At 71.9% G+C, this 106,236-nt stretch carries 85 protein-coding genes, 1 tRNA gene and 2 pseudogenes (1 of these 88 cut by a window edge); 37 read left to right on the forward strand and 51 right to left on the reverse strand.

The window, feature by feature from the left end; all coding sequences use genetic code 11:
• On the reverse strand, nucleotides 1–555 hold the start of the coding sequence (phsA, locus tag ACZ42A_RS20735) for an O-aminophenol oxidase PhsA (RefSeq protein WP_468528695.1). Its footprint begins 1,329 nt before the window's first position; the window shows 555 of its 1,884 coding nt (coding positions 1–555); the start codon lies at nucleotides 553–555; the stop codon falls past the left edge of the window.
• A gap of 113 nt (nucleotides 556–668) precedes the next feature.
• Nucleotides 669–2,834: a germacradienol/geosmin synthase Cyc2 gene (gene cyc2 / locus ACZ42A_RS20740; protein ID WP_468528696.1), complete on the reverse strand. Its 2,166-nt coding sequence runs from the start codon at nucleotides 2,832–2,834 to the stop codon at nucleotides 669–671.
• A 162-nt stretch (nucleotides 2,835–2,996) separates the two neighbouring features.
• Between cyc2 and ACZ42A_RS20745 the strand changes: the two genes are divergently transcribed.
• The gene (locus ACZ42A_RS20745; RefSeq protein ID WP_468528697.1) at nucleotides 2,997–3,812 is read left to right on the forward strand and encodes an alpha/beta fold hydrolase; all 816 of its coding nucleotides are present in this window, start codon (nucleotides 2,997–2,999) and stop codon (nucleotides 3,810–3,812) included.
• Entirely contained in the window at nucleotides 3,809–5,074 is a 1,266-nt protein-coding gene (locus ACZ42A_RS20750) for a cytochrome P450 (RefSeq protein WP_468528698.1), read from the forward strand. Before ACZ42A_RS20745 ends, ACZ42A_RS20750 begins: the two co-directional genes overlap by 4 nt.
• Nucleotides 5,075–5,091: 17 nt before the next feature.
• Here the strand turns inward: ACZ42A_RS20750 and ACZ42A_RS20755 are convergent, their stop codons facing one another.
• From ACZ42A_RS20755 to ACZ42A_RS20775, 5 genes are all read right to left on the reverse strand, one after another.
• Entirely contained in the window at nucleotides 5,092–6,270 is a 1,179-nt protein-coding gene (locus ACZ42A_RS20755) for a damage-control phosphatase ARMT1 family protein (RefSeq protein ID WP_468528699.1), read from the reverse strand.
• Nucleotides 6,271–6,324: 54 nt separating this feature from the next.
• Nucleotides 6,325–6,972 carry a ScbR family autoregulator-binding transcription factor gene (locus tag ACZ42A_RS20760; protein WP_468528700.1) on the reverse strand — a complete coding sequence of 216 codons (648 nt, stop codon included), beginning with the start codon at nucleotides 6,970–6,972 and terminating at the stop codon, nucleotides 6,325–6,327.
• Between the two features lie 335 nt (nucleotides 6,973–7,307).
• Nucleotides 7,308–9,113, reverse strand: coding sequence for a S8 family peptidase (locus ACZ42A_RS20765; RefSeq protein WP_468528701.1), 1,806 nt, complete (start codon nucleotides 9,111–9,113; stop codon nucleotides 7,308–7,310).
• A gap of 317 nt (nucleotides 9,114–9,430) precedes the next feature.
• On the reverse strand, nucleotides 9,431–10,927 hold the full coding sequence (locus tag ACZ42A_RS20770; protein ID WP_468528702.1) for an aromatic amino acid ammonia-lyase: 1,497 nt from the start codon (nucleotides 10,925–10,927) through the stop codon (nucleotides 9,431–9,433).
• Nucleotides 10,928–10,937: 10 nt separating this feature from the next.
• Nucleotides 10,938–11,900: an ABC transporter substrate-binding protein gene (locus ACZ42A_RS20775; protein ID WP_468528703.1), complete on the reverse strand. Its 963-nt coding sequence runs from the start codon at nucleotides 11,898–11,900 to the stop codon at nucleotides 10,938–10,940.
• 355 nt (nucleotides 11,901–12,255) lie between these two features.
• On the opposite strand from ACZ42A_RS20775, the gene ACZ42A_RS20780 reads away from it, so the two are divergent.
• From ACZ42A_RS20780 to ACZ42A_RS20795, 4 genes are read left to right on the forward strand one after another with little or no spacing between them, the layout of a single operon-like run.
• Nucleotides 12,256–14,844 carry a sensor histidine kinase gene (locus ACZ42A_RS20780; RefSeq protein WP_468528704.1) on the forward strand — a complete coding sequence of 863 codons (2,589 nt, stop codon included), beginning with the start codon at nucleotides 12,256–12,258 and terminating at the stop codon, nucleotides 14,842–14,844.
• Nucleotides 14,841–15,317 (forward strand): roadblock/LC7 domain-containing protein, encoded by a 477-nt coding sequence (locus ACZ42A_RS20785; RefSeq protein WP_468528705.1) that lies wholly within the window; start codon nucleotides 14,841–14,843, stop codon nucleotides 15,315–15,317. The genes ACZ42A_RS20780 and ACZ42A_RS20785 overlap by 4 nt, the downstream gene beginning before the upstream one ends.
• A gap of 14 nt (nucleotides 15,318–15,331) precedes the next feature.
• A complete protein-coding gene (locus ACZ42A_RS20790) occupies nucleotides 15,332–15,772 on the forward strand; it encodes a DUF742 domain-containing protein (RefSeq protein ID WP_468528706.1) in 441 nt (146 codons plus the stop codon).
• Entirely contained in the window at nucleotides 15,759–16,373 is a 615-nt protein-coding gene (locus ACZ42A_RS20795; protein WP_468528707.1) for a GTP-binding protein, read from the forward strand. Before ACZ42A_RS20790 ends, ACZ42A_RS20795 begins: the two co-directional genes overlap by 14 nt.
• Nucleotides 16,374–16,382: 9 nt before the next feature.
• On the opposite strand, the gene ACZ42A_RS20800 is transcribed toward ACZ42A_RS20795, so the two are convergent.
• The 6 genes from ACZ42A_RS20800 to ACZ42A_RS20825 all read right to left on the reverse strand — a co-directional run bounded on the left by ACZ42A_RS20800 (nucleotide 16,383) and on the right by ACZ42A_RS20825 (nucleotide 21,809).
• Nucleotides 16,383–17,051: an ABC transporter permease gene (locus ACZ42A_RS20800; protein WP_468528708.1), complete on the reverse strand. Its 669-nt coding sequence runs from the start codon at nucleotides 17,049–17,051 to the stop codon at nucleotides 16,383–16,385.
• Nucleotides 17,048–17,704: an ABC transporter permease gene (locus ACZ42A_RS20805; RefSeq protein WP_468528709.1), complete on the reverse strand. Its 657-nt coding sequence runs from the start codon at nucleotides 17,702–17,704 to the stop codon at nucleotides 17,048–17,050. The genes ACZ42A_RS20800 and ACZ42A_RS20805 overlap by 4 nt, the downstream gene beginning before the upstream one ends.
• The gene (locus ACZ42A_RS20810; protein WP_468528710.1) at nucleotides 17,701–18,867 is read right to left on the reverse strand and encodes an ABC transporter ATP-binding protein; all 1,167 of its coding nucleotides are present in this window, start codon (nucleotides 18,865–18,867) and stop codon (nucleotides 17,701–17,703) included. The genes ACZ42A_RS20805 and ACZ42A_RS20810 overlap by 4 nt, the downstream gene beginning before the upstream one ends.
• A 153-nt stretch (nucleotides 18,868–19,020) precedes the next feature.
• Entirely contained in the window at nucleotides 19,021–19,755 is a 735-nt protein-coding gene (locus tag ACZ42A_RS20815; RefSeq protein WP_468528711.1) for an FAD:protein FMN transferase, read from the reverse strand.
• Between the two features lies 1 nt (nucleotide 19,756).
• Entirely contained in the window at nucleotides 19,757–20,443 is a 687-nt protein-coding gene (locus tag ACZ42A_RS20820; protein WP_468528712.1) for an FMN-binding protein, read from the reverse strand.
• 28 nt (nucleotides 20,444–20,471) lie between these two features.
• Nucleotides 20,472–21,809, reverse strand: a complete 1,338-nt coding sequence (locus ACZ42A_RS20825; RefSeq protein WP_468528713.1) for a ferredoxin reductase family protein — start codon at nucleotides 21,807–21,809, stop codon at nucleotides 20,472–20,474.
• A gap of 152 nt (nucleotides 21,810–21,961) precedes the next feature.
• Between ACZ42A_RS20825 and ACZ42A_RS20830 the strand changes: the two genes are divergently transcribed.
• Both ACZ42A_RS20830 and ACZ42A_RS20835 read left to right on the forward strand, forming a co-directional pair.
• A complete protein-coding gene (locus tag ACZ42A_RS20830) occupies nucleotides 21,962–22,654 on the forward strand; it encodes a response regulator transcription factor (protein WP_468528714.1) in 693 nt (230 codons plus the stop codon).
• Nucleotides 22,651–24,090 (forward strand): sensor histidine kinase, encoded by a 1,440-nt coding sequence (locus ACZ42A_RS20835; RefSeq protein ID WP_468528715.1) that lies wholly within the window; start codon nucleotides 22,651–22,653, stop codon nucleotides 24,088–24,090. Before ACZ42A_RS20830 ends, ACZ42A_RS20835 begins: the two co-directional genes overlap by 4 nt.
• A 13-nt stretch (nucleotides 24,091–24,103) precedes the next feature.
• Here the strand turns inward: ACZ42A_RS20835 and ACZ42A_RS20840 are convergent, their stop codons facing one another.
• From ACZ42A_RS20840 to ACZ42A_RS20850, 3 genes and pseudogenes are all read right to left on the reverse strand, one after another.
• Nucleotides 24,104–24,898, reverse strand: a complete 795-nt coding sequence (locus ACZ42A_RS20840) for a pectate lyase (protein ID WP_468528784.1) — start codon at nucleotides 24,896–24,898, stop codon at nucleotides 24,104–24,106.
• 18 nt (nucleotides 24,899–24,916) lie between these two features.
• Nucleotides 24,917–25,285, reverse strand: a pseudogene (locus ACZ42A_RS20845) (RICIN domain-containing protein); the annotation flags it as partial.
• Nucleotides 25,286–25,521: 236 nt separating this feature from the next.
• Nucleotides 25,522–26,646, reverse strand: coding sequence for a PP2C family protein-serine/threonine phosphatase (locus ACZ42A_RS20850; RefSeq protein WP_468528716.1), 1,125 nt, complete (start codon nucleotides 26,644–26,646; stop codon nucleotides 25,522–25,524).
• A 171-nt stretch (nucleotides 26,647–26,817) separates the two neighbouring features.
• On the opposite strand from ACZ42A_RS20850, the gene ACZ42A_RS20855 reads away from it, so the two are divergent.
• Nucleotides 26,818–28,821 carry an alpha-glucuronidase gene (locus ACZ42A_RS20855; protein ID WP_468528717.1) on the forward strand — a complete coding sequence of 668 codons (2,004 nt, stop codon included), beginning with the start codon at nucleotides 26,818–26,820 and terminating at the stop codon, nucleotides 28,819–28,821.
• A 7-nt stretch (nucleotides 28,822–28,828) separates the two neighbouring features.
• Here the strand turns inward: ACZ42A_RS20855 and ACZ42A_RS20860 are convergent, their stop codons facing one another.
• The 6 genes from ACZ42A_RS20860 to ACZ42A_RS20885 are packed head-to-tail and all read right to left on the reverse strand — an operon-like array spanning nucleotide 28,829 to nucleotide 36,521.
• Nucleotides 28,829–30,838 carry a beta-galactosidase gene (locus tag ACZ42A_RS20860; RefSeq protein WP_468528718.1) on the reverse strand — a complete coding sequence of 670 codons (2,010 nt, stop codon included), beginning with the start codon at nucleotides 30,836–30,838 and terminating at the stop codon, nucleotides 28,829–28,831.
• Complete coding sequence (locus ACZ42A_RS20865; protein ID WP_468528719.1) at nucleotides 30,835–31,557, reverse strand: hypothetical protein; 723 nt, start codon at nucleotides 31,555–31,557, stop codon at nucleotides 30,835–30,837. The genes ACZ42A_RS20860 and ACZ42A_RS20865 overlap by 4 nt, the downstream gene beginning before the upstream one ends.
• Complete coding sequence (locus tag ACZ42A_RS20870) at nucleotides 31,554–33,062, reverse strand: GH39 family glycosyl hydrolase (protein ID WP_468528720.1); 1,509 nt, start codon at nucleotides 33,060–33,062, stop codon at nucleotides 31,554–31,556. The genes ACZ42A_RS20865 and ACZ42A_RS20870 overlap by 4 nt, the downstream gene beginning before the upstream one ends.
• Nucleotides 33,059–34,714: an ABC transporter substrate-binding protein gene (locus tag ACZ42A_RS20875; RefSeq protein WP_468528721.1), complete on the reverse strand. Its 1,656-nt coding sequence runs from the start codon at nucleotides 34,712–34,714 to the stop codon at nucleotides 33,059–33,061. The genes ACZ42A_RS20870 and ACZ42A_RS20875 overlap by 4 nt, the downstream gene beginning before the upstream one ends.
• 14 nt (nucleotides 34,715–34,728) lie before the next feature.
• The gene (locus tag ACZ42A_RS20880; RefSeq protein WP_468528722.1) at nucleotides 34,729–35,601 is read right to left on the reverse strand and encodes a carbohydrate ABC transporter permease; all 873 of its coding nucleotides are present in this window, start codon (nucleotides 35,599–35,601) and stop codon (nucleotides 34,729–34,731) included.
• Nucleotides 35,595–36,521 carry an ABC transporter permease gene (locus ACZ42A_RS20885; RefSeq protein WP_468528723.1) on the reverse strand — a complete coding sequence of 309 codons (927 nt, stop codon included), beginning with the start codon at nucleotides 36,519–36,521 and terminating at the stop codon, nucleotides 35,595–35,597. The genes ACZ42A_RS20880 and ACZ42A_RS20885 overlap by 7 nt, the downstream gene beginning before the upstream one ends.
• Nucleotides 36,522–36,751: 230 nt before the next feature.
• Here ACZ42A_RS20885 and ACZ42A_RS20890 point away from each other — a divergent pair, with 230 nt between their 5' ends.
• A complete protein-coding gene (locus tag ACZ42A_RS20890) occupies nucleotides 36,752–37,741 on the forward strand; it encodes an acetylxylan esterase (RefSeq protein ID WP_468528724.1) in 990 nt (329 codons plus the stop codon).
• A 34-nt stretch (nucleotides 37,742–37,775) separates the two neighbouring features.
• Here ACZ42A_RS20890 and ACZ42A_RS20895 read toward each other — a convergent pair whose 3' ends face one another.
• From ACZ42A_RS20895 to ACZ42A_RS20905, 3 genes are all read right to left on the reverse strand, one after another.
• Entirely contained in the window at nucleotides 37,776–40,670 is a 2,895-nt protein-coding gene (locus ACZ42A_RS20895) for a SpoIIE family protein phosphatase (RefSeq protein WP_468528785.1), read from the reverse strand.
• Between the two features lie 90 nt (nucleotides 40,671–40,760).
• Nucleotides 40,761–42,332, reverse strand: a complete 1,572-nt coding sequence (locus ACZ42A_RS20900) for an amidohydrolase (protein ID WP_468528725.1) — start codon at nucleotides 42,330–42,332, stop codon at nucleotides 40,761–40,763.
• Nucleotides 42,333–42,386: 54 nt separating this feature from the next.
• Nucleotides 42,387–43,865, reverse strand: coding sequence for an APC family permease (locus ACZ42A_RS20905; protein WP_468528726.1), 1,479 nt, complete (start codon nucleotides 43,863–43,865; stop codon nucleotides 42,387–42,389).
• A 153-nt stretch (nucleotides 43,866–44,018) separates the two neighbouring features.
• Between ACZ42A_RS20905 and ACZ42A_RS20910 the strand changes: the two genes are divergently transcribed.
• From ACZ42A_RS20910 to ACZ42A_RS20920, 3 genes are all read left to right on the forward strand, one after another.
• Nucleotides 44,019–44,627: a TetR/AcrR family transcriptional regulator C-terminal domain-containing protein gene (locus ACZ42A_RS20910; protein ID WP_468528727.1), complete on the forward strand. Its 609-nt coding sequence runs from the start codon at nucleotides 44,019–44,021 to the stop codon at nucleotides 44,625–44,627.
• Nucleotides 44,628–44,724: 97 nt separating this feature from the next.
• Nucleotides 44,725–44,796, forward strand: a tRNA-Ser gene (locus ACZ42A_RS20915).
• 3 nt (nucleotides 44,797–44,799) lie between these two features.
• Nucleotides 44,800–47,103: a hypothetical protein gene (locus tag ACZ42A_RS20920; RefSeq protein WP_468528728.1), complete on the forward strand. Its 2,304-nt coding sequence runs from the start codon at nucleotides 44,800–44,802 to the stop codon at nucleotides 47,101–47,103.
• A gap of 52 nt (nucleotides 47,104–47,155) precedes the next feature.
• Here the strand turns inward: ACZ42A_RS20920 and msrB are convergent, their stop codons facing one another.
• From msrB to ACZ42A_RS20940, 4 genes are all read right to left on the reverse strand, one after another.
• Nucleotides 47,156–47,563, reverse strand: a complete 408-nt coding sequence (gene msrB / locus ACZ42A_RS20925; RefSeq protein WP_468528729.1) for a peptide-methionine (R)-S-oxide reductase MsrB — start codon at nucleotides 47,561–47,563, stop codon at nucleotides 47,156–47,158.
• 13 nt (nucleotides 47,564–47,576) lie between these two features.
• The gene (gene murC / locus ACZ42A_RS20930) at nucleotides 47,577–48,974 is read right to left on the reverse strand and encodes a UDP-N-acetylmuramate--L-alanine ligase (RefSeq protein ID WP_468528730.1); all 1,398 of its coding nucleotides are present in this window, start codon (nucleotides 48,972–48,974) and stop codon (nucleotides 47,577–47,579) included.
• 76 nt (nucleotides 48,975–49,050) lie between these two features.
• Nucleotides 49,051–49,524, reverse strand: coding sequence for an indole-3-glycerol phosphate synthase (locus ACZ42A_RS20935; RefSeq protein WP_468528731.1), 474 nt, complete (start codon nucleotides 49,522–49,524; stop codon nucleotides 49,051–49,053).
• Nucleotides 49,525–49,703: 179 nt separating this feature from the next.
• Nucleotides 49,704–50,471, reverse strand: coding sequence for a pyrimidine reductase family protein (locus tag ACZ42A_RS20940; protein WP_468528732.1), 768 nt, complete (start codon nucleotides 50,469–50,471; stop codon nucleotides 49,704–49,706).
• A gap of 181 nt (nucleotides 50,472–50,652) precedes the next feature.
• Here ACZ42A_RS20940 and zapE point away from each other — a divergent pair, with 181 nt between their 5' ends.
• The 7 genes from zapE to ACZ42A_RS20975 all read left to right on the forward strand — a co-directional run bounded on the left by zapE (nucleotide 50,653) and on the right by ACZ42A_RS20975 (nucleotide 58,064).
• Entirely contained in the window at nucleotides 50,653–51,777 is a 1,125-nt protein-coding gene (gene zapE / locus ACZ42A_RS20945; protein WP_468528733.1) for a cell division protein ZapE, read from the forward strand.
• A gap of 694 nt (nucleotides 51,778–52,471) precedes the next feature.
• Complete coding sequence (locus ACZ42A_RS20950) at nucleotides 52,472–53,053, forward strand: carbonic anhydrase (protein WP_468528734.1); 582 nt, start codon at nucleotides 52,472–52,474, stop codon at nucleotides 53,051–53,053.
• A 13-nt stretch (nucleotides 53,054–53,066) separates the two neighbouring features.
• Entirely contained in the window at nucleotides 53,067–54,527 is a 1,461-nt protein-coding gene (locus tag ACZ42A_RS20955) for a SulP family inorganic anion transporter (protein ID WP_468528786.1), read from the forward strand.
• 115 nt (nucleotides 54,528–54,642) lie between these two features.
• The gene (locus ACZ42A_RS20960; RefSeq protein ID WP_468528735.1) at nucleotides 54,643–55,443 is read left to right on the forward strand and encodes a slipin family protein; all 801 of its coding nucleotides are present in this window, start codon (nucleotides 54,643–54,645) and stop codon (nucleotides 55,441–55,443) included.
• A 98-nt stretch (nucleotides 55,444–55,541) separates the two neighbouring features.
• Nucleotides 55,542–56,909 (forward strand): PhoX family protein, encoded by a 1,368-nt coding sequence (locus ACZ42A_RS20965; protein WP_468528736.1) that lies wholly within the window; start codon nucleotides 55,542–55,544, stop codon nucleotides 56,907–56,909.
• A 103-nt stretch (nucleotides 56,910–57,012) separates the two neighbouring features.
• Nucleotides 57,013–57,858, forward strand: a complete 846-nt coding sequence (locus tag ACZ42A_RS20970; RefSeq protein ID WP_468528737.1) for a polysaccharide deacetylase family protein — start codon at nucleotides 57,013–57,015, stop codon at nucleotides 57,856–57,858.
• Nucleotides 57,859–57,875: 17 nt separating this feature from the next.
• Nucleotides 57,876–58,064, forward strand: a complete 189-nt coding sequence (locus ACZ42A_RS20975; RefSeq protein WP_365509927.1) for a hypothetical protein — start codon at nucleotides 57,876–57,878, stop codon at nucleotides 58,062–58,064.
• Here ACZ42A_RS20975 and ACZ42A_RS20980 read toward each other — a convergent pair.
• On the reverse strand, nucleotides 58,056–58,727 hold the full coding sequence (locus ACZ42A_RS20980; RefSeq protein WP_468528738.1) for an ABC transporter: 672 nt from the start codon (nucleotides 58,725–58,727) through the stop codon (nucleotides 58,056–58,058). The genes ACZ42A_RS20975 and ACZ42A_RS20980 overlap by 9 nt on opposite strands.
• Nucleotides 58,724–59,593, reverse strand: coding sequence for an ABC transporter ATP-binding protein (locus ACZ42A_RS20985; protein ID WP_468528739.1), 870 nt, complete (start codon nucleotides 59,591–59,593; stop codon nucleotides 58,724–58,726). Before ACZ42A_RS20985 ends, ACZ42A_RS20980 begins: the two co-directional genes overlap by 4 nt.
• A 43-nt stretch (nucleotides 59,594–59,636) precedes the next feature.
• On the opposite strand from ACZ42A_RS20985, the gene ACZ42A_RS20990 reads away from it, so the two are divergent.
• Nucleotides 59,637–60,368 (forward strand): peptidyl-tRNA hydrolase, encoded by a 732-nt coding sequence (locus ACZ42A_RS20990; protein WP_468528740.1) that lies wholly within the window; start codon nucleotides 59,637–59,639, stop codon nucleotides 60,366–60,368.
• 33 nt (nucleotides 60,369–60,401) lie between these two features.
• Here ACZ42A_RS20990 and ACZ42A_RS20995 read toward each other — a convergent pair whose 3' ends face one another.
• A complete protein-coding gene (locus ACZ42A_RS20995) occupies nucleotides 60,402–60,971 on the reverse strand; it encodes a 2'-5' RNA ligase family protein (protein WP_468528741.1) in 570 nt (189 codons plus the stop codon).
• Between the two features lie 160 nt (nucleotides 60,972–61,131).
• Here ACZ42A_RS20995 and ACZ42A_RS21000 point away from each other — a divergent pair, with 160 nt between their 5' ends.
• The 4 genes from ACZ42A_RS21000 (at nucleotide 61,132) to ACZ42A_RS21015 (ending at nucleotide 66,002) form a co-directional block, all read left to right on the forward strand.
• Entirely contained in the window at nucleotides 61,132–62,466 is a 1,335-nt protein-coding gene (locus tag ACZ42A_RS21000; RefSeq protein WP_468528742.1) for an MbnB/TglH/ChrH family RiPP precursor modification enzyme, read from the forward strand.
• Between the two features lie 139 nt (nucleotides 62,467–62,605).
• The gene (locus tag ACZ42A_RS21005) at nucleotides 62,606–63,415 is read left to right on the forward strand and encodes a DUF4142 domain-containing protein (protein ID WP_468528743.1); all 810 of its coding nucleotides are present in this window, start codon (nucleotides 62,606–62,608) and stop codon (nucleotides 63,413–63,415) included.
• A 46-nt stretch (nucleotides 63,416–63,461) separates the two neighbouring features.
• Nucleotides 63,462–64,232, forward strand: a complete 771-nt coding sequence (locus tag ACZ42A_RS21010) for a TIGR04222 domain-containing membrane protein (protein WP_468528744.1) — start codon at nucleotides 63,462–63,464, stop codon at nucleotides 64,230–64,232.
• 186 nt (nucleotides 64,233–64,418) lie between these two features.
• On the forward strand, nucleotides 64,419–66,002 hold the full coding sequence (locus ACZ42A_RS21015; RefSeq protein ID WP_468528745.1) for an alpha/beta hydrolase: 1,584 nt from the start codon (nucleotides 64,419–64,421) through the stop codon (nucleotides 66,000–66,002).
• A 12-nt stretch (nucleotides 66,003–66,014) separates the two neighbouring features.
• Here the strand turns inward: ACZ42A_RS21015 and hemQ are convergent, their stop codons facing one another.
• Both hemQ and hemG read right to left on the reverse strand, forming a co-directional pair.
• A complete protein-coding gene (gene hemQ / locus ACZ42A_RS21020) occupies nucleotides 66,015–66,740 on the reverse strand; it encodes a hydrogen peroxide-dependent heme synthase (RefSeq protein WP_468528746.1) in 726 nt (241 codons plus the stop codon).
• Nucleotides 66,741–66,744: 4 nt separating this feature from the next.
• Nucleotides 66,745–68,202, reverse strand: a complete 1,458-nt coding sequence (hemG, locus tag ACZ42A_RS21025) for a protoporphyrinogen oxidase (protein ID WP_468528747.1) — start codon at nucleotides 68,200–68,202, stop codon at nucleotides 66,745–66,747.
• A 158-nt stretch (nucleotides 68,203–68,360) separates the two neighbouring features.
• Between hemG and ACZ42A_RS21030 the strand changes: the two genes are divergently transcribed.
• Nucleotides 68,361–69,335 carry a DUF4349 domain-containing protein gene (locus tag ACZ42A_RS21030; RefSeq protein WP_468528748.1) on the forward strand — a complete coding sequence of 325 codons (975 nt, stop codon included), beginning with the start codon at nucleotides 68,361–68,363 and terminating at the stop codon, nucleotides 69,333–69,335.
• A gap of 27 nt (nucleotides 69,336–69,362) precedes the next feature.
• Complete coding sequence (locus ACZ42A_RS21035; RefSeq protein WP_468528749.1) at nucleotides 69,363–70,799, forward strand: FAD-dependent oxidoreductase; 1,437 nt, start codon at nucleotides 69,363–69,365, stop codon at nucleotides 70,797–70,799.
• An 86-nt stretch (nucleotides 70,800–70,885) separates the two neighbouring features.
• Here ACZ42A_RS21035 and ACZ42A_RS21040 read toward each other — a convergent pair whose 3' ends face one another.
• Nucleotides 70,886–71,146, reverse strand: coding sequence for a hypothetical protein (locus ACZ42A_RS21040; RefSeq protein WP_468528750.1), 261 nt, complete (start codon nucleotides 71,144–71,146; stop codon nucleotides 70,886–70,888).
• 108 nt (nucleotides 71,147–71,254) lie between these two features.
• On the opposite strand from ACZ42A_RS21040, the gene ACZ42A_RS21045 reads away from it, so the two are divergent.
• A complete protein-coding gene (locus tag ACZ42A_RS21045; protein ID WP_468528751.1) occupies nucleotides 71,255–72,079 on the forward strand; it encodes a rhomboid family intramembrane serine protease in 825 nt (274 codons plus the stop codon).
• Nucleotides 72,080–72,083: 4 nt separating this feature from the next.
• Here the strand turns inward: ACZ42A_RS21045 and hemE are convergent, their stop codons facing one another.
• Nucleotides 72,084–73,139: a uroporphyrinogen decarboxylase gene (hemE, locus tag ACZ42A_RS21050; protein WP_468528752.1), complete on the reverse strand. Its 1,056-nt coding sequence runs from the start codon at nucleotides 73,137–73,139 to the stop codon at nucleotides 72,084–72,086.
• 114 nt (nucleotides 73,140–73,253) lie between these two features.
• Between hemE and ACZ42A_RS21055 the strand changes: the two genes are divergently transcribed.
• The 3 genes from ACZ42A_RS21055 (at nucleotide 73,254) to ACZ42A_RS21065 (ending at nucleotide 76,302) form a co-directional block, all read left to right on the forward strand.
• On the forward strand, nucleotides 73,254–73,922 hold the full coding sequence (locus ACZ42A_RS21055; protein WP_468528753.1) for a DUF3000 domain-containing protein: 669 nt from the start codon (nucleotides 73,254–73,256) through the stop codon (nucleotides 73,920–73,922).
• A 253-nt stretch (nucleotides 73,923–74,175) separates the two neighbouring features.
• Nucleotides 74,176–74,838 (forward strand): response regulator transcription factor, encoded by a 663-nt coding sequence (locus ACZ42A_RS21060; RefSeq protein ID WP_003993737.1) that lies wholly within the window; start codon nucleotides 74,176–74,178, stop codon nucleotides 74,836–74,838.
• Nucleotides 74,839–75,012: 174 nt separating this feature from the next.
• Nucleotides 75,013–76,302 carry a ribonuclease D gene (locus ACZ42A_RS21065; RefSeq protein ID WP_468528754.1) on the forward strand — a complete coding sequence of 430 codons (1,290 nt, stop codon included), beginning with the start codon at nucleotides 75,013–75,015 and terminating at the stop codon, nucleotides 76,300–76,302.
• Nucleotides 76,303–76,374: 72 nt separating this feature from the next.
• On the opposite strand, the gene ACZ42A_RS21070 is transcribed toward ACZ42A_RS21065, so the two are convergent.
• The 3 genes from ACZ42A_RS21070 to ACZ42A_RS21080 are packed head-to-tail and all read right to left on the reverse strand — an operon-like array spanning nucleotide 76,375 to nucleotide 79,459.
• Nucleotides 76,375–77,205 carry a carbohydrate ABC transporter permease gene (locus tag ACZ42A_RS21070; RefSeq protein ID WP_468528755.1) on the reverse strand — a complete coding sequence of 277 codons (831 nt, stop codon included), beginning with the start codon at nucleotides 77,203–77,205 and terminating at the stop codon, nucleotides 76,375–76,377.
• Nucleotides 77,202–78,149: a carbohydrate ABC transporter permease gene (locus tag ACZ42A_RS21075; RefSeq protein WP_468528756.1), complete on the reverse strand. Its 948-nt coding sequence runs from the start codon at nucleotides 78,147–78,149 to the stop codon at nucleotides 77,202–77,204. The genes ACZ42A_RS21070 and ACZ42A_RS21075 overlap by 4 nt, the downstream gene beginning before the upstream one ends.
• Nucleotides 78,149–79,459 (reverse strand): ABC transporter substrate-binding protein, encoded by a 1,311-nt coding sequence (locus ACZ42A_RS21080; protein WP_468528757.1) that lies wholly within the window; start codon nucleotides 79,457–79,459, stop codon nucleotides 78,149–78,151. The genes ACZ42A_RS21075 and ACZ42A_RS21080 overlap by 1 nt, the downstream gene beginning before the upstream one ends.
• 157 nt (nucleotides 79,460–79,616) lie before the next feature.
• On the opposite strand from ACZ42A_RS21080, the gene ACZ42A_RS21085 reads away from it, so the two are divergent.
• From ACZ42A_RS21085 to ACZ42A_RS21100, 4 genes are all read left to right on the forward strand, one after another.
• On the forward strand, nucleotides 79,617–81,989 hold the full coding sequence (locus tag ACZ42A_RS21085; protein WP_468528758.1) for a glycoside hydrolase family 2 protein: 2,373 nt from the start codon (nucleotides 79,617–79,619) through the stop codon (nucleotides 81,987–81,989).
• Nucleotides 81,986–83,023: a LacI family DNA-binding transcriptional regulator gene (locus ACZ42A_RS21090; protein WP_468528759.1), complete on the forward strand. Its 1,038-nt coding sequence runs from the start codon at nucleotides 81,986–81,988 to the stop codon at nucleotides 83,021–83,023. The genes ACZ42A_RS21085 and ACZ42A_RS21090 overlap by 4 nt, the downstream gene beginning before the upstream one ends.
• Before the next feature lie 155 nt (nucleotides 83,024–83,178).
• Nucleotides 83,179–84,396: a thiolase family protein gene (locus tag ACZ42A_RS21095; RefSeq protein ID WP_468528760.1), complete on the forward strand. Its 1,218-nt coding sequence runs from the start codon at nucleotides 83,179–83,181 to the stop codon at nucleotides 84,394–84,396.
• Complete coding sequence (locus tag ACZ42A_RS21100) at nucleotides 84,393–86,522, forward strand: 3-hydroxyacyl-CoA dehydrogenase NAD-binding domain-containing protein (RefSeq protein ID WP_468528761.1); 2,130 nt, start codon at nucleotides 84,393–84,395, stop codon at nucleotides 86,520–86,522. Before ACZ42A_RS21095 ends, ACZ42A_RS21100 begins: the two co-directional genes overlap by 4 nt.
• A gap of 69 nt (nucleotides 86,523–86,591) precedes the next feature.
• Here the strand turns inward: ACZ42A_RS21100 and ACZ42A_RS21105 are convergent, their stop codons facing one another.
• Nucleotides 86,592–87,617 carry a DUF8189 domain-containing protein gene (locus ACZ42A_RS21105; protein WP_468528787.1) on the reverse strand — a complete coding sequence of 342 codons (1,026 nt, stop codon included), beginning with the start codon at nucleotides 87,615–87,617 and terminating at the stop codon, nucleotides 86,592–86,594.
• Nucleotides 87,618–87,685: 68 nt separating this feature from the next.
• Here ACZ42A_RS21105 and ACZ42A_RS21110 point away from each other — a divergent pair, with 68 nt between their 5' ends.
• Entirely contained in the window at nucleotides 87,686–88,051 is a 366-nt protein-coding gene (locus tag ACZ42A_RS21110) for an NTP pyrophosphohydrolase (protein WP_468528762.1), read from the forward strand.
• A 12-nt stretch (nucleotides 88,052–88,063) separates the two neighbouring features.
• Here the strand turns inward: ACZ42A_RS21110 and ACZ42A_RS21115 are convergent, their stop codons facing one another.
• The 10 genes from ACZ42A_RS21115 to ngcE all read right to left on the reverse strand — a co-directional run bounded on the left by ACZ42A_RS21115 (nucleotide 88,064) and on the right by ngcE (nucleotide 101,761).
• The gene (locus tag ACZ42A_RS21115) at nucleotides 88,064–89,506 is read right to left on the reverse strand and encodes a glycosyltransferase family 39 protein (RefSeq protein ID WP_468528763.1); all 1,443 of its coding nucleotides are present in this window, start codon (nucleotides 89,504–89,506) and stop codon (nucleotides 88,064–88,066) included.
• A 98-nt stretch (nucleotides 89,507–89,604) separates the two neighbouring features.
• On the reverse strand, nucleotides 89,605–91,128 hold the full coding sequence (locus ACZ42A_RS21120; protein ID WP_468528764.1) for an amino acid permease: 1,524 nt from the start codon (nucleotides 91,126–91,128) through the stop codon (nucleotides 89,605–89,607).
• 145 nt (nucleotides 91,129–91,273) lie between these two features.
• Nucleotides 91,274–93,196: a 1-deoxy-D-xylulose-5-phosphate synthase gene (dxs, locus tag ACZ42A_RS21125; RefSeq protein ID WP_468528788.1), complete on the reverse strand. Its 1,923-nt coding sequence runs from the start codon at nucleotides 93,194–93,196 to the stop codon at nucleotides 91,274–91,276.
• Nucleotides 93,197–93,327: 131 nt separating this feature from the next.
• Nucleotides 93,328–94,629, reverse strand: coding sequence for a sugar ABC transporter permease (locus tag ACZ42A_RS21130; RefSeq protein ID WP_468528765.1), 1,302 nt, complete (start codon nucleotides 94,627–94,629; stop codon nucleotides 93,328–93,330).
• Nucleotides 94,626–95,417, reverse strand: a complete 792-nt coding sequence (locus ACZ42A_RS21135) for an ATP-binding cassette domain-containing protein (protein WP_468528766.1) — start codon at nucleotides 95,415–95,417, stop codon at nucleotides 94,626–94,628. Before ACZ42A_RS21135 ends, ACZ42A_RS21130 begins: the two co-directional genes overlap by 4 nt.
• A 214-nt stretch (nucleotides 95,418–95,631) precedes the next feature.
• The gene (locus ACZ42A_RS21140) at nucleotides 95,632–96,732 is read right to left on the reverse strand and encodes a sugar ABC transporter substrate-binding protein (RefSeq protein WP_468528789.1); all 1,101 of its coding nucleotides are present in this window, start codon (nucleotides 96,730–96,732) and stop codon (nucleotides 95,632–95,634) included.
• Between the two features lie 133 nt (nucleotides 96,733–96,865).
• The gene (locus ACZ42A_RS21145) at nucleotides 96,866–98,077 is read right to left on the reverse strand and encodes an ROK family transcriptional regulator (protein ID WP_468528767.1); all 1,212 of its coding nucleotides are present in this window, start codon (nucleotides 98,075–98,077) and stop codon (nucleotides 96,866–96,868) included.
• 182 nt (nucleotides 98,078–98,259) lie between these two features.
• Nucleotides 98,260–99,183: a carbohydrate ABC transporter permease gene (locus ACZ42A_RS21150; protein WP_468528768.1), complete on the reverse strand. Its 924-nt coding sequence runs from the start codon at nucleotides 99,181–99,183 to the stop codon at nucleotides 98,260–98,262.
• Between the two features lie 32 nt (nucleotides 99,184–99,215).
• Entirely contained in the window at nucleotides 99,216–100,145 is a 930-nt protein-coding gene (locus tag ACZ42A_RS21155) for a carbohydrate ABC transporter permease (protein ID WP_468528769.1), read from the reverse strand.
• A gap of 134 nt (nucleotides 100,146–100,279) precedes the next feature.
• A complete protein-coding gene (ngcE, locus tag ACZ42A_RS21160) occupies nucleotides 100,280–101,761 on the reverse strand; it encodes an N-acetylglucosamine/diacetylchitobiose ABC transporter substrate-binding protein (protein WP_468528770.1) in 1,482 nt (493 codons plus the stop codon).
• A gap of 367 nt (nucleotides 101,762–102,128) precedes the next feature.
• Between ngcE and ACZ42A_RS21165 the strand changes: the two genes are divergently transcribed.
• Entirely contained in the window at nucleotides 102,129–105,941 is a 3,813-nt protein-coding gene (locus tag ACZ42A_RS21165) for a GH92 family glycosyl hydrolase (protein WP_468528771.1), read from the forward strand.
• 7 nt (nucleotides 105,942–105,948) lie between these two features.
• Here ACZ42A_RS21165 and ACZ42A_RS21170 read toward each other — a convergent pair.
• A pseudogene (locus ACZ42A_RS21170) lies at nucleotides 105,949–106,236 on the reverse strand (biotin synthase BioB); the annotation flags it as partial.

A 106,236-nucleotide genomic window follows, 5' to 3' on the forward strand; every position in this document is an offset into this window, starting at 1 on the left:
ATACCACCAGTGGACCGCCTGATGGTCGTTCGGATACTCGGAGAGCTGGGCGTCGCCGAAGCCGACCGCGTTGTCCGCCCAGCCGTCGTTGCCCCCGCCGGTCTGCGCGCCGTGCAGATGGGTGACGGACCAGGCGGGCAGGGCGGCCACGTCCTTGTTGGGCTCGACGCCCTCGCGGCCCGGCTCGGTGGTCGCGGGTGGCGTGCCCGGAGCGCGGACCGGCACCTCGACGGAGGTCACCGGATACTCGCTCTCCTTGGGAATGCGGTTGGTCCAGGCGATGCGGACGCGCTGCCCGCGGCGCACCTCGATGGTGGGGCCCGGGACCTGGCCGTCGTACCCCCACATCAGCGTCGGCGGCAGCTGCGGGTGCAGGCGCACCCAGGTGGGACGGAGCGCGATCTCGGTCTCGCGCAGGACGTCGCCGGTCTCCGGGCGCAGAACCGGCGGGACGGGCAGCGGGGCGACGTACGGCGTGAGGTCCGCCGGTGCGGGCCGCTCCTTGTCGTCGCCCACGGTGAGCTGCCCGGCGGGCCTCTCGATGATGTCGGTCAAGGTCGAACACCCCCGTGTGTTCTGTCGACTCTGTTCCCCTCACCCCAGAAGAGTCCGTTCACCCCCTCGAAGGTTCACTGAATGCCCCATTCCGTACGAGAAAGTTCGGGCGGTCAGCCGGCCCGGCTGGGGACGGGGACCGCAGGAGCCCGGTCCGGGACGAAGCCGTGGGTGCGGCCGGCCAGCCACTCGGCCTTGTAGCGGTCCACCGAGCGATGCCAGTTCAGGATGCCGGCCATCCAGTTCTGCAGCGCGGTCACATAGCTGTCCAGCCCGGCGCGCGCCTCGTCCGACAGATCGAAGTCCTCGCAGACGACGGGCAGTTCGGTCGCGGCCACGTGCTCGAACTGCTCCATGCGCTGGTTCATCAGGTCGCCCACGACGCGGAGTGCGGTCGGGTAGTCGATGCCGAAGAAGTTCTGCACGACCAGGACCGCGTTGTGGATCTCCCCCTCGTACTCGATCTCCTTCTGGTACGAGAAGACGTCATTGAGGAGGCAGGCGAAGTCGACGGCCGCGTTCTCCAGCGAGCGGACCGGGCCGCTGCGGTACACCTCCGGCGGGACCGAGGGACCGTGGCCCATGCGGCACAGGCTCATGGTCATGTCGGAGCCGAACGTGGCCCGGCGCATCTCCAGGTAGTCGACGGGATCGGGGATACGGTGCTGGAGCTGGTTCGCCACCTCCCACACCCAGGCCTCCGTCATCACGTCGACGGCGGCCTTCAGCCCTCGGCGGGCGTCCTCGTCCATGCCGGCGGTGGTGCGCTGCCACAGGTCGCTGAGGGCGCGCTCCATGCCGTTGACCGGGACGACCGGCGTCTCGCCGGCGAGCGGCATGCAGGCGGAGAGGCGTTCGGTGGTGAGCCGGGCGGCGGCGATGTCGCGGCGGTGGCCGAAGACCAGAGGGTAGTAGTCGTCGCCGTACGTGCCCCAGGCCAGCCACTGCGCGCTGAGGTCGAGGGCCTCCGCGGAGCCGTCCGGGTCGAGCCCCGCGGAGCACAGCGGCAGGTCGTAGGCGTGGAGCTTGTCCTCGTCCCAGACACCCTCGCTGAGGATGCCCATGCGGTGCGCCCAGGGCAGGAGGCGGGCGCGGGCCCCGTCGAGGCCGGGGTTGAGGCGCAGCGGGTACGGCATGCGGATGTCGGGGATGAGGGACGGTCCGACCTTCTGGTACGGCCGGTGCGTCCAGGCCCGCAGCCGCTGGGCGCCCGCCGAGGTGAGCAGCGCGCGGACGTCGGTGCCCGACGTGCCGAGCACGCCGACGCTCAGCCCGGGGCCGGTCGCGGTGGCGTTCTCGTTCATGTAGCGGCTGGAGCGCATATGCCACTCGTGGCCGCCGGACTGCCAGTCCTGCAGGCCCTTCGTGTACGCCGCCACCGCCGCGACCTCGGCCGGGGTGAGCCCCTTCTCCAGGGCGAGCGCGGGAACTTCGGTGAGCGCGGTGTGCTCGAACTGGTGGAGCCGTGAGGTGAGGACGTCGTTGACGGTGTCGGCGGCCTCCTGGGTGGTGCAGCCGAAGAAGGTCTCCAGGACGAGCACGCCGTTGCTGTTCTCGCCCTCCTCCTCGACCTCACGCTGGTAGGAGAACAGGTCGTTCCGCAGGTGCACGGCGTCCGCGAAGGTCTCCATCAGCACCCTCAGCGGCCGGGAGCCGGCGACGGACGCGGGCACCTCGGCGGTCGCGTACTCCACCAGCCCCGCCGACCAGGGGGCACCGCCGACCTTGCGGCGCATCTCGATGTACTCGACGGGGTTGGCGATCCGCCCCTCGTTGATGTTGGACAGCTCCCACAGGGACTCGTTCAGCAGGTGCTCGGTGGCCACGGCGAAACGGCGCCGCCAGTCGGCCGACATCGAGGGCACGGTGCGGGCCCACAGGTCGGCGAGGCCCGCCTCGACCGGGTTCCGCGGCTCGGGCACGGGGGTGTCGAGGTCCAGTGGCATGAACAGCGGCAGCCGGTCCAGATAGGCCTTGCCGCCGGCGCGGTCCTGGCTGCGCTTGAAGGTCTCCAGGAAGTGGTCGTCGAAGAAGAACACCCACACGTACCAGTCGGTGATGAGCGAGAGGGCGTCCGCGTCGCAGTCGGGGTGGGTGTAGGCGCAGAGCAGGCCGTAGTCGTGCGCGTCGAGGTCGGCCTGCTCCCAGATCCCGGAGCCCTCCAGCATGCCCATCTCGCGCGCCCACACGGTCGAGTGGGCCCGGGCCTCGTCGACATGCGGGTTCAGCCGTGCGGGATACGGCATGTAGAAGTGCGGGAGTTCGAACGGCTGCGTCATGGCCGGGGCCCTACCCCTGCCCCCACCGGGACATCCGTCCAGGCGCACATGATCACACCATCGCGTGAACCGCGGGCGGTTCGGGAGTTCCGGCCGGAGCGGGTCCGTTCCTCCCTCGTACGCACTCTTGCCGCCCTCCCGACCTCCGGCCACGGTGATGCCATGACTTCCTTCCCGCTCCCTCACGAACTGCACGGCGACGGCGCCCACAAGGTGTTCGCCGTGCACGGCTGGTTCGCCGACCGCTCCGCGTACGCCCCGGTGCTGCCGGACCTGAACCGTCAGGCGTTCCAGTACGCGCTGGTCGACCTGCGCGGCTACGGCGAAGCCCGGGAGACCCCGGGCGAGTACACCACCGGCGAGGCCGCCCTGGACCTCGTGGAGCTGGCCGACCGGCTGGGCTGGGAGCGGTTCTCGGTGGTGGGCCACTCGATGGGCGGCGCGATCGCCCAGCGGCTGTTGGCCGTCGCCCCGCACCGGATACGCCGGATCGTGGGTGTCTCTCCCGTCCCCGCCTCGGGGCTGGCCCTGCCGCCGGAGCAGTGGGAGCTGTTCGCGGACGCGGCGCACCGGCCGGAGAACCGGCGGGCCATCATCGACGTCACCACCGGCGGCCGTCGCCCCGCCGCCTGGCTGGACCGGATGGTCGACCGCTCCCTCGCCCGGAGCGACGCGAAGGCCTTCCGTGCCTGGCTGGACTCCTGGGCGCGGGACGACTTCCACGACCGCGTCGAGGGCACGCCGGTCCCGGCCCTCGCGGTCGCCGGGGCGCTCGACCCCGCGCTCTCGGCGGAGCTGCTGCGCTCGACCTGGCTGGCCTGGTATCCGCGCGCGGAGCTGTACGAGCTGCCCTGCGCCGGGCATTACGCGATGGACGAGACCCCTCTGGAGCTGATCCGGGTGGTGGAGGACTTCCTGCGGGCGGACGGCCCCGACGACGACGACGGCGACAGCGACGGCGACCAGGGGCGCCCATGACCCTGCCCGACGCCCCGCCCGTCCCCGACGTCTTCGACCCCCGGCAGTACGCCGCCGGCGTGCCCTACGACGCCTATCGGGTGCTGCGTGACCATCACCCGGTGGCATGGCAGGAGGAGCCCGAGGTGCTGGGCTGGCCGGCCGGGCCCGGGTTCTGGGCGGTGACCCGGCACGCCGACGTGGTGCGCGTGCTGAAGGACGCGGCGACCTTCTCGTCGTATCTCGGCGCGACCCAGATCCGCGACCCCGACCCGGCTGACCTGCCCTTCATCCGCCGCATGATGCTCAACCAGGACCCACCGCACCACAACCGCCTGCGGCGGCTGGTGAGCCGGGCCTTCACGCCGGGCCGGATCGAGCGGTTCACGGCGATCGCCGAGGAGCGGGCCCGGACGCTGTTCGCCCGGGCCGTGGAAGCGGCCGGCGCCGGGGACGGCACCGTCGACCTCGTCGCCGCCGTCACCGACGACTATGCCCTGCTGAACCTGTCCGACCTGCTCGGCGTCCCGGCGAGCGACCGGGAGCTGCTGCTGCACTGGACGCAGCGGGTGATCGGCTACCAGGACCCGGACGAGGCCGGTCCACCGGTGCGGGACGAGCGGGGCAGACCGGTCAACCCGCGCTCCCCCGCGGCCCTGCGGGACATGTTCGACTACGCCCAGCAGCTCGCCGCGCACAAGCGACGCCACCCCGGCGACGATGTGCTGACCACCCTCGCCCAGGACGGCGAACTCGCCGACGCCGAGCTGGAGATGTTCTTCTTCCTGCTCACGGTGGCGGGCAACGACACGGTGCGCGGCGCCGCGCCCGGCGGGCTGCTGGCCCTGGCCGAACACCCCGCCGCCCACGAGCGGTTGCGGGCCGGCGCGACACCGCTCGGCACGGCTGTCGACGAGTTGCTGCGCTGGCATCCGCCGGTGCTCACCTTCCGCCGTACGGCGGCGCGCGACACGGTGCTGGCGGGGCGCCGGATCCGCGCCGGGGACAAGGTGGTCGTCTGCCATGCGGCGGCCAACCGGGACGAGCGGGTGTTCGCCGAGCCGGACCGGCTGGATCTCGGCCGGGCGCCGAATCCGCATGTGTCCTTCGGGGACGGACCGCATGTCTGTCTGGGCGCGCACTTCGCCCGGCTCCAGCTGCGGGTGCTGTACGGGGAGGCGCTGCGCGCGCTGCCCGTGCTGCGGACCGCAGGGCCGCCGAGACGTCTGGTGTCGAACTTCATCAACGGCATCAAGTCGCTGCCGGTGCGGATCACGTCCTGATCCGGATCAGCGCGGGTTCACACCCTGACCTGGATCAGCGCATGGGTGCCGGCGATCCGCCAGCGCTCCCCCTCGGCGGCGGTCAGCGCGGCCTCGGTTCCGGCGTCGAGGCCGCAGACCACCTCGGACTTCAGGGTGCGCAGGGCGGCGACGGGGCCGGGGAAGTAGGCGGTGAGGTAGGCGAAGGGGGTGGTGGCGGGGTGGCGTCGGTCGCCGACGAGACGGCGGTAGTTGAGGTCGCCCTTGACCACGGTCAGCGTGGCCGCGGCGAAGTCGGCCCGCAGGTCGTCCGGCATCTCGGCGTACGGCAGCGGGGAGCTGGAGAAGGGGTGGGCGCGGAGGGTGAGGCGGCCGTCGGTCATCGCCGACCACAGCCGTCTGCCGTACGCCGCGGCCGTGCCCGGTGCGGACGTCAGCCGGCGCAGGGCGTCGAGAACGTCGGCGGTGGTGGCGTCGGAGACGTAGTAGGGGTACGGCTTGACGTGCAGGACGGCCCGTTCGACACGGCCCGTCTCGAGGAGGTCGGCGATGAGCAGCAGGTCCGGGACGAGTTCCCGGCCCGCGTTGTCGGCGACCAGACAGACGGTGCCCGCGCCGGAGGGCGGGAGCAGCGACCAGAGGGTCTCGCTGTCGTCGGCGAGCAGGCCGGGGACGGCGGCGCGGATGTCGGCGCCCTCGGCGGAGAGGCGGAAGCCGAGGTCGGCCCGGTTGCCCCAGAGGGAGCCGTGCAGCAGGGCGCGGGAGCGTTCGTCGGCGGGGCGGTCCGCGAGGGTGTCGAGGGCGGCCAGTTCCTCGTCGGTCTGCGGTGCGTCCAGCTCGGCGAGCTTTGCCGGGCGGAAGGGGTCGATGCCCTGCCAGGGGCCGGTGGTGAAGTAGCCGACGGCTTGCAGCAGTTGCCGGTAGAAGTAGCTCTCGGACCACAGCCAGGGCACGTCGAACCAGGACTGTCCGGTGTGGGCGTCGAGTCCCCAGTCCTGCCAGCGCTTCAGGTCGGGCGCGTCGGCGGGGAGGGGTTCGATGACGCCCTCGGTGCAGTTCGCCAGCAGGGCGTCGAGGGCGCGCCGCCGGTCGGGGTCGTACGGGACGGACTCCTGTACCTGCCGGATGATCGCGGGGTGGCGCTCGGCCAGCACACCGTGCGGGAAGGAGCCGGGCCGGTCGGCGCGGAGCACGGGCGCGGGGGCGGTGTCGGGCATGCGCCTCACCGTACCGTGCGAGGCCGCGGGCCCCGCCGTGGGCGGCGGGGCCGGTCAGGCGGTTCTGGCCTCCCGTTCCAGCTGCGCGACCAGGCTGAGGTAACGCGGGCGGCGGGTCACCGGGACCAGGCCACGGACCAGGACGTACCACATCTCGGCCACCCGGCGGGGCAGCCGGACGAGGGGTTCGAGGGAACGGCCCGTGACCCGGGTGCCGACGAAGAAGCTGACGAGGGAGTGGGCGACGGCGTCTATGTCGATGTCCGGGTGGACGTCGGACTCCTTGACCGCGCCCAGGAGTTTGCGCGAGGTGATGTCCAGCCACTCGGTGAACGGGTGCGGCAGCGGGGGACGTATGCCCACGCCCGCGGTGGCCAGGCGCAGTCCGGCGCGGGCGACCGGGCCCTCGACGGCGAGCCGCGTGATGCCGAAGGTGATGCGCATCAGCGCCTCCAGCGAGGAGCAGTCCCGTTCGTCCACCTCGCGGGCCAGCCGGCGCGAGGCCTGGGACTGGATCTCCATGATGGCGTGGGCCAGGTCCTCCTTGGCCGCGAAGTGGAAGTACAGGGCGCCTTTGGTGACGTGGGCGTGGTCGACGATGTCGCTGAGGCTGGTCGATTCGTAGCCGTGCCGGTCGAACAGGTCGGCGGCGGCCGCGATAATCGTCGCCCGGGTCTGTTCGGCGCGTAACTGCCTCGCCATCGTCTCGATCTCCTGGCTGAAAAGAACGGGCCATGCCGTTTGTTACTAACAGGGTGTACACGATAGCTCACACCCCGCTGGCATGTGCCACACCGTCAGTTCCTACGCCGCCTCCCCGCAGATGAGTTGACGCAGTTCATCGTAGCCCCAACCTGGGGAGATCCAGGAGGCCAATGACCGGAACCTTACGATCCGAAGCCTCGGCATATGACAAACTCTCCCCGAAACAGACCGGATGCGCGGTTCTTTGTTTAGGGCAAAACGAAAAAGGCGGGCCGAACGGTGCCCATCCGCACCGTCCGGCCCGCCCGCCCAGGGAGGGGTTCAGACCTCGATCAGAACGTCAGCTTCCAGCTGTTGATACGGCCCGTGTCCTGCGCGGCCACGTCCTGCACCCGCAGCTTCCAGGTGCCGTTGGCGACCTCGCTGGAGGCGTTCACCGTGTAGGTGGTGAGCACGTTGTCCGCGGAGTCCGAGGAGCTGGAGGACTTCAGCCGGTAGGTCGAACCGTCCGGCGCCACCAGGTCGATGACCAGGTCACCGCGGTAGGTGTGGGTGATGTCGACCCCCACCTGCAGGGCCGACGGCGCGTTGCCGCTGCGGCCGCTGACGGTGATCGGGGACTCGACCGCCGAACCGGCGTCCGGGATGTTCACCGCGGTGGTGCTGGTGAAGGTGGTGCCCCCCGTGGAGCCGCCGGAGCCGCTCACCGCCTGCACCGTCTTGGTGGCGTCCGCGAGACCCGCGCCGCAGCCGCCGGAGCAGGCGCCGGGCAGCGGACGGGCGTTGGACTTGATCGCCGACTCGATCTGGGCCGGGGTCAGCGTGGAGTTGGCCGACTTCATCAGCGCGGCGAGGCCGGCGACGTGCGGGGTGGCCATGCTGGTGCCCTGATAGAAGGCGTACGACTCGGTGGACGGCGTCTTGGTGCCGGAGTTCAGCGTGGAGTAGATGCCGTTCGCGGTGCCGGTGCTGGTCTGGCCGCCGGGCGCCGAGATGTCGATCAGGGAGCCGTAGTTGGAGTAGGAGGCCTTGGCGCCGGTGCGGTTGGTTGCGGCGACCGAGATCACGTTGTTGCAGTTGCCCGGCGAGTGGCCGGAGACGTTCTCGTTGTCGTTGCCCGCCGCGACGACCACCGTGGTGCCGCGGTTGACGGCCGCGTTGATGGCGTTCTGGGTGGCGCTGGTGCAGGCGCCGTCGCCGCCGAGGCTCATGTTGATGACCTTGGCGACGTTGGTGTTCGCGGGCACGCCGGAGACGGTGCCGCCGGACGCCCAGGTGATGGCGTCGATGATGTCGGAGTCGTAGCCGCCGCACTTGCCGAGGACGCGGATCGGGGAGATCTTCGCGCCGTACGCGATGCCCGCCATGCCCTTGGCGTTGTTGGTGGCCGCGGCGATGGTGCCGGCCACGTGCGTGCCGTGCCAGGAGGAGTTGGAGGCCGGGATGCCCGCGCCGCACTCGCCGGCGGCGTACCAGTCGCCCGGGTCGGACGGGTCGCTGTCGCGGCCGTTGCCGTCGACGGCGACGGCGGTGTCGGCGATGAAGTCGTAGCCGCCGACGATGTTCGCGGCGAGGTCGGAGTGGGCGACGTAGCCGGTGTCGATGACGGCGACGGTGACGCCGGTGCCGGTGGTGGTGTTCCAGGCGCCCGGCACGTTCATGCCGGCGGTGGCCTCGAAGAGGTCCCACTGCTTGGCGTAGTCGGTGTCGTTCGGGTCGGCCTGCGGCTTGTTCAGGCGGTCCGGGACGACGTAGGCGACCTGCGGGTCGGCCTGGTACTCGGCGATGACGTCGGCGACGTCCGCCTTCGTCAGGTCCTCGCCGAGGTCGACCAGGGCGGCGCCGGTGCCGAGGCGGCGCTGGAAGTCCAGCTTCTCGCCGGCCTCCTTGCCCTTGGCGACGGCGTCGGCCTCGGCGGCCTTGTTCGACTTCGCCTCCGAGGCGCCGGACTCGTAGCCGACGATGAGGCGTTCGGTGACGACGCCGGGGGCGGCCTCGGTGCGGGCCGCGAGGTCGGCGGAGGCCTGGGGAGCGGGTTCCTGGGCGACGGCGACCGAGGCGGTGCCGGCCGTCAGCAGGGCCGCGGAGACCGCGGCGACGGATATCAGCTTGCGTCGCAGGGACGGGGAAGTACGCAAGGGCGTGCCTTTCGTGGCCGTACTCCGGGCAGCTCGGAGCGGCGGTCGGGCGCTTCGTCGTCGAAGCGGAGGGGGGCTTACCGAAAAGCGAGCGCGATGGCCGGCCAGGCGCGAGCGTGAACCTGTTGCAGGGGTTACCTGTGGGTCAGCTGTGCTCGAACGATAGGCAAAGAGCAGGTCACCCGGATACAGGGGAAACCCTCGATCCGGCCGGAAATCCACCCTCGCGGTCCGCGAGTTGACCCCTAGTGACCGGATTGGCCCGCTGTGCGGGGCCGGTTACCGGTACGGGGTGGGCAAGACACAGCGGGCGTCGGCTACAGCTCCGCCAGCGCGGTCAGCAGCTCCCCCGCCGTCGTCAGGTCCTTCGTCAGGGGCCGGTCGTCGGTGCCGGAGGGCAGGGATCCGGCCGCGGTGACGAAGGCGGGAGCCCGGGGCGGGGACGGGTGCATGCGCAGGGCCCGTACGGCGGTGACCAGTTCGCAGGCCAGGACGGTGCGGTAGGCGTCGGCGGCGCGCAGGGTCTGGCGGGCGGCCTGCGAGGCGAAGCTGGCGGCCTCCTCCAGGCCGTGCGAGAGGACGGCGTGCCCGGCGGAGGCGGGGGCGGCGCAGGCGCGCAGCTCGGCGAGGGCGGAGGTGGCCGTGTACTCCAGGATCATCGTGCCGGAGCTGCCCGCCGGGCCGGTGGCGAGGAACGCGGGCAGTCCGGTGAGGTCCGGGCGGCCGAGCGCGGTGAGGCGGGCGGCGGAGAGCTGGGCGGTCTGGAGCAGGGCGAGGTTCAGCCCGTCGAGGGCGAGGGCGAGCGGGGCGGCGTAGAAGCCGCCGTGGTGGTAGGCCGCGGTGCCGTCGGGGGCGATGAGCGGGTTCTCCGAGGGGCGGTTGATCTCCGTCTCGACAATCCGGCGCAGCGCGTCCGCCGCGTCCAGGGCGCAGCCGTGCACCTGGGGGAAGGCCCGGAAGCCGTACGGGTCCTGGATGCGGCGGCCGACGCCGGGCGCTCGGTCCGGCAGGGCCAGGAGGCGGCGCACCTCGGCGGCGGCGTGCGCGGCTCCGGGGTACGGGCGCGGGGCGTGCACCGGTGCCGCGTACGCCTCCGGCGATCCGGACACCGCGGCGAGCGACAGCGCGGCGACGGCGTGCGTGGCGCGCAGCAGGGTGCCGAGGGTGTGCGCGGCGAGTGCCGCCTGGCCGAGGGCCAGGGCGTTGCTGCTGAGCAGGGCGAGCGCGTCGCCGGGGCGGAGGATGACGGGGGCGGGGGCCGGGCCGGGGCCGTGGGGCAGCCAGGGGCGCTCCCCGATCAGCGCGAGGCCCGTCTCCGCCAGGGCGGTGAGGTCGCCGGTGCCGAGGCCGCCGTACTCCGGGACCGCGGGGTGCCGGCCGAGCCGCAGGCCTTCGGCGAGGGCGTGGACGAGGTCGGGGTGGATGCCGGAGCCGCCGGCGAGGAGCTGGTTGGTGCGGACGGCGAGCATCGCGCGAGCGTGGCGGGCGGGCAGCGGTGCTCCGGCGCCGCCCGCGTGGCTGCGCAGCAGACGCAGTCCGTGGTCCGCCTCGTCGTCCGGCCCGACCGGCACCGAGCGGTGTGCGCCGACGCCGGTGGCGCGCCCGTACAACCGCCCCGCGGCGGCGAGCCGCTGGGCGGCGAGCCAGGACCGCCGCACCCGCTCCTCGGCCTCCGGCGCCACCACCGGCCGCGCCTCGCCGTCGGCGAGCCGGGCCACGTCCTCGACGGTGAGGTGCGCACCGTCGAGGGTGACGCCGGCGGCCGTCTCCGGCGGGTCGGGCAGGAGGGGCGCTTCGTCCGTGGCCGTGCTCATGGACGGTCGGTCAGTCGAGGCCGACCGACTTCAGCCAGGACCTGGCCACGTCGAGCGGGTCCTTGTTCTCCAGCTGCACCTGGGAGTCCAGGTCGAGCAGCGTCTTGGTGTCGAGCTTGGCGGAGACCGCGTTGAGGGTGTCGACGCCCTCCTGGGAGAGCCCGCTCTTGTGGACCAGCGGGGTCACGTTGGCGAAGCCGAAGAGGTTCTTCGGGTCCTGGAGGACGACGAACTTCTCCTTGGTGATGGTCGGGTCGGTGGTGAAGATGTCCGCGGCCTGCACGGTGTTCTTCGCCAGCGCGGCCTGGGTCAGCGGTCCACCGGCGTCGAGCGCCTTGAAGGACTTGAACTTCAGGCCGTACTCCTTCTCCAGGCCGACCAGCCCCTGGTGCCGCGTCTGGAACTCGGGCGAGCCGCCGATGACCAGGTCGGGCGCGATGTCCTTGAGGTCGGCGAGCGTGGACTGCGCGCTCAGGCCGTACTTCTTCGCCGTCTCGGCGTTGACCGAGACGGAGTCCTTGTCCTCGGCCGGCGCCGACTCCAGCAGCGTCAGCTTGGAGTCGAGTTTGGTCTTGACGGCGGCGTTCACCGATTCGGCGGACTTCTGCTCGGCCTCGGGGTCGAGGTAGGCGAGCAGCGAGCCGTTGTACTCCGGCAGCACGGTGATCGAGCCGTTCTTCAGCAGGCCGTAGGTAGTTTCGCGGCTGCCGATGTTGGGCTTGTAGGTGACCTTGATGCCCTTGGCCTTCAGCGCCTCGCCGTAGATGTCGGCGAGGAGGATGCTCTCGGCGAAGTTGTTGGAGCCGACGACGACGGTGCCGCCGGCCGCCTTGTCCTCCGCGAGCGGGTTGTCGGCCTTGTCGTCGTCGGACGAGCCACAGCCCGCCACCAGCGCCGCGGTGACGGCGAGCGCGACGGCGGCCGCGCCGCGGTGTCTCGTTCTGGACCAGCTGCTCTTCACGGTAGAAGTCACGGTTCCCGTTCCGGGCTGAGGGAGTGGAGGGGGTGGGTGGCCTTGCGCTGTCATCGATCCAATCCAGCGCGTTCTCGGTCAGTCAAGAGCCACCTGATCACAATCGCCTTCAACAAGTGGTCGGTTGAGCCTCTCCAACCGGCAAGTTGTGTAGGAAAAGCGAACGAACTCCCAAGGAATCAGAGCGGGTTGTAACGGATTCTTGACGTGCAGTCGTGATCGATCATCTCAAGAGGCGGTAGTCTCCCCGGAGTTGACGCCAGTCACACATGTCTGCACACACGTCTGCACACATGCCTGCACACATGTCTGAGCCGATCACAAGTCGATCCCACACGGTCATGAAGGAGGCCCGATGTCCACGCACGAGGCGGGGATCCGGGGCTTCGCCGACCGGTGGCCGTTCCGCCGCAAGCTCAACGTCCTGGTCGGCGTGCCGCTCGCCGGACTCGCCGCCGTGCTCGTCTATCTGATCGCCGATCAGGTCGAGCGGGCCCGGGACGCGGCGAGCGCGGCGCGGCTCGTCCGGGACAGCACCCAGGTGGCCGCCCTGGTCGACCGGGTGGAGGCCGAGCACCAGCAGGCCGTCCTGCTGTCCGTGCGCCACGAGGCGGCGGGGGCCGGTACGAAACCCTCCGTGACCGGCTACCGCGAGGCGCGGGACGCGGTCGACGCCCAGGTGGAGAAGGTGCGCGACACCTTCGGCGACCGGCTGCCGGACACCGAGGCGCGGGCGCTGCGGGAACTCCGCGGCCTGGACAGCCTGCGCGCCACCATCGAGCAGGGCTATCTGCCCGCCGACAACATCGACCCGGCGTACACGGGCGTCGCCAAGGGACTGATCGACGGGCTCGGCCTGGACCGCAACCAGGCCCTCGCCGCCACCTTCACGGGCAATCTCCTGGACTCGCTGCTGCGCGCGGACGCCGCCCACAGCTCCTTCGAGACCAGCGTGTTCTCCGCGTCGACCGGCGACTCCAACGCGCTGATCGAGTTCATCAACGCGGTCGGCGCCCACGAGCTGTACCAGCACCAGGCCGACCGCTTCGGCCGGTTCGCCACCGAGGCGCAGGCGGCCGAGCTGCGCGGCATCGAGCACAGCGCGGCGCAGGCCGTCATCGGGCGGCAGTACGCGGAGCTCCAGATCGACCCGAGCGGGCTCCAGGCGGGCACGCCGGAGCTGATCCGGGAGAAGTTCAACGAGGCGCTCGCCGCCTACCCCGCCTACCGCGACCAGTCCGCGACCCGGCTGGAGATCACCGCCTCGCTCATCGACCAGATCGCCGACCGCGCCGACGAGGCCTCCTCCGACGCCTGGTGGAACGCCGGCTGGCTGCTCGGCCTCGCCCTGCTCGGCTTCGCGCTGTGGCTGGCCTTCGCGGTGGCGGTACGGCGCTCCGTGGTACGCCCGGTGCAGGCGCTCACCGGCGCCGCCCGCACCGTCGCCGACGTCGCCGGACGCGAACTCGCCCGGGTGGCCGACGACGACGCCGAGGACGACGCCCCGGTGCGGCTGAGCGAGGTGCCGGTGACCGCGCGGGACGAGATCGGCGATCTCGCCGAGGCGTTCAACCACGTCCAGACCACCGCCGCCGCGCTGCTGGAACGGCAGGTGCTCAGCCGGCGCAACGTCGCCGAGATGTTCGGCAACGTGGGCCGCCGGGTGAGCAATCTGACCACCCGGCAGCTCGCCCTGATCGACGCCGTCGAGCGTGGGGAGACCGATCCGGCGCTGCTGGAACGGCTCTACCGCATCGACCACATCGCGGTCCGGCTGCGCCGCAACGCCGACAGCCTGATGCTGCTGGCCGGCATCCGCGAGGCCGTCCTGGACGCGGGCCCGGCCGCGCTCACCAACGTCGTACGGGCCGCGCTCGGGCAGATCGAGGGCTACCAGCGGGTCGAGCTGCACGCCGGGACCGAGGTCATGGTCGAGCCCGACGTGGTCGGCGACCTCACCCTGATGGTCGCCGAACTCCTCGAGAACGCCGTGTCGTTCTCGCCCGCCGGCAGCGCCGTCGAGGTCACCGTGCAGGGCGGCCCGGACGGGGCGACGGTCACCGTCGCCGACCACGGCCTCGGCATGAGCGCGGAACGGCTCGCCGAGGAGAACGCCCGGCTGATCCGCCGCGAACGGCTCGACCTCGTGCCGACGAAGGTGCTCGGCCTGTTCGTGGTGGGCACGCTGGCGCGCCGCTGGGAGATCGGGGTCACCCTGTCCCGCACCCCGGGCGGCGGTGTCACGGCCGAGATCGCCCTCCCGCCGGCGCTGCTGCTGACGACCGCCGCGACCGCCCCGGGCGGCGAGGCACCCACGGTCCCCGCCGCGCCACCGTCGGCCTCCGGCCCGGTGCCCGCCGCGGAGGTCCCGGCGGACGGCGGGCCGCGGGACGGCGGTGCGGTGACGGCCGTACGGGGTGACAGAGCCGTACGGGGTGACGACGGAGCCGTACGGGACGACGGAGCCGGACCGGACCGCGGACCGGCGGCCGACGCCGAGCCGGAAGCCGTACGAGGAGAGCACCCGGCCCTCGACGGCCCCGCGGCCCCGCTCCCCCGCAGGCTGCCCCGGCGCGAACCCGGCGCCGCCGACCGCACCCCCGACCGCGCCGCCGACACCGGCAGGGCCCCGCTCATCCCCCGCGCCCGCACCGAGTCCGCCCCGGCGGACGGCGGTGTCCGTCCGCTGAAGCGCCGGGTCCGCGGGGCGACCCTGCGCACGACGTTCGGCGCGGACGCCGACCCGCACGCCGCGCGTCAGGCGGTGCGCCCGGCCGACGCGGAGGCGGTGCGCGACGCGCTGGAGGAGTTCGAGGCGGCCGTCGAACGCGCCCACCGCGACAGCAACGGCACCGGCATCCCCCGCCCGGACATCCCGCGCACCGCACCCGAGACCCCCCACCCGCACCCACAGACCAATCCCCCGGAAGGAGCGGAGAGTTGAGCACGCAGACAGGTGGCACTCCCGCCGGAGACACCGCACCGGACGACCTGCGGGCCGCCGCAGCCGACTTCACCTGGCTGCTCAACCGCTTCGCGACCGAGACCGCGGGCGTCGTGGACGCCATCGCGGTGTCCTCGGACGGACTGCTCATCGCGGTGGCGCAGTTGCGGGAGCGCGCGCACTCGGAACGGCTGGCGGCGATCGTCTCCGGCCTGACCAGCCTGGCCGCCGGCGCCTCCGGCAACTACGGCCTGGGCGCGCTGAACAAGGTCATCATCGATCTGGAGGGCGGCCATGTGCTGGTCTCCGCGATCGGCAGCGGCGCCGTGCTCGGCGTGGTCGCCGACAAGGAGGCCAAGCTCGGCAACATCGCGTACGAGATGACGCTGTTCGCCAACCGCGCCGGTGCCGCGCTCAGCCCGCAGCTGGTGCTGGAGCTGAAGAACAGCGTCGGCGCCGCGCCGACGGGCTGAACGGGAGACCATCCATGGCCGACGGCTTCCCGCCGTCCCCGGGCCCGGACGAGGAGCCGGAACCGGTCGGCCCCGTCCCCGCCGTACGCCCGTTCCTGGTCACCGCGGGCCGGGTGGCGGGCGCCGGCGAGGCCGCGGCGGAGCGGCCGATGCCGGTGGAGACCCAGGTGATCGCCACCGCGGAGGGGCTCGACGCGCTCGGCCGGCTCTCCTTCGAGCAGCACGACATCGTCGCCGTGTGCGCGCGGCCGCAGTCCCTCGCGGAGATCGCGGCCCGGCTGCGGCTGCATCTCAACGTGGTCCGGGTGCTCGCGGAGGATCTGCGGGCCGCCGGGCATCTGGCGGTGCACGTGCCGGACACGGCCGCCACCCATGACGCCTCCGTCCTGCGCAGGGTTATCGATGGCCTGCGGGCCATCCCCGACTCCCGAGGGGTACTCCGTGACACCGACTGAGCCCGTCGCCCTCCCCGGCACGTCCCCCGGCGCCGCCGCGCGGACCGCCGTACGGCCGCCGCTGCCGGTGAAGATGGTGATCGCGGGCGGTTTCGGCGTGGGCAAGACCACCGCGGTCGGCTCGATCTCCGAGATCGAGCCGCTGACCACCGAGGCGGCCATCACCGAGGTCGCGGCGGGGGTGGACGATCTGAGCCACACCCCGCGCAAGACCACCACGACGGTGGCCATGGACTTCGGCTGTCTGACCATCGACCCCACGCTGAAGCTGTATCTGTTCGGCACGCCCGGGCAGGAGCGGTTCGGGTTCATGTGGGACGACATCGTCGAGGGCGCGGTCGGCGCGCTGGTCATCGTCGACACCCGCCGCCTCGACGACTGCTACGCGGCCGTGGACTACTTCGAGCACCGGCGGATCCCGTTCGCGGTCGCCGTCAACGCCTTCGACGGACGGGTCGAGCACGCCCTGGACGAGGTCCGCTGGGCGCTGGACGTCGCCGACCACGTCCCGGTCGTCGTCTTCGACGCCCGGGAACGCGGGTCGGTGCGGGACGCGCTGCTCGTCGTCCTGGAGCTGGCGCTGGCGCGGGCCGAGAGCTGAGCCCCCGGCTCATCCGCTACGGCGCACGCCCCGCGACACCGCGAGCCGTCCCGCCGCCCAGAACACCCCCAGCGTGGCCAGGGCCAGCGCGGCGACGAGGGTGGCGCCGCCCACCACCTTCTCGTAGTCGCGCTGGTAGAGGCCGTCGACGATGTACCGGCCGACGCCGCCGAAGCTGACGTACGCGGCGATGGTCGCGGTCGAGACGATCTGGATGGCCGCCGAGCGCAGCCCGCTCAGGATCAGCGGCAGCGCGACCGGGAGTTCGACCCGGAACAGCACCTGCGCCTCGCCCATCCCCATGCCCCGGGCGGCGTCCACCGGCGCGGGGTCCACGGAGCGCATCGCCTCGTACGTGGTGACCAGGATGGGCGGGACGGCGAGCACGACCAGCGGGATCATCACGGGGGCGAGGCCGAGCCCGAGGATGACGAACATCAGCACCATCAGGCCGAAGCTGGGCAGCGCGCGGGCGGCGGTCGCGATCAGGGCGAGGGTGTTGCCGCCGCGCCCGGTGTGTCCGGTCAGCAGGCCGACCGGCAGTCCTACGGCGGCGGCGATGCCGAGTGCCAGCAGCGTGTACTGGACGTGTTCGAGGACGCGGGTGGGTATGCCGTCGTAGCCGCGCCAGTGGGCGCCGTCGCTGAAGAAGGCGTCGACGAAGTTCAGTACGTTCACCGGGCTGTCCCCTTCGCGGACGGCATCCAGGGGGTCAGCAGTGTCCGCAGCAGGATCAGGGCCGCGTCCACCAGGAGGGCGAGGACGGCCGTACCGACGACCGACAGCCAGATCAGGCGCGGCTGGTGGTAGATCATGCCGCTGTTGAGCAGGTTGCCGAGGGCTCCCTGGTTGCCGATCAGCATCCCCACGCTGACCAGGGAGATGCTGGACACGGACGCCACCCGCAGGCCGGCGATGACGGCGGGGGCCGCGATCGGCAACTGCACCTGGAGATAGCGTCGTACGGGCCCGAAGCCCATGGCGGTGGCGGCGTCGAGGGTCTCCCGGGGCACCGAGCGGACGCCGTCCACGAGCGCCGGGACGAACACCACGAGGCTGTAGACGGCCAGCGGGATCATCACCGTCAGCTCGCTCATGCCGGTGTAGTCGATGAGGACGACGAAGAAGGCGAGCGACGGGACGGCGTACAGCACGGTCGTCACCCACAGCACGGGCGGGTACAGCCAGCGCAGCCGTACGCACAGCTGGGCGACGGGCAACGCCACGAGCAGCCCGGCCAGCACGGGGAGCAGGGCGATGCGCAGATGCAGGGCGACCAGGCCGAGGTAGCTGTTCTGGAGGTCGCTGGGCATGTCGAACAGCTCGCTCATCGCGCGACCTTCTCGGCCTTTCCGTCGGCCATTCCCACGGTCTCTCCTTCGGCCTTTCCGTCGTTCGCGTGGGCGCCGCGGATGGCCTCGCCGATGGTCTGCTGCGAGACCACCCCGGCCGCCCGGCCCTCACCGTCCACGGCGACCGCCCAGCCGGTGGGCGAGAGCACCGCGCAGTCGAGCGCGGCGCGCAACGAGTCCGTGCCGGCCGTGAACGGCCGCCCGCAGGGCAGCAGTCGCTCCGGCCTGATGTCCCCGGCGGTGAGGTCGCCCGGCTCGGCCCAGCCGAGGGGCCTGCCGTCGAGGCCGGTGACGAGGAGGTAGGGGGTGCCGTCGGTGGCGCGGGCGGCGAGCTGCTCGGCGGTGGCGTCGACGGCGACGATCGGCGCGGTGAGCAGGCCCAGCCCGGCGGAGGGGAAGAAGGAGAGCCGGCGGATGCCCCGGTCGGCGCCGAGGAAGTCCTCGACGAAGGGGTCGGCGGGGTTCGACAACAGCTCGGCGGGCGGCGCGAACTGGGCGAGCCGGCCGCCGGTGCGCAGGACGGCGACCATGGTGCCGAGCTTGACGGCCTCGTCGATGTCGTGCGTGACGAAGACGATGGTCTTGCCCAGCTCCTCCTGCAGCCGGAGGAGTTCGTCCTGCAGGCCCTTGCGGACGACGGGATCGACGGCGGAGAACGGCTCGTCCATGAGCAGGACGGGCGGGTCGGCGGCCAGCGCCCGGGCCACGCCGACGCGTTGCTGCTGGCCGCCGGAGAGCTGGTAGGGGTAGCGGCGGGCCAGGGAGGCGTCGAGGCCGACCCGCTCCATCAGTTCCCGGGCGCGGGCGCGGGCCCTGTCCTTGCGCCAGCCGAGCAGGCGGGGCACGGTGGCGATGTTGTCGACGATCGTGCGGTGCTGGAAGAGCCCGGCGTGCTGGATGACGTACCCCATGGAGCGGCGCAGTTCGTTGACGGGCCGCTGCCGGATGTCGGCGCCGTCGAGGAGGATCGTTCCCTCGCTCGGCTCGATCATCCGGTTGATCATCCGCAGGGTCGTCGTCTTGCCGCAGCCCGACGGTCCGACCAGGACCGTGATCGAACGGTCCGGTATCTCGAGTGACAGCCGGTCGACCGCCACCGTGCCGTCCGGGTACCGCTTGGTGACTGAATCCATCCGTATCAAAACGCCGAACACCCTTCGGGTCTGGCAGCCGCTGCCCGCTCGCGCCGGGCGGCGGGCCGTTGCCCGGAGAGTCTAGACCCGTCATGTGGCCACCAGATCAACACGCCGCCGCCGATTCCCTTCGCCGGTACGGCTGTTGTGCCGTCCGCAGGGTCAGGCCGCCTGCGTGGCTGCCAGCGGCACCCCCGCCGTCCGCCGGACCCGGCGGTCCGCGTCGACGGCGTACACCTCGCAGCCGTCCTGGCCGGCCGCCCAGGTGACGCCGTCCGGGCCCAGGGCGAAGGCGGCGGTGGCGATGGTGTCGGCCTCGGTGAGGGTGGGTGCGATGACGGTGACGCCGAGGAGGCCGGTCGCGGGGCGGCCGGTGCGGGCGTCGAGGATGTGGTCGCCGCGTTCGTAGCGGCCGGAGGTGGCGACCGCGCCGTCGGTGAGCTCCAGCACCGCGCAGACCCGGTCGGCGTGTTCGGGGTGCCGTATGCCCACCCGCCAGGGCCCGCCCGCGACGACGACGTCGCCCCCGGCGTTGAGGCAGAACCGCCGTACCCCGGCGGCGGTCAGCAGGTCGGCCGCCCGCTGCACCGACCAGCCCTTGACGACCGCGCAGGGGTCGAGGCCGCGCCCGGGCATCCGGACGTCGAAGGCGCCGCCGGTGGCGATCCGGTAGCGCTCGCCGATGGCCAGCACCTCGGCGAGGTCGGCGCTGACGTCCCCGGGCGCGATGTCGCCCCGGTCCAGCCGGGACACCTCGCTGTCGGAGCGGAACGGGCTGAAGCGCTCGTCGACCTCGCGCAGCCAGGCGTACACCCGGTCCGCCAGCCCCTCGGGGACCTCGGCGTCGTCGATCCGCAGCGAGACCGGGAAGCCCATGACGTGCTCGACCCGCCGCATGTCAGGCCCCCTTCGCGTCGAGCGCGGCCTGAAGGGACTTCCGGTAGCCGTCGCTCGTGATCGTCGCACCCGACACCGTGTCGACGCCCGCGCTCTGCGCTTCCAGAGTCGCCTCGATCAGCTTCGGCACCGCGTTCGCCGTCTGCGGATGATTCGGCTGCTTCAGCATCCGCACCGACGCGATCCGCTCACCCTCGAACGTCACCTCCACCTGCACGTCGCCCTTCTCCGTGGCGACCGTCGAACCCGCCACCACCTGCGAGGCGGGGGACGGCGAGGCCGACGCCGCCGCGGCCCGCTCGTCGAGCGCGGCCTGCAACGACTCCCGGTAGCCCTCGCTCGTGATCGTCGCACCCGACACCGTGTCGACGTCCGCGCTCTGCGCCTCCAGAGTCGCCTCGATCAGCTTCGGCACCGCGTTCGCCGTCTGCGGATGATTCGGCTGCTTCAGCATCCGCACCGACGCGATCCGCTCACCCTCGAACGTCACCTCCACCTGCACGTCGCCCTTCTCCGTGGCGACGGTCGAACCGGCGACCACGTCGGAGGAGGCGGCGGGGGCGGACGCGGAGGGTGCCTGCGCCGCCGCGGCCTCGCCGGTGGAGGTGGTCTCCGGCGACGGGGCGTAGCGCCAGACGGGGACCAGGCCGGCGACGGTCAGGGCCAGGACAGGCAGTGCTCGTTTCACGGTGTTTCCCTCGTTCCCGTCGTGCCTGTCATCCGGCCAGGCTGAAGCGTTCGAAGTGGATCTGCGGTGCCGGTACGCCCAGCTCGCGCAGGCTGCGCCGGACCGCGGCCGTCATGCCGGGCGGGCCGCAGAGGTAGACGTCCCGGTCGGCGATGTCGGGGACGAGTCGGGCGAGCGCGGCCGGTGCCAGCTGGTCGGGCTGGGGCGGGCCGCTGATCAGGTACAGCTCGGCGCCCTTGGCCAGGGCCAGCTCGCGCAGCTCGTCGTAGAGCACGGCGTCGCGTTCGGTGGCCACCCGGTAGATCACGACGGCGTGGCCGTGCAGCTCCTCCAGGAGCGCCCGGATGGGGGTGACGCCGACGCCGCCCGCCACGAGTACGGCGTCGGAGCGGGTGCGGTGCATCGCGGTGAACGCCCCGTAGGGGCCCTCGGCGAAGACCCGGGTGCCGACCCGCAGGTGGCGCAGGGCGGCGCTGCCGTCGCCGGCCGCCTTCACGGTCAGCCGGAGGGTGCGGCCGTCGGGTGCCGCCGACAGGGAGAACGGGTTGGCCTGCCACCAGCGGTCGCGGGTCAGGAACCGCCAGAGGAAGAACTGGCCGGCGAGGGCGGGCAGCCGGTCGAGGTCGCGGCCGGTGACGTGGACGGAGACGACGTTGTCGTTCTCGGGAACGACGGCCGAGACGCGCAGCTGGTGGCGGAGGTTCCGCCACAGGGGCAGGACGAGGCGGCCGAGCAGCACCGAGCCGAGCGCGACGCCCCACAGGGTCCACCAGTAGGCGGTGGCGACGGGCGAGGAGACGAAGGTGGAGCCGACGGTGACCTGGTGGGAGAAGGCGAGGACGACCGCGAGGTAGGTGTAGAGGTGGATGAAGTGCCAGGTCTCGTAGGCCAGCCGGCGCCGGGCGAAGCGCGCCGAGACGGTGCCGACGACGAGGATCAGGGCGAGGGCGACGACCGCGCGGAGCACACCCTCGGTGGTCTCGGCGAGGTCCACCAGCTGGTTCACCGGGTCCATCCCGGAGGAGTCGGCGTAGCCGAAGGTGATGAACACGGCGTGCGCGAGCAGCGTCCACAGCAGCGCGAAGCCGGTCCAGCGGTGCCACAGGGTGAGCCGGTCCATGCCGATGCGGCGGTCCAGCCAGGGCAGCCGGGCCACCAGCAGCAGCTGGAAGGCCATGACGAGCGCGCCGTACAGGCCGGCCGCGCGGCCCAGCACGATCAGCGCGTTGGACGCGAACCCGGCCTGGACGAAGAAGAAGGTCACCACGGCCGCGTTGGCGGCGAGCACGGCGTACAGACCGGTGCGCGCCACCACTTTGGGACGTATCGCCGTGGGGGGTCGGGGAGGCGATTGGACGGTCGTCACGGACGGCAACTCCTAGATCGGGGCCTGGGGACACCGAGCTTGGCCGCCCGGAGCTGTCGAATTCCTGTCGTACAACTTTCAAGTGTGTATCGATCGGTGCCCGAGTGCCGCGCGAGGCTGGTCCGATCGGGTGGATCGCGCACTATGAACGGGTGGAAAAAGTACGACTCCTCGTCGTGGACGACGATCCGCCCATCGCCGACCTCGTCGCCACGGTCGCCCGCTACGAGGGCTGGGAGGCGGTCACCGCGAACACCGGCGAGCAGGCGCTGCGCCGGGCCGCCGAGTTCCACCCGGACATCGTGGTGCTCGATCTGATGCTGCCCGACCTGGACGGCTTCGGCGTCCTGGACCGGCTGCGCGGCTCGGGCACGATGGTGCCGGTGGTGTTCCTCACCGCGCGCGACGGGATCGCCGACCGGGTGGCGGGGCTGACCCGGGGCGGCGACGACTACCTGGTCAAGCCGTTCGCGGTGGAGGAGCTGATGGCCCGGCTGCGGACCGTGCTGCGGCGCAGCTCAGGGCCCGGGTTCCAGCGGTCGGTGCTGCGGGTCGGGGACCTGACGATGGACGAGGACACCCGGGAGGTGCGGCGCGACGGGACGCTGCTGACGCTGACCCCGACCGAGTACGAGGTGCTGCGCTATCTGATGCGCAAGTCGCCGACCGTGCTCACCAAGGCGCAGATCCTCGACCATGTGTGGGAGTACGGCTTCGGCGGCCGGTCCAACGTGGTGGAGCTGGTCGTCAGCCGGCTGCGCCGCAAGCTCGACGAGGCGGGCAGCGGGCAGCTGATCCACACCGTGCGCGGCTTCGGGTATGTGATCCGGCAGGCCGCCGGGTGATCCGCCGCCTGCGCTCGGCCTACCGGCGCCTGCGACTCGGCACCCGGCTGGCGCTGGGCCTGGGAGCGCTGGCGCTGCTCGTGTTCGCGATCGTCGGCACGGCGCTGACGACGTCCATGCGGGACTATCTGTCGGCCCAGCTCGACACACAGCTGGCGCAGGGCCAGGTGGCCCAGTCCAAGAGCATCGCGGACTACGGCACCCTCTCCGGGAAGAAGTACTACAGCTGGTACTACGCCGTGTACGACGTGACGGACGGCACCGCCGTGCTCCGCCGGCCGGAGGACCCCGCCGACCTGCCGGCGGACGTCGACGACTTCACCTCCCTGGCCCGGGCGCAGACCGCCGCGGCCACGGAGCTGCTGCGCACCGAGCACCTCAAGGGCGCGGGCACCTACCGGCTGCGTGCCTGCGAGGTCGAACCCGGGGTGGTGCTGGTGAGCGCCGCGCCGATGGACGACATCGAGGACACCGTCGGCCGGCTGATCAGGATCCAGGTCGTGGCGTTCGGGCTCGCCCTGCTGGCGCTGGTGGTGTTCGGGCGGCGGATGCTGCGGCGCGGGCTGAAGCCGCTCAGCGACATGGCGCACACCGCGCACGGCATCGCCTCGCACGATCTGACCGAGTCGGCGGCCCGGCTGCCGCTGCGCGCCCCGCGCGCCGGGGGCGGTCCGGAGGTGGAGGAGCTGCGCACCGCCTTCAACACCATGCTGGAGCACATCGACGACTCCCTCGCGGTGCGCGCGGAGGCCGAGCAGCGGCTGCGCCGGTTCGTCGCGGACGCCTCGCACGAGCTGCGCACCCCCCTGATGTCCGTACGCGGCTACGCGGACCTGTTCCAGTACGCCGCCGCCAACGCGCCGGAGGAACGCGAGAAGCACCTGGCGCGGCTGCGCGCCGAGGCCGCCCGGATGGGGTTCCTGCTGGACGATCTGCTGCTGCTCGCCCGGCTGGACGCGGCCGAGGTGGAGACGCCGCTGCGGATGACCGAGGCGGATCTGACGGAGCTGGTGGAGCAGGCCGCCGACGCGTTCCGGGCGAGCCACCCGGACCATCCGCTGACCGTGCGGACCGGGGGCGGGCCGGTGCGGCTGTGGCTCGATCCGCAGCGGATCCGGCAGGTGCTGGACAACCTGCTCACCAACGCGGCCGTGCACACCCCGGCCGGGACCGAGGTGTGCGTGGAGGCCTCGGTCGCGGCCGGGGCGGCTCTGGTACGGGTCACCGACGCGGGGCCCGGTATTCCGGCCGCCGACCGGGAGCGGGTCTTCGACCGCTTCTACCGCGTGGACAAGGCCCGCAGCCGCGACCGGGGCGGCAGCGGCCTGGGCCTGTCCGTGGCCGCCTCCCTGGTGCGGGTGCACGGCGGCACCCTCGAGGTGACCAGTGAGCCGGGCCGGACGGAGTTCGCCGTCCGGCTGCCGCTTCACCCGTAGGTCCCTCGGGGCGTCACCCGTAGGTGATGTCCGAGGCTCCGTAGCGGCAGTGCGTGCCGTCCGGGCCGGTGCCCAGGGAGGTGGGCTCGGCGCCGGTGCTGTTGCCCTGGAACCGCTCGCAGACGGTGATCTTCTGGGCGCCGGACCCGGTCAGGGTCACCCCGGAGATCGTCGCGGTGTCCCCGTAGTTGGCGTTGACGCCGACGAGCACCTTGCCGGGGGTGGTCACCTTCACATTGCTGAGGACGACGGCCCGCTTGTACTGCGTCTTGCAGTTGCCGCAGGAGCGGTACAGCTTGCCGAAGTCGGAGACCTGGAAGTCCCGGATGGTCACGGTGCCGGCGCCGTTGTGCTGGAACACCTTGTCGTCCGCGCCCTTCGCGCCGCCTCCGGTGACGAGATACGTCGCCGAGGCCGACTTGCCCTTGAAGGTGGCCGCGTCCTCGCCGACGTTCTCCCACCACACGTTCTGCAGGGTGCAGCTGCCCAGGCAGTGGACGCCGTCGGCGGCCGGGGCACCCAGGACCACGTTCTTCAGCACCGCGCCGTCGGCGAGTTCGAACAGCGGGCCCTGGCTCTCGCTCTGGCCGTCGCTGCCGAGGTCGCCGGAGCCGTGGAAGCGCTTGAGGCCGCCGTCGTAGGTGCCGGAGACCTCGATGGTGGCGGGCACCGCCTGCTGTCCGGCCGGGGTCGGCCAGGCGCCGAGGGCGGAGGTCGGCGTGGGGCTGGGCGCGGCCGTGGTCCTGGTGACGGTGGGCGTCGGGGATGCGGGCGGGGAGGTGGAGGTGGTCGCCTCCAGCGACCAGATCTTGGTGTTCGCCTTGTCGCAGGAGTTCTGCTGGACCAGCCCCGCCTTGACGTTCAGGCACTTGTCGCTGCCCGCGTTGACCACGTGGTATCCCTCGCCGGACTTGCTCAGCCGCCACACCTGGACGTCGCCGCCGTCGCAGGCCTGCTGCTGCACCGGCTTGCCGGCCGACACCGAGTCGTCCTTGACGCCGGCGCAGAGCGTGCCGTTGGTGACGGTGAACCCGCCGTCGGTGTCGGCCAGCCGCCACACCTGCGCGGCGTCGCCGGCGCACGCCGCCGACGCGACCTGGGCGCCGCTCGTGCCCGGCGCGGTCAGACAGGTGTCGTCGGCGGCGTTCACCAGCCGGTAGGTTCCGGCGCCCGGGCCGGACGCGGACGCCGACATCAGTACTCCGGTGACGACCGCTCCCCCGGTCAGCGCCGTGGCCAGCACGGTGACGACTACGGTCCTGCGGCGTCCGTTGCTCCTGCGCCGGGACCGGCGCGGGGCTGCTCTCTCGCTCACGTGATCACTCTCGTTCGACGACTTGCCGGAACCCCCGTTCCAGCCGTCAGTCGCCGCCGCGTGCGCGGGAGTTGCCGTGCCGTCGGAAAAAGATCAGGAGTTTTCCTCGCCCGAACTCAGGGATTCTCCCCGCCCGCCCCCGGCCGTGGCCGCGGCCGGGCCGCCAGGACCGCCACGTCGTCCTCGGCGTGCTGGGCGTCGAGGCGGGCGAGGACGGTGTCGAGGATGGCGTCGAGGCCGGCGCCGGCGGTGAAGCGGAGGGCGGCCAGACGGTCCAGGGAGCGGTCGATGTCCTCGCCGCGGCGTTCGACGAGGCCGTCGGTGAACAGCAGCAGCGCCTGGGGCGCCGCAAGTCCGTGGGTGGCCGGTTCGTAGCCGCCGAGGCCGGTGCCCAGCGGCGGTCCGACCGGCACCGGCAGCAGCGAGGTGCCGCCCTGCGCGTCGATCACGGCGGGCGGCAGATGGCCGGCGCTGGCCAGGGTCACCTGGCGGCGCGCGGGGTCGACGCGGGCGATCAGACAGGTGGCGGGCCGGCGGTCCGCTGCCCCGGCGGCGATGTCGTCGAGCTGGCGCAGCACACGGTGCGGAGGGAGGTCGGCGGAGGCCATGTAGCGCAGGTCCTGCCGGTAGGCGGTCATGTCGACGGCGGCCTCCAGGCCGTGGCCCATGACGTCGCCGACCACGAGCAGGGTGCGCCCGAAGTGCAGCCGTACGGTCTCGCACCAGTCGCCGCCGACGAGGGTGCTCTGCCCGACGGGCAGGTAGCGCAGGGCGACGTCCAGGTTCTGGTGCGGCTGCCCGGGCTCGGTGAGCAGCGCCCGCTGGAGGTCGCCGACGAGCCCGCTGAGCCGTCCGTGCTCGCGGGCGTGCCGGATGTGCGAGGCGGCCCGTTCGGCGAGCAGCAGCAGCTCGTCGGTCTCCCTCCGGGTCAGCCGACCCGCGCCGCGTGCGCAGACGAGCGTCCCGTAGTGGTCCGCCCCGCTGGCGACCGGCACCCGGGTGATCCGGTGCCTGCTCAGCAGGTCCGGGTCCCCGCTCACCGCCGTGTACTGCGTGCCGCGCAGCACGGCCGCGACCCCGCCGATGTGCCGGGCGACCGACCGGGTCAGCTCCGCGCAGGTGGCGCTCTCGTCGAGAGTCGTGCCGATGCCGGCGACGGCCGAGCGCAGCGCGGCCAGCCGGGCCGGACCGGCGCCCGCCGGTCCGCGCCGGTAGCGGATCCATCGCGCGACCCCGACCACCCTCAAAGCGTCCCAAACCAGGCCACACCGCGCATCACCCCGTGATCGCCCTCTCCCGCGCCCGCCCGCCCCGGGCCATACTTTCCACGGCTTTCCCCGGCTGTCCCCGGTTCCCCGGCTTTCCCGCTCTCCCCTGCTCTCCCGCCGCCCGCGCACCCGAGGGGGTTCTCCTTGACCGCGTCCGCTGCCGCTCCGGATCCCGCCTGGCTGCCTCCGGAGGCCTTCCGCGCCCTGGGCTCCCGCCGTGTCCTCGTCCACGGGACCGGCCTCCTGGCCGACACGGTGTACGGCGAGGCGGCGGCGGCCTGCGCGGCCTTCGGCGGCGAGGCCGCCCGGGTGGCGGAGCCGGACCCCGCCCGGCCCTGCGACCTGTTGCTGCGCACCCGCCCCGAGCACCGGGACCGGCTCGGCGGGGAGGGGTTCCTCCTCCAGCGGCGCGACGGCCGCACCACGGTCACCGCCGCCGCCCCGCACGGCCTGCTCCACGGCCTCTTCCACGTCGTACGCCTCGGGGCGGCCGCCTTCACCGGCGAGCGGCAACCCGAGAGGCACCGCCCGGCGCTCGCCCTGCGCATGCTCGACCACTGGGACAACATCTCGGTGCACCCGGTGATGGGCCAGGTGGAGCGCGGCTACGCGGGCGGCTCGCTGTTCTGGCGGGACGGCGTGGCGCGCGGCGACCTGGACCGCGTACGGGCCTACGGGCGGCTGCTCGCGGCGAGCGGGATCAACGCGGTGGCCGTGAACAACGTCAACGTCCACGCGGAGGAGGCCCGCCTGCTCACCGACCGGCTCGACGAGGTGACCGCGCTCGCGGACGCGTTCCGTCCGTACGGCATCCGCACCCACCTCTCGGTGACCTTCGCGGCGCCCGTCGTCCTCGGCGGCCTGCCGACCGCCGATCCGCTGGACGAGGCGGTGCGCGCCTGGTGGGCGGAGGCGACCGGGCGGGTGTACGCGGCGATACCGGACTTCGGCGGGTACGTCGTGAAGGCCGACTCGGAGGGCCAGCCGGGCCCGTTCGCGTACGGCCGTACGCACGCCGACGGCGCCAACCTGCTCGCCGACGCGCTCGCCCCGTACGGCGGCACCGTGCACTGGCGGGCCTTCGTCTATGACCACCGCCAGGACTGGCGGGACCGCTCCACGGACCGCGCGCGGGCCGCCTACGACCACTTCACCCCGCTCGACGGCGCCTTCCGCGCCAACGCGGTGCTCCAGGTCAAGCACGGCCCGATGGACTTCCAGGTCCGCGAGCCGGTCTCCCCCGTCATCGGCGCCATGCCGGACACCCGGATCGCGGTGGAGCTGCAGGCCACCCAGGAGTACACCGGCCAGCAGCGGCACGTGTGCGCGCTGGCGCCGATGTGGAGCGAGGTGCTGCGGTTCCGCCCGGAGGGGGAGACGGGGGCGAGCGTCGGGGAGCTGGCGCGCGGCGGTCTCGTCGCCGTCTCCAACGCCGGGGACGACCCCTACTGGACCGGCCACCCGCTCGCCCAGGCCAACCTCTACACCGTCGGCCGGCTCGGCTGGCAGCCCGACGCCAATCCGTACCGGATCCTCGGCGAGTGGATCGAGCTGACCTTCACACCCGAGCGCACGAAGGAGCCCGCGCGGCTGCGGGCCGGGGTGTACGCGGTGCTGAAGGACTCGTGGCGGACGTACGAGAAGTACACCGCCCCGCTCGGCGTCGGTTTCATGGTGCAGCCGGGGCACCACTACGGGCCGAGCGTGGACGGCTACGAGTACAGCCCCTGGGGCACCTACCACTTCGCCGACCGCGACGGCGTCGGCGTCGACCGCAGCCGCGCCACCGGCACCGGCTACGCCGCGCAGTACGCCAAGCCCTGGTCGGCGCTGTACGAGTCGCCGGACACCTGCCCCGACGAGCTGCTGCTGTTCTTCCACCACGTGCCCTACGACCACGTCCTGCACAGCGGCAAGACGGTCATCCAGCACATCTACGACACCCACTTCGAGGGCGTCGAGGAGGTCGAGGAGGCCCGGCGCGTCTGGGCCTCGCTCGCGGACCTGGTGGAGCCGGGGCGGCACGCGCGCGTGGCGGAGCGGTACGAGGAGCAGCTGCGCAGCGCCCGCGAGTGGCGGGACCACATCAACAGCTACTTCTTCCGCAAGTCCGGCGTGCCGGACGCGCACGGCCGCCGGATCCACTGAAGCGGTTCTACCGAAGCCGCAGGACGACGACGCCCCGGGGGTCGAGCGGGAGCGCGTCGCCCCGCTCGACCCGCTTGCCGGTCAGCAGGTCCGTCCCGCCGGCGTGGGCGGTCAGGTGGGCCGTCCCGGCACCGTGGTTGAGGAGGAAGAGCAGCCGGGTGCCGTCCGGGGCGACGCGGTGCGCGGTCTCCACGTCGCGGTGGCCGGCGTACGGGCCGATCCGGCCGTGCCGGTCGAGGACCCGGCGCACGACCCAGTCGACGCCGGGCTGGTCCAGCGCGGTGGCGACGTACCAGCCCTCGCCGTCCCCGAACCGGTTCCGGGTGACGGCGGGCGTGCCCGCGTAGAAGTCCTCCTGGTAGACCCCTACGGGTTCGGCGCCGCGTGGCAGCACGATCTCGAAGACCAGCCGGGCGTCCACGCGGAGATCCCCCAGCAGGACCGGGTTGACGACGTCCGCCGGGCGCGCGTCCCACTCGTCCACCCGCACCCCCGTCAGGGGTGCCAGCGGTCCCGGCACATCGGTGAGGAAGGCCCGGTCGTGGGTGTCGGCGCGGCCGGAGAGGAAGGTGGTGAGGACCGTGCCGCCGCGCGCGGCGACGGCTTCGAGACGGGCGGCGAGATCGCCCTTCACCAGGTGCAGCACGGGCGCGAGGACCACGTCGTACGGCCCGAGGTCCGCCGTCACCGGGACCACGTCCACGTCGGCGCCCGCCTCCCGCGCGGCCCGGTAGTAGGCGTGCACGACGTCCTGGTAGCGGACCAGCCGCGAGGGGCCGTCGGAGATCTCCAGCGCCCACCAGCTGTCCCAGTCGAAGAGCAGGGCGGTCCGGGCGGGGGTGCGGGCGCCGAGCGAGTGGCTCCCGAAGGACTCCAGCTCCTCGCCCAGCGCCGCGACTTCGCGGAAGACCCGGGTGTCGTCCCGGCCCGCGTGCCCGATGACCGCGCCGTGGTACTTCTCGCAGGCGCCGCGCGAGGCCCGCATCTGGAAGTACAGCACCGCGTCCGCGCCGTGCGCGACCGCCTGCCAGCTCGCCAGGCGCAGTTCGCCGGGGCGGCGCAGCGGGTTGACGTCCCGGCAGGCCGTGGTGGACGGGGTCTGCTCCATCAGCCAGAACGGGGCCCCGTCCTTCAGGCCGCGCATCAGGTCGTGGGCGAGGGCGGGCCAGGTCGGCGGGGCGTCGAGGGGCGGGTAGCTGTCCCAGGAGGCGAAGTCGAGGTGCGGGGCCCAGCGGTGGTAGTCGAGGGGGCGGAACATGCCCATGAAGTTGGTGGTGACGGGGGTCGCGGGGTCGTGGGCGCGGATCGCCTCCTTTTCGGCGGTGAAGCAGCCGAGCCGGGCGTCGGTGGTGAAGCGGAAGTAGTCGAGGGTGATGCCCTGGAAGGCGGTGTGGTCGGGGCCGCGCCAGTGCTCGGTGAGGGCGTTCGGCGGCTCGATCTGCTCCCAGGCGGTGTAGCGGTGCGACCAGAAGGTGGTCCACCAGGCGTCGTTGAGGGCGTCGAGGGTGCCGTGCCGCTCGCGCAGCCAGGCGCGGAAGGCGTCGGCGCACAGCTCGCAGTAGCAGGGGCCGCCGTACTCGTTGTTGATGTGCCAGGCGAGCAGGGCCGGGTGGGTGGCGTAGCGTTCGGCGAGCCGTCCGGCGAGCGCGGTGGCGAAGCGTCGGTACGCCGGTGAGCTGGGGCAGAAGTTGTGGCGCTGGCCGTAGCGGTGCCGGCGGCCCTCGAAGTCGGTGTGGTTGACCTCGGGGTACGCCGTGGCCAGCCGGGCGGCCGTACCGGTGGCCAGGCAGACCCGGCGGCCCTCGGCGGCGGCCCGGTCGAGGATCCGGTCGAGCACGGTGAAGTCGTAGGTGCCCTCGGCGGGCTGGGTGAGGGACCAGGCGAAGACGCCGACCGTGAGCGTGTCGATCCGGGCCCGTGTGAAGAGCCGGTGGTCCTCGTCCCACACCGGCTCGGGCCACTGCTCGGGGTTGTGGTCGCCGCCGTACGGGATCCGGTCGGTGCGGGGAGCGGTCATACGGTGAACTCCTTCTGCGACTCGGTGAAGTCCCTCCCCTTCTCGGTGAACTCCTTCTCCGTCTCGGTGATCACGGGGCGGCCGGCGTGCAGCAGGGACAGCAGCAGCGGTGCGGCCAGCAGGGCGGGCAGGACCTCGGTGAGCAGGGCGGTCAGCCCGGCGGCCAGGACCAGCAGCGAGGCGGCGGCGAGGGTGGCGCTGCCGTGCCGGACCAGGAACCAGGCGGCGAGCCGGGCGGTGTCCCGGGCGCGGAAGGTGAACAGCGAGGTCAGCAGCAGGGCGTGCGCGCCCCACAGCAGCGATCCGGCACCGATGAGCGCGAGCAGCGCGGCCCACCAGCCGGGCAGGCCGGTCGCGGAGAAGTGGGTGAGGGTGAAGGCGATGAGGGTGAGCCAGCCGAGCAGCGGCGTCCACAGTTTCAGCGCCGGGACGGCGTTCAGCCGCCAGCCGCGCCGGAAGGCGCGGGCCGGACGCAGATCGGTGAGGTCGCGGCTGCGGTGGTGCAGGGCGTAGACGGCGGCGGACACCGCCGGACCCAGCGGCAGCAGGCATACGGCGGCCAGGGGCAGGTTCGACGGGTCGGGGCCCAGCAGGAGCAGTCCTGCCAGGCCCGGTGCGGCGGCCGCCAGCAGCAGGGCCTCGACCGTGAGGAGGGTGTGGACCAGGGCGGCCGCCCGGGAGAGCGGTCCGGTGCCGAAGGAGACCGTCGGCGCGCTCACTCCGGGCGCCTTCCGAGCAGCCGTCGGTCGTCCTCCCAGGGCGGGCTTTCGTCCCGGACCGGGCTGACCTCGACGAGCGTGACCTCGTGCCGGGCCAGTGTGAGGTCCAGGTCCACCCGGCCGTCGGCCACCGGCAGCCGCAGATGCCGGCGCCCCGGCTCGGCGGCTTCGTGCAGGATGTCCAGCTGGTGCCGGTCGGGTGAGCGGGGGCTGCCCATGCGCTGCCAGGCGGTGCGGGCGTTGCCGTACTCCTCGTCGACGGTGGACCGGCGGACGAAGGCCTCCGCGGCGTCGAGGGGCAGCAGCAGCCGCACCCGGTGCCGCTCCGGCCCCGGCGTCTCGCCCGTCGGGTCGACGGGCGCCCAGGCGAGGACGATGACGCGGCCGTCGGGGTGGCGGGTGACGAGGTGGTCGTCGCCTCGGGCGAGCAGGTCGGGGCCCATGCGGGCCATGAAGGTGTACAGGTGGTACGTCGGTTTGCGCACCTGCCGGTGGGTGAGCAGCCCGAAGCCGCCGTGGAAGAGCGCGGTGGGGACGCCGGCCTCCTCGAACATGTCGCTGAACGTCCAGTAGGAGAAGGAGTCGACGTGGTCACCGCCGCGGGCGAGGACGGGGGCCAGGTAGGCGGCGTTGAAGGCGGTGTCGTGAATGCGGTTGTCGGGGCAGTAGGACGAGTTGAATTCGGTGATGTGGACGGGGAGTTCGGCCAGGCGGGTGCCGTTCAGACGCTCGCGGGCCGCGGTGAACTGCTCCAGCAGCTGCTCCGCGGGGGCGAGCGTCTGGTACGAGCCGAACGGCACATGCTGGGCCGGGCCGGAGGTGTAGGCGTGCTTGGAGACGAAGTCGACGGGTAGGTCGTGCCGTTCGGTGAACTCGGCGAACCGCTCCAGCCAGTCGTCCGCGCCGGGCGAGATCGCGGGCCCGCCCACCTGGAGCGAGGCGTCCACCTCCTTGACGGTGACTGCCGTGACCTCGTACAGCCGGTGGTACGCCGCCTCGTCCGCGCCCTGCCAGAAGTCGGGCAGGTTGGGTTCGTTCCACACCTCGATGGGCCAGGTCCGCACCTCGTCGAGGCCGTAGCGGTCGACGAGGTGCCCGATCGTGGCGCGGACCAGGGCCGCCCACTCGCGCTCGTCGCGGGGCGGGGTGACGTTGCCGCGCCACCAGAAGACCGTCTGATCGCCGGAGGCCAGCTGCTCCGGCATGAAGCCGAGTTCCAGGAAGGGCCGGATACCCAGCTCCAGACAGGCGTCGACGACCTGGTCGACGTAGGTGAAGGAGTGGTGGACGCGGCGGGTGCCCTCCCAGGTGTAGGGGCGGTGGACGCCCATGCCGTCGCTGAGCAGACCGTGGCCCCGCAGGTGCCGGAAGCCGATGTCCTTCTGGAGGAGGGCCAGCGATTCCTGGTAGTCGCGGCGCAGGGCGAGGTCCAGGCGTCCGGTGCCGACGCAGAAGCGCCAGGCGTCGGGGAACGGACGGCCCGGTCCGTCGGGGACGCGGATCACCCGTTCTCCTTCTCGAAGCGTTCGCGGGCCTTGTTGTGCAGGTCGACGAGCCGGTCCATGTTCTTCGCCTTCAGCTCGGCGACATAGTCGTCCCATTCGGACAGCGGGCGCTTGCCGAGGGCGAACTTGAGGGTGTTCTGGGTGACGTGGTCACGCAGCGGGGTCTCCCACAGCGACGCCTGCTCCTGCTCCACGGACTGCAGCGGGTGGGCCGGGTCGACGGGCAGCTGCCGCCGCTGGGCCATGGCGTCCTGGAACCTCTGCTCGTCGGGCCCGAACATGGAGGAGACCAGCTCCCAGCTGCCGCCGTAGGCGAAGACGCCGTTGTAGAAGCCGTAGTCCTTCTGCATGTCCTTCGGGGCGTCCGGGTCGGAGCCCAGGAGGCTGATGCCGTCCTTCGGCCGGTACCGGCCGCCGGAGCGGGTGTAGGTGACGCCCTCGACGCCCCACCGGGCGAACCGCTGGCCCTCGTCCGAATACCAGAGCCAGTCCACGAACTGCATCAACGCGACGAAGTTGTCACTTTCGAGCGCCTTGCCGGCGATCATCACACCGTTCTCCAGGCGGGCGCCGCCCAGCACCACGGGGCCGGCGGGCCCGATCGGCACCGGCACCATCTCGATCTTCGCGCCCTCGACCTGCTTCTCCAGGTTGTAGCGGTAGTTCTGGACCAGCTCCTGCGGGTTGGCGCTGATCGCGAAGGACTTCTCCCCCAGCAGCTTCTGCACGGCCTCGTCGTCGGTCTGGGTGAAGCTCTCGGGGTCCACGAGCTTCTCGGCGACCAGCTTCCGCACGTACTCGATCATCTGCCGGAAGGCGTCCGTGGCCCCGGTGAAGACGAACGTCCGCGCGTTCGCGTCCCAGCTGATGTTGGTGTACGTCCAGCCGGCCCGCACCCCGTACGCCTGGCCGAGGTAGCTGAACAGGGCGGCGGCCGGGTAGGGGGTGTTGGTGCTCCAGCGGTCGGAGAAGGGGTAGCGGTCGGGGTACTCCGCCCTGATCGCCCGGAAGACCTCGTACACCTCGTCCCAGGTGGTGGGCAGGCTCAGGCCGAGCCGGTCCAGGACGTCCGTGCGCAGGGCGAGCGAGTAGCCGGACTTGACCTTCTCGTGCAGGCCGGGCAGCAGATGGAACTTGCCGTCGGACTGCCGGATGGAGTCCAGCTCCGGCTCCAGCTTCCACTTCTTCACCGTCGCCTGGAAGTGGGGCATCAGGTGGACGTAATCGCTGACCGGGAGGATCGCCCCGGAGGAGACGAAGGGGACCTCGGAGGGGTGGTACGTCTTCGGGATCAGGAACGGGGCCTCGCCCGAGCCGATGAGGACGCTGCGCTTCTTCTCGTAGTCGGCCAGGGGCACGGCGATGGGCTTCAGGGTGACGCCGGTGCGCTTGGTCAGCTCCTCCCAGAACAGCCAGTCGCCCTTCATGGGATACACCGGGTTGTTGTTGTGCAGCACCTCGAAGGTGAGCGGCTTGGCCGCCTTGAACCGCTCTCCGGCGCGGTAGTTCTTCATCGCGCCGTCCTGCTTCTTGGACAGGTCCTTGGAGTCCCCGCCCCCGTCGCCGCCGCAGCCGGCGAGGGTGGCGGCGAGACCGACGAAGCCGGCGGCGGCGAGGACCTGACGCCGCGACAGCTGTCCTGCGTTCTTCACGCTTGCTCCTTTGGTTAGCCCTTGACCGCGCCGAGCATCACGCCCGAGACGAAGTAGCGCTGGACGAACGGGTACACGCAGAGGATCGGCAGCGAGGTCAGCACGATGGTGACGGCCTGGATGTTCGCCCCGACCTGGCTGAGCTGTTCGGCGCCCGCGCCGGCGTTGCCGCCGCCGGTCGCGCCCGCGATGAGGTTGCGCAGGTAGACGGTGACCGGCATCAGCTCGGTGCGGTCCATGTAGAGGAACGCCCCGAACCAGGAGTTCCAGAAGGACACCGAGTAGAACAGCACCATCGTGGCGATGACCGCCTTCGACAGCGGCAGCACGATCCGCGCCAGGATGCCGTACGTGCTGAGCCCGTCGATCTGCGCGGCCTCCTCCAGCTCGTTCGGCAGGTTCTCGAAGAAGGCCTTCATCACCAGCAGGTTGAACACACTGATCGCGTTCGGCAGGGCCAGCGCCCAGATGGTGTTCTTCAGTCCGAGGCTGGTGATCAGCACGTAGTTGGGGATGAGCCCGCCGGTGAAGAACATGGTGAACACGGAGATCCCGACCAGGACACCGCGTCCCTTGAGGTGCTTCTTCGACAGGACGTACGCATAACAGGTCGTCAGGACCATGGCGATGGCGGTGGAGACGACCGTGTAGAGCACGGTGTTGCCGTAGTTCCGCCAGAACATCGCGTCGTGGAAGACGATGTCGTACGTGGTGAGGTTGAAGCCCTTGGGCCACAGGGTCACCTCACCGGCCCGGATCTGCCGTTCGCCGCTGAAGGAGCGGGCGATGATGTTGACGAAGGGGTACAGGGTGACCAGCACGACGAGGGTGAGGACGACCCCGTTGATCCCCTGGAAGACGCGGTAGGAACGGCTCGGCTTCACCACAGGCTCGTCCCCACCGTGCGACGCGAGAGCTGGTTGGCGCTGGTGATCAGGACCAGGCCGATGATCGCCTCGAACAGGCCGATCGCGGCGGCGTAGCTGAAGCTGTTGGACTCCACACCCGTCCGGTAGAGGTACGTCGAGATGACGTCGGCGGTCGGGTAGGTCAGCGGGTTGTACAGCAGCAGGATCTTCTCGAAGCCGACCGCCATGAAGGTGCCGATGTTGAGGATCAGCAGGGTGATCATGGTGGGCCGGATGCCGGGCAGCGTGACGTGCCAGATCTGCTGCCAGCGGTTGGCGCCGTCGATGCGGGCCGCCTCGTACAGGTCGTCGTCGATCGTGGTGAGCGCGGCGAGGTAGAGGATCGTGCCCCAGCCGGCGGTCTGCCAGATCTCCGAGCCGACGTAGATGGTGCGGAACCACTCGGGTTCCTGGATGAACCGGATCGGCTCGTGCCCGAACCAGCCGAGGACGTGGTTGACCGGGCCGTCCGTCGACAGCATCTGCAGGGTGATGCCCGCGACGATCACGATCGACAGGAAGTGCGGCAGGTAGGACACCGACTGCACGAATCGTTTCAGCGCGCGGGTGCGCACCTCGTTGAGCAGCAGCGCCAGCACGATCGGGATCGGGAAGCAGAAGACGAGGGTGAGCGCGCCGATCCACAGGGTGTTGCGGAAGACCTGCCAGAAGGTGGGGTCGCTGAGGAACATCTCCACATAGCGCAGCCCCACCCACTCCTCGCCCAGGATCGACCCGCCGGGCTCGAAGCGGCGGAAGGCGATCACGTTGCCGATCATCGGCAGATAGCGGAACACCAGGAAGAACAGCAGCGGCAGCACCGCCAGCGAGTACAGCTGCCAGTCGCGGCGCAGCGCCTGCCGCCAGGTGCGGCGCGCCGTGACGGTCCGGTTGGTCATGTGAGTTCATGCCTCCACGAATGTTCCGGCAATGGTGCCGCAACTTAAGTGGGGGTGAGAGGGGTGTCAATGGGTGGCGCAGGACGACGAGTTGGGCGGGATTGACGTCCCGATCCATTGAACTCCCGCATGAGCAGGGGATTTTCGGCGCGCTGGGGATTCGAAAGTTTCAGAGGCATGAACGTAACGATCGGAGGGGTAACCCTGTTCTGAGTCCTGGGAGGTGCCCCGTGCCCGCGTTCGACATGCCGCTGGACCAACTGGAGAACCACCGCCCCGTCCCCGACGAGCCCGCCGACTTCGACGCGTTCTGGCAGGCGACGCTGAAGGACGCCGAACCGGCCGACCCCGTGCTGTCCGCCCGCCCGGTGGCCACCGGACTGCGGCTGGTCGACACCTGGGACGTGGCGTTCCCGGGCTTCGCCGGCGACCCGGTGCGCGCCTGGTACACCCGCCCGGCGGGGGCATCGGGGCCGCTGCCCGCCGTGGTCGAGTACGCCGGGTACGGCCGCGGCCGGGGACTGCCGCACGAACGGCTCACCTGGGCCGCCGCCGGGTACGCCCATCTGCTCATGGACAACCGCGGCCAGGGCGACCAGTACGGCAGCGGCGGCGCGACCCCGGATCCGCACGCCATGGCCCCCGGCGGCCCGGGACCCGCGGTGCGCGGGCTCCTGGACCCGCACGACTACCACTACCGGCGGTTGATCACCGACGCGGTCCGCGCGGTCGCCGCACTCCGTGCCCTGCCCGGGGTGGACCCGGCGCGGGTGGCGGCGGCCGGCAACAGCCAGGGCGGCGGGCTCGCGCTGGCCGTCGCCGGGCTGGTCCCGGACCTCGCGGCCGTCCTGGTCACCGCCCCGCTGCTGTGCGGCATCCGCCGCGCCCTCGACCTCACCGACGCGGGCCCGTACGGCGAGATCAGCGCCTACCTGGCCGTGCACCGCGGCGCCGAGACGGCCGCCCTGCGCACCCTCGGATACGTCGAGGGCATCTCCTTCGCCCGCCGCGCCACCGCCCCCGCCCACTTCGGCGTCGGCCTGCGCGACACGGTCTGCCCGCCCAGCGGGGCGTACGCCGCCTGTCACCGCTACGGCGAGCTGACCGGCACCGATCCGCGCCGGGAGCTGCACGCCTACCCGTTCAACGGGCACGAGGGCGGCGAGGCGGCGCATGTACGGCGCCAACTCGACTGGCTGGGCGAGCTGTTGGCGCCCTGAGGGTCCCCGAGGGCCCCTGAGGGGTCCCTGAGGGTCAGGGCAGCGGCTGCTCGGTCCAGATCACCTTGCCGTCCGTGGTGTACCGCGTGCCCCACCGCTCGGTCAGCTGGGCGACCAGGAAGAGCCCGCGGCCGCCCTCGTCCTCGCTGCGGGCGCGGCGCAGCCGGGGCGAGGTGCTGCTGCCGTCGGAGACCTCGCAGATCAGCGCGCGGTCGCGCAGCAGCCGCAACCCGACCGGGCCGGTCGCGTGCCGGATGACGTTGGTGACCAGTTCGCTGGCGACCAGTTCGGTGGTGAAGGCCAAGTCGTCCAGGCCCCAGGCGGCCAGCTGCTCGATGACCGCCAGCCGGGCGCGGGAGACCACCGCCGGGTCGCTCGGCAGCTCCCACTCGGCGACCCGGTCCGGCCCCAGCGTGTGCGTCCGGGCGACCAGCAGGGCCACGTCGTCCGCGGGCTTGTCCGGGAGCAGAGCGTCGAGCACCGCCTCGCAGGTGTCCTCCGGCGACCGGTCGCCGGAGGCCAGCACGGAGCGCAGCCGCTCCAGGCCGGCGTCGATGTCCCGGTGCCGGTCCTCGACCAGGCCGTCGGTGTACAGCACCAGCCGGCTGCCCTCGGCCAGCTCCAGCTCGACCGTTTCGAACGGCACCCCGCCGAGCCCGAGCGGCGGCCCCGACGGCAGGTCCACGAAGTCCACCCGGCCGTCCGGGTCCACCACCGCGGGCAGGGGGTGCCCCGCGCGGGTGAGGGTGCAGTGCCGGGACACCGGGTCGTAGACGGCGTACAGACAGGTGGCGCCGACGATCCCGGAGTCCGGGTGAGTCTTCTCCGCCTCCCAGCCCTCGCCCCGGTCGAGCCGTCCGACCAGGTCGTCGAGGTGGGTGAGGAGATCGTCGGGCGACAGGTCCAGGGAGCAGAAGTTGTGCACGGCGGTGCGCAGCCGGCCCATGGTGGCGGCGGCGTGCAGTCCGTGCCCGACCACGTCGCCGACGACCAGCGCGACCCGCGCCCCGGACAGCGGGATCACGTCGAACCAGTCGCCGCCCACCCCGGCGGCCTGCGCGGGCAGATACCGGTACGCCACCTCCACCGCGCTCTGCTCGGGCCGCCCGCGCGGCAGCAGACTGCGCTGGAGGGCGACGGCGGTGGTGTGCTCGCGGGTGTAGCGGCGGGCGTTGTCGACGCAGATCGCCGCGCGCCCGGCCAGTTCCTGGGCGAGGGACAGATCGTCGTCCTCGAAGGGTTCGGGCCGGTCGGAGCGGTAGAAGCTGACCAGGCCGAGGGTGGCGCCGCGCGCCCGCAGCGGCACCGTGATCAGCGAGTGGACGCCCGCCACAGCGGGCGTGGACAGCGCCGGTTCCAGCACCGGTTGCCCGGTGTCCAGGCTGCGGCCCTGCGGCGTGCCCGGGGCGTGCCCGACCGACGCGCCGACCCCGCACAGCCCCGGCTCCTCCCGTACGGCACCCAGGGCCACCCGGCGCAGCGGGGCGGTCGCGCCGAGCGGCCCCGGCTCCTCGCCGGTCAGCACGGCGTCGGGCAGGTCGACGGCGGCGAAGTCGGCGAACCGGGGCACGGTGACGTCCGTCAGCTCCTCGGCGGTCCGGGTCACGTCCAGGGTGGTCCCGATGCGCACGCCGGCGTCGTGCAGCAACTCCAGCCGCCGCCGCGCCAGCACCGCCAGGCGCCCCACGCCCGGCTCCCCGAGGAGGAGGAGACGGCCGTGGGCGGAGTCGGCCGCGGTCGGTGCCGGGGCCGGGGCCTTTGCCGTCGCTGTCGCTGTCGCCGTCGCCGTCGCCGTGGCCGTCGCCGGAGTGCGCGGTACGACGGTCCGCATGACGACGGCGGGCGAGGCGGCGGGTGCGGCGGCGGCTGGAGCGGCGGCGGGTGCCGGCGCCGCCACGCCGCCGGACGCGAGGGCCGCTGCCGCCGCCCTGTCGGACAGGGGGGCCGCTGCCGCCACCCCACCGGACACGGGGGCTGCCGCCACCCCACCGGACACGGGCGCCGCTGCCGCCGGCCCCACATGGCGAAGTCGCGGTCCGCCGAGCACCCTCGCCTCGATGACCACACCGGTCTCCCCCGCCGCGCCCTGGATCGGCCGACGCAGCAGCGTCGCCACCCGGCCGCCGGAGAGGGTGACCTCGTCGAGGGTGCGGTGCGGTGTGGCGATCAGCTCCTCGGCCTTCTCCCGCAGCACGGCCAGGTCGACCCGCCCGAGCGCGTCCCCGTTCCCGTGCTCCGGCGGCTCGGGCGGTCCCGGCCGCGAGGTCCGCCGGTACGCGGCGAGCAACGCCCGCTCCCGCTCCGTGGCCTGTTCCAGCAGCCGCGCCTCGATGTCCCGGGCGGCCTCCCGCACCATCCGGAGCATCGCCGGATCGCCGTCGTCCCTGAGGCAGGTGAGATCGAGCACCGCCTCGACACGCCCGCTGAGCGGATGACGCACGGGCGCCCCGGCGCAGGCGAACGGCGAGAGACAGTCGGCGAAGTGCTCCCGTCCCACCACGTACACGGGCTGCCGTTCGGTCAGCGCGGTACCGACCCCGTTCGTCCCCGCGGCCTCCTCGGACGCGCAGAAGCCGGGGGCGAAGTGCACCTCGTCGAGCCGGTCGCGCAGCTGCCGGTCCCCGCCCTGCCGCTGGATCATCCGGGCCTGCCCGTCGCAGAGCACGACGGTCATGCTGACGTTCGCCAGCGACGCGGCCAGCGCTTCCAGCACCGGGTCGGCGGCGCGGAGGAACGGGTCCTCCATGACCAGGTCCGGTGTGTACGGGATCAGCAGGTCATGCGGCTGGACCCCCACGGACCGGCACCGCTTCCAGGAGTCCAGCACCGCGTCCCTGACGACCGACTCCACCCGCGCGCCGGCCAGAAACCGCTCATGCGCATCGACGAGCCCGCCGATGTCGTCCCAGGCGATGGTCAACGGGACCACTTCCCTCACCCGGCGACGCCGTCCTCACCGCGGGGATCCACGCCAGGCGGTTTTCACCCTAGACCTTGCGTGACCTGCATCACAACACGCTCAGACCTCTCGATGGACGATGTGCCCACCGGTCACGGTGAGCCGTACCGGTGCCTGGGCGAGCTCGTCCGCCGGGGCCTCCACCGGGTCGAGACCGAAGGCGGTCAGATCGGCGCGGAACCCCTCGGCGACGCGCCCGGCGACAGCCGGCTCACCGGCGGCGAGGGCCGCGTGGGTGGTGCAGCCCTCCAGGGCCTGGAGACCGGTGAGTCCGGCCCGCGCGGAGGCCGCTCCCCGCGGCGCCCGCGCGGTGGCGAGTACGGCGCGGGCGTCGTAGTGGGCGATCGGCCAGTCCGAGCCGAGGGCGACGATCGCGCCCGCGTCCCGCAGGTCCCGCAGCCGCCAGGCCCGTCCGGCGCGGGTCTCGCCCAGCCGCTGGGACCACTCGTCGGACCGGTCGGCGCGGGTGTAGCCGGTGTGCGGGGGCTGCATGGAGGCGATGACGCCCAGCTCGGCGAAGCGCCCGACCGTGTCGTCGGGCACCGACTCGATGTGCTCGATCCGGTGCGCGAGCCGCGCCCCCGGCCCGAGCGCCGCCACCGTGTCCAGGACATGGCGTACGGCCGCGTCACCGATCGCGTGAGTCGCGGTGCGCACCCCGGCGCGGTGCAGGAAGCCGACGGCCTCGCTGTACGCGGCCGGGTCGGGCCAGAACGCCTCGGTGCCCTGCCCGTGGCAGTCCGGGTGCTCCAGCCAGGCGGTGCCGCCCTCGACGGTGCCGTCCATGAAGAACTTCACCCCGCCGACCCGCCAGTGCCGCCCGCCGAGGCCCTGCCGGGCGACGAGTTCCGCCAGGTCGTCGTGGTCCGCGCCCGGCATGCACCAGGGCGCGAAGCGCAGCCGCAGCGGCAGGACGGTCTCCTCCGCGACGGCCCCGACGAGCTCGGGGTCGCCGAGGTCCATCACATGGGCGCCGGTGAGCCCGGTGGCCGCCATCGCGGACAGCAACTCCACCAGCCGCGCACGCCGTTCTCCGTACGCCGGACGCGGCATGACCGCGGTGACCAGGTCCATCGCGGCGTGCTCGACCAGATGCCCGGTCAGCCGTCCGTCGGCGTCGACGGCGAGGTGGGACCGCTGCGCGAACGTCCGGGGCCCGGTCACGCCCGCCGCGGTGAGCGCGGCCCCGGTGACGAGAGCCGAGTGCCCGTCGTACAGCCGCAGGAAGGCCGGGGTGTCCCCCAGTACGTCCTCGATCAGCACCCGGTCGACGGCCCGCCCGCCGAACACGTTGTGGTCGAGCCCGAAGCCCACCACCCAGCCGTCGGTCCGCTCCGCCGAGGCGAGCGCCGCGCGGAGTCCGTCGAGGTCGGTGACGGTGGACAGGTCGAGCCCGGTGGCCATGTCCAGGCCCCACACGGGGTGGCTGTGACCGTCCACCAGCCCCGGCACGAGCCAGGCCCCGCCCAGGTCCACGACCTCGGTTCCGGATCCGCGCCAGTCGCGTACGTCGTCCCGCTCCCCGACGGCGGCGATCCGCCCGTCGCGCACGGCGACCGCCGTGGCGTACGGCCGGTCGGGGTCGAGCGTGCGGACACGTGCACCGGTGAGGACGAGGTCTGCGGCGGGCATACGGGCTCCTTGTCGGATACGGGTGGTGGGTCAGTCGATGTCCGCGTCGGTGGGTCAGTCGATGTCCGCGTCGGGTACGGGCTCGGCCGCGAACCGCTCGTACACCTCGGGCCGGTGGCGGCGCAGTCGCCGGGCCAACAGGAGCCCGGCGAGGAAGACGGCGGGAACCAGAACGGCGAGCACGGTGTTCACCGTCGCGGACGCGCCGGTGAACTGGTCCAGGTGGGCGACGACCAGGACGAGGGCCGCGGTGAGCAGCGCCGCGGCGACGACGGGGGCGACCACGGTGCGTACCACGCCCTCGCTGTGGCTGATCCGCCGGAAGTACAGCGGCACGGCGAGTGCGGCCAGCAGCTGGAGGGCCATCAGGCCGAGCATGCCGGGGGTGTTGACCCACAGCAGCAGTTGCCCGTACGGGTCGGCTCCGGCCACGGCGAAGGCGAGGACGACGACGGCGCCGAGGGCGGTCTGGGCGAGGCCGGCGACGTAGGGCGAGCCGTGTCGCGGGTGCACCCGGGCCAGCGCCTTGGGCAGGATGCCCTCCTCGGCGAGGGCGAGGCCGTAGCGGTTGATGGCGTTGTGAAAGGCCAGCAGGGAGGCCAGGACGCTGCTGACGATGAGGATGTGCATCAGGTCGGCCGCCCAGGCGCCGACGTAGGTGGTGATGGCGGCGAAGAAGAGCCCGGCGGGGTCGCTCCCGGCCGCGGCGACGACCTCCGCGTCGCCGAACGCCTGGATCGCGATCCACACCACGAAGGCGTAGAACAGGCCGAGGAAGCCGACCGCCGCGTAGGTGGCGCGCGGCACGGTGCGCGCCGGGTCGCGGGCCTCGCGGCGGTAGATCACGGTCGACTCGAAGCCGGTGAACGCGGCGAACGCGAAGGCCAGCACCACCGCCAGGCCCGGCACCAGCACGTTGTCCGGCGCGAAGGAGGCGAGGGACAGTCCGTGCGCGCCGCCCTTCACGAGCACTCCGGCGGCGAGCAGGACCAGGATGCCGGTCTCGGCGACGAGCAGCACGCCGAGGACCTTGGCGCCGAAGTCGATCGACCGGTACCCGCCGTAGCCGATGAGCAGCAGGCCGGCGAGCGAGACGGGCAGCCACGGGATATCCGCGCCGGTCAGGGCGTGCACGGTGTCCTGGGTGGCGGTGCCGAGCAGGCCGTAGACGCCGATCGCCATGCCGTTGTAGCCGATCAGGGCGAGCAGCGCGGCGCCCATGCCGGCGGCGCGGCCGAGTCCGCGGGTGATGTACGCGTAGAAGGCGCCGCCGCTGCGGACGTGGCGGCTCATCGTCGTGAAGCCGATGGCGAAGACGGCGAGCGTGAGTCCGGCGAGCAGGTAGCCGACGGGAGCGCCGATCCCGCCGAGCAGGATCGCGAGCGGGGCGACACCGGCCATGACGGTGAGCGGGGCCGCGGCGGAGACGACGAAGAAGGCGATGTCGGCGGTGCCGAGCGAGCCGGTGCGCAGGGCCGGGGCGGTGTCGGCGGCAGCGTCGGCGGCGCTCTTGCTGGAGCTGGTGACGGGCACGGGGAAAGCCCTTCTGGCTGCGTCGGAGACGACGAGAGGGACGGGGGGCGGGCGTGCGGGGTGTCCGGCGCCGGTAAACCTAAAGGCTTTCGGTTTTCGCAATGTAACCTCCCCTTCAGAGACTCGGGAAGACCCTTGAGGGGGACACACGCCATGGGACGGCCGCGCACACCCCTGCTCGACAGGGAGCGCATCACCACCGCCGCACTCGAACACGTCGACGCCGAGGGCGAGTTCAGCGTCCCCCGGATCGCCCGCCGGCTCGGCGTGCAGACCGGCTCGCTGTACCACCATGTGGACGGCCGGGACGGCATCGTCGAGCTGCTGCGCGAGCGCGTGACGGACGGCATCGACGCCCACACCCTCGACCTACGGCCCTGGGACCGGGCGCTGGCCGCCTGGGCCCGTTCCTACCGGGCCGCCTTCGCCGCCCACCCGCGCACCATCCCGCTGCTGATGACCAACCCGGTCCGCGCGCCCCGCGTCCTCGCGCAGTACGAGCGGGCCGTCACCCTCCTCCTCGACGCCGGCTTCCCGCTGCCCGACGTCATGCCGGTCCTCACCGCCCTGGAGAACCTGGTCCTCGGCTCGGCCCTGGACCTCGCCGCCCCCGAGACCATGTGGGAGATCGCCGACGCCACGGCGACCCCGCGGCTGGCCGAGGCCCTGGACGCCGTCGGCGGCCGCCGCGCGGACCAGGCGTTCGACGTCGCCCTGGAGGGCTTCCTCGCGGACGCGCGGCGCCGGCTGGAGGGGGCGTAGGAGTGCGGCCGCGGCGGAGAAACCCCGCCGTGGCGCGGGAATTCGGTTGTCCGGCCCCAGCCCCCGCGCATAACGTCTCGGCTGATCACCTGATCAACGGCGTGTAGCTCAGCAGCAGAGCACCGGGCTTGAGACCCGGAGGGCGCAGGGGCGGAACCTGCCACGCCGGCTTATGAACGACGACGCTGAGCAGCAGCACCTCACCGCGGCCCCGTCCTACGCGCGGACCCAGCTGGCCAGGGCCTTCGTGACCGCGCTGACCCACGAGGACGCCGGGACCCGGGAACGGGCGACGGTCCGCGGGCAGCGCTGGCGCGCCGTGCTGGCGGGGATGGCGGACGGCCGGCTGAAGGTCGGCTCCCGCACTCCCGTGACCGGACTCCCGGCCTGGGTGACCCCCGAGGTGGTGCGGGGCGGCTTCGCCACGGGCACCGCGAGCGCGGGCGGCCCGCTGCAGCCGTACGAGACGGAGGTCGCCCGGCACTTCGGGCTGCCGGCCGACCGGCGCGCGCTGTTCGGCCACTGCCTCACCGAGGCCGGTCTCGACTGGCTGTGGACGCTGCTGGACGGCGGCCGGTACGAGGTGACCGTGCCCGAGGAGGCCGCGCTGCTCACGGTGGCCTGGCTGGTGCGGCACGGGGAGACGGCCGGAGCGCTGGACCTGCTGGCCGAGCTGGAGCCGTTCGCCGGACGGCTGCGGTTCCTGCCCCGGCCGACGGCCGAGCCCGCGCCGGACGGTGCCGAGGCGGTGCACCGGCACACCGTCTCCGACGCGGTGGACACCCTGATACGGCGGCGGCCCAACGCCGCCGTCGAGACCCAGCGCGAGGCGCTCACCGTATGGCTGCCGTTCGCCGACGAACTCCTCGCGCACTGGCTGGAGACGGCCGGCGACGACGGCCGCGTACTCGGACGCGCCCCGGACGCCCACTGGCAGGCGCGCGGGGCGGCCCTGCTGAACCGCTACCGGGCACTGGCCGCGCGCCACACCCGGTGCGGAAAGCACCGCAACCCCAAGGAGAACCTGGGCATTCTGCGCGGCGCGCTGGAGGAGACGGTCGCCGGACGCCCGCTGGACCCGCGCCGGCTGGGCCTGCTGCGGCACGCCGTCGCGAGCATGGTGCGGCGGCGCGGTCTGCCCGGCTCCGCCCCGCACACCGCACTGCGCCTGCAGCAGGCCGGGCAGGCGGCGCTCCCCTCGCACCACGCGCTGGCCCGTCTCGTGGTGGGCCGGCTCGCGCCGCTGCCCCAGGACACCGGCACCCCGGACCCCGCCGCGCTCCTCACCCCGGTGACGGCGGAGGAGAGCCGCGAGACCGGCCTGCCGGCCGGAGCGGTGCTGCCGTCGGCGGTCCGCCGGCCGGTGGAGGCCGCGCTGAGCGCCCCCGTCGGCACGCTGGTGGACCGGGGCGTCGTACCGTCCGCCGAGGTCCTGGCCGAACTGGTGCCGCAGCTGGTCGCCGTGACCACCGCTCAGGCGTACGGCGAGGAGACGCTGCGCACGCTGATGGCCGCGAACTACCGGGCGTTCCGCAACCGCCGCTCCCTGCTGCTGCTCAATCTGGAGCGGCAGGTGCGGGTCGAGGAACTGCCGTGGGTGCGGGCGGTGGCCGGGCGGCGCGAGGACGACGCGGCGGAGACGAGCGCCCTCACCGTCCTGCGGCAGCTCGGCGAGCTGGCGGTGCGGGCCTTCCCGGGCACGATCCTGCCCAACCCGCTCGTCCGCGAACTGAGCGTGCTGGGCCGCCAGGCCGACCTGGGCGCTCCGTTCGTGGAGGAGCTGGCCGCCGACATCTTCATGGGCACGTTCAGCCCGAAGTTCCTCACGGCGGCGAGGATCGCGGCCGAACTCCTCACCGGCACGCTGTACGAGCGCTACTACGGCATCGACTACCGGGCCGTCCGCAACCTGGCGATCGCCGAGGCGGGCGCGTCCCTGAGCCGTGCCCACGGCGCGCGGACGTCACCGGGCTTCGCGCAGCTGTGCGCCGAGCGGGCGGGAACGGGCCCCGAGCGGTCCTGGTCCGTCGCGGCCGAGGGCAAGATCATCGAACAGGCCCAGATCCTCACCACGCACAACCTGGCCACGCTGGTGCACCGCGTGGGCATCGCCCCGGACCCCGGCTGGGCCGAACTGGCCCGCCGCTGCTTCGTCACGGTGTGCCGGCTGACCGCACGCGTCCACCACCACCCGCGCCCCCTGGCCATCATCAAGGACACGGCATACGCCTGGCGGCAGATGCTCTTCCACCTGTCCCTGTGCACACCGGAAGAGCAGCGGGACGTCCTGGCCCGGCTGGACGAGGAGACGTCCCGCCACCCCGCCCACGTCGCCACCCGCCTGGCACCGGCCCTGCACGGGCTGCGGTGGGCCGCCGAGGGCGGCACCTTCGACTCCGACGGCACGGCGGACGGCGGCCGGGCCCGCCGACTGCTCGGCTGGACCACGGACCGGCACTGGATGCGGGCGGGCTGACCGGGAAAGGCTTCGCTCGCCCGTGCGGATCAGTGCTCCCGCAGGAGGGTGATCAGCCCTCGTTGGGGGCCAACCGCAGCGCGATGCTGTTGATGCAGTACCGCTGGTCGGTCGGCGTCGGGTAGCCCTCCCCCTCGAAGACGTGCCCGAGGTGCGAGCCGCAGCGGGCGCAGCGCACCTCTGTGCGGACCATCCCGTGCGAGCGGTCCTCCAGGAGTTCCACCGCGTCGGTGTCCTTGGGGTCGAAGAAGGACGGCCAGCCGCAGTGGGAGTCGAACTTGGTGTCCGAGGTGAACAGTTCGGCGCCACAGGCCCGGCAGGAGTAGACGCCCTGGGTCTTGGTGTCCGTGTACTCACCGGTGAACGCGGGCTCGGTCGCAGCCTGGCGCAGCACGGCGTACTCGGCCGGGCTCAGCTCCGCGCGCCACTGCTCGTCCGGCTTCTCGACGTCGTACGACATGTGCTTCAGCCCCTCACTTCGACTGGCTCGACAGACGGTCCAGGATGCGCGGGCCGAGGTCGGTGACATCGCCCGCGCCCATGGTGAGAACCAGATCGCCGGGGCGGGCCATTCCCGCGATCACGTCGGGCACCTCGGCCTTGTCGTGCACGGCCGTCACCTCGGCGCCCGCCGCGCGGGCCGCGTCGATGATCAGCTCGCTGGTGACGCCGGGGATCGGGTCCTCGCGGGCCGGGTAGATGTCCAGGACGACGGAGGTGTCGGCGAGGGCCAGCGACTGGCCCATCTCCTTGCCCAGCTCCTGGGTGCGAGAGAAGAGGTGCGGCTGGAAGACGACGAGGATGCGGGAGTCGTCGGCCGCCGCCCGCATCGCCTCCAGGTCGGCGGTCATCTCGGTCGGGTGGTGGGCGTAGGAGTCGATCACCTGGACCCCGGCCGCCTCGCCCTTCAGCTGGAGGCGGCGCTTGACGCCCGTGTAGGCGGCCAGCGCGGGCGCCAGCTCCGCCGCCGGGACGCCCAGCGCCACGCCCGCCACGAGGGCGGCGACCGCGTTGTGGGCGTAGTGGCGGCCGGGAACGGAGACCGTGAAGGTGAGCGGCGCGCCGTCCAGCTCGACGGTCACCTGGCTCTTCAGGCCCTGCGGGACGACCGACAGGACGCGCACGTCGGCGTCCTGCGACTCGCCGTACGTCACCGTCTTCACCGTGCCCGCGAGGCGGCGGGTCAGCTCGCGCGCGCCCTCGTGGTCCGCCGAGATCACCAGCGTGCCGCCGGGCACGATCTTGCCGGCGAAGGTCTCGAAGGACTCGTGGATCTCGTCGATCGAAGCGTAGTTCGCGTGGTGGTCCAGCTCCACGTTGAGGACGATGGCGACCTCGGGGGCGTACTTGTGGAAGCTGCGGTCGCTCTCGTCCGCCTCGGCGACGAAGATCTCGCCGTCGCCGTGCAGCGCGTTGGAACCGGGCGCGTCCAGGTCGCCGCCGATGGCGTACGACGGGTTCAGGCCCAGCTCGGAGAGGGAGACCGCGAGCATGGACGTCGTGGTCGTCTTGCCGTGGGTGCCGGCCACCGCGATCGGGCGCAGGCCCTCCATCAGCGCGGCGAGGGCGTCGGAGCGGTGCACCACCGGGATGCCCAGCTCGGCCGCGCGGGCCAGCTCCGGGTTGTCGGCACGGATCGCCGACGACACGACCACGCAGCTGGCGTCGTCGGCCAGGTGCTCGGCCGCGTGCCCGATGTGCACCGTCGCGCCCAGCGCGCGCAGCGCCTCGGCGGTCGCCGAGTCCTTGGCGTCGCTGCCCGCGACCTTGGCGCCGCGCTGCGTGAGGATCTTGGCGATGCCCGACATTCCGGCGCCGCCGATGCCGATGAAGTGCGGTCGGTCCATGGCGGTAGGAAGGCCGGGTGCCATGCGTTCTTCTCCCCAAGATGCGGTACGTCGGTGAGCGCGCCCCGGCAGCGGTCCGCCGGGGGTGCGCCGCCCAAGCCTATGCCTTGCTGTGGGAGAACAGTTTGAGCACCGGCACCCCGACCTTGTGCCGCGCTCTCGACGCCCAGTCCCGGTGGAAGAACTCCTCCACGTAGTGGGGGTCGGTCAGGACGATCACCTCGTCCGCCCCGACCTCCTCGACCAGGGTCTTCAGCGCGTCCAGCGGATGGTCCTCGATCAGCCGCCCGTCGGCCGTGCTGCCCGCCGCGCGCAGGGCCTGCAGCGACACGTCCAGCGCCTGCTCGCCGGCGCTTCTGGCCTCCTCGCCCTCCGGCGTCTCCCCCTCGTGCACGGCCTCCTCGACGGCGCCGAGAGCGAGGTCGTCGATGGCGCGCAGCAGGCGGTCGGCCTGCTCGCCGCGCGGCTGGAGCAAGACGTGGAAGCGGACCGGCTCGTCCCCGTGCAAGGTGGTGACGAACTCCACGTCGGCGGACGTCAGGGCCTTCTCGATCATCAAAACGCTTGTGAACACCAGGCGCCCCTTCTCCTTCGAGGGCCTTGGCGGCCCTCTGTCCTCCGTGGGCCGTGCCAGGCCCTGCGGAAACCATCCTGCCCCGTGATCGCACGGGTACTGCGAGTCCTAGTGTGCCCAGCGGAAGCTAAACGGAACGGCACATTCCGCCGAAACGGAATGACAGGTTCCATACGAACTCATGTCCGGCGGTAGCGGGAGAACAGAAACCCCTCCTCCTCCAGCAGAGACACCAGCGCGAACTGCCGGGGCACCGCCACACCCGGCCCTCCGGCGATCCGCTGGGCGTCCCCGGCGGTGAGCATCGGCGAGACCGTCAGACACAGCTCGTCCAGCACCCCGGCCGCGATCAGCTGCCCCAGCAGCCGCGGGCCGCCCTCGGTCAGCAGCCGGGTGTGCCCCAGCTCGGCGAGCGCCTGTACGACGCGGGCGGGATCCACCCCGATCCCGTCACCGGCGATCACCACCCGGACCCCGGCCTTCTCGGCGGCGGCGACCCGCTCCGGGGCCGCCGCGGCGCCGGTCAGTACCAGGGTGGGCACCAGGGGCGAGGTGAACAGCGGCAGCGAGAAGTCCAGGTTCAGGCCGGCGGAGACCACCGCGATCGCGGGCGCCGGGCCCTGTCCGGCGGCCTCCCGCAGGGCGGCGAACTCGGCACGCGCGCGTGCGGGCCGGTAGCCCTCCTGGCGGACCGTTTCCGCACCGACCACCACGACATCGGCGAGCGCGCGCAGGGTGCCGAAGATCCGCATGTCCGTCGCGCTGGAGATGGGCTGGGACCGCCCGTCGTGCTGCGCGGCCCCGTCCAGCGTGGACACCATGTTGGCCCGCAGCCAGGCCGCCGGCTCCCCCGGCCCCGGCACGGGATAGGCATAGGCCTCCGCCAGCTCGGCGAGACTCCACTCACGATCATCGGCCTCGGCGGCCACAGGGAACAGGCGTCGCATGCGGAGCAGTGTTCCACGGGAGGGGGACGCCCACTTCTCGAGCTTCTCGAGAAAGGGGCCAGGTGACCGACCTCAGGGGCGCGGGGAACTGCGCGACAAGCCACGACGAACCCGCACCCGCAAGACGTCGGCCCCCGGCACCTCAGTAGGCACCCTCCCACAGGCCCTAGCATGGATAACCGTGTCCTCCACCCCCGCCCCCGCGCCCCGCCCCCCGATAGCCGACGCGGCATCCCCCCTCTCCCTCTGCGCCCGCGAGCCGCACGTCCCCGCGGAGCGCCTGGTCGCGGAGATGGTCCCGCCGCCCCGCTTCGACTCGGTCCGCTTCAGCACGTACATCCCGGACCCCAACCAGCCCAGCCAGACCGAGGCCGTCCGCGTCCTCGACTCCTTCGCGGCGGGCCTGGGCGGCGCGCACGCCTCCGGCAAGGGCACTCCCAGGCGCGGCTTCTTCGGCTTCGGCAGGGCCAAGGCCCCGAAGCCCCCGGCGGGCCCCCGCGGTGTCTACCTCGACGGCGGCTACGGCGTCGGCAAGACCCACCTGCTGGCCTCCCTCTGGCACGCCACCCCCGCCGACCCCTCCCTGAAGGCCTTCGGCACCTTCGTGGAGCTGACGAACCTGGTCGGCGCCCTCGGCTTCCAGCAGACGGTGCGGACCCTCTCCGAGCACCGCCTCCTCTGCATCGACGAGTTCGAGCTCGACGACCCGGGCGACACCGTCCTCGTGTCGACCCTGCTCGGCAAGCTCGTCGACGCCGGCGTCGCGCTCGCCGCCACCTCCAACACGCTGCCCGGCAAGCTCGGCGAGGGCCGCTTCGCGGCGGCCGACTTCCTGCGCGAGATCCAGGGCCTGTCCGCGCACTTCCGCACCCTGCGCATCGACGGCGAGGACTACCGGCACCGCGGCCTGCCGGAGGCCCCGGCGCCGTACTCCGACGAACTGGTGACGAAGACGGCGTACGCCACCGAGGGCGCCTCCCTCGACGACTTCCCGCACCTGCTGGACCACCTGGCCCGGGTTCACCCCAGCCGCTACGGCGCCCTGACGGACGGTGTCAAGGCGGTCTGCCTCACCGGCGTCCGGCCGGTGCCCGACCAGTCGACCGCGCTGCGGCTCGTCGTCCTCGCGGACCGGCTCTACGACCGCGAGGTCCCGGTCCTGGCCTCCGGGCTGCCCTTTGACGGGCTGTTCAGCGAGGAGATGCTGAAGGGCGGCTACCGGAAGAAGTACTTCCGGGCGATCTCCCGGCTGACCGCGCTGGCCCGCGACGCCAAGCGCCTGGTCGAGCCCACCGAGGCCGACTAGCAACCGGCCAACCCCCCTTTACCGGACCCACCCACTCAAGATCAAGGTCTGGTTCCGGCCAGTCAACCCGCGCTTTTTGGGCTCTCTTTCGCGCGAAACGCTGAGTTAACCCTGCAAACAACTTTGCAGGGTTAACGTGTTTCTTGACCGACCGTTGACCAACCGTTGGTCCGGACTAGAGGCGTGGATGACACCGGAAGGGAACACATGTTCCGAGCTACGACGGCCAGGACCCTGATCGCGGTCCTCGTCGCCGTTCTGCTCGCCTTTCCGTGCCTCGCCGTTTCGGCATCGTTCGCACACGCGTACATGGACCGTCACCTCGCGGTCGACACCCAGGCTGGAACCATCCCTTCCGGTACGGTGCCGCTCGCCGAGGCCCCCACGTCGCACACGAGTCCGCTCTGCGGGGACCCGACCGGTCCCCTGTACCAACGCGACCGTCATCGCACGGCCGGTTCCACACCCGACGCGGCCGGACGGCCGCTGCCGGCCAGGGAACGAGAACCCGGGGCCGGACTCGACGCGCCCGTGCCCAGTGCCGCGTACGACCGCACGTCGAGATCCTCAAGAGCCCACTCTCCGGCCGCACTCCAGGTGTTCCGCTGCTGATTCGGCAGAGCAGCCCCCCACACACACCTTGTCATGCACGTCCGACGCGCCCCCACGGCGCGCCAGGAGGAGTCACCACATCATGCAGCCCCTCATCGACAACGCCCGCACGTTCGGACAGCGCCCTGAGGAGTTCGCCAACCTCGCTGCGGGCCAGTCCCCCGAGGTCCTGTTCATCACCTGTTCCGACTCCCGGGTCGTCCCGGCCCTGATCACGGGCGCCCGTCCCGGCCAGCTCTTCGAGCTGCGCACCGCGGGCAACATCGTTCCCCCGTACGCCTCCGCCACCCCCACCGGCGAGGCGGCCACCATCGAGTACGCCGTGGAGGTCCTCGGCGTCAAGCACGTCGTGGTCTGCGGGCATTCCCACTGCGGCGCGGTCGGCGCGGTGGTGCGCCACGACGACCTGGCGGCCGTACCCGCCGTACGCGACTGGCTGGCGCACGCCGCCGACGAGCCCAAGTGCTCCGACCCCAGCGACCCCACGGTCGCCGAGGCCGTGCAGAACCACGTCCTCGCCCAGCTGCTGCGGCTGCGTTCCTACCCGTGCGTCGAGAAGCGCCTCGAAGCGGGTGAACTCCGGCTGCACGGCTGGTACTACGAGGTCCACACCGGCATCGTGCGCGAACACCGCGCCGAGTCCGACACGTTCGAGACCCTCTGAGGGACTGATGACCATGCTGTCGAAGTTCCCTTATCTGAGGCAGGACTTCCTCGCCTCCATCGTCGTCTTCCTGGTCGCCGTGCCGCTGTGTGTGGGCGTGGCGGTCGCCTCCGGCGTCCCGGCGGAGCTCGGACTCGTCACCGGCATCGTGGGCGGCCTGCTCACCGGGCTCATGCCCGGCAGCAGCCTCCAGGTGTCGGGACCGGCCGCCGGCCTGACCGTGATCGTCTTCGAGGCCGTCAGCGAGTTCGGCGTGGCCGCGCTCGGCGTGATCGTGCTGATCGCCGGTCTGCTCCAGCTCGCCATGGGCTTCCTCAAGATCGGCCGCTGGTTCCGGGCGATATCCGTCGCCGTCGTCGAGGGCATGCTCTGCGGCATCGGCCTGGTGATCATCGCCGGGCAGATCTACGCGGCGGCGGGCCTGAAGGCCCCGGAGACCGGCATCGGCAAGATCGTGGGCCTGCCGGGGGCGTTCGCGGACGCCCTGGGCAGCAGCGAGGCGCTGACCTCGCTCGCGATCGGCGCGGGCACCATCGCGATCATCGTGCTGTGGAAGAAGCTGCCGAAGGCCGTGCAGTCCGTGCCCGGCGCCCTGGCCGCGGTGGTCCTGGCCACCCTCGCCACGGCCGCCTTCAGCCTCCCGGTCGCCACCGTGGAGGTGGAGGGCCTGCTGGGCGTCATCCAGCCGCCCGGGGCGGACGCCTTCGGCGAGCTGGCCAGCCCGGCCATCTGGGGCACGATCGTCGCCTTCGCGCTGATCGCCTCGGCGGAGAGCCTGTTCAGCGCCGCGGCAGTGGACCGGCTGCACGACGGTCCGCGCACCCAGTACGACAAGGAGATGATCGCCCAGGGTGCGGGCAACACGGTCTGCGGTCTGCTCGGCGCGCTGCCGATGACCGCGGTGATCGTGCGCAGCTCCGCCAATGTCAACGCGGGCGCGAAGACGAAGGCGTCGCGTGTGCTGCACGGTGTGTGGCTGCTGCTGTTCGCCGCCGCGATGCCGTGGGCCCTGGCCCTGATCCCCATCCCCGCACTGGCCGGCATCCTGGTCCACGCCGGCTGGAAGCTGATTCCGTTCCGCCAGATCGCCGACATGTGGCGGAGCCACAAGGGTGAGGCGCTGATCCTCGTCGTGACCGCCGTGGCGATCGTCGCGGTGAACATGTTCGAGGGCGTCCTGATCGGTCTCGCCCTCTCGGTCGCCAAGACCGCCTGGGAGGCCTCGGCCGTCAAGCTGGAGGTCATAGACAAGGGCGCCGGCCCGGTCCAGGCGTATCTGTCGGGCAACGCGACCTTCCTGCGGCTGCCGAAGATCCTCGACAGCCTGGAGTCGCTGCCCCAGGATCGCCCGGTCGAGCTGGACCTGTCGGGTCTGCACCACCTCGACCACGCCTGCCGTACGGCCCTGGAGAACTGGGCCGAGCGGCACAGCACCACCGGCACCGAACCGGTGAAGCTCACCGTCGCCGCCTGATCCGGCGGCCCGATCCCGCCCGGCGCCCGGCCGGGGCCCACCGTGGTCCCGGACCGGGCGTCGGGCATATCGTGGCAACATCAGGCATTTCGGACCTCTGGGTGAGGAGGTCGTCATGGTGGAGGAGCTGCTGTCGGCGGCCGCGGCGGTCGGTTCCGTGGGGGTGGTGTACGTCGCGGCGGCGGCGCGGATCGTGAAGCAGTACGAACGCGGGGTGGTCTTCCGGCTGGGCCGGCTCCTGGAGAACGTACGCCAGCCCGGATTCACCATGATCATTCCGTTCGTCGACCGGCTGTACAAGGTCAATCTGCAGATCGTCACGATGCCGGTGCCGGCCCAGGAGGGCATCACCCGGGACAACGTCACCGTCCGGGTGGACGCGGTCGTGTACTTCAAGGTCGTCGACGCGCAGAGCGCGCTGATCAAGGTCGAGGACTACAAGTTCGCGGTCTCCCAGATGGCCCAGACCTCGCTGCGCTCCATCATCGGCAAGAGCGACCTCGACGATCTGCTGTCCAACCGGGAGAAGCTCAACCAGGGCCTGGAGCTGATGATCGACAGCCCCGCCGTGGGCTGGGGTGTGCAGGTCGACCGGGTCGAGATCAAGGATGTGTCGCTGCCCGAGACGATGAAGCGCTCCATGGCCCGGCAGGCCGAGGCCGACCGTGAGCGCCGGGCCCGGATCATCAACGCCGACGCCGAGCTCCAGGCCTCCAAGAAGCTGGCGGAGGCCGCCCACCAGATGGCCGACGCGCCCTCCGCGCTCCAGCTCCGGCTGCTCCAGACGGTGATGGCGGTCGCGGCGGAGAAGAACTCCACCCTGGTGCTGCCGATCCCGGTGGAGCTGCTGCGCTTCCTGGAGCGGGGCCATGAGGAGGAGTCCGGGCACCGGCCGCCGCCCGCGCTCGACACCTGACGGGTGATGACGGGTGCTACGCGCGTTGTTCCCGTGACGCGATCGAAATGGTAGACACAGCGGATCAACTGTCCTGTCCGCCAGCAGGAAGGTTCATCATGACTGTGTCGCGCCGTCAGGTGCTCGCCCGCACCGGTGCCCTGGGAATGGGCATCGCGTTCACCGGAGCCGTCTCCGAACTGTTCGCGGGCACGGCCGCCGCCCAGGAACTGGGCCACACCGGCTACGGTCCGCTCGTCCCCGACCCGAACGGCCTGCTCGACCTGCCGAAGGGCTTCCGCTACAAGGTGCTCTCCCGCGAGGGCGACCAACTGCGCTCCGGCGAGGGCAAGGTGCCCTCCAACCACGACGGCATGGCCGCCCTGCCCGGCCGCGGCGGCCGGGTCCACCTGGTCCGCAACCACGAGAACCGCGCGACGGCCCGCCTCGGCGTCCCCACGGTCGAGGGCCTCACCTACGACCCGGCGGGCAAGGGCGGCTGTACGGCGCTCACCCTGGACCGCCACGGCGAGGTGCTGGACGAGCGGGTCGCCATCGCCGGTACGGCCGTCAACTGCTCGGGCGGACCCACCCCTTGGGGCACCTGGCTGACCTGCGAGGAGACCGAGGACAAGGCGGGCACCAACGGCTACGCCAAGGACCACGGGTTCATCTTCGAGGTCGACCCGGCCGACCCGCGCCGCACCGGGGCGGTCCCGCTGACCGCGATGGGCCGCTTCCAGCACGAGGCGGTGGCCGTCGATCCGAGGAACGGCATCGTGTACGAGACCGAGGACGCTTTCATCCAGCCCTTCGGCCTCTTCTACCGCTTCCTGCCGAACAAGCCGCTCGGCGGCACCGGTGCCCTGCGCGCGGGCGGCCGCCTCCAGGCGATGCGGGTCCCCGGCGTGCCCGACCTGTCGGCCGTCCAGGAGCCGGGCGCCCGCTTCGACGGCGTCGAGTGGGTGGACGTACCGGACCCGCTGGCCGCCCGGACCCCGGTCCGCCTCCAGGACTACGGCAAGAAGGGCATCACCCGCGCGCAGAAGCTGGAGGGCTGCTACTGGGGCGGGCGCAGCGTGTACTTCGTGTCGTCCTACGCCCGCAGCCGGGAGGGCTCGGCGGCCGACCACTTCGGCCAGATCTGGCGCTACGACCCGGACAAGCGGCGCCTCACCCTGGTGGTCGTCTTCGGCCCGGACACCGACGTCCGGCTTCCCGGCGAGTCCCCGGACAACATCTGTCTCGCACCCAGCGGCGGCCTGATGGTCTGTGAGGACGGCAACGGGGCGCAGCACGTCTACGGCGTCACGCGCAAGGGCGAGGTGTACGCGATGGCGCGCGGCCGCCAGAACATCGGGACGGAGGAGGAGCCGGAGTGGGGCGAGTTCGCGGGCGTCGCCTTCTCCCCGGACGGCAGGACGATGTACGTCAACTGCTACACGCCCGGTACGACGTTCGCGGTGACGGGCCCTTGGCGCGGATAGGGTCCGGCCCCGGCCGTCCGGCCGGGTGACTTCCGGCGGACGCTGAGCGCACCGACGGCGACGCGGGCCCGTTTCCTCCCCTTCGCCCGCATACGTTCATACGATGATCCTTCCCGTACGACGTATCGCCGCCGTCTGTGCGCTCGGCGCCGCGCTGGCCGCGTGCGGGGCGCCCGAGGCTGCCCGCACCGTCTCCCGGGCCGCCCCGCCGGCCCTCGCGTCCTCCGCCGCCTCCCGGCCGCCCACCCTCGCCCCGGGCCCCGGCGGGCTGACACCGGTGTTCCACCACGGCCCCCGGCGCGACGACGACAAGACCGTCGCGCTCACCTTCGACGCCGACATGACCGCCGACCAGGGGCCGAGGGCGGCGGCGGGCGAACGGTTCGACCATCCGCGGCTGATCGCCGCGCTGCGGACGCTGAAGGTGCCGGCCACCGTCTTCATGACCGGCCGCTGGGCCGAGGAGTACCCGGCGCAGGCCCGGTCCATCGGCCGGGACCCGCTGTTCGAGGTCGCCAACCACTCCTACAGCCACTACGCCTTCACCGACGACTGCTACGGCCTGCCGACCGTCACCGAGGACCGGATGCGGGCGGACGTGGAACGGGCGTACGCCGCCTTCCGCGCGGCGGGCGTGCCGGACGCCAAGCCGTACTTCCGCTTCCCCGGCGGCTGCTACGACCGGCGGGCCCTGCGGGCGCTGAGCGGCACCGGGGTGACCGCGGTGCAGTGGGACGTGGTGAGCGGGGACGCGTTCGCGACGGACGCCGACGCGGTGGCCCGGCAGGTGCTGGAGGGCGTACGGCCCGGCTCGGTGGTCGTCCTGCACTGCACCCGCAGCGCCGCCCCGACGACCGAGCGGGCGATCCGCACGATCGTGCCGGAGCTGCGCCGCAAGGGCTTCCGCTTCGTGAAGGTCTCCGAACTGATCCGGGCCGCACCTCGATGACGCCCTAGGCTGGAGGCATGAGCGAGGCCGAGGTCAACGACTACTGCCTGATCGACGCGACCAGGCCGCCCAAGGCGGACGGGCCGCCGTACGCGGAGTGTGTGCTGTGCCGGGAGCCGACGGAGTACCCCGAGTCGTACAAGGGGATCACCCTGTGCCCGGTCTGCGAGTGGCAGGAGGCACAGCGCACCGCGTGCTCAGGCTGACCTGCGCGAGGTGAGCGCGCACGCCGCGGCGGTCGCGGCCGCCGCGAGCAGCGCCGCCGCGCCCAGGGGCAGCAGCGGCAGCGGGACGGTGCCGGAGCGCGAGCCGGTGACCAGCCCGGTGACCGCCGCGTTGGCCGGGGAGCCCGTCACCACCAGCGCCAGCAGCGCGGCGAGCAGCAGCGCCGGCACCGCCCGGCCGGTCGAGCGCAGCACCGGACGGCTGGTGAGCGCGCCGACGGCGGTGCCGAGCAGGGCGCAGGCCGACGCGGCGAGCAGGCCCGCCGTACCGGCCGCGAGCCGGGACACCCGAATCTGCCCGTCGGCGCTCGCCGGGTGGCTGATCAGCGTCACCACGAGGGTCGCGACGGCGCCGAGGGCCGTCGCGGCGGCGAGCGCCACCAGCAGCGAGGCCAGATGCGCCCGCGCGGGTCCGGCCGCCGCGGCGACGCACGCGCGGGCCGCGGCCGGTTCGCCGTCGGCGCAGATCCGGGTCAGCCAGGCGGCGACGGGCAGCAGGGCGGCGGCCGCGTAACCGAGCGAGTCGAGCACCGGCTGCCCGCCCTGGACGCTCACGGCCAGGAAGACGGCGTAGAGGATGAACGGCGGCAGCCAGCGCTGCGAACGGACGAGCAGCGCGGCCTGGTAACGGAGCAGGGCGGTCATCGAGGGCTTTCCGGGTCGGCGGGGGTGCGCACGGAGACGATGTGCCAGGGCGGGGCCGCCGTCAGCAGGGTGCGCAGCAGGACGTCCGAGTGGGTGGCGGGCACGGTGAGCCGGTGGGCGCCGAGGGCGGTCTCGGTGGCGGAGGTGGCGATCCGGCGGGCCTCGGCGGGCAGGGGTGCGCCCGGTGGTCCCTGGACCTCGACGGCGACCTGCGGGCCGGTCGCCGCCGCGGACTCCTCTGTACGTGTACGACGGTGCAGGGCGCCCTCGCGGACCGTGAACACCGCGTCGGTCGTACCGTCCAGGCGGCGCGGGTCGTGGTCGACGAAGACGACGGCGCCCCCGGCGGCGGTCCGCTCGGCGACGGCCCGCTCCAGTTCGGCGCGGGCGGCGGTGTCCAGGCCGGTCCAGGCCTCGTCGAGCACCAGCAGCTCCGGGTCGGCGAGCAGGGCCTGGGCGACGGCCACCTTCTGGCTGCTGCCCTTCGACAGCTGCCGCATGGGCGTGTGGGCGTACGCGCCGGCGCCGAAGCGCTCCAGCCAGGTGTCGGCGGCGCGGGCGGCCTCCGTGCGGGGCAGGCCGTGCACGGCGCCGAGGTGGCGCAGGTAACCGGCGGGGGTGAAGGGGAGAGCCGGGGGGAAGCGCTCGGGGACGTAGGCGGTGCGGGGGCGGCCGGTGATCCTGCCCTCGCTGGGCGCGTCCAGGCCCGCGAGCAGGCGGAGCAGCGTGGACTTCCCGGTGCCGTTGGCGCCCTCGACCCGGATCAGGTCGCCGGACGGCACGGACAGGTCGACGCCGCGCAGCACCCAGGAGCCGCGCGGTCCGTAACGCCGGCCCACGCCCTCCAGTCGTAGTTCCCGCCGCATACGGCCCCTCTCCACCGATCTTCCGCCTGGCAGACTGAAGGACGTGACACAGGATTCCTCCGTTCCCGACACCGCCGTTTCCGACGGCAGTCCCTTCCGTTCCGCCCGCTCGGCCCGTGACGAGGCCCCGCAGTTCGTGCTTCCGCTGGTGGTACGTATCGAGCGGGCCGCGCCCCCGGCGCGCACCGACGCGCTGGAGACGGCGGCCCGCGCCGTGCTGGTGATGCTCGCCGACGAGCGGTCGACCGGCGTCGGCGAGTGGGCCGAGGCCATGCGGGACTGGCAGGACGCGCGGATCCGCAAGGTCGTCCGGCGGGCACGCGGCGCCGAGTGGCGGCGGGCGGCGGAGCTGCCCGGGATCACGGTCACCGGGAAGTCGGCGGAGGTACGGGTGTTCCCGCCGGTGCCGCTGGACGGCTGGCCGAAGGAGCTGGCCAAGCTCCAGGTGTCCGGCACGGACCTCGACGACCCGGAGCCCCCGGTCGCGGCGGATCCAGGCGCCCCGGTGCTGTGGATGAGCCCCGAGGTGGAGATGTCGGCCGGCAAGGCGATGGCGCAGGCCGGGCACGGCGCCCAGCTCGCCTGGTGGGAGCTGTCGGACGAGGAGCGCGCGGCCTGGCGCGACGCCGGTTTCCCGCTCGCCGTACGCACCGCGGACCCGGCGCGCTGGCGGGAGCTGACGGTGAGCGGGCTGCCGGTGGTCCGGGATGCCGGGTTCACGGAGATCGCTCCCGGCAGCTGCACGGTGGTCGCGGAGCATCCGGCGCTGCGGTAGCGGCCGTGGCGGCCCCGCGGACGTGCGGTGTGGTCAGGCAGGGGCGAGTTCCCTACGGGTGAGTGTGGCGAACTCGGTGGGTGACAGCTCTCGTTGGATGTCCACGCTCGGCGCCGCTCCGGCCACGGACGGGAACTCGAGGGCATGGACCTCGGCGGCGGGGAAGTTCTCCCGGGCCAGGCCCAGCGTCACATGGGGCCAGAAGCCGTCCTCGACGATGTTCAGGCCCTGGGTGATCTCCTGCTGGATACGGGCCAGCTCCGGGCTGTGCTCGACTCCGAGCCGGACCTGTTCGCCCTTCTGGATGACTTTCTCGTCGTAGCGGTAGGCCGGATCCTTCTGCAGGGTCCAGCTCCCGTGCCGCAGCTCGCCGGTCAGGCGGATCGTGGGAGCCGACCATGACCGTTCGCCGACCAGCGTCCGGGCCTGCGCCAGCTTGGGCTCGTCGGCGCCGCGCAGAAAGCCCAGCGTGATGTGGATGTGCTCCGGATGCTGCGGATCGACGCGCTCCTGGCAGTCGCGTTGCAGGTCGACCAGAGCGTCGACCAGCCGCGGCGGAACCCGCAGACAGAAGAAGATATTCGTCGTCTGACCCGTGGTCATGAACTTCCTCCGTGTCGTCGGCTTGGCTTCCCGGATGTCCTTCCCGTGCTGCCGCGGGGAACCTCAAATGTTGCTCTGAAGGTGTGTCCGGCGGGGTTCGGGTTTCGGTGGCGGGGCCATACCCACCTCACGCCGTGTGAGGAACGTGAGGTGGGGGACCATGCAGCGACTCGGGACGGGAATCGGGTGGCGGCCGGAGATAGCGGACGCCGTGGAGGCGATGCCGGGCATCGACTGGGTGGAGGTCGTCGCCGAGAACGTCTGCCCCGGCCATCTGCCCGACTCGCTGCTGCGGCTGCGGGAGCGCGGGGTGACCGTGGTGCCGCACGGTGTCTCCCTCGGCCTCGGCGGCGCGGACCGGCCGGACGCGGGCCGGCTCACGGCGCTGGCCGAGCGGGCCGAGGCGCTGGGCTCGCCGCTGGTCACCGAGCACATCGCGTTCGTCCGCGCGGGCGGGCCGCTGACCGCCTCGCCGCGCCTGGAGGCGGGCCATCTGCTGCCGGTGCCGCGCACCCGGGACGCGCTGGACGTGCTGTGCGAGCACGTGCGGATCGCGCAGGACGCGCTGCCGGTGCCGCTGGCGGTGGAGAACATCGCCGCGCTGATCTCCTGGCCGGGCGAGGAGATGACGGAGGGTCAGTTCCTGTACGAGCTGGCCGACCGTACCGGCGTCCGGCTGCTGATCGACGTGGCGAATCTGCACACCAACCACGTCAACCGCGGCGAGGACCCGGCCAAGGCACTCGCCGAACTGCCCCTGGAAGCCATCGCGTACGTCCATGTCGCGGGCGGCTTCGAACGCGACGGCGTCTGGCACGACAGCCACGCCCACCCCGTCCCGCGGCCGGTCCTCGACATCCTGGCCGACCTCGCGTCCCGGGTGTCACCGCCGGGCGTGCTGCTGGAACGCGACGAGAACTTCCCCGAACCAGCGGAGCTGGAGGGAGAGCTGGGGTCGATCCGGGAGGCACTGCGGGCGGGCCGGGGCCGGGCGACGGGGGCCCCGGCCGCCGAGGCGACCACCGCCCCGGCCGAGGCGCCGACGGTCGTCTCCCCGGCCTCCGCCCCCGCCCCCGCCCCCGCCCCCGCCCGTGAACGCCTGGCCCTCGCCCAGACCGCCCTGCTCTCCGCCCTCGTCGCCGGGACGCCCGCCCCGGAAGGGTTCGACCGGGTGCGGCTGGGGGTGCAGGCGCGGGCACTGGCCGGGAAGCGGGCGGGGATCGTGGCGAAGCTGGCGCCGGAGCTGCCGGAGTTGCTCGGGGACGCGTATCGGACAGAGTTCCTCGCGTACGCGCACGGCCGGCCGATGACGGACGGCTACCGGCGCGACGCCCTGGACTTCGCCGAGCACCTGCTGCGCTCCGGCCGGCTGGAGGCACGGGTGCGGCGGGAGGTGCGGGCGTGGTGGCGGGAGCGGTCGGGCCCGGTGCCGTACTCGGCGCGTCCGGCGGTACGGCTGGCGCGCGGTGCCCGCCGGGTGCTCCTCGGGCGCTGACCGGCGCGGGCGCCCGGGCCGCCGACCACCCACGCTCCAACCCTTCTCCGCCGTACGGAAGTTGGCGTAGACCTGTCGGTAAGACGCCGACCCGGGGAAGGGAAGCGCACTAACGTGCGGTGCCGCACCAGGAGGCACCATGCGACCGCGACCCCCCATCACCGGCCGAGGCTTGCTCAGCGGCACCGGAATCATCATCACCGGCCTCACGGCGACCCTGTTGGCGCTGGTCTTCCCGATCTGGTCGTACGCCGACCGGTCGGGGACGGGACTGGACGCGCTGAACGCCGGCACCGTGTCGACGGAGTACGGCCCGCTGTCCGCCCTCGACCGGGACTTCCTCGTCAAGGTCCGGCTGGCCGGGCTGTGGGGGCTGCCGGCCGGCCAGGAGGCCCTGCGCAAGGGCACCACCGAGGCCGTGCACACGGCGGGCCGGCATCTGGTCGAGGGGCACACCTTCCTGGACGAGCGGGTGCGGGACGTGGCCGCGCGGCTCGGCCTGGAACTGCCCGACGAGCCCACCGAGCAGCAGCGGGAGTGGCTCGCCACCCTCTCCGCGGCCCAGGGCACCGACTACGACCGGCAGTTCGCCACCCTCCTGCGGCTCGCGCACGGCCGGGTCTTCCCGGTCGTCGCCGAGGTCCGCGCGAGCACCCGCAACTCCCTGGTCCGCGAGCTGGCCGACGACGCCAACACCACCGTCCTGGACCACATCCGGGTGCTGGAGGCCACCGGATACGTCGACTTCGACGCGCTGGCCCGGGAGATGGCGAAGGACGGCACACCGCCGCTCACCCGCTCCCCCGCACCGCCGGGCCCCACCGCCGACCCGGCCCCGGCCGTCCCGGTCACCCCGACGCCGGACCCGACGACCGGTTATCCGCTGCCCCCGGCCGTGTCCAGCCCACGAAACGGAACGTCACATACCGACAACACTCCGTCCGGATAGTGAACGAGGCATGGCGTTCGTCGGACCGCTGGCATAAAAACACGGCATGTTCTGGGTCCTTCTCCTGCTGCTCGCCTGGGCCGCCGCCGGTGCGGCGTGCACCTCGCTGTGCCTGGCCGCCGCACGCACGGCCGACGCGGGCGTGGCCGGGACTCACGATCTGACGCTCTACGAGGCGGCGTTCCTGTCCGGCGGCCCCGCGCGGGTCGCCGATCTCACCCTGGTCTCGATGGCCCGCCAGCGCCGGCTGCTGCTCGCGCACACCGGCTGGGCGACCGTCGTCGACCCGCGCGGGCGGGACGAGATGGAGCGCTCGGTGATAGGGGCGATCGGGCCGGAGGGACAGTCGCCCATCGCCCCGGTGCGGGCGGCCGCCTCCGGCACCGAGGCGGTGCGCGGGCTCGCCGACCGGCTGGTGCGCGCGGGCCTGGCCGTCCCGGCCGGGGCCCGCACGACGGTCGCGGCGGGTGTCCAGCGGGTACGGGCCGCCGCGGTGGCCGTGGTCGCGCTGGGCACGACGGCGCTGCTGCTGCCCGGCGAGCCGGGACTGGCCCGTCCCCTGATCGCCTTCTGGTTCGCGCTGCCGCTCGCCCTCACTCTGAGCTGTCTGGCCCTGGCGCGGATCGAGGCGCACCCGTACTCGCGGTGGGCCTCCCCGGCCGGGCAGCGGCTGCTGGCCGCGCTGTCCCGGCACGCGGGCGACTCCGCCGACGACCGGGCGTACCTCACGTCGGTCGCCGTGCGCGGGATCCGCGCGGTCGGCGAGCCGGAGCTGCGGGCGGCCTTCGACCGCACCGGACCCTCCTGGCGCGGCTGACCCTCCTCGCCCGCCGAAGGGGCCGACTCCTCACCCGCCGAACGGGTCCGCCGAAACCTCCGGCGGACCCGTTCGGGGGGCGCGTGGAAGCATTGGCGCCGACACCGTGCGGCCGGTGCTTGCCTTCACCGACACGCGAACGAAACATCCCTTTTGTCGCTGCCGCGCACCGAAAGGGAGTACGCGATGAGAGCTGCCGCCCTCTACACGGCCGCCGGGGCCCTGCTGCTGACCACCCTCGGCGCCGCCCCCGCCGGCGGCGCGCCGGGTGCCCCGCTGGTCCCCGAGGAGCGCGGCACCGCGGTGGCCGCCGCGCGGGCGGCGGCCGAGGGCATCGACTTCGGCGCGTGCCCGGACGGGCAGGACATGCCGGGCCGCCTGGAGTGCGGCACCGTCCGCGTCCCGCTCGACTACGCGCGGCCGCACGGCCCGCAGATCGACCTCGCCGTCAGCCGGGTGCGGGCCACCCAGCGGAACCCGCACAACAGCAAGCACAAGGTGCCCCGGCAGGGCGCCCTGGTCTTCAACCCGGGCGGCCCCGGCGCCTCCGGCATCCACTTCCCCCTGGTCGGCCTGCTCCCCGCGTGGAAGCGGATCGCCGCCGCCTACGACCTGGTCGGCTACGCACCGCGCGGCGTCGGCGGCCCCGCCCCGCTGTCCTGCCAGGACCCCAAGCGCTTCTTCAAGGGCCCGAGCCAGGCACCGACCCACCCCTCGGAGTCGTACAAGCGGGAACGCATCGCGCAGGCGAAGGCGTACGCGCGCGGCTGCGCCGAGCGCTCCGGCGGCGCGCTGCGGCACTACCACTCCCTCAACAACGCCCGCGACCTCGACGTGCTGCGCGCCGCGCTCGGCGAGCACAAGCTGACGTTCATGGGCTCCTCGTACGGCACCTACTTCGGGGCGCTGTACGCGACGCTGTTCCCCTCGCACGTACGGCGGATGGTGTTCGACTCGGCGGTGAACCCGGACCCGGCGCAGATCTGGTACCGCAACAACCTCGCCCAGTCGGCGGCGTTCGAGGCCCGCTGGGCCGACCTGAAGGAGTGGGTCGCCCGGCACCACGGCGTGTACGGGCTGGGCGACAGCCCGGAGGCCGTGCAGCACAGCTACGACAGGGCGCGGGCGCAGCTCGCCGCGGAGCCGGCCGGCGGGAAGGTCGGGCCCGGGCAGCTGCAGAGCCTGTTCCTCCAGGCCGGGTACTACGACGACTACTGGCCGGCGCGGGCGCAGGCGCTGTCGGCGTATCTGAAGGGCGATCCGCAGCCGCTGATCGACCTGGCCGCGCCACGCCGGGAGGCGGCGGCCGAGGCGGAGAACGCGAGCGCGGTCTACACGGCCGTGGAGTGCAACGACGCGCCCTGGCCCACCGAGTGGGCGGTGTGGGACCGGGACAACACGCGGCTGGCGCGGGTGGCGCCGTTCGAGACGTGGGACAACGTGTGGATGAACCTGCCCTGTGCGTACTGGCTCCCGCCGCGTCAGGAGGCTCTTGATGTGCGGACAAGCCCCGGGGAGTTGCCGGCGACGCTGATTCTTGCTGCCGAGCGGGATGCTGCGGCGCCGTATGAGGGGGCGTTGGAGTTGCAGCGGCGGTTGTCGGGGGCGGTGCTGGTCACCGAGCGGGATGCCGGTACGCATGGGATCGCGGGTGGGCCCAATGCGTGTGTCAACGGATACGTCGATGCGTATCTGCTGGAGGGGCGGGTTCCGGGGCGGCGCGCTGCCTGTGCGCCGCACCCGGAGCCGAAACCCAGGGTTGCGCGATGATGCTTTGGGAAGTTATGCGAGCCCGGCGACCAGATCGGCCACCGACTTCCTGCGGCCCGTGAAGAACGGGATCTCCTCGCGGACGTGCATCCGGGCCTCCGAAGCGCGCAGGTGGCGCATGAGGTCGACGATGCGGTACAGCTCGTCGGCCTCGAAGGCGAGGATCCACTCGTAGTCGCCGAGGGAGAAGGAAGCGACGGTGTTGGCGCGGACGTCGGGGTAGCCGCGGGCCATCTTGCCGTGGTCGGCGAGCATGCGGCGGCGGTCCTCGTCGGGCAGCAGGTACCAGTCGTAGGAGCGCACGAAGGGGTAGACGCTGACGTAGTTCCGCGGCGTCTCGTCGGCGAGGAACGCCGGGATGTGCGAGCGGTTGAACTCGGCGGGGCGGTGCAGCGCCATGTTCGACCACACCGGCTCCAGGGCGCGGCCCAGCCTGGTGCGGCGGAAGAGGTTGTACGCCTCCTGGAGCTGGTCGCTGGTCTCGGCGTGCCACCAGATCATCAGGTCGGCGTCGGCGCGCAGACCCGAGACGTCGTACGTGCCGCGGATGGTCACGTCCTTCGCGGCGAGCTGGTCGAACAGCTCCTGGACCTCTTCGGCGTAGCCCGCGCGGTCCTCGGGGAGCACGTCCTTCAGCTTGAACACGGACCACAGGGTGTAGCGGATGACCTCGTTGAGGTCCTTGGCCAGCTTGCCCTTGTTCGGGATCCGGCCGGTGGTGGTGGCGTCGTCACTCATGCCCTCATTCTCCCGCTCCGCCGTGCAGGCTCTGCACCGGGTGGGCGGTGAGCTGCTCCACACCGCGCAGGTCACCGCCGAGCTGGTCCACCGCGGCGTACGCGCTCGCGATGCACGCCGGCACGCCGACCCCGTCGTAGACCGCGCCGCACACGGCCAGTCCGGGCAGCTTGCCGAGGTGGTCGCGGATGCGGGCCACGCGCGCGTGGTGCCCGACCGGGTACTGCGGCAGGCCGTTGTCCCAGCGGGTGACGCGGGTGGCGACCGGGGCGGCGTCGAGGCCGGTGGCCGCCGCGAGGTCGTGCCGGGAGACGGCGACGAGGTCGGCGTCGTCGCGGCCCAGGATCTCCGTCTCGCCGTACCGCCCGACGGAGGTGCGCAGCACCAGTGCCTCCGGGTCCTCCTCGGCGATCCAGCCCCACTTCTGGGAGGCGAAGGTGGACGCCTTGATGGTCCGGCCGTCGACGGGCGGGACCAGGAAGCCGCTGCCCTCGGGGAGGCGGACGTCGGAGCGGCGGTAGGCGAGGGTGATCAGGGCCATGGAGGCGTACTCCACGGCTGTCAGCTCGGCCGCGGCCGCCGGGGCCTCGGCGCGCAGCAGGTCGGCGGCGGCGGGTGCCGGCACGGCGACGACCACGGCGTCCGCGTGGAGCACCCGGTCCCCGGTGGCGACGACGCGCCAGCCGCCGTCGGGCTCGCGACGCAACTCCGTCACCGCCGCGTCGGTCAGGATCTCGCCGCCGCGGGCCCGCACCGACTCGGCCACCGCGAGGGGCAGGGTGCCGATGCCGCCCTCGAGGCCCATGAAGACCGGGCCGGTCTGCGGGTTGGCCGCCGCCTTGGCCTGGATGTCGCGGACCGCCTCGGTGAGTGAGGCGTGGGTGCGGGCGGCCTCGAAGAGCTGGGGGACGGCGGAGCGCAGGGAGATGCGGTAGGCGTCGCCCGCGTAGACCCCGCCGAGCAGCGGTTCGACCAGGCGGTCGACGACCTCGCGGCCCAGCCGCGCCGCGACGTACTCCCCCACCGCCACGTCGTCGCCGACCTCGGTGCGGGGCAGCTCGGCGTCGCGCTCGATGCGGCGCAGGCCCTCCTCGGAGAGCACGCCGGACAGGGCGGCGGCGGTGCCGGGGACGCCCATGACATGGCCCTTGGGCATGGGGCGCAGGGCGCCGCGGGTCCAGAGCGCGGCGGTCGTGGTGGCCGGCGGCTGGAGCCGGTCCGCGAGGCCCACCTCACGGGCGAGGCCGACCGCCTCGGGGCGGCGCGCCAGCAGCGACTCGGCGCCGAGGTCGACCCGCACGCCCGCGATCTCGCCGGGCAGCAGCTTGCCGCCGACCCGGCCGGACGCCTCCAGCACGGTGACCCGCGCTCCGCGCTCCAGCAGCCGGTGGGCGGCGGCCAGCCCGGCGATCCCCGCTCCGATGACGACGACCTGCCGGGCGTCGCTCCGTACTCCGCTCATGCCCTCCACCTTCTCAGACGCCACTGACAACGCCGCCGAGGGCCCGTGGCCCGGCCGAGGCCCGACCGTGACCGCTTCGGAACCGGACCCGTCGAACGTCCGTCCCGGCCTTGGCGTCGAAGGAGCGTCACTCGCACCGAGCCTCGGGGGTAGCCCACATGCGCACACGACGTTCCGCAGGCCGTTCCGGCCGGTTTCTCGCCGGGCTGCTGCTCGCCACCGCCCTCGCGGCCACCGGATGCAGCGGCGGAGCCGACTCCGCCACCGCCTCGGGCGGCGACGGGGCCAAGGCCGCGCCGGGCTACGCGGAGGGCGCGGGCGGCAGCCGTTCCGAAGCCGGCCAGGAGAAAGCACCGCCGAAGCCGGCCGTGAACCACATCATCCGCACCGCCTCGCTGACCGTGCAGGTGAAGGATGTGCCCGAGGCGCTCGCCGAGGCCCGCGGCGTCGCCGAGGGCGCGGGCGGCTACATCGGCCGGGAGACCACCCACCGGGACGACGAGCAGGAGTACACCGAGCTGGTGCTGCGGGTGCCGGTCGACCGGTACGAGGAGGTGCTGGAGGAGCTGGAGGGCGCGGGCAGACTCCTGGAGCGCACCGCGAAGGCGCAGGACGTCACCGAGCAGGTCGTCGACGTGGAGAGCCGGATCCGCTCGCAGCGGGCCAGCGTGGAACGGATCCGCGCGCTGATGGACGAGGCCACGAAGCTCGCCGACGTGGTGACGCTGGAGGGTGAACTGAGCCGCCGCCAGGCCGACCTGGAGGCGCTGCTCGCCCGGCAGGCGTCCCTGAAGGACCGCACGAGCCTGGCGACCATCACCCTGTCGCTGACCGAGAAGCCGGTGACGAAGGCCGCCGAGGACGACGACCCCGGCATCGGGGACGCGCTCGGGGGCGGCTGGGACGCGTTCGTCGCGATGCTGCGCTGGATCGTCGTGGCGCTCGCCGCGGTGCTGCCCTTCGCCGCGCTGGCCGCGCTGCTCCTGCTGGCGTGGCTCCGTCTCGTGCGGCCCCGGTCGGCGCGCCGCGCGACGGAGCCGGACGCGACCGTGATGACGGCGCTGGGCCCGCTCCCGGAGGCCGGCGAGGAGAGTGGCGAGCAGGCCGGCGAGAGGGGCGGCGAGCGCGACTGAAATGCCGGGCCCTCGTAGCGTGTTCGCATGAACATGAGCCGTACGCGGGGTGCCCGGCAGCGTCTGGTGGTGATCGGCGGTGACGCCGCGGGGATGTCCGCGGCGTCCCAGGCACGCCGCCTCAGGGAATCCGACGAGCTGGAGATCGTGGCGTTCGAGCGCGGCCACTTCACCTCGTACTCGGCGTGCGGCATCCCGTACTGGGTGGGCGGTGACGTCCCCGAGCGCGACCAGCTGATCGCCCGGACCCCGGAGGAGCACCGGGCCCGCGGCATCGACCTGCGGCTGCGCACGGAGGTCACGGAGATCGACACGGCCGGGCGGCGGGTACGCGCGCGTGACGTCGATTCCGGTGCCGAGTCCTGGACGTCGTACGACCATCTCGTGATCGCCACCGGGGCGCGGCCGGTCCGGCCCGACATGCCCGGCGTGGACGCGCCCGGAGTCCACGGGGTGCAGACCCTCGACGACGGGCAGGCCCTCCTGGACACCCTCACGCGCACGCGTGGCCGCCGCGCGGTGGTCGTCGGGGCGGGGTACATCGGCGTCGAGATGGCCGAGGCCCTGATCAACCGCGGCTACGACGTCACGGTCGTCAACCGGGGCAGCGAGCCGATGTCCACGCTCGACCCCGACATGGGCCGCCTGGTGCACGAGGCCATGACGGGCATGGGCATCACCATGGTGAACGACGCCGAGGTGACAAAGATCCTCACCGGGGATGGGGGTACCTCCCTGCTCGAGCGCAGCCGAGAGCTTGGGGGAGGCCGGGTCCGCGCGGTGGCCACGGAGGACGCCGAGTACCCGGCGGACGTGGTGGTCCTCGGGATCGGCGTCCGCCCGGAGACCACGCTCGCCCGCGCGGCGGGACTGCCCCTCGGCGAGCACGGCGGGCTGCTCACCGACCTGGCGATGCGGGTGCGCGGCCACGAGGACATCTGGGCCGGCGGCGACTGCGTGGAGGTGCTGGACCTGGTCTCCGGGCGGGAGAGGCACATCGCGCTCGGCACCCACGCCAACAAGCACGGCCAGGTCATCGGCACGAACGTCGGCGGCGGCTACGCCACCTTCCCCGGTGTCGTCGGCACCGCCGTCAGCAAGGTCTGCGACCTGGAGATCGCCCGCACCGGCCTGCGCGAGAAGGACGCGCGCCGGGCCGGCCTCCAGTACGTGACGGTCACCATCGAGTCCACCAGCCGCGCGGGCTACTACCCCGGCGCCTCCCCCATGACCGTGAAGATGCTCGCCGAACGCCGCACCGGCCGCCTCCTCGGCGTCCAGATCGTCGGCCGGGAGGGTGCGGGCAAACGCGTCGACATCGCGGCGGTGGCGCTGACCGCCGGGCTGACCGTGGACCAGGTGATCAACCTGGACCTTGGCTATGCCCCGCCGTTCTCACCGGTGTGGGACCCGGTGCTCGTCGCTGCACGAAAGGCGGCGGGGAAGGTACGGGAAGCGCCGTAGGGGTGCGATTTCATCGCCGGGTGCGGCCAGTAGGGGCGCGGGGAACTGCGCGACCAGCCACACTCAACCCGCACCCCGCAACGGGCCTAAGCCGTCCCGCTCACCCTGGGCAGAGAAGCCACGGAGGCCGCCTGCTCAGGCCTCGCATGCGCCGCAGGCACCCGCGCGGAACGCAACCGATGACTCACCGCCTCATCCAACGTCACCGGCCGCTGCATCTGCGCGGCCAGCCGCCCCGCCTCCTGGCCCAGCCGGGCCACGTCCTCCCAGGGAAGCCGGATGACGAGGGCGAGTTCCGCCTCGCCGTCGGGCAGGGCGTGCATCGGAGGGGTCACACGGTCACTCATCGCCTGTTCCTCACGTCGTCGCGGCAGAGACGGTCGCCGGAACATACGGACGCCTGAACCGCACCGTTCAGGCGTATTCGCCGCCCGCATCCCGGGCAGTACTCCCTTGTGGTCATCCCCGTCCATGACGTGAACCCGGCGCGCCGCACGCCCTGGGTGACGTACGCGCTGATCGCCGCCAACGTGCTGGTGTTCGTGTTCATGCCCGGCCTGGCCGGTTCCGTGGCTGGGGACACCGCCCTCGCCCAGCAGTGCCATCTGTACGCGTTCCTGGAGCAGTACGCGGCCGTGCCGCAGGAGCTGATCCATCACCAGATGCCGCGGCTGGTGCCGACCGGCCAGACCGCGGTGGGCCCGGAGGGGCCGGGCTGTGTCGTCGGTCCGCCGGACTACGCCAAGTCGCCGGAGCTGAGCGTGCTGACCGCGCTGTTCCTGCACGGCGGCTGGCTGCACCTGATCGGCAACATGCTGTTCCTGCTGATCTTCGGCAACAACATCGAGGACCGCATGGGCCATGTGCGCTTCGCGCTCTTCTACGCCGCCTGCGGCTACGCGGCGACGTACGGCTTCGCGCTCCTCAACGACGACTCCGGCGAACCCCTGATCGGCGCCTCCGGGGCGATCGCCGGGGTCCTCGGCGCCTATCTGGTGCTGTATCCGAAGGCCCGGGTGTGGGTCCTCGTGCCGTTCCTGATCTTCCTGCCGCTCAGGCTCCCGGCCTGGCTGGTGCTGGGCTTCTGGTTCGGGCTGCAGGCGGTGTACTCCTCCGGCGAGGGTGTCGCCGACGCCGGCACCGTCGCGTACGCGGCGCACATCGTCGGCTTCCTCGTCGGCATGCTGCTCGCCTGGCCGCTCAAGCCGGGCACCCCGCCGCCGCCGGAGCCGCGCGGCCTGCTCTTCGGCAGGCAGGCCCGGCCCCGGCACACGTGGTGAGCGGTCAGCGCGCCGTCTGCGTGTGGACGTAGTCGACCAGGCGGGTCAGCGCGTCCGGGTCGGTGGACGGCATGACGCCGTGGCCGAGGTTGAAGACGTGCCCCTCCAGGCCGGCCGCCGCGTCCAGCACCTCGCGGGTCTTGGCCTCGACCGCCGACTGCGGGGCGAAGAGGACCGTCGGGTCGAGGTTGCCCTGGAGCGCCTTGCCCGGGCCGACCCGGCGGGCGGCCTCGTCGAGCGGGACGCGCCAGTCGACGCCGACCACGTCCGCGCCGGCCTCGCCCATGAGGCCGAGCAGCTCGCCGGTGCCGACGCCGAAGTGGATGCGCGGGACGCCGTAGCCGGCGACGGCCTGGAAGACCTTCGCCGAGGCGGGCAGCACGGAGCGCCGGTAGTCGACGGGGGCGAGGGCGCCGGCCCAGGAGTCGAACAGCTGGATCGCCGAGGCTCCCGCCTCGATCTGCACCTTCAGGAAGGCGGCCGTGATGTCCGCGAGGCGGTCGAGCAGGTCGGCCCACAGCTCGGGGTCGCCGTACATCATCGCCTTGGCGTTCTCGTACGTGCGCGACGGGCCGCCCTCGACGAGGTAGCTCGCGAGGGTGAACGGGGCGCCCGCGAAACCGATGAGCGGGGTGCCGCCCAGCTCACGGGTGAGCATCCCGATCGCCTCGGTGACGTAGGAGACGTCCTCAGGGGTGAGGTCACGCAGCTGGGCCAGGTCCGCGCGGGAGCGGATCGGGCGCTCGACGACCGGGCCGACGCCCGGCTTGATGTCGAGGTCGACGCCGATGGCCTTCAGCGGGACGACGATGTCGCTGAAGAAGATCGCCGCGTCCACCCCGTGCCGGCGCACCGGCTGGAGCGTGATCTCCGTGACCAGCTCGGGCCGCATGCAGGACTCCAGCATCGGGATGCCCTCGCGGACCTTGCGGTACTCGGGCAGCGAGCGCCCGGCCTGCCGCATGAACCACACGGGCGTGTGCGGCACGGGTTCGCGCCTGCACGCCCTGAGGAAGGCGGAGTCGTACGTCGCGGAAGGCTGCGTCTGGTTGGCACTCACGGGGCAAGTTTCGCACGGCGCGCTGACGGCACCGGCCGGGCCCTGCGCACACCGGTGCGACCGGCGGGGTGTCTCTCCCTGCGCCGGGCGCCCGTTCCGCTTAATCTTCCCCGCATGGCTGCGGCTCAGGGACGACTGTCGGACGGCGCTGGCGGAATGGACGACCCGAAGGAGAAGGATCTGCATACGGGCGAGACGGCTCCGCCGGTCTTCCGGGCCGCCGTCGACGCGCTGCGGTCGGCGCGGCTGCGCCCGCAGGTGGAGGTCGAGCCGACCCGGGCCCCGCAGCGGCTCGCGCCGTACGCGTACGCCCTGGAGGCGACGGTCGTCGACGGCGAGCAGGATCTGGCCGACGGCCGGCTGGTGCTGCTGCACGACCCGGCCGGGCACGAGGCCTGGCGGGGCACCTTCCGGCTGGTGACGCTGGTGCGCGCCGAGCTGGAGCCGGAGATGGCGGCCGATCCGCTGCTGCCGGAGGTGTGCTGGTCCTGGCTGACGGGGGCGCTGCAGGCGCGCGGGCTGGCGTACGGCGAACCGAGCGGCACGGTCACCCGGGCGAGCTCCCACTACTTCGGCGGGCTGGCGGCGCGTCCGGCCGCCTCGCAGATCGAGATCCGGGCCTCCTGGACGCCCCGGGAGGGCCTGGGCGGCGTCCCGGAGACGGCGGCGCATCTGGCGTCCTGGTGCGATCTGCTGGCGCAGGTGGCGGGGCTGCCGCCGGCCGGTCCGGGCGACGCGTCGGTGGTGACGCTGCCGCAGCGGCGGGGCCCGCAGTCGCGCTGAGACCTCGCGCCAAGACTCCTCTGCCGCCGGTCCCCCGGTCGGCGCTCCTCGCCGACCGTCACTTTGTCGATACGGCCACTTTCAATCAGGAGTCGTCACTCGAACGAACCGATTCGTTCACCGAACGATCGACCGCGTGTCCGAATTGCACCGATTGCTACTCACTAGATCGTGATCATTCCCTAAAGCCCTCCGGGTTTGCTGCCGAAGACGACTGTGACCTTCAAAGCCGTCCCGCACCCCAGGAGGCCTGGTGTCCGTTCTCCTCGAGCAGCCCGCAAGCCTGGTCGCCTACCGCCCGAACAAGCCCACCGCCATGGTCGTCGTCGCCGATCCGCGCGTCCGCTCCACCGTCACCCGCCATCTGTGGGCGCTCGGTGTGCGCGACGTGATCGAGGCGTCGTCCATCGCCGAGGCTCGTCCCCGCATCGGCAACCCCCGCGACATCTGCGTCGCCGACGTCCACCTGCCCGACGGCTCCGGCCTGACCCTGCTGTCGGAGACGCGCGCCGCGGGCTGGCCCAACGGGCTCGCCCTGTCCGCCGCCGACGACATCGGCGCCGTGCGCAACGCCCTCGCGGGCGGTGTGAAGGGCTACGTCGTCACCGGCACCCGCACCAACGTCGGGCTCCCCACCCGGCCCGGTGCCGCCCCCATCGGCGCGGCCGCCGCCCGCCTGCACCGCCGCCCCCCGGGTGCTCCGAGCCACCCGGGCGGCTACCGCGAGCTGTCCGGCCGCGAGGTGGAGGTGCTGCGGCTGGTCGCCGAGGGGCAGTCCAACAAGGCCATCGGCGTCTCGATGGGCCTGTCCGCACTGACCGTCAAGAGCCACCTCGCCCGCATCGCCCGCAAGCTGGGCACGGGCGACCGGGCCGGCATGGTCGCCGTGGCCCTGCGCACCGGCATCATCCACTGACCCCGCCCCCGCCTCGCCCACCGACGTGTACGGGACCGGCCGCTGATCCCGCCCACGTCCCGATGGCTCGTGAACCCCGCCGTTTCCCCGACCTGACCGGTTTACGACCCTCGGGTGCCCGTCGACGGAACGTTCCGTCGACGGGCTCCGTGCATCCACGGATACCCTTGACAGGTGACCGACGCCCACGACACCGCAGCAGACAGTTCACTGCGAACCACCGGAGGCGCTCCTCCGGACGACGGCGGATCTTCTGCTACGGAGGCGCCGATCCCTTTGCTGGAGCCGCGTGAGGGCATTCCGCCCGTGATCGCGGACGAGGCCGCCCTCGCCAAGGTGATCGCCGCCTTCGCCGCAGGCTCCGGCCCCGTCGCCGTCGACGCCGAGCGCGCCTCCGGCTACCGCTACGGCCAGCGCGCCTATCTGGTGCAGCTGCGCCGCCAGGGCGCGGGCACCGCGCTCATCGACCCCGTCGCCTGCCCCGACCTGTCCGGCCTGGGCGAGGCGCTGTCCGGCGTCGAGTGGGTGCTGCACGCCGCCACCCAGGACCTGCCCTGCCTGCGCGAGATAGGCATGGTGCCCACCCGGCTCTTCGACACCGAGCTGGCCGGACGGCTCGCCGGGTTCCCGCGCGTCGGCCTCGGCGCCATGGTCGAGAACGTCCTCGGCTACGTCCTGGAGAAGGGCCACTCCGCCGTCGACTGGTCCACCCGCCCGCTGCCCGAGCCCTGGCTGCGGTACGCCGCCCTCGACGTCGAGCTGCTGGTCGACCTGCGCGACGCGCTGGAGAAGGAGCTGGACCGGCAGGGCAAGCTGGAGTGGGCCCAGCAGGAGTTCGACGCGATCGCCTCGGCTCCGCCGCCCGAGCCCCGCAAGGATCCCTGGCGGCGTACCTCCGGTATGCACAAGGTCCGGCGCCGGCGGCAGCTGGCTGTCGTACGCGAGCTGTGGCAGACGCGGGACCGGATCGCCCAGCGGCGGGATGTGTCGCCGGGCAAGGTGCTGTCGGACGCGGCCATTGTGGAGGCCGCGCTCTCTCTTCCGGGTAACGTCCACGCCCTGTCCGCGTTGAGCGGGTTCGGGCATCGGATGGGGCGGCGGCAGCTGGAGCAGTGGCAGGCGGCCGTGGACCGGGCGAAGTCCTTGCCGGACGGGCAGTTGCCGCAGCCCGGACAGGCGGTGACCGGGCCTCCGCCGCCGCGGGCGTGGGCGGACAAGGACCCCGCGGCCGCCGCCCGGCTGTCCGCCGCCCGTGCGGGGGTCACCGCGCTGGCCGAGGAGCTCAATCTGCCTCAGGAGAACCTGATCGCCCCGGATGCGGTGCGGCGCGTCTGCTGGGAGCCGCCTCAGCGTGTTGACGCGGAGGGCGTTTCCCAGGCGCTGGTGGCGTATGGGGCTCGGCCGTGGCAGGTTGCGCTGGTCGTGCCGGTGCTGGTTGAGGCGTTGTCCGCCAAAGCGCCGTAGGGGTTCCTCTCGTTCGGCGGGTGCGGGTTTTCTGTGGTTGTTCGCGCAGTTCCCCGCGCCCCTGAAGAACTCTCACCTGGTCGCTCCCTTCATGAAGCCGTTGTAGATGAACCTCTGCAGCAGCAGGAAGACGATCAGCGTGGGGAGGATCACCAGGACCGCTCCTGCCGAGATCGTTTCCCAGTGGGCGCCGAAGGGGCCGCGGAAGCGGAAGAGGGACGTCGAGATCACGCCAAGGTCTTCGGAGGGCATGTAGAGGAAGGGGATGTAGAAGTCGTTGTAGACGGTGATCCCCTTCACGATGACGACCGTGGCGATCGCCGGCTTCAGCAGCGGGAAGATGATCTTTCGGTAGATCGTGAAGGCGTTGGCGCCGTCGAGGCGGGCCGCCTCGTCCAGGGAGACCGGGATGGACCGGACGAACTGCAGGAAGATGTAGATCGAGACGATGTCCGTGCCCATGTAGAGGGCGATCGGCGCCCAGAGGGAGTCGAACATCCCGAGGCTGGTCACGATCTGGAAGGTCGCGACCTGGGTGGTGACCCCGGGGACCAGCGCGGCGACCAGGAAGGCCGCCAGCACCAGTTTCCGGAAGCGGAAGCGGAATCGGTCGATCGCGTACGCCGTCATAGAGCCGATCAGCACGGTGCCGCCGATGGCGAAGAGCAGGATGAAGGCCGTGTTCCCGAGCGCGGAGAGCATCCGGCCGTCCTGGAACGCCGTCACGTAGTTGGCGAAGTTCAGGAGACTGTCGGGGAGCGTCAGCGCGCCGCTGTCGTCCGCCATCTCCTCCTCCGTCTTGAGGGAGGTCAGGAGGACCACGGTCAGCGGCAGCAGGACGACGAGTGTCGCGGCGATCAGCGACAGGTACACCAGGGCGCGGGCCACCACGCGGCGGGTCATACGAGGTCCACCCTCTCGTCGGGAACGAGGCGCCGCTGTACCCAGGTCACCAGCAGGATGATCAGCAGCAGCACGACGGCCGCCGCGGAGGCGAGCCCCGTCTTGTTGAACTGGAAGGCCAGCTTCACGGTCTGGATCACGAAGGTCTCGGTGCCGGTCGCGCCGCCGGTCATGATGTACGGGATCTCGAAGGCGGACAGCGAGCCGGAGACGGACAGGATCACGGTCAGCGTCAGGACCGGTTTGATGCCGGGCGCGATGATGTGGCGGAACTGCTGCCAGCGGTTCGCCCCGTCCAGTTCGGCCGCCTCGTACAGCTCGCCCGGGATGGACTGGATGGCGCCGAGGAACAGGACGAAGTTGAGGCCGAGGTAGCGCCAGACCGAGACGCCGGCGAGGGAGGTGTTCGCCGAGGTGGGGTCGCCCAGCCAGGCGTGGTCGGGGTCCGCGCCGAACAGGCCGAGCACCGAGTCGAGGGTGCCGCCGTCCTGGAAGAAGTAGAGGAAGACGAAGCCGATCGCCACCCCGTTGATCAGGTACGGGAAGAAGAGCACGCCCTTGAAGAAGTTCCGGAAGCGGACGTTGAAGCTCAGGATCGTGGCGAAGTAGAGGGCGGCGACGATCTGCACCGCGGAGGCGGCGAGGTAGTAGCCGGAGACGAAGAAGACCTGGACGAGGTCCTCGCGGGTGAAGATCTCCGCGTAGTTCCCGGCGCCGGTCCAGCTCAGCTCGGGGCTGACGCCGTCCCAGTCGGTGAAGCTGTAGGCCACCATGTTGGCGATCGGCGCGTAGGTGAAGGTGATCAGCAGCGCGAGCGGGGCCAGCAGGAACAGCCAGGGGGTGACGCCCCGCCACAGGCGGGCCCGGCGGGGGGCCGGGGCCGGCTGTGGCGAGGGCGGTGCGACGGCGGCCCTGTCGGGCGCCTTCTCGGTGGTGTGCGCCATCAGGACCCCAGGGCCTTCCGCGTCTCGGTCCAGCGCTTGCCGAGGTCGTCGAGGAAGCCGTCCAGGTCGCCGTCGCGGGCGCCGCGCGCGAGGTCGACGAGGTCCTGGCGGTAGTCGGGCTTGAAGATGCCGATCTCGGACTCGTTGTCGATCTGCTTGACGATGGCGCCCTGGGCGTCGTGCACCTCGATGAACTTCACGCCCTGCTCCTCGTAGGGCTTCAGCACGTCGGGCAGGGGTGCGTCGTGGAGCGGGGAGATGGCGAGGTTGTCCTCGACGTAGCCGGACTTGTCGGTGAACCAGTCGATCCAGGCGCGGGCCGCCTCCTTGTGGTCGGAGTGGACGTTGACGGCCTGGTTGTAGTCGGGGCCGACGACCGCGCAGAACTGGCCGTTCACCTGGGCCGGGAAGGGCATGAAGCCGATGTCGTCGGGGTTCGCCCCGGCCTTGCGCGCGGCGTCCTGGAACTGGACGAGGGCCCAGGTGCCGAGCCACTGGGTGGCGATCTCGCCCTTGGCCAGCCGGGCCTTGGAGGCCTCCCAGTTGGTGGTGGTCGGGTCCTTCTCGGCGAGGCCCTGGTGGACGATGTCGTGCAGCAGGGTGTCGCCGACGCGCAGATCGGCGCCCTCGGCCCAGGGGTTGCCCTCGGCGAGCTTGGTGGTGGCGTCGGGGTCGCAGCCGACGGAGCCGTTGACGGACGTCCAGCCGGTCAGGGTCCACTGGGCGGCGAAGTTGGTGTAGTAGGGGATCGCGTCCGTCTTGGATTTGATGGCTTTCAGACCGGCGAGGAACTCGGCCGGGGTGGTGGGCCATTCGGTGATCCCGGCCTCCCTCCAGACGCGCTTGTTGTAGACGAAGCCGGGGGACACGCCGACCGGGCTCTGCCCGTAGACCTTGCCGTCGACGGTGGTGAAGTCGGTGAAGCGGTACTTCTTGCCGCGCTCCTCCTGGGTGCCGAGGGAGGCGAAGAACTTCGGGTAGTCGTCCTTCTCGATCACCGCGGGGATCAGCAGGACGTCGCCGTAGTTCTCCGTGTTCATCCGGATCTTGACCTCGGCCTCGTAGTTCGTGAGGGCCTCGAACTTCACCTTGACCTTGGGATAGGTCTTGTTGAACTCGGCGGCGTACTGGTCCATCGTGCCGTCCTGCACGAGGTCGGTGCGCACGGTGAGGACCGTGATGGTTCCACTGACCTTCGACGGGTCGTCGGGTGCCTCGGCGTCCGCGCCCCGGGACGTGCCTCCCGTGCCGGTGCACGCGGAGAGCAGCAGGGCGGCTGCGGCGAGGGCGAGGGTGGTGCGGCGGTTCATGTGCATCAGCTCCGTTCACGGGACGGACGAGCACGTGCGGGTTGGGGTTGGCTGATTCGGCACTCTGACAGCGCTTTCTTAACCGGTAAAGTCTCTATCTCGCCAAGGTTGTTAAATCGTGTCCCGTTGTGGAGCTCGACCGGTTTAGGGAGTGCGCATGCTGGAGGCCACACCGCTCGACGAGGGCTGGATCCTGCGGCACGAGGGGGCCTCGGTTCCGGCCGCCGTGCCGGGGTGCGTGCACACCGATCTGCTGGCCGCCGGGGTGATCCCGGACCCGTTCCTCGGCCGGAACGAGACCGAGGTGGCCTGGGTGGGCCGGCGGGAGTGGACGTACGAGCGGGACCTCGACGCCCGCTCCCCGCACGAGCAGACCGACCTCGTCTTCGACGGCCTGGACACGGTCGCCGAGATCCGGCTCGACGGACAACTCCTGGGCCGGGTGCGGAACATGCACCGCTCGCACCGCTTCGACGTCACCGGCCTCGCCGGTCGGCTGACGGTCCGGTTCGCCTCCGCCTACGCCGAGGCCGAGGCCGTACGGGGACAGCTGGGCGAGCGCCCGGCCGCGTACACCGAGCCGTACCAGTACCTGCGCAAGATGGCCTGCTCCTTCGGCTGGGACTGGGGGCCCACCCTGGTCACGGCCGGCATCTGGCGGCCGGTGCGCCTGGAGCGCTGGTCGACGGCCCGGATCGCCCGCGTCCGCCCGCTGGTGACCGTGGAGGACGGCACCGGTGTGGTGGAGTTGCGGCTCGACGTGGAGCGGAGCCGGGTCGAGGCGGACCTCGCCGTCGAGGCCCGGGTGGGCGGGGCGGTGGCGCGCGCCGAGATCGACGGCACGGCAGGGGTCGTACGACTCCGGGTGCCGGACGTCGCGCTGTGGTGGCCGCGCGGCTACGGCGAACAGCCGCTGTACGACGTCGAGCTGACCCTGCTGCACGGCACCGACCGGCTCGACGTCTGGCGGCGGCGGATCGGGTTCCGGACCCTCAGGCTGGACACCTCGGCCGACGCGCACGGCACCGGCTTCACCCTCGTCGTCAACGGCGAACGCCTCTTCGCGCGGGGCGTCAACTGGATCCCGGACGACGTGTTCCCGTCCCGGGTGACCGGTGAGCGGTACCGGGAGCGGCTGCGGCAGGCGGCCGACGCGGGCGTGGATCTCATCCGGGTGTGGGGCGGCGGGATCTACGAGAGCGAGGACTTCTACGACGCCTGCGACGAACTGGGTCTGCTGGTCTGGCAGGACTTCCCGTTCGCCTGCGCCGCCTACCCGGAGGAGCAGCCACTGCGCGGCGAGGTGGAGGCCGAGGCCCGGGAGAACGTCGTACGGCTGATGCCGCACCCCTCGCTGGTGCTGTGGAACGGCAACAACGAGAACCTGTGGGGCTTCCGCGACTGGGACTGGGAGCGGCGGCTGGCCGGGGACTCCTGGGGCGAGGGGTACTACCTGGGCGTCCTGCCCCGGATCGTGGCCGAACTGGATCCGACGCGGCCGTACACGGCGGGCAGCCCGTGGTCGGGTTCCTGGCGGCACCACCCGAACGACCCGGCGCACGGCACCCACCACTCCTGGGAGGTGTGGAACCGGGAGGACTACGCCGACTACCGGCTGAGCGTGCCCCGGTTCGTCGCCGAGTTCGGCTGGCAGGCGCCGCCCGCGTACGCCACGCTGCGGCGGGCGCTGCCCGGCGAGGAGCTCGCCGCCGACTCCCCCGGCATGCTGCACCACCAGAAGGCCGAGGACGGCAACGGCAAGCTGCGGCGCGGCCTGGAGCGGCACTTCGCCTTCCCGGAGGGCGACTTCGACCGCTGGCACTACCTCACCCAGGTCAACCAGGCCCGGGCGATCGCCGCCGGGATCGAGCACTGGCGGTCGCACTGGCCGGTGTGCGCGGGCACGGTCGTCTGGCAGCTCAACGACTGCTGGCCGGTGACCTCGTGGGCGGCGATCGACGGGGACGGTCGGGAGAAGCCGCTGTACCACGAGCTGAAACGGCTGTACGCGGACCGGCTGCTGGCCGTGCGGGAGGAGCGGGACGGCGGACTCGCGGTGGCCGTGGTCAACCAGGCCGGGCGGGCGTGGTCGGGGGCGCTGGCGCTGCGCCGGATGTCGGTGGAGGGGGAGGTGCTGGGCTCGGTGGAGGTGGATTTCACCGCCGGGCGGCGGGCGGTGGAGCCGGTGCCCGTGCCGCGCGAGCTGGAGCCGAACGGGCCGAAGGAATTCCTGGTCGCGGAGGCGGACGGGGTGCGGGCCCTGCGTTTTCCCGCGCCGGACCGGGAGATCCCCTATCCGCGGCCGGAGTTCGAGGTCGCGCTGGTGCCGGGCGGTGTCGAGGTGACGGCCCGGACGCTCGTACGGGATCTGCTGCTCCAGGCCGACCGGCTGGACCCGGCGGCGCGGGCCGACCGCGGGCTGGTGACGCTGCTGCCCGGGGAGCGGGTGACCATCGGTGTGCGGGGCTGGGAGAATCCCGACGCGGGCGCCGCCCGGGCCGCCCTGTACTGCATGGAGCCCTCCCGATGACAGCCCTTCATGGTCCTCGCGTCACCATCAAGGACGTCGCCGCGCGTGCCGGTGTCTCCAAGGGTGCCGTCTCGCTCGCCTTCAACCACAAGCCGGGGCTGTCTGAGGCCACCCGGGACCGGATCTTCCGGGCCGCCCGCGAGCTGGGCTGGGCGCCCAATCTGACCGCGCGGTCGCTGGCCGGGTCACGGGTGGACGTGGTGGGTCTGGCGATCTGCCGGCCGGCGCGGATGCTGGGCCTGGAGCCGTTCTACATGGAGTTCGTCTCGGGCGTGGAGAGCGTGCTGACCGAGCACTCCTGCTCGCTGCTGCTGCGGCTGGTGAAGAACCTGGACGAGGAGGCCGGGCTGCTGGAGTCCTGGTGGAAGGGGCGTCAGATCGGCGGCTCGATCCTGGTCGACTTCCGGGCGGACGATCCCCGGGTGCCGGTCGCCGAGCGGCTCGGGCTGCCGGTGGTCGCCGTCGGGCATCCGTCGCTGACCGGCTCGCTGACCTCGGTGTGGACCGACGACACGACGGCCGTCGGCGAGGCGGTGCGGTATCTCGCCGCGCTGGGGCATCGGCGTATCGCCCGGGTCGGCGGCGCCGCCGCCTTCGGGCATACGGCGCTGCGCACCGCCGCGTTCGACGAGGCGGCGCGGGAGCTGGGGCTCGCCGGGGCCTGGCAGGTCGCCACCGACTTCTCGGGGGAGGCGGGGGCGCGGGCGACGCGGTCGCTGCTGACCGCTGCCGCGCCGGACCGGCCGACGGCGATCGTCTACGACAACGACATCATGGCGGTGGCGGGGCTGTCGGTGGCCGCGGAGATGGGCCTGCGGGTGCCGGACGATGTGTCGCTGCTGGCGTGGGACGACTCGCAGCTGTGCCGGCTGACGCATCCGACGCTGTCCGCGATGAGCCATGATGTGCACGGGTTCGGGGCGGATGTGGCGCGGACGCTGTTCGGGGTGATCACGGGGGACGGGGCGGGGTCGCATCCGGTGCCGACGCCGGTGCTGACGCCTCGGGGGTCGACGGCTCCCCCGAGGGGATAGCCACCTCCGTGGGCAGACACGCTGATGTGACCTTCACCGCTCGACCCACCAGGACTGGGCAGCTACGTTACTCATAAGTAGCATGGGGCTGAGCGCGCGCTCAGTGCATGCGTGCCGCAGCAGTGCCACCCCGCACACCCTGGAGGAGAGCCATCGTGCCTCGTACCGTCAGGGACGTCGTCTTCGTCGACGGCGTCCGCACCCCGTTCGGCAAGGCGGGCCCGAAGGGCATCTACCACGAGACCCGCGCCGACGACCTTGTCGTGAAGGCGATCCGGGAGCTGCTGCGCCGCAACCCCGGCCTGGACCCGAAGAAGATCGACGAGGTCGCCATCGCCGCGACCACGCAGATCGGCGACCAGGGCCTGACCATCGGCCGCACGGCCGGCATCCTCGCGGGCCTGCCGCAGTCCGTCCCGGGCTACTCCATCGACCGCATGTGCGCGGGCGCCCTGACCGCCGTCACCACGGTGGCCGGCTCCGTCGCCTTCGGCGCGTACGACATCGCCATCGCGGGCGGTGTCGAGCACATGGGCCGCCACCCGATGGGCGAGGGCGTGGACCCGAACCCGCGGTTCGTGAGCGAGAAGCTGGTCGACGAGTCCGCCCTGTTCATGGGCATGACCGCCGAGAACCTGCACGACCGCTACCCGCAGATCACCAAGCTGCGCGCCGACGAGTACGCCGTGCGCTCTCAGGAGAAGGCCGCCAAGGCGTACGCCAACGGCAAGATCCAGGCCGACCTGGTGCCGATCTCGGTGCGCCGCACCAACCCGGAGGGCGGCGAGACCGGCTGGGGCCTGGTCACCGCCGACGAGCCGATGCGCCCGGGCACCACCCTGGAGAACCTCTCCGGCCTGAAGACGCCGTTCCGCGTGCACGGCCGGGTCACCGCCGGTAACGCGGCCGGTCTGAACGACGGTGCCACCGCCTCCCTCATCGCGTCCGAGGACTTCGCCCGCGAGAACAACCTGCCGGTGAAGATGCGCCTCGTGTCGTACGCCTTCGCGGGCGTCGAGCCGGAGGTCATGGGCTACGGCCCGATCCCGGCCACGGAGAAGGCGCTCGCCCAGGCGGGCCTGTCCGTCTCCGACATCGGCCTGTTCGAGATCAACGAGGCCTTCGCCGTCCAGGTCCTGGCCTTCCTGGACCACTACGGCATCGCCGACGACGACGAGCGCGTCAACCAGTACGGCGGCGCCATCGCCTTCGGCCACCCGCTGGCCTCCTCCGGCGTCCGCCTGATGACGCAGCTGGCCCGCCAGTTCGAGGAACAGCCGCACGTCCGCTACGGCCTGACCACCATGTGCGTCGGCTTCGGCATGGGCGCGACGGTCATCTGGGAGAACCCGCACTTCGAGGGGGACAAGTGAGCACCACCGCTGAGCTGCTGAAGGGTGCGGCCGAGCTGTTCCCGGACGAGGTCGTCACGCAGGCGCACGTGCGCCACTTCGACCTTCCGTTCGGGGCGGGCCGGTTCGCCCTGATCACCCTCGACAACGGGCACGACCACACCAAGCCGACCACCTTCGGCCCCCAGTCGCTGGCGAACCTCAACACCGCCATCGACCAGGTCGAGAAGGAGGCGGCGGACGGCGACATCGTCGGCGTCGGCATCACCGGCAAGCCGTTCATCTTCGCCGTCGGCGCCGACCTCAAGGGCGTCGAGCTGCTGAAGGAGTGGGACCACGCCTACGCCATCGGCAAGGGCGGCCACGACGTCTTCAAGCGCCTGTCCGGCCTCGCCGTGCCGACGTTCGCCTACTACAACGGCGCCGCGATGGGCGGCGGCGTCGAGGTCGGCCTGCACTGCACCTACCGGACCGTCTCCAAGGCCGTCCCGGCGTTCTCCCTGCCCGAGGTCTTCCTCGGCCTGGTCCCCGGCTGGGGCGGCTGCACGCTGCTGCCGAACCTGATCGGCGCCGACAAGGCCGTCTCGGTGATCATCGAGAACAGCCTCAACCAGAACAAGCAGCTCAAGGGCCGGCAGGTCTTCGAGCTGGGCATCGCGGACGCGCTCTTCGAGGGCGCCGACTTCCTGGAGCAGTCGCTGTTGTGGACCGCGCAGGTCCTCAAGGGCGACATCGAGGTCGAGCGCCCGGTGATCGACCGCGGCGAGGCCTGGGACCAGGCCGTCGCCAAGGGCCGCTTCATCGCCGACGGCAAGGTGCACGGCGCGGCCCCGGCCGCCTACCGCGCCCTGGACATCATCGCCGCCGCCAAGAACGGCGACCTCCAGCAGGGCTACGACGCCGAGGACAAGGCGCTCGCCGACCTGATCATGGGTGGCGAACTGCGCGCCGGCATCTACGCGTTCAACCTGGTGCAGAAGCGCGGCAAGCGCCCCGCGGGCGCCCCGGACAAGAACCTCGCCCGTCCGGTGACGAAGGTGGGCGTCGTGGGCGCGGGCCTGATGGCCTCGCAGCTCGCCCTGCTCTTCCTGCGCCGCCTGGAGGTCCCGGTCGTCCTCACGGACATCGACCAGGAGCGCGTCGACAAGGGTGTGGGCTACGTCCACGCCGAGATCGACAAGCTGCTCGGCAAGGGCCGGATCAACCAGGACAAGGCCAACCGCCTCAAGGCGCTGGTGACCGGTGTCCTGGACAAGGCCGAGGGCTTCGCGGACGCGGACTTCATCATCGAGGCCGTGTTCGAGGAGATGGGCGTCAAGCAGCAGGTGTTCGCGGAGGTCGAGGCGGTCGCCCCGGCGCACGCGATCCTCGCGACGAACACCTCCTCCCTCTCCGTGTCGGAGATGGCGTCGAAGCTGCGGCACCCCGAGCGGGTCGTCGGCTTCCACTTCTTCAACCCGGTCGCGGTCCTGCCGCTGCTGGAGATCGTCCGCGGCGAGAAGACGGACGACGCGTCGCTGGCCACGGCCTTCGCCGTCGCCAAGAAGCTGAAGAAGACCGCGGTCCTCACCAAGGACGCCCCGGCGTTCGTCGTGAACCGCATCCTGACCCGCTTCATGGGCGAGATCCAGAACGTCATCGACGAGGGCACCCCGGTCGAGGTCGCCGAGAAGGCGGTCGAGCCCCTGGGCCTCCCGATGTCCCCGCTGGTCCTCCTGGAGCTGGTCGGCCCGGCCATCGGCCTGCACGTCTCCGAGACGCTCAACAAGGCGTTCCCGGACCGCTTCAAGGTCTCCCCGAACCTGAAGGCGGTCGTCGAGGCGGGCAAGCGCGGCTTCTACGTCTACGACAGCGGCAAGCCGGAGCTGGACCCGGAGGTCGCCGCGCTGCTGAAGCAGGGCGACACCGTTCTCACCGAGGAGCAGGTGCGGGCGCGCGTCCTGGACGCCGTCGCCCAGGAGATCGGGCTCATGCTCGACGAGGGCGTCGTCGCCGAGGCCCAGGACATCGACCTGTGCCTGATCACCGGCGCCGGCTGGCCCTTCCACCTGGGCGGCATCACGCCGTACCTGGACCGCGAGGGCGTCTCCGAGCGGGTGAACGGCAAGCGGTTCCTGCCGCAGGGCGTGGCGAGCGTCCCGGCGTAACCCCTTCACGGCGAGAGCCAGGGGCCCCGCACACCGCCCGGTGTGCGGGGCCCTTCGTCGTACGAGCCGTCAGACGCTCCGCCAGGCCGCCAACGCCAGCCCCGGCTCGTCCTTCTGACGGGCGATGCGCAGGTCTCCGTCGGGAGTCACCGTCGCGGCCACCACCCGGCCCTCGGCGTCCTCCGCGAGCGAGACGCTCGTGCCCGCGGGGAGTTGCGGGCCGGACTCCGTCCACCACAGGCCCGCCGACTCCTGCTCGGTCGGGTAGGCGGCGAAGGCGACCCGGCCGGAGGCCGAGCGCTGGGCCAGCAGGGTGCAGTCGTGGCCCTCCAGGACACAGCGGAGCACGGACAGCGGGCCGGGGCCCGCGGCGGCGAGCAGCGGCACGGGGTCGGTGCCCGGGCGCCAGGCGTGGAGCATGCCCTCGGGGTCCGCGAAGAACAGCGTCGTGTGCTCCTTGGACGTGGGCAGGGCGGCCAGCGTGCCCGGTTCGACCCGCGCCGGGAGCGGATCGGCCATCACCGGGCGCCCCCCGGGCTCCTCCTGGAGCCACCGCAGGACGCCGGCCGGGCTGGTGCCGTACAGCTCGACGCGGCCCGACTCCGCGGTGACGGCGACGAGTTCCTCGTGCACCTTGGAGCCCTTCAGGTCGTGCCAGGCGTTCCAGCCGCCGCGCTCCTTCTGGTTGACGGTGTGCACGCCCTTGCCGCGGTTGCCGACGAAGACGTACGCCCGTCCCTCGGCGTCGACGGCCACGGCGGGCCGGCCGGTGCGCGCGCCCTTCTTGTTGGGGTGGCCGATCGGGATCCAGTCGAGGGCGGCGAGGTGCGCGCGGAAGTGGGTGGAGTGCACCAGGCCCGACTCGTCGCCGGTGGTGGGCCGCCAGGAGACCAGGTGGGCATAGCCGTCGGCGCCCTGGCCGACGGCGAGGACGGAGTGCAGGCGCTGGTCGCCGCCCACCGCGCGCCACGGCAGCCAGGAGCCGCCCGGGTGGCGCTCCGCCCGGCACCACACGGCCTCGTCGCGGGTGGTGTAGACGGCGAGCCGGCCGTCGCGGCCTCGTACCAGCCAGTCGCCGTTCACTGTACGGACCATGGACACGACCCCACTCTAATCGGGCGCCGGGAGCCGTCCGCCGGGCGGCCCCGTGGGACCCTGGGGGCATGAGTACCCCGCTCCTGGTCATCGTCGACGCCGCGAACGTGGTCGGGTCGGTGCCCGACGGCTGGTGGCGGGACCGGCGCGGGGCGGCGGAGCGGCTGCGGGACCGGCTGGCGGCGGACGGGCTGCCGGGGCATGCGGGACCCACCGAGATCGTGCTGGTGGTCGAGGGCGCGGCGCGTGGCGTGGACTCGGTGCCCGGGGTCCGGGTCGACGCGGCGCCCGGCAGCGGGGACGACCGCATGGTGGAACTGGTCGCCGCGGCCGGTGAGCGGCCCTGCCTGGTGGTCACGGCCGACCGCGAACTGCGCCGCCGGGTCACCGATCTGGGGGCGGAGGTCACGGGGCCGCGTACGGTACGCCGTTAGGGGACGGCGGGCTCAGCGGATCCGCGCCCACAGCACCGCCCCGTCCACCTTGTCCACCACCTCGTAGCGGGACGCCAGCAGCCGGTGCAGGGTCGGCAGGTGCTCGGGGGCGTAGGGCTTGCCGCGGGAGTCGTCGACGATCAGGGCCGGGGGGCGGGTGCTCAGTTCCCGGCGGAAGAGCGGCCAGGTGCCGGCGACGGCGTACCGCTCGCCGACCCCGGAACCGTCGCGGCCGCCGCTGTAGTTGGTGAGCAGCCCGGCGGTGAGGTAGCGGCTGGCGGGGGTGCGCCCGGCGAGCCAGTACGTCTCCGGGTGCATGCCCCAGATCAGGACGGGCTCGGCGGGGGCGGTGCGGCGGGCGGTGGCCTCGGCGAGGCGCTGGGCGTGGGCGAGTTCGGGGCGCGGGGCGGTCAGGCCCCAGGCGAGGAAGACGGCGCAGGCGCAGGCCGAGGTGAGCACCGCTCTCCGCACGCGCTCGGGGGGCGCCGCTCGCAGTGCCGCCGTCGCCAACAGGGCCAGCGGGGGCAGGAGTTGCAGGTAGTAGTGGCCGAAGAAGTGGAAGCCGGCCAGCACCGCGCCCGCCGACGCGGCCAGCCACAGCCACAGGTCGACGGGCCCGGTGCGCGGCGCCCGTACGACGGGGGCGAGCAGGCCCGCGCAGGCCGCCGCCAGGATCGCGGCGTTGCCCAGCCCCCGGGTGACGGCGTGCAGCTCCGAGCCGGTGAAGGTGGCGTACGCCGTGGATCCGGTGACCGTCCAGAACAGGAAACCGGCCGGATCGGTGAGCAGGGCCGCCGTGAGCACCGGCAGGGCCGCCCCGGCCGCGAGGCGCGGCAGCCCCGAGCGGGCGGCACCGGAGGTGACGCACAGCCAGGCCACCGGCAGCAGCACCGCCCCGCCGGTCTGCTTGGCGAGGAAGGCGCAGGCGACGGCCACGCCCGCCGCTCCCCAGCGGCGCCGGTCGGCGCACCACATCGCGGCGGCGGTGCCCGGCAGTATGAACACCTCGAACCCGGCGGCCTGCGCGTCCTCCGGGTTGAGCCCGACGGAGACCAGCAGATAGAGCACCCCGGCGGTGCGGCCCGCGCGGTCGCCCCAGCGGCGGCGGGCCAGGGAGGCCAGCAGGGCGGCGGTGAGCAGCTGGGCGAGGATCGCGAGCACCCGGACGGAGGTGAGCGAGCCCGAGCCGGCCAGTGCGAAGGCCGCCTCGTAGAGCCAGGGCACCAGCGGCGGCTTGCGGTCCACGACCGTCTCGTACAGCTGTCCGCCGTGCGCCAGTATCCGCGCCTGGACGGCGAGATAGCCCTCGTCGGGGTTCCACAACGGCCGGGCGAAGGACGGGACGCGGGTGAGGCAGGCGAGCACGGCCAGCGCCGGCAGCAGCCGTCGCCAGTAGCCGTGGCCCGCGCGCGGTCCGGTGACGGTATGTGTCGGGGCGGGGTGCTCGGCGCGCATGCGCCGTACGCTATCCGGCCCCGTACTTCCCGCCGAAGCAGGACATACGGGGCCGGATGTGCGGGTGGGTCGGTGACCCGCCGTAGGTGGTGTCCCGGCTACGGCTCCTCGTGGGGGTGGCCCTCGATGACGTCTGCGACGGTGGTCTCCTGGTGCCGGCCGAGACGGCTGTGCGAGCGGCCGTAGAGGAAGTACACGAAGAAGCCGGCCGCCATCCAGATGGCGAACCGCACCCAGGTCTCGGCGGGCAGGTTCAGCATCAGCCACAGCGAGGCGGCCACGGACAGGATCGGGATGACCGGCACCCACGGGGTGCGGAAGGCGCGGTGCAGGTCGGGCCGGGTGCGGCGGAGGATGATCACGCCGATCGCCACGACGACGAAGGCGAACAGGGTGCCGATGTTCACCAGCGCGGCGAGTTCGGTCAGCGGGGTGAAGCCGGCCAGGATCGCGATGACCACACCGAGCAGGATGGTCGGCCGGTGCGGGGTCTTGAACTTGGGGTGGACGCGGGAGAAGAACCGGGGCAGCAGTCCGTCACGGCTCATCGCGAAGAACACGCGGGTCTGGCCGAGCAGCAGGATCATGCAGACCGTGGTCAGGCCGACGGCAGCGCCGAAGCTGATGAAGCCCGCGTACCAGGGGTGCCCGGTGGCCTTGAAGGCGTCGGCGAGCGGGGCGTCCACGGACAGTTCGCTGTAGTGCTGCATACCGGTGACGACGATCGACACGGCCACGTACAGCGCGGTGCAGATGAAGAGGGAGCCGAGGATGCCGCGCGGCATGTCGCGCTGCGGGTTGCGGGTCTCCTCGGCGGCGGTGGCCACCACGTCGAAGCCGATGAAGGCGAAGAAGACGACGGAGGCGGCGGTGAAGATGCCCATCACACCGAAGTTGGAGGGCGCCCAGCCGAACATCAGCTGGATCAGCGGGGCATCGAGACTCTGACCGGCCTCCACGGGCCGCGCCTCGGGGATGAACGGGTCGTAATTGTCGCCGTTGATGAAGAAGGCGCCCGCGATGATCACGACGAGGACGACGGTCACCTTGATGGCGACGACGACCGAGGTGACCCGCGCGGACAGCTTCACACCGACCACCAGGATCGCGGTCAGCAGCAGCACCAGCACCGCGGCGAGGATGTCGAACCCGAAGCCCTCGGCCCCCTCGCGGCTGCCGAGCGCCGCGGGCATGTGCCAACCCGCGTTGTCCATCAGCGACTGGATGTAGCCCGACCAGCCGACGGCCACCACCGCCGTGCCGAGCGCGAACTCCAGGACCAGGTCCCAGCCGATGATCCAGGCGGGCAGTTCGCCGAGAGAGGCGTACGAGAACGTGTACGCGGACCCGGCGACCGGGACGGTGGAGGCGAACTCGGCGTAGCAGAGCGCGGCGAGTGCGCAGGCGACACCGGCCGCGACGAACGCCAGGGCCACCGCGGGGCCGGCGTTGTTCCTGGCGACCGAGCCGGTCAGCACGAAGATGCCGGTGCCGATGATGACACCGACGCCGAAGACCGTCAGGTCCACGGCCGAGAGGGATTTCTTGAGGGCGTGCTCCGGCTCCTCGGTATCGAGGATGGACTGTTCGACCTTCTTCGTCCGGAAGAGGGTGCTGCTCACGGGCGTACCTCCCACGCTTGTCGTCCTCGACATGATCGAGAGGGGGCGTAGTGCGTATGCCCCGACGCGGGCGGTTTCACGCGAATGGGCCGGTTTCACCACTCTTGACAGTGGTGAAACCGGCCCATCTGGCGGTACGGGGGTGTCAGTCCCGGGCGGCCTCGATCTCGTCGGCGGTGGCGCGGTCGTACCGGCCGTCGAGCTTGGAGACGAGCCCGGTGACCTGGCGGGCGATGTCCGGGGCGGTCAGGCCGATCTCCGCCATCACCTCGGCGCGCGAGGCGTGGTCGAGGAAGCGCGGCGGGATGCCGAAGTCGCGCAGCGGGACGTCGACGCCCGCGTCCCGCAGGGCCTGCGCGATCGCGGAGCCGACTCCGCCGACGCGGGAGTTGTCCTCGACGGTGACGACCACCCGGTGCCGCTCGGCGAGCGGGGCCAGGGCCTCGTCCACCGGCTTGACCCAGCGCGGGTCGACGACGGTGGTGGAGATGCCCTGCTGGTCGAGCAGGACGGCGATCTCCAGGCACATCGGCGCGAGCGCGCCCACGGAGACCAGCAGCACGTCCGGGCGGTCGGTGCCGGGCTCGCGCAGCACGTCCATGCCGCCCACGCGCCCGACGGCCGGTACGGCGGGGCCGACGGCGCCCTTGGAGAAGCGGACCACGGTCGGCGCGTCCGTCACCTCGACGGCCTCGCGCAGCTGGGCGCGGACCTGCTCGGCGTCACGCGGGGCGGCCAGCCGCAGCCCCGGCACGACCTGGAGGATCGACATGTCCCACATGCCGTTGTGGGAGGCGCCGTCGGTGCCGGTGATGCCGGCCCGGTCCAGCACGAACGTCACCCCGCACTTGTGCAGGGCCACGTCCATGAGCACCTGGTCGAAGGCGCGGTTGAGGAAGGTGGCGTAGACGGCGAAGACGGGGTGCAGGCCGCCCGTCGCCAGGCCCGCCGCGGACACGGCGCCGTGCTGCTCGGCGATGCCGACGTCGTAGACCCGCTCCGGGAAGCGCTTGGCGAACTTGTCCAGGCCGACCGGCTGGAGCATCGCGGCGGTGATGGCGACGATGTCCTCGCGCTCCTCGCCGAGCCTGACCATCTCGTCGGCGAAGACACCGGTCCAGTCGGCGCCGGAGGAGGCGATGGGCAGGCCCGTGTCGGGGTGGATCTTGCCGACGGCGTGGAAGCGGTCCGCCTCGTCCTGGAGGGCGGGCTGGTAGCCGCGGCCCTTCTCGGTGAGGCAGTGCACGATGACCGGCCCGCCGAAGCGCTTGGCGCGGGCCAGCGCGGACTCCAGGGCCTCGATGTCGTGGCCGTCGATCGGGCCGACGTACTTCAGGCCCAGGTCCTCGAACATGCCCTGCGGTGCGATGAAGTCCTTCAGGCCCTTCTTGGCGCCGTGCAGGGTCTCGTAGAGCGGCTTGCCGACGACCGGGGTGCGGTCGAGGATCTCCTTGGTGCGGGCCAGGAAGCGCTCATAGCCGTCGGTGGTGCGGAGCGTGGCGAGGTGGTTGGCGAGGCCGCCGATGGTCGGGGCGTAGGAGCGCTCGTTGTCGTTGACGACGATGACGAGCGGGCGGTCCTTGGCCTCGGCGATGTTGTTCAGCGCCTCCCAGGCCATACCGCCGGTCAGCGCGCCGTCACCGATGACGGCGACGACGTGGCTGTCGCGTTCGAGCAGCTGGTTGGCCTTGGCGAGGCCGTCGGCCCAGCCCAGGACCGTCGACGCGTGGGAGTTCTCGATGATGTCGTGCTCGGACTCGGCCTGCGAGGGGTAGCCGGACAGGCCGCCCTTCATCTTCAGCCGGGAGAAGTCCTGCCGGCCGGTGAGCAGCTTGTGCACATAGGACTGGTGGCCGGTGTCCCACAGCACCTTGTCCTTGGGGGAGTCGAAGACCCGGTGCAGGGCGATGGTGAGCTCCACCACGCCGAGGTTCGGGCCGAGGTGGCCGCCGGTCTTGGAGACCGCGTCGACGAGGAAGGTCCGGATCTCCTCTGCCAGCTGGTCCAGCTCCTCCAGGCTGAGCCGGTCCAGATCGCGCGGTCCCCTGATGCGGGTCAGCAGCGGCACCCGTGCCTCCTTGCAGTAGAGCTGTTTCGAGCTGTTGCCGGGCTTGTCGAGTCTAATGTTCCGCCCGACATGGCTGTGCCCGGCACCGCCATTGGCGCCGGGCACAGGTTCAACGGGGTGACGGCATCGCCCTACGCGCGACCGGCCGTCTTCTGGGTGCGGCGGGTGATCGAGTCGATGACCACCGTGGTCAACAGCACACCCGCGGTGATCATGTACTTCACCGGCTCGGCGATGGACTCCAGCTGGAGGCCGTACTGGATGGACACGATCACCAGGACACCGAGCAGGGCGTTCCAGGTGCGGCCCCGGCCGCCGAAGAGCGAGGTACCGCCGATCACGGCCGCGGCGATCGCGTTCATCAGCAGGTCACCGGTACCGGCGCTCTGGTTCGCCGAGGCGATCTTGGAGGCCAGGAAGAGACCGCCCATCGCCGCGAAGCCGCCGGAGATCGCGAAGACCGAGATCCGCATCGCGGTGACGTTGATACCGGCGCGCCGGGAGGCCTCGACGCTGCCGCCGAGCGCGAAGACCTTGCGGCCGTAGCTGGTGCGCCGCAGCACGAAGTCCGTGGCGACCAGGAACACGAGGAAGATCACCGTGGCCAGCGGCAGGCCCTTGTACTGGTTGTACATGAACGCCGCGGCGAAGGAGATCACCGCGAGCAGCGCGGTGCGCAGGATCGTCTCGTTCAGCGGCCGGGACGGGATGCCCGCGGCCTCGCGCCGCCGGTTGCCCAGGAACGAGGTGATGAAGAAGACCGCGGTCACCACGGCCGCCAGGCCGTACGCGGCGGCGATGTCCGTGAAGAAGTACGTGGTCAGCTGGCCGATGAAGCCGTCGCTGTCGAGGTTGATCGTGCCGTTCTCGCCCAGCGTCTGGAGCATGAAGCCCAGCCAGAAGAGCAGACCGGCCAGTGTGACCGCGAAGGCGGGGGCGCCGAGCACCGCGAAGAAGAAGCCGTGCGCCGCGCCGATGGCGGCACCCGCGGCGATCGCGAACAGCACCGCGATCCACTCCGGCCAGCCCTGGTTGACCGCGAGGACGGCCGCGATGGCGCTGGCCGCGCCGCTGACCGAGCCGACGGACAGGTCGATCTCGCCGAGCAGCAGCACGAAGACGATGCCGACGGAGATCATGCCGGTGCCGACCATCGTGACGGTGATGTCGCTGATGTTCTGCGCGGACAGGAACGCCGAGTTCAGGCTCTGGAAGACGACGCAGATGATGACCAGGCCGAGGATGACCGGGATCGAGCCCAGCTCACCGGCGCGCATCTTGCGCTTGAACTCGGTCCAGTAGCCGAGCAGGCCCTCCTCGCGGACGAGGAGTCGGGGGTCGACCGCGGTGACCGCGGCGGCGGCCGCCTCGGGGTTCTCCACGACGTGCTCTTCCTTCGAGACGGCCGTGGCGGAGGTCTTGTCGGTGCTCACTTGGAAACCTCCCCGGTCGTGCGCGCCGCACGGCGGGTCACGGCGTTGTCGGTGGCGCCGGTGATGGCGGAGATGATCTCCTCCTGCGAGGTCGACTTGACCTCGAAGACGCCGTTGTTGCGGCCGAGGCGCAGCACCGCCACCTTGTCGGCGACGGCCTTGACGTCGGCCATGTTGTGGCTGATCAGGATGACGGCGTGGCCGCGCTCCCGCAGCCGCTCGACCAGGTCGAGCACCTGGGCGGTCTGCTCCACGCCGAGGGCGGCGGTGGGCTCGTCGAGGATGACCAGCTGGGGCTCGCCGAGCATCGAGCGGGCGATGGCCACGGTCTGGCGCTGACCGCCGGAGAGCGAGGCGATCGGGATCCGCACGCTGGGGATGCGGATCGACAGGGTCTTCAGCAGCTCGCGGGAGCGGCGCTCCATCTCGACCTCGTCGAGGACGCCCCACTTCCTCAGCTCACGGCCGAGGAAGAGGTTGCCGACGACGTCGATGTTGTCGCACAGCGCGAGGTCCTGGTAGACCGTCGCGATGCCCAGGGCCTGGGCGTCGTGCGGCTTGTTGATCGTTACGGCCTTGCCTTCCCATTCGATGACGCCCTCATCGATGGGGTGCACGCCGGCGATCGTCTTGACCAGCGTGGACTTTCCGGCGCCGTTGTCGCCGACCAGGGCGACCACCTCACCGGCGTGGATCTCGAGCTCTACGTCGGTGAGCGCCTGGACGGCACCGAACCGCTTGGAGACCCCGCGCAACGCCAGCACGGGCGTAGCGGACACGTGAACCATCTCCTTCGCCGCCTGACCCGGCGGGAGGTTGTGCAGAAGTTTGGGGGGTGATCCGGGGGCCCGGCCCCGGACGGGTGTTCCGACCGGCGCCCCGCGCGAGCTTGCGGGGCTGTCATAAGGCGCGAGGGCGCCGGTGGAGCCTGAAGGGAGTGCGGCCGTCCCGTACGGGAGTGGCGGACGCCGACTCCCGTCGCGGTGCGGGGACTTGGGCCGTTTACTCGATGCCGAGCTTGTCGCAGGCCTTCTTGTACTTGGCCGTGCAGATCTCGTCGGCGGTGTAGACGCCGTCCTTGATGACGGTGTCGTTGATGTTCTCCTGAGTCAGCGAGGTGACGTCGACCAGGACGGACGGGACGTCCTTGGCGCTGTCGCTGGAGACCTTGTCCTTGGCGATGGAGTCCAGGCTCTCGCCCTTGGCCAGCGCGACGGCCATCTCGGCGGCGGCCTCGGCCTCCGGCGCGTACGGCTTGTAGACGCTCATGAACTGCTCACCGGCGACGATGCGCTGCACGGCGGCCAGCTCGGCGTCCTGGCCGGTGACCGGCACGTCGAGGCCGGCGGCCTTCAGGGCGGTGATGATGCCGCCCGCCATGCCGTCGTTGGCGGAGTAGACACCGACGATGTTCTTCTTGCCGAGCGCCGAGATCGCCGCCTCCATGTTGGCGTTGGCGTTGTCCGGCGACCACTCCTTGGTGTCGTACTCCTTGCCGACCTTCACCTTGCCGTCGAGGACGGAGTGCGCGCCCTCCTTGAACTGGGCGGCGTTCGGGTCGGTGACGGAGCCGTTCATCATGACGATCTGGCCGTCCTCGGCCTTGTCGCCCAGCGCCTCCAGCAGGGCCTCGCCCTGGGTCTTGCCGACCGCCACGTTGTCGAAGGACGTGTAGGCGCTGATCGGGCCCTCGGCGAGGCGGTCGTAGGCGACGACCTTGATGCCGGCGTCCACGGCCTTCTGGACGGAGTTCTTGATCGCCTTGGCGTCCACGGCGTCCAGGATCAGCACGTCCACCTTGTTGGTGATCATCGTGTCGACCTGCTGGGCCTGGAGGTTGGCGTCCTGCCGGGCGTTGTTGTACTCGACGGTCGCCTTGTTGTCCGTCAGCTCCTTGATCTTCTTCTCGATCAGGGGCCGGTCGAACTTCTCGTACCGCGCGGTCTTGTTCTCCGGCAGGAGCAGACCGATCTTGATGTCGTCGCCCTTGGCGGGGGCCGAGCCGGTGGAGTCCTTGTCGCCGCCGGCCTGCTCAGCGCTGCCGCAGGCGGCGAGAGACACGGCCATCGCACCCGCGGCGATGGCTACGGCGGCACGACGCATACGCGTGTTCACTTCAGAAACCTCCCTGACGAGGCCGCGTCGTTGCGGCCGAGGTGGCTGGAAGTCAACTCGGCCACACGTGCGACGTCAAGAAGTAAATCCTTAACGGGTTGGCAACGGTGCCATCCGTTCTCTAAGTGAAGGCAGGGGTGGCGGCCTGGAGGGAGCCGGACACGCTTCCATCCAAAAGGGTCGAGTCACCCATCTCGCTCAGGGCGAGGGCGAGCGCTCCGAGCACCTCCGCACGGCCCCCAAGTGCCCCGGGAAGAACGGAGAGTTGACGCGCCGCGCTGGGAATGGCGTAGCGGCCGACGGACTCCCTGATCGGCCCGAGCACCAGCTCTCCGGCCTCGGCGAGATCACCGCCCAGGACCACCCTGCTCGGGTTCAGAAGATTGCAGAGGTTGGCGACTCCACTGCCGATGTGGCGGCCGACGTCGGCGATCACCCGACGGCAGCCCGGGTCACCGTCCCGCGCCAGCCGGACGACACCCTCCATGGTCAGATCCGTGCCGTGGCTGGACTGGAGCAGCGGCAGCACATAGCGCGCGGCCGTGAAGGTCTCCAGGCAGCCCCGGTTTCCGCAGCGGCAGACGGGGCCGGATTCATCAAGTGTAATATGCCCGATTTCTCCTGCAGTGCCGCCCGGCCCCCGGTAGATCTTGCCGTCGATCACCAGGCCCGCGCCGACACCGCTGGAGACCTTGATGTACGCCAGGTCCCGCACGCCCTTGCCGCTGCCCCAGACCAGCTCGCCGAGGGCGCCCAGGTTGGCGTCGTTGTCCACGTACACGGGCACCCCGAGCCGCCCGCGCAGCTCCTCGGCGGGCTTGGCACCGGTCCAGCCGGGCAGGATCGCGGTCGAGCCGAGCTGGCCGGACTCCACGTCGATCGGGCCGGGCACGCCGAGACCCACCCCGGCGATCTTCGAGCGGTCCACGCCGGTCGCCGCGATCAGCCGGTTGACCAGCTCTTCCGCCCGGTCGAAGCCCTGCGCGGCGGAGGCGTCCACATCCAGCGGCTCGGACTCCTCGGCCAGCACCTGATGGGCCAGGTTGCCGACCGCGACCCGCAGATGGGTGTGTCCGAAATCGACGCCGATCACGATGCCGGCGTCCCCGCTCAGACTGACGCTGCGCGCCCGCCGGCCGCCCGCCGAGGTGGGCGTGACCTCGACGGTTCCGCCGTCCTTCAGCTCCCGGACGATGTTCGAGACGGTCGCCGCGGACAGGCCCGTGGTCCTCGCGATCTCCGCCTGGGTGAGGGATCCCGCCAGCCGCACGGCTCGTACGACCCGCTCCAGGTTGGCTCGGTGCAGCGACGACTGCGACCCCGGAGTCTCCACGACGACCTCCTGCGCGCGGGACCGCTTCGATGAGGCCCCGTCTATGTCCAACTAGTGAACTCTAAGCTGAGCCGTCCGGGGTACCTCCCGTCAAGAGGTTGAACAGTTTCCGGGGGCATGCACACACGTGTGCGCACCGCTCCCCCGCCGGGAACGGTGCGCACACGGTCGCGCGCGGAGCGCTACTTCAGCGTGGCCGAGGTGAGACCCGCCTGCACCTGGCGCTGGAAGGACAGATAGACCACCAGCATCGGGATCATCGCGATCGTCACGCCCGCGAACAGCACGGGAAGGTCGGAGGCGTACCCCTGCTGCTGCTGGAGCTGGATCAGCCCCTGGGTGAGGACGTACCGCTCCGGGTCGTCACCGCTCTGCGGCTGCATCAGCACGGTCGGCAGGATGAACTGGTTCCACTGGCCGAGCGTGTTGAAGATGCCCACGCTGATCAGGCCCGGCTTCGCCATCGGCAGCATCACCTGGAAGAAGGTCCGGGTGTGCGAGGCCCCGTCCAGGATCGCCGCCTCGAACACCGCCGTCGGCAGGGTCCGGAAGAAGGCGTGCATGAAGAAGACGGTGAACGGCATGGAGTAGGCGACGTACACCAGGATCAGGCCCTGATAGGTGTTGAGCATGTCCAGCCGTTTGACCATGAAGAACAGCGGGACCAGGGCCAGGAAGACCGGGAACATCGCGCCCGCGACGAAGAAGTAGTAGAGGAAGCGATTCCCCCAGAACCGATAGCGGGCCAGCACGTACGCGGCCATCGAGCCGAACAGCATCGTCAGCGGCACCGAGAAGGCCAGCACGACGACGGTGTTGAGGAAGTAGTCGCCGATGCCCTTCTCCCAGGCCCGGCTGAAGACGTCGAAGCTCCAGTTCTCCGGCCAGCCGAAGGCCGAGCCGGCGATCTGGGCGTCCGTCTTGAAGGAGCTGAGCACCAGCCACAACAGCGGCAGGACGATCATCAGGGCCCACAGGGCGAGGAAGCCGTGCGAGAAGGCGTTCAGGGTGACGCCCTCGCCGCGCCGCTCGCCGGCCCTCGGCGGGACCTTGTCCACGGTGCGCTCGGCCGGGGGCGGCGCGGTTTCCTTCAGGGGTGCGCTCATCGTCGTATCTCTCGTCTCTCCCGCTTCCCCGCTCAGAACTCGACGCGGTCGCGGCGGGTGGCGCGCAGCATGACCACGGACAGGATCAGGGTGAGGAGCAGCATCACCACGCCCATGGCGCAGGCGTAGCCGCTCTTGCCGTAGTAGAGGAAGTTGCGCATCATCACGGTCGCCATGACCTCGCTGTGGTGGTCCGGGCCGCCGCCGAACTCGCCCGAGGTCATGGTCGAGACGAGGATGAACATGTCCATCGCCGCGATGCCGAGATAGACCCACGCCGTCTGCACGGAGTCCCACAGCAGCGGCAGGGTGATGCGGAAGAAGGACTGGGCGCGGCCGGCGCCGTCGATGAGCGCGGCCTCGTAGATGTCCTTCGGGATGGACTGCATGGCGGCGGAGAACAGCACCAGGTAGAAGCCGACGCCGTGCCAGACGACGACCACGATCAGCGCCCAGAGCACGAAGTTCGGTTCGTTGAGCCACTCCACCGGCCGGCCGGCGTCGACCAGACCGAGCTTGACCAGGATGCCGTTGAGCATGCCGCCGCTGTCGCTGCGGTAGACCGCGCCGAACAGCACGGCGAGGATCGCCAGCGACAGCACCTGCGGGAAGAAGTAGACGACCTTGTAGAACCGGGACCCGGCGACTCCGGACACCCCGCCGGCCCGGCTCCGTCCGCCCGCGTTCAGCATGAAGGCGAAGAACAGCGCGAGCAGAATGGTGATCACCGGGATGAACACCAGGAACAGGATGTTGTGCCAGATGGCCCCCATGAAGATGTCGTCCTGGAACAACGCCTTGTAGTTGTCCAGTCCGACAAAGCTGAAGGTCTGTGACTGGCCCTTCCAGTCGGTCAGCGAATAGCCGAACGTCTGGATGTACGGCCAGATGACGAAGATCAGATAAAGCGCCACAGGAACGAGAAGAAACCCCGCGACGAACCGATACTGCCCCTTACGCATAAAAACCTGCCCCTGCTGTCCCTACCCAAGGGGCGCGGGACTGTGTCTATTAGCGGCTCCGCCGCGGGGCGCGACCAGCCACAACGGACCGGCAGACCGCAGACCACCGCACCCCAACGGCGCACCCGGAAAAACTACTCGCGACGGTTCTTCTTGGACGCCGGGTCCTTCGCCGCCTTGTCGACAGCAGCTTGCGCCCGCTTCAACCACTCCTTGGGCTGAATCCGCCGAGCCATCAGCTCATTGGACGCGTTCTGGATCGCCGTGTCCATCTCGCTGTACCACTCGGTGTACAGATACCGGAACGTGTTCTCCCCGGCCGCCTTCGACGCCTCGACCGTCGACTGCGTTCCCGGTCGCAACCGCACACTCGGGTCCACGCCGTCCTTCAGGATGGTCAGCGAGTTCGCCTCCTTGGCGAACAGCGTCGACCACTCCCGCGACAGCATCATCCGCATGAACTCCTTGGCCGCCGGCAGGTTCTTCGCCTTGGCCGGGATGATGAAGGGCTCGCCGGAGCCGGCCCGGATCGCCTCGAACGGCATCACGCTGCCGTCGAGCAGCGGCATCGGCAGGAACTTCATGTCGAAGTCCGCCGGGGTCTGCTTCAGCTGCTCGTTCTCCAGCCAGGAGCCGGAGGTGATGAAGGCGGCCTTGTACTGGTTCCAGCGGGTCTGCGACTCGGTGTGGGTCAGGCCGTTGGTGCCGGGCATCAGATAGCCCTTCTCGACGACCTCGTAGATCGCCTCGACGGCCGCCTGCGCCGCGTCGGAGCCGACGAACGCCTTGGGGTCGAGGTTGTCGATCGCCTTCATGGCGTCCAGGCCGCCCTTCTTGGCGATCAGGTCCATGATGGCGACGTTGATGTAGTACGGGTACTTGCCCTGGTGGGCGAGGCCGCCGATGCCCTGGGACTTGGCGTCCTTGCAGATGGCGAGGAAGTCGTCCCAGGTCTTGGGCTCCTCCCAGCCCTTGTCCTTGAACAGCTTGCCGGAGTACCAGAGCCCCCACACCGTGTAGATGTAGTTGAGGGCGACGACCTTGCCCTCCTGCAGGCCCGGGTCGAGGGTGCCGGGGATGACGGTGTCGCGGACCTTCTTCGACGGGTCGTCCACGCTGGGCGCGTCCAGGACCTCGGCGAGGTCGAGGAGCTGGCCGTTCCGGTACAGGACGTCGATCTTGATCTTCTGGGCGCCGGAGTTGTCCACGATGTCCGGCGGGTTGCCGGCGTTGAAGCGCGGCTGGAGCTTGCCGGTGATCTCCTGGGTGCCGGTGTGGGTGGAGGTCACCCCCCACTTCTTCTGGAAGGCGGTCTCCCAGGCCTTGGCGTAGTCGTCGCCGTAGCCGCCCTTGAAGATGACGACGTCGAGCTTGCTGCCCTTCTTCACGCCGAAGGGGTTGTCCTTGGAGGTCTCCCCCTGGGTGTCGTCGTTCGATTCCTCGCCACCGCCGCCGCTGGCGCAGGCGGACAGGAAGCCCATGGCGGGTACGGAGACCAGCCCGAGCGCGGCGGACCGCTTGATCAGGGCGCGCCGGCCGACGCCGTCGGCCCCCTGGTGCGCGGCCGTGTTCTCTGCGCCGTTCCCGGCGCCGCTCTCGGCGGAAGTGGATCCCATGCTCAAGTCCTCGCCTTCTTCCAGGACTCAGGCGGTGAACCGGATCCTCCCCGGCACCGCGGTGGGGTCAAGCAGGGTCGTACAAGGAGTCGTACAAGCATGTGCGGTTCGTGTGAATCGCCGACAGGTATAGTCCACTTCCCGCCAGCGGAGCAAGATCGAATGCAAGGTTCGCCGTTTGTCTTTTCCGAGTTGAGACCTCGCGGAAATATGGGGCACCGACGGGCGGCCCGCCGCAAAAACCCGGGTGACCGCGCTCGAATGGCGCAGCCAACACCCTTGACAGCCTTGACCACTTGAGCCACAACTGATCCTTGCGCCTCGAAGTTGACAACGTTGTCCGGCGGCGCAGGGAGGGTGCTGAGCCATGCGACACAGAAATCGGCACAGATGTCGGCCCGGATGGAGTACGGCGGTCGTCGCGGCGGCCGCCGTCGCTTTGACCGTCGGCTCGCCGGGCGCGGCGGTCGCCCTGCCGGCCGCGCCCGAGGCCGCCGGCCGGGAGTTCGCCTCCTCCTTCGAGGCGCGGGACCCCGCACCCGACTGGCTGAACACCGTCGACACCGCGCCGGACGGCACCCGGCGCACCTCGGGCGTCGACGGCGGCTACCGCAGCGGGATCCCGGGCAACGTCACCGAGCACGTCACCGACGTGCGGGCCAACGGGGAGAACAGCGGCGCCGGCGAGGTGAAGGAGAACCTCGTCGACGGGGAGCCGGGCACCAAGTGGCTGGTCTTCGAGCCCACCGGCTGGGTCGAGTTCGACCTGGACAAACCGGTCAAGCTGGTGACGTACGCGCTCACCTCCGCCAACGACTTCGCCACCCGCGACCCGGCCGACTGGACCCTCCAGGGCTCCACGGACGGCAAGGACTGGAAGACCCTGGACACCCGCACCGGCGAGTCCTTCGCCGAACGCTTCCAGACGAAGTCGTACGACCTGGCCGAACCCGCCGAGTTCCGGCACTTCCGGCTGGACATCACCAGGAACCACGGCGCCGGTCTGCTCCAGCTCGCCGATGTGCAGTTCTCCACCGGCGGCAACGCCGGGCCGGTCCCCGAGGACATGCTCTCCCTGGTCGACCGCGGCCCCAGCGGCTCGCCCACCGCGAAGGCGCGCGCCGGGTTCACCGGCACACGCGCCCTGCGCTACGCCGGCCGGCACACCGCGGACGGGCGTGGGTACGCGTACAACAGGGTCTTCGACGTCGACGTGGCCGTCACCCGCGACACCCGGCTGTCCTACCGGGTCTTCCCGTCGATGGCCGACGGCGACCTCGACTACGCGGCCACGCACGTCTCCGTGGACCTGGCCTTCACGGACGGCACCTACCTCAGCGACCTGGGCGCCACCGACCAGCACGGCTTCCGGCTCTCCCCGCAGGGCCAGGGCGCGGCCAAGGTGCTCTACGTCAACCAGTGGAACAACGTGGTGGCGCGGATCGGCTCGGTGGCGGCCGGGAAGACCGTCGACCGGATCCTGGTGGCGTACGACGCGCCGAAGGGCCCGGCGCGGTTCCGCGGGTGGGTGGACGACGTGGCGCTGGACGTGGCACCCCCGGAGCCGCGCCGGGCGCACCTGTCCGACTACGCGGTGACCACGCGCGGCACCCACTCCAGCGGCGGCTTCTCGCGCGGCAACACGTTCCCGGCGACCGCCGTGCCGCATGGCTTCAACTTCTGGACGCCGGTCACCAACGCGGGGTCGCTGAGCTGGCTGTACGACTACGCGCGGGCCAACAACGCGGACAACCTGCCCACCCTCCAGGCGTTCAGCGCCAGTCACGAGCCGAGCCCGTGGATGGGCGACCGGCAGACCTTCCAGGTGATGCCGTCCGCGGCCGCGGGCACCCCCGACACCGGCCGCTCCGCCCGCGCGCTGCCCTTCCGCCACGAGAACGAGACGGCCCGGCCGCACTACTACGGGGTCCGCTTCGAGAACGGGCTCAAGGCCGAGATGACGCCGACGGATCACGCGGCGGTGCTGCGCTTCACCTATCCCGGCGACGACGCGAGCGTGGTCTTCGACAACGTGACCGACCAGGCGGGCCTGACCCTCGACCCCGCCACCGGCACGGTCAGCGGCTACTCGGACGTGAAGTCCGGTCTGTCGACCGGCGCGACCCGCCTCTTCGTCCACGGCGTCTTCGACAAGCCGGTGACGGACAGCGCGTCGAGCGGCGTCAAGGGCTATCTGCGCTTCGACGCGGGCGCCGACCGCACCGTGACCCTGCGCCTGGCCACCTCCCTGATCAGCGTCGACCAGGCGAAGGACAACCTGCGCCAGGAGATCCCGGACGGCACGTCCTTCGAGGAGGTCAGGGCACGCGCCCAGCGCCAGTGGGACCGGCTGCTCGGGAAGGTGGAGGTGGAGGGCGCGACGCCGGACCAGCTGACCACGCTGTACTCCAGCCTCTACCGGCTGTACCTGTACCCCAATTCGGGCCATGAGAAGGTCGGTTCGACGTACAAGTACGCCTCGCCCTTCTCCCCCATGCCGGGCCCGGACACCCCCACGCACACCGGAGCGAAGATCGTCGAGGGCAAGGTGTACGTCAACAACGGCTTCTGGGACACCTACCGGACGACCTGGCCCGCGTACTCCCTGCTGACCCCGTCCCGGGCGGGCGAGCTGGTCGACGGGTTCGTGCAGCACTTCAAGGACGGCGGCTGGACCTCCCGCTGGTCCTCCCCCGGCTACGCCGACCTGATGACCGGCACCTCTTCGGACGTGGCCTTCGCGGACGCGTACGTCAAGGGCGTGGACTTCGACGCGGAGGCGGCGTACGAGGCGGCCCTGAAGAACGCGACCGTGGTGCCGCCGTCCTCCGGCGTCGGCCGCAAGGGCATGGCCACCTCGCCCTTCCTCGGCTACACCGCGACCGACACCCACGAGGGCCTGTCCTGGGCACTGGAGGGCTACCTCAACGACTACGGCATCGCGCGGATGGGCCGCGCGCTGTACCGCGAGACGGGCGAGCGGCGCTACAAGGAGGAGTCGGAGTACTTCCTCGACCGGACCCGCGACTACGTCAACCTGTTCGACACGAAGGCCGGTTTCTTCCAGGGCCGTGACGCGCGGGGCGACTGGCGGGTGCCGTCGGAGCAGTACGACCCACGGGTGTGGGGGTACGACTACACCGAGACCAACGGCTGGGGCTACGCCTTCACCGCCCCGCAGGACAGCCGGGGCCTGGCCAACCTGTACGGCGGCAGACAGGGCCTCGCCGAGAAGCTGGACGAGTACTTCGCCACGCCGGAGACCGCGTCGCCCGAGTTCGTGGGCTCGTACGGCGGGGTCATCCACGAGATGACGGAGGCCCGGGACGTCCGGATGGGCATGTACGGCCACTCCAACCAGGTGGCCCACCACGCGATCTACATGTACGACGCGGCGGGGCAGCCCTGGAAGGCGCAGGAGAAGGTCCGCGAGGTGCTGTCGCGGCTGTACGTCGGCAGTGAGATCGGCCAGGGCTACCACGGCGACGAGGACAACGGCGAGCAGTCGGCCTGGTATCTCTTCTCCGCCCTCGGCTTCTATCCGCTGGTCATGGGCAGCGGCGAGTACGCCATCGGCTCACCGCTGTTCACCAAGGCCACGGTCCATCTGGAGAACGGCGAGGACCTGGTGGTGAAGGCCCCGGAGAACAGCGCGCGGAACGTCTACGTCCAGGGCGTGAAGGTCAACGGCCACCGCTGGCACTCGACGTCGCTCCCCCACCGGATCGTCGCCGGGGGCGGCGTCCTGGAGTTCGACATGGGCCCGAGGCCGTCGAGCTGGGGCACCGGCAAGCACGCGGGGCCGGTGTCGATCACCCGGGGCGACGAGGTGCCGGCTCCGCGCGCGGACGTCCTGAAGAGAGAGGGTGCGCTCTTCGACGACACCTCGGCGACGGAGGCGGCCGTGACGACGGTGGACCTGCCGGTCGACGGCCGGGCCAGGGCCGTGCAGTACACCCTGACCTCCCCGGCGGACCACACCAGGGCCCCCACCGGCTGGACCCTCCAGGGCTCGGCCGACGGCACCACCTGGCGGACCCTGGACGAACGCTCCGGCGAGTCCTTCCGCTGGGACCGCCAGACCCGGGCCTTCTCGGTGGCCTCGCCGGGCGCGTACGCGCACTACCGGCTGGTCTTCGCCGGTGAACCGACGCTGGCGGAGGTGGAGTTGCTCGCCTGACGGTTCATCAGGCGTTGGGGGCGAGGTTCGTTCCCGCGCCCCGGCGGCGCACCGCGACCAGGTCGGTACGGGGTGCGCCGCCCGCCGGATCCGCCGGGGAGCCGTCGTCGGCCGTCGTCCGGTGTTCGGGCAGCGTGACCTCGCCGGTGCCCTCGACCTCGAAGCCGGCGTCGGCGATCATCTCCAGATCGGCCTTGCCTGCCTGGCCCTCGCTGGTGAGGTAGTCGCCGAGGAAGATCGAGTTGGCCAGGTGCAGGGCGAGCGGCTGCATGGAGCGCAGGTGCACCTCGCGGCC

The organism is Streptomyces sp. NPDC030838, assembly GCF_055572035.1.

What these genes read in the sequence shown, in the direction of transcription:
- ACZ42A_RS21080 (WP_468528757.1), bottom strand. Translation starts at nt 79,459, where the DNA reads ATGAACCGCCGCACCACCCTCGCCCTCGCCGCAGCCGCCCTGCTGCTC.
- ACZ42A_RS20960 (WP_468528735.1), top strand. Translation starts at nt 54,643, where the DNA reads ATGGTGGAGGAGCTGCTGTCGGCGGCCGCGGCGGTCGGTTCCGTGGGG.
- hemQ (WP_468528746.1), bottom strand. Translation starts at nt 66,740, where the DNA reads ATGAGTGACGACGCCACCACCACCGGCCGGATCCCGAACAAGGGCAAG.
- ACZ42A_RS21035 (WP_468528749.1), top strand. Translation starts at nt 69,363, where the DNA reads ATGAACATGAGCCGTACGCGGGGTGCCCGGCAGCGTCTGGTGGTGATC.
- ACZ42A_RS20770 (WP_468528702.1), bottom strand. Translation starts at nt 10,927, where the DNA reads ATGAGCACGGCCACGGACGAAGCGCCCCTCCTGCCCGACCCGCCGGAG.
- ACZ42A_RS20940 (WP_468528732.1), bottom strand. Translation starts at nt 50,471, where the DNA reads ATGCGACGCCTGTTCCCTGTGGCCGCCGAGGCCGATGATCGTGAGTGG.
- ACZ42A_RS20900 (WP_468528725.1), bottom strand. Translation starts at nt 42,332, where the DNA reads ATGCCCGCCGCAGACCTCGTCCTCACCGGTGCACGTGTCCGCACGCTC.
- ACZ42A_RS20790 (WP_468528706.1), top strand. Translation starts at nt 15,332, where the DNA reads ATGGCCGACGGCTTCCCGCCGTCCCCGGGCCCGGACGAGGAGCCGGAA.
- ACZ42A_RS20950 (WP_468528734.1), top strand. Translation starts at nt 52,472, where the DNA reads ATGCAGCCCCTCATCGACAACGCCCGCACGTTCGGACAGCGCCCTGAG.
- ACZ42A_RS21155 (WP_468528769.1), bottom strand. Translation starts at nt 100,145, where the DNA reads ATGCGTAAGGGGCAGTATCGGTTCGTCGCGGGGTTTCTTCTCGTTCCT.
- ACZ42A_RS20980 (WP_468528738.1), bottom strand. Translation starts at nt 58,727, where the DNA reads ATGACCGCCCTGCTCCGTTACCAGGCCGCGCTGCTCGTCCGTTCGCAG.
- ACZ42A_RS20920 (WP_468528728.1), top strand. Translation starts at nt 44,800, where the DNA reads ATGAACGACGACGCTGAGCAGCAGCACCTCACCGCGGCCCCGTCCTAC.
- ACZ42A_RS21040 (WP_468528750.1), bottom strand. Translation starts at nt 71,146, where the DNA reads ATGAGTGACCGTGTGACCCCTCCGATGCACGCCCTGCCCGACGGCGAG.
- ACZ42A_RS21140 (WP_468528789.1), bottom strand. Translation starts at nt 96,732, where the DNA reads ATGCGTCGTGCCGCCGTAGCCATCGCCGCGGGTGCGATGGCCGTGTCT.
- ACZ42A_RS20965 (WP_468528736.1), top strand. Translation starts at nt 55,542, where the DNA reads ATGACTGTGTCGCGCCGTCAGGTGCTCGCCCGCACCGGTGCCCTGGGA.
- ACZ42A_RS20815 (WP_468528711.1), bottom strand. Translation starts at nt 19,755, where the DNA reads ATGCGGCGGGTCGAGCACGTCATGGGCTTCCCGGTCTCGCTGCGGATC.
- ACZ42A_RS21105 (WP_468528787.1), bottom strand. Translation starts at nt 87,617, where the DNA reads ATGGTCCGTACAGTGAACGGCGACTGGCTGGTACGAGGCCGCGACGGC.
- ACZ42A_RS21000 (WP_468528742.1), top strand. Translation starts at nt 61,132, where the DNA reads ATGCAGCGACTCGGGACGGGAATCGGGTGGCGGCCGGAGATAGCGGAC.
- ACZ42A_RS21070 (WP_468528755.1), bottom strand. Translation starts at nt 77,205, where the DNA reads ATGACCCGCCGCGTGGTGGCCCGCGCCCTGGTGTACCTGTCGCTGATC.
- ACZ42A_RS20995 (WP_468528741.1), bottom strand. Translation starts at nt 60,971, where the DNA reads ATGACCACGGGTCAGACGACGAATATCTTCTTCTGTCTGCGGGTTCCG.
- murC (WP_468528730.1), bottom strand. Translation starts at nt 48,974, where the DNA reads ATGGCACCCGGCCTTCCTACCGCCATGGACCGACCGCACTTCATCGGC.
- ACZ42A_RS20985 (WP_468528739.1), bottom strand. Translation starts at nt 59,593, where the DNA reads ATGCGGCGGGAACTACGACTGGAGGGCGTGGGCCGGCGTTACGGACCG.
- ACZ42A_RS21115 (WP_468528763.1), bottom strand. Translation starts at nt 89,506, where the DNA reads ATGCGCGCCGAGCACCCCGCCCCGACACATACCGTCACCGGACCGCGC.
- ACZ42A_RS21010 (WP_468528744.1), top strand. Translation starts at nt 63,462, where the DNA reads ATGTTCTGGGTCCTTCTCCTGCTGCTCGCCTGGGCCGCCGCCGGTGCG.
- ACZ42A_RS21110 (WP_468528762.1), top strand. Translation starts at nt 87,686, where the DNA reads ATGAGTACCCCGCTCCTGGTCATCGTCGACGCCGCGAACGTGGTCGGG.
- cyc2 (WP_468528696.1), bottom strand. Translation starts at nt 2,834, where the DNA reads ATGACGCAGCCGTTCGAACTCCCGCACTTCTACATGCCGTATCCCGCA.
- ACZ42A_RS20975 (WP_365509927.1), top strand. Translation starts at nt 57,876, where the DNA reads ATGAGCGAGGCCGAGGTCAACGACTACTGCCTGATCGACGCGACCAGG.
- ACZ42A_RS20970 (WP_468528737.1), top strand. Translation starts at nt 57,013, where the DNA reads ATGATCCTTCCCGTACGACGTATCGCCGCCGTCTGTGCGCTCGGCGCC.
- ACZ42A_RS21005 (WP_468528743.1), top strand. Translation starts at nt 62,606, where the DNA reads ATGCGACCGCGACCCCCCATCACCGGCCGAGGCTTGCTCAGCGGCACC.
- ACZ42A_RS20805 (WP_468528709.1), bottom strand. Translation starts at nt 17,704, where the DNA reads ATGAGCGAGCTGTTCGACATGCCCAGCGACCTCCAGAACAGCTACCTC.
- ACZ42A_RS20910 (WP_468528727.1), top strand. Translation starts at nt 44,019, where the DNA reads ATGGGACGGCCGCGCACACCCCTGCTCGACAGGGAGCGCATCACCACC.
- ACZ42A_RS21090 (WP_468528759.1), top strand. Translation starts at nt 81,986, where the DNA reads ATGACAGCCCTTCATGGTCCTCGCGTCACCATCAAGGACGTCGCCGCG.
- ACZ42A_RS20760 (WP_468528700.1), bottom strand. Translation starts at nt 6,972, where the DNA reads ATGGCGAGGCAGTTACGCGCCGAACAGACCCGGGCGACGATTATCGCG.
- ACZ42A_RS20885 (WP_468528723.1), bottom strand. Translation starts at nt 36,521, where the DNA reads ATGACCAACCGGACCGTCACGGCGCGCCGCACCTGGCGGCAGGCGCTG.
- ngcE (WP_468528770.1), bottom strand. Translation starts at nt 101,761, where the DNA reads ATGGGATCCACTTCCGCCGAGAGCGGCGCCGGGAACGGCGCAGAGAAC.
- ACZ42A_RS20780 (WP_468528704.1), top strand. Translation starts at nt 12,256, where the DNA reads ATGTCCACGCACGAGGCGGGGATCCGGGGCTTCGCCGACCGGTGGCCG.
- ACZ42A_RS21015 (WP_468528745.1), top strand. Translation starts at nt 64,419, where the DNA reads ATGAGAGCTGCCGCCCTCTACACGGCCGCCGGGGCCCTGCTGCTGACC.
- msrB (WP_468528729.1), bottom strand. Translation starts at nt 47,563, where the DNA reads ATGTCGTACGACGTCGAGAAGCCGGACGAGCAGTGGCGCGCGGAGCTG.
- ACZ42A_RS21135 (WP_468528766.1), bottom strand. Translation starts at nt 95,417, where the DNA reads ATGGTTCACGTGTCCGCTACGCCCGTGCTGGCGTTGCGCGGGGTCTCC.
- ACZ42A_RS20755 (WP_468528699.1), bottom strand. Translation starts at nt 6,270, where the DNA reads ATGCCCGACACCGCCCCCGCGCCCGTGCTCCGCGCCGACCGGCCCGGC.
- ACZ42A_RS21030 (WP_468528748.1), top strand. Translation starts at nt 68,361, where the DNA reads ATGCGCACACGACGTTCCGCAGGCCGTTCCGGCCGGTTTCTCGCCGGG.
- ACZ42A_RS21165 (WP_468528771.1), top strand. Translation starts at nt 102,129, where the DNA reads ATGCGACACAGAAATCGGCACAGATGTCGGCCCGGATGGAGTACGGCG.
- ACZ42A_RS21085 (WP_468528758.1), top strand. Translation starts at nt 79,617, where the DNA reads ATGCTGGAGGCCACACCGCTCGACGAGGGCTGGATCCTGCGGCACGAG.
- hemG (WP_468528747.1), bottom strand. Translation starts at nt 68,202, where the DNA reads ATGAGCGGAGTACGGAGCGACGCCCGGCAGGTCGTCGTCATCGGAGCG.
- ACZ42A_RS21150 (WP_468528768.1), bottom strand. Translation starts at nt 99,183, where the DNA reads ATGAGCGCACCCCTGAAGGAAACCGCGCCGCCCCCGGCCGAGCGCACC.
- ACZ42A_RS20860 (WP_468528718.1), bottom strand. Translation starts at nt 30,838, where the DNA reads ATGACCGCTCCCCGCACCGACCGGATCCCGTACGGCGGCGACCACAAC.
- ACZ42A_RS21075 (WP_468528756.1), bottom strand. Translation starts at nt 78,149, where the DNA reads ATGGCGCACACCACCGAGAAGGCGCCCGACAGGGCCGCCGTCGCACCG.
- ACZ42A_RS21055 (WP_468528753.1), top strand. Translation starts at nt 73,254, where the DNA reads ATGGCTGCGGCTCAGGGACGACTGTCGGACGGCGCTGGCGGAATGGAC.
- ACZ42A_RS20750 (WP_468528698.1), top strand. Translation starts at nt 3,809, where the DNA reads ATGACCCTGCCCGACGCCCCGCCCGTCCCCGACGTCTTCGACCCCCGG.
- ACZ42A_RS20955 (WP_468528786.1), top strand. Translation starts at nt 53,067, where the DNA reads ATGCTGTCGAAGTTCCCTTATCTGAGGCAGGACTTCCTCGCCTCCATC.
- ACZ42A_RS20745 (WP_468528697.1), top strand. Translation starts at nt 2,997, where the DNA reads ATGACTTCCTTCCCGCTCCCTCACGAACTGCACGGCGACGGCGCCCAC.